Source organism: Flaviaestuariibacter amylovorans (genome assembly GCF_039541815.1).
GTDB lineage: Bacteria > Bacteroidota > Bacteroidia > Chitinophagales > Chitinophagaceae > Flavisolibacter > Flavisolibacter amylovorans.
The window spans coordinates 285842-401184 of sequence record NZ_BAABGY010000001.1; the positions used below are offsets into that span (position 1 = coordinate 285842).

Consider the following 115343-nt stretch of genomic DNA (forward strand, 5'->3'; position numbering starts at 1 on the left):
CTGCCCAGCCGGCAAACCCCATCAAAAGCACGTATACCAATGATAAAGGCCGCTTCACGTTTTCCGGCATCGACACCGGCCGCTACTTTGTAACGCTCACCCACACCGGCTTCGCCGAGCGCCAGGAGCGCCTCGAGGTGACGGCCGCCGGCGCCACCGAGCTGAAGGACCTCCTGCTCGCCCCGGGCGGCAAGGATCTCCAAGGCGTGGTGGTGAGGTCGCGCAAGCCGCTCATCGAGCAAAGCGACGATAAGGTAGCCTATAACGTATCGGCCGACCCCGTGGCCAAGACGGAGACTGCCATCGACATCCTCCGCAAGACGCCCTTCGTGGCCGTGGACGGCGATGGCAATGTGACCGTGAACGGGCAGAGCAACTTCAAGGTGCTGCTCAACGGCCGCGAGACCGCCATGTTTGCGCAGAACGTGAAGGAAGCGCTGAAGGGCTTTCCGGGCGCGCTGATCCAGAAGATCGAGGTCATTACGTCGCCTTCCGCCAAGTACGACGCCGAGGGCGTGGGCGGCATCATCAACATCGTTACACAAAAGAAAGTGGTGGGTTACAATGGCTCGCTCAATACCTGGTACTCCACCAACGGCTGGTGGAACGCCAACGCCAACTTCTCCGCCAAGTACGGCAAGATCGGCTTCACCATGTACTACGGCTCGGGCGGCGGCATCGACGTGCCCTTCCTCAACCGTACAACTACAACTCCCTTCGTTCAGAACCCGGCCTTCACGAAGCGCGAGCTGTATGGCAAGCGCACCATGAACAACTTCTGGAACTTCGGCAACTTCGAGCTGAACTACGAGCTCGACACGCTCAACACGATCTCGGTTTACGGCAATATCTCCGGCGGCAACAACCGTAATATTACGGACCAGACCATCACCACCTCTTATGCTGGCGGTCGTGACTCGGTAAGCCTGTATGACCTTACGAGCCGCAACGAGTATCCCACCAAGAGCGTCGGCGCCGACTATGTGCGCAAGTTCTCTTCGAACAAGGAGCGCGAGTTCAGCCTCCGCAGCAATGCCGAATTCGGCAACAGCAACACCTTTCTGAACTCGGTGCAGGACAACCCCGTGACCGACGATCGCTACGTGATCAACAACAGCGAAGCCGTGAATCGCCAGTACACCGTGCAGGCCGATTACGTGCACCCCATGAAGAACAACCAGAAGCTCGAGGGCGGCATCAAGACGATCCTGCGCCGTGCCTCGTCCGACTTCGAGAGCCTGGACCGCAGCACGCCGGTGGAGGCTTACAAGTTGAACCCGGCCAACACCGACTTCTTCAACTACGACCAGGAAGTGTACAGTGCCTACGCTACGTATTCGTTCAAGGTAAAGAAGACGACCTTCCGCCTCGGCGGCCGCTTCGAGCACACCAATATTGACGGCGACTTCGCCTCCGGCTCCATGCGCGTTACCCAATCGTACAGCAACTGGCTGCCCAACGTGCAGGTGAGCACGAAGGCCGGCGCCACCAACCTCGTGTTCAACTTCTCGCAGCGAATCCAGCGCCCCTTCATCTGGAACCTGAACCCCTTCAAGAACAACAACGACCTGCGCAATATTTCCTATGGTAATCCCAACCTCCAGCCGCAGCTGATCCACAGCCTGTCGGCGCAGGCCCGCCTCTCCAAGGGCGGTACCTTCTTCGGGCTGACGCTGAACGGTACCTACAGCGACAATATGATCGTGCAGTACAGTACGTTCGACGCGGCCTCGGGCATCACTTCTACCACCTCGGGCAACCTCGGCATCGAAACCGGCCTTAACCTGAGCGGCAACATCAACGCCAAGATCAGCGAGAAGTGGAACGTGTCGCTCAACGGCAACGTGCGCTACGCCCAGGTGAAGAACAAGGCCATGAAGGGCCAGCAAAGCTCGGGCTACGGCGGAAATGCCAACCTGAATACGACCTACCAGTTCTCGAAGAAATTCAACGTATCGGGCTACTGGGGCTACTTCCGCCAGCCGGTGACCTTCCAGACACAGTACCCGATGAACCTTTGGTACGGCCTCGGTGTTGGCTACAAGCTGTTCAATGAGAAGATCAACGTCAATCTCGGCTTGGCCTCCTTCCTCGAGAAGCGCCGCGATTGGGTGACGATCACCAAGGACCCGGCCTTCGAAACCCGCTCCGTATCGAACGCACCCTTCCGTGGACTTTCGGTGGCCGTGAGCTGGAACTTCGGCAAGATGACGGAGAACGTGTCGAAGAAGAAAGGCGTCAGCAACGACGACCTCGTGGGCGGATCGGGTGGCGGACGGTAACCGGGAATCGTGACCCGAAGCCTCGGGTCGGCAATCGTGAATGGGTTTCCCTGGAGGTTCGGTGATCCGGCGACCAGGGATGATGAAAAAATAAATATGACCGGGGTGCCTGTACGGGAGCTCCTCTCTATGTGGATGAATTACAGCGACTTCGCTTTTGGCAGGCAGCAGGGCATCCCATTGTCATCCTGAGCTTGTCGAAGGGTGGCCCGCTTTTTTCATCCCATTCTTCAGAACGTGTTTTTAATTGTTAAAAAGCCTTAAGTACGAAGCCCCTCTCCAGGGGCTTCTCCCATTTGGGGAAAGAACAAATGAACATGGAACAAGGAACAGGGAATAAGGAAGTGGGGCAGCGTCGCCAGGGGCTGTTTCCCATTCCTCTGTTTCGTGTTGCCTGTTCTATTGTTCCCTGTTCCTTATTCCTTGTTCCATTGTTTCCCGGCGGTATTCCCGTCTTGGGCAGATGCATATGATGCGTCTCTACGGCTCCTACCGTTCCGGGATCCCATCCGGCACCGTCCCGACAACACTTCCGAACCTTTCTGAACCCTTCTAAACCTCCTGAACCGCCTAAACCTTTCTCTCGCCTTTCGCCTTAACTTCGCGGACATTTTCAACCCGATTCATGGACAATCGCTATAAAGAGTTCCGGCACCTCAACCTGCCGGCCATCGAAAAAGAGGTGTTGGCGCGCTGGGAGGCAGAGCAAGCGTTCCGCAAGAGCGTGGAAGTGCGGCAAGGCGCAAAGCCCTTCGTGTTCTATGAAGGTCCGCCGAGCGCCAACGGCATGCCCGGTATCCACCACGTCATCTCCCGTACCCTCAAGGACCTCGTGTGCCGCTACAAAACGATGCAGGGCTTCCAGGTGCAGCGTAAGGGCGGCTGGGATACGCACGGGCTCCCCGTAGAGCTCGGCGTCGAAAAGGAGCTCGGCATCACCAAAGAGGACATCGGCAAGACGATCTCCGTGGCCGATTACAACCAGAAGTGCCGCGAGGCCGTGCTCCGCTACAAGGACAAGTGGGACGACCTCACCACAAAGATGGGCTACTGGGTTGACCTCGAAAAGCCCTATATCACCTTCACCAACGAGTATATCGAAAGCCTGTGGTGGTGCCTGAAGGAGCTCTATAACAAGGGACTCCTGTATAAAAGCGTGTCCATCCAGCCCTATTCGCCCGGTGCTGGTACGGGCCTTTCGTCGCACGAGCTGAACCAGCCGGGTACCTACCGTAACGTGAAGGACACGTCGGCAACGGTGCTCTTCAAGGCGGCCGAGGACCGCTTCGGTCAGGGTGCCGACTACTACTATATGGCGTGGACGACCACCCCGTGGACGCTTCCCTCGAACCTCGGCCTCACCGTGGGCCCGAACATCGACTATGCGCTGGTAGACACGTTCAACCCCTATACGCACGAGCGCCAGCAAGTGGTGCTGGCCAAGGCGCTGATCCCCAAGTACTTCAAGGCAGAGAACGAGAATGGCGATTTCGAAGCGTTCGCTTCCCTCCCTCCCGGTGAGGGCAAGGGTGGGGTCCCCTGGAAGATCGTTGCGGAGAAGAAAGGCTCGGAGCTTGAAAATGCTACGTACGAGCGCCTGCTGCCCTTTGAAGCCAACTCCCTTGAGGCCGTTCGGGCCATCACGCCCGATGCGCAGCCCTGGCGCGTGCTCCTCGGCGACTTCGTGACCACCGAAGACGGAACCGGCATCGTGCACACCGCCCCGGCCTTCGGCGCCGACGACTATAAAGTGGGCAAGAAATATGGCATCGGCATCCTCACCCTGGTGGACCGCCAGGGTAAGTTTGTGGATGGCGTAGGACCGTACTCCGGCCGCTACATCAAGGATTACAAGAGCGCCACAGACTACGTGGACGTTAACGTCGATATTTCCGTGGACCTCAAAAAGGAGGGCCGCGCCTTCAAGGTGGAGAAATACGAGCACAGCTACCCGCACTGCTGGCGCACCGACAAGCCCGTGGTGTACTACCCGCTCGACGCCTGGTTCATCAAAACGACGGCCCTGCGCGACCGCATGGTGGAGCTGAATAAGACCATTCAGTGGAAGCCCGCCGCTACGGGTACCGGCCGCTTCGGCCAGTGGCTGGAAAACATGGTGGACTGGAACCTCAGCCGCTCGCGCTACTGGGGCACCCCGCTGCCCATCTGGCGCACCGAGGACGGATCCGAGGAAAAGTGCATCGGCTCGATCGAGGAACTCAATACCGAAATCAGGAAGGCATCCGAGGTCCTGGGCGGCGATACCAACAAGAACTATTTACACGACGGTATCCTGGACTTGCATAAGCCCTATGTGGACGATGTAGTCCTGGTTTCGCCCTCCGGCAAGCCGATGCGCCGGGAGCCGGACCTCATCGACGTGTGGTTTGATTCCGGGGCCATGCCGTATGCGCAGGCGCATTTCCCCTTCGAGAACCGGAAATTCTTTGCCGAAAACTACCCGGCCGACTTTATCGCCGAGGGCGTAGACCAGACACGTGGCTGGTTCTATACCCTGCACGCCATCGCCGCCATGCTGAAGGAGTCGGTGCACGAAGTGCTGCGCCAGGAAGGCGTGGAGGGCGATCTGGACGAGAAGTACCCGGGCCTCGCTTATAAAACGGTGGTTTCCAACGGACTCGTGCTCGATAAGAACGGCAACAAAATGAGTAAGCGCCTGGGTAACGTGGTGGATCCATTCGCGACCATCGACCAATACGGCGCCGACGCCACCCGCTGGTACCTCATCACCAACGCATCGCCCTGGGACAACCTTAAGTTCGACATCGCCGGCATCCAGGAGGTGCAGCGCAAGTTCTTCGGTACCTTATATAATACGTACGGCTTCTTCGTGCTCTACGCCAATGTGGACAGCTTTACCTTTAAAGAAGCACCGGTTCCGGTTTCGGAGCGCCCCGAGATCGACCGCTGGATCCTCTCGAGCCTGCAGACGCTGGTGCAGCGGGTAACAGCGGCCTTCGACGACTACGAGCCCACGGTGGCCGGTCGCCTCATCGAGGACTTCGTGGACGAGCAGCTCTCCAATTGGTATGTGCGCCTCTGTCGCCGACGGTTCTGGAAAGGGGAGTACGAGGGCGACAAGATCGCCGCCTACCAGACCCTGTATGAGTGCCTGGAGACGGTCGTCCGCCTCATGGCGCCGATCTCGCCCTTTTTTGCCGACGAGCTCTTCCGTAACCTGAATGCCGTTACCGGTCGCTTCTCCGAGGCCTCCGTACACCACGTGCTTTTCCCGGTTGCGGACGCTTCGCTCATCGATACCCTGCTTGAGGAGCGGATGGCCGCGGCCCAGGACGTATCGTCGCTCATCCTTTCGATCCGTAAGAAGGTGAATATCAAGGTACGACAGCCCCTGCAGCGGGCCCTGATCCCCGTTTTCAACCCCCTGATGCAGCAGCAGCTGCAAAAAGTGGAGGATTTGATAAAGAATGAAGTAAATATTAAGGAAATTGAATACCTTACCGACACGGAAGGGTTTATCAAGAAGAAGATAAAGCCCAACTTCGTGGCTTTGGGCAAGAAGCTCGGCCCGAAGATGAAAGCCGTGTCGACCGCCCTCAGCGGTCTCGACCAGCATGCGATCGGGCTGTTCGAGAAGGAGGGACGCCTTGCCCTCCCCCTGGAGGACGGGGCCGTGGTCGAATTATTGCTGAGCGAGGTAGAGATCACTTCCGAGGACATCCCGGGCTGGTCGGTGGCATCGAAAGGCGCCCTGACGGTCGCCCTCGACGTCAACCTCACGGAAGCACTGGAGCAGGAGGGTATGGCACGTGAATTTGTGAACCGCATCCAGAAGATCCGCAAGGACAGCGGCTTCGAGGTAACCGACCGCATCGAGGTGACGGCCGGCGCCACGGGCAACCTGGCCACCGCCTTAGCGAACTATAATGATTATATTTGCGCCGAAATTCTGGCAGACAAGCTGGAGCTAACTGACAAAATGAACGGTGGCATAGAGATAGAGGTGAATGAGAAGCCTCTCAGCGTCAACGTTTTAAAAAAGGGGTAACTGTATGGCTACAAAGAAAGCAGCAACGAAGAAAGCCGCTGTAAAGTCGGCGAAACCGGCCACCAAGGCCGCGGCAAAAACGGCCGTGAAAGCACCAGTAAAGCCTGCGCCATCAAAAAGTACCAGTAAATCTGCCCCCGCCAAAGCGGCTCCGAAGAAGGCCGCTCCGGTAAAGAAGGCGGCAACCCCCGCCAAGCAAGCCCCTCCTGCCAGGAAAGCGGCTGCCGCCCCTGCCAAGGCCGCTCCCAAAGCTGCCGTAAAGGCGGCGCCGGCCAAAAAAGCGGCGCCTGCCCCGGCCCCGAAGAGCGCGGCACCCGCACCGGCAGCCAAAAAGGCCGCCGCGCCGGTGAAGCCCGTCGCCAAGGCGACCCCGAAGGCAGCGCCCCCCGCTCCGAAGCAGGCCGAGCCTGCCAAGAAGCCCGCGGTAGCGGCGCCCACCAGCAGCGGGGTAAAGCCTGCCATCAAGCCGCTGGCGCCGACGGCCGCCCGCAAGAAGGCCGAGCCCGAGAAACCTTTTGTCATCCCTAAAACATCAACAACCAAATCTGTGAAGTACGATCCCGAGTTTACCAAGTCTGTGCTGGACGACGGCAAGGGCGCAGGTGGCGGCTCCGCCAGCAACGGCACCGGTCCGTCCCAGCGCTACTCCGACGCCGAGCTGCAGGAATTCCGAGAGCTGATCAACCGAAAGCTGGACACGGCCAAGAAAGAGCTCGTGTACCTCCAGGGCCTCATCACCCGCAAGGATGAAGGCGGCGACCTCGACGAGGGCCGCTACATGACCATGGAAGACGGGTCGATGTCGATGGAGCGTGAGCAGCTGAGCCAGATGGCCTCCCGCCAGATCCAGTTCATCGATCACCTCGAAAAGGCGATCATGCGGATCGAGAACAAGACCTACGGCATCTGCCGGGTCACCGGCAAGCTCATCGACAAGGCGCGGCTCCGCGCGGTGCCCCACGCCACGCTGAGCATCGAAGCGAAAATGATGAATAACAAGTAACCTCTTCAAACCCCGGCAAAACGCCGGGGTTTTTTATCTCAGATCTCGGATCGCAGATCGTTGATCTGTTTTGGATGGAACAGTCCTTATCGGTTTCGATGATAACTTGCCAGTAGGATATAATCTATAGTAAAGCAACCCAGATCACAGATCCGAGATCACAGATCCGAGATCTTATCTTTGGCCCGATATGACGCGCGCCCTTTTCCTCTTTCTGTTCCTGATCTTACTGCAGTCCGCATCCGCACAACTTATTGCCGGCCCCATGCTCGGACCGGTGGAGCTGCGCGAGGCAAGGATCTGGCTCGAGGTGGACGCCGGTGCCCGCAACGTGCAGCTGGTGTATTCAAAAGCCGGGGGGCGCAGCGGCCGCACCGAGAATGCGACCACCCGTACGCTCACCTACCGCGGTGAGCTCGGGAAGGAAGGCAACCCGCTCCAGTTCACGCTCTCCGGGCTCGAACCCGCCACCCGCTACAACTACGGCTTCGTGATCGACGGCAAGCCTGTGCCCGGCGGATCCTTCACCACGAAAGAACTCTGGCAGCACCGCAGGCCCGCTCCCGACTTCTCCTTCCTCACCGGCTCCTGCTCCTATGTGAACGAGCCGGTGTACGACCGTCCGGGCAAGCCCTATGGCGGCGACTCCAGCATCTACGGCTCGATGGCAAAGGAAAAAGCCGCCTTCATGCTCTGGCTCGGCGACAACTGGTATTACCGCGAGGTCGACTTCTTCAGCCGCTCCGGCCTCTGGTACCGCGCGCGCCGCGACCGCAGCCAACCCGTGCTGCAACCTTTCCTCAAAGCCATGCCCCACGTGGCCATCTGGGACGACCACGACTACGGTCCCAACGATGCCGACAAGAGCTATATCCTTAAAGACGAAAGCCGCAAGGTGTTCGAATCCTACTGGCCCAACCCCTCTTGCGGGGAGCGCGGCGAAGGCATCTACACGCTTATGAGCTGGGCCGACGTGGACATCTTTATGATGGACGACCGCTGGTTCCGCAGCGCCAACGATATGAGGGCCACCGACAGCGCCGGGGCCCCAAATCCCGCAAAGCGCATGTGGGGGGCACAGCAGATGGAATGGCTGAAGAATGCGCTGCTGGCGAGCAACGCCACCTTCAAGATCATCGCTACCGGCAACCAGACGCTGAATCCGAAGTCGCGCTACGAGTGCCTGCAGAACTATCCCGTAGAATTCCGGGAGCTGATGCAGTTTCTCACCGATGAAAAAGTGCCCGGCGTCCTCTTTCTCACCGGCGACCGCCACCACAGCGAAGTGATCCGCTGGGAGCGTCCCGGCACCTACCCGCTCTACGACATCACCAACTCGCCGCTCACCTCCGGCGTGAGCCGCGTTACCGGCACACCCGAGGCCGACAACCCCGCGCGCGTGCCCGGCACGCTGGTGGAGCTTCCCAACTACACGCGCATCAGCATCAGCGGCGCCCGTGGCGCGCGGCGCCTGCAGGTGCAGTACCTGAGCGGCGCCGGCAATCCCCTGGCAAACTGGAGCGTCGGCGAATCCGAACTAAAACCCACTACATCGCGATGAACATACATTTCTCGTACGACAAGAAGGCCGTTCTGCAGGCCCTGCGTTTTCATTTCCTGAGCCTTCGCGAGATCCGCCTGATGATCATCGTCGTGAACGTGTTCGCGCTGCTCTCGGCCGTGCTGTTCTATATGAAAAAGATCTACCCACTGGCCTTTCTGCTCGGATCCTTTCTCTGGTTCTCGCTCATGATCGTATTCTGGTTCCTGATGCCGGCGCTCGTGTACCGCCGCAACGATACGTTCAAGGATCACTTCGATATGAACTTCAACGACGAAGGCTTCTCGCTCGGCAACGAGCGTGGTACGCGCCGCTACGACTGGACGCGCCTCTCGAAGTTCATGGAGACGCCCGCCTTCTTTTATTTCTACTTCGATCCCCGCACCTTTTTCATCATCCCCAAGAGCGCCTTCACCGGCACCGACGACGTGCATTCGCTCCGCCAGCTTCTGCGGGAGAAAGTAAAAGTTTAATGTGCTAATGAGTTAATGTGCTGATGTGCTAATAGGAAAAGGTTCAGGAGGGTTCAGGGAGGTTCAGGAAGGTTGCGCAAGCGATGGCCTGCTATCGTTCACTACTATGTAATAAACGAGGCGCCGCATAGCGGCGCCTCTCTTTTATTGGTATCGTAGAACAAGTATTACCCCATTACCCCATTACCCCATTAGCACATTCTTAAAGAGCTTTCTCCATCACATAGTGGGGAATGGTGATCTCTTGGAATTCGGTGCCCTGCTTCCGGTAGCCCATCTTCTCGTAGAAGCCGAGGGCGTTCTTGCGGGCGTGCATGGTGATCTTCTTGTAGCCGCGGTCGCGGGCGAGGTTCTCGGCAAAGGTCATCAGGGCCTTGCCGATGCCTTTGCCCTGCAGGTCGTTGAGCACCGCCATCTGACGCAGGCGCACGGTGTCGGGGGCTTCTTCCACGAGCATGCAGCAGCCAAGCATCTGGTCGTCCTCGTAGGCTGCCATCAGGATGTTGTTCTTTTCCTGCTCCAGTTCATCCTGCTCCAGGTGCAGGCCCAGCGGGCGACGCAGGATGTCCTCGCGGAGCTTTACCATCTGGTCGTATTCCGCACTGCCGTGATCGATGATCTTTAATGCCATTACTGCTTCTTATGGGGCCCTCAATATACAATGTTCCCGGTACCCGCGCAAATGCAGTTCACGGCGATGTGTGACCGGCAAAAAAGCGGGGCTGTGACAAGAAAAAGGAAGGGGGTTGATTTATTCGGAAAACTTCTATTTTTGCACCACTATAACCAAACTTTTACAAAATGTCAGACATCGCAGCAAGAGTAAAAAAGATCATCGTTGATAAGTTAGGCGTTGATGAAGCAGAAGTTACCAATGAAGCATCTTTTACCAATGACCTGGGTGCCGATTCCCTGGACACGGTGGAGCTGATCATGGAATTTGAGAAGGAATTCAACATCTCGATCCCCGATGAGCAGGCCGAGACGATCACTACGGTGGGCCAGGCTGTTTCCTACCTGGAAGAGCACGCTAAATAAAAACACCCCGTAACAAGTACGGTTATCTTATCGCCGCCTTCATGCTTAGCAGGGAAGGCGGTTTTTCTTACAAACAACTAATCAGACACAGGCTATTATGAAGGGTTTTAAACGTGTTGTCGTCACAGGCATGGGCGCGCTGACTCCGTTGGGCAATACCGTTACCGAGTACTGGAACAACCTGCGTAACGGTGTATCCGGCTGCGACGCCATCACGCTGTTCGACGCCTCCAAGTTTAAGACCCGCTTTGCCTGTGAGCTGAAAGGATTCGACGCTACGGCCTTCCTCGACAAAAAGGAAGCCCGTAAGCTCGATCGCTTTGCCCAGACGGCCCTCGTGGCCTCCGACCAGGCCGTGCACGACGCCATGATCGAGAAGGAGACCATGAACCCCGACCGCATCGGCGTCGTTTTCGCCTCGGGCATCGGCGGCCTCATCACCTTCCAGGAAGAAGTGATGAACTTCGCCAAGGGCGACGGCACCCCGCGCTTCAACCCCTTCTTCATCCCGAAGATGATCTCCGACATCGCCGCCGGTCATATCTCGATGCGGCACGGCTTCCGCGGTCCCAACTTCTCGGTGACCTCGGCCTGCGCCTCGAGCTCCAACGCGATGATGGAAGCCCTCAACCTGATCCGCCTCGGCAAGTCCGACATCATCATCACCGGTGGTGCCGAGAACGTGATCTCCGAGGCCGGCATCGGCGGCTTCAACGCCATGAAAGCCCTCTCCGAGCGCAACGACGATCCCAAAACAGCCTCCCGCCCCTACGATAAGGACCGCGACGGCTTCGTGATGGGCGAGGGCGCTGGTGTGCTGGTGTTCGAGGAGCTGGAGCATGCCCTCGCGCGCGGTGCCAAGATCTATTGCGAAGTGGCCGGCGCCGGCGCTACCGCCGACGCACACCACCTCACGGCCCCGCACCCCGAAGGCCTCGGCGCCCGCAACGTGATGCTGCAGGCACTCGAAGACGCGGACCTGCAGCCCTCCGACATCGACTACATCAACACCCACGGCACCTCCACGCCGCTCGGCGACGTAGCCGAGGTAAAGGCCATCCAGGCCGTGTTCGGCGAGCATGCCTACAACCTGAACATCTCCTCCACCAAATCGATGACCGGCCACCTCCTCGGCGCCGCCGGCGTCATTGAGGCCATCGCCTGTATCATGGCGGTGCAGAACGACATCGTGCCGCCCACAATCAACCACGTCACCGACGACCCGGAGCTCGACCCGCGCCTCAATTTCACCTTCGGTGAATACCAGAAGCGCGAAGTGCGGGCGGCCCTCAGCAACACCTTCGGTTTCGGCGGCCACAATGCCTGTGTGATCTTTAAGAAATATTCTGCTTAATTTGCTACAGCGAACCCCGCACTAAAACGTAGCGTACCATTTGTGTCTTTCTGGAAATCCTTCTATAAGAAAAAAGACGGCGAACCTTCTTTCAAAAAGCAGCTGAAAGGCCTGCTGGGCTATAGCCCCGGCAACACCGCGCTGTACAAGACCGCCCTGACGCACCGCTCCGTAAAGGAAACCTCCGACGAAAACAACGAGCGGCTCGAGTACCTCGGCGACGCCATCCTGAGCGCGCTCGTAGCCGAGTACCTCTTCAAGCGCTATCCCTACAAGGGCGAAGGCTACCTCACCGAGATGCGCTCCAAGATGGTGAACCGTACCCAGCTCAACGAGATCGCCATCAAGATGGGTATGAAGAAGGTTACCCTGTTCAACAAATCGGACGCCTCGCTCAAGACGAGCCAGATCTTCGGCAACACACTCGAGGCCCTCGTTGGCGCCGTCTACCTCGACCTGGGGTATAAGAAGACGGCCCGCTGGGTACTGCAGCGCATCATCCAACCACATATGTTCATGGAAGACCTCGAGAACCGCGAGATCAACCATAAGAACAAGCTCTACGGCTGGGCCAACAAGAACGGCAAGAGCCTCGAATTTGAAACCATTGGCGAAAAGCTGGAGAACGGCCGCCGCCTCTTTACCGTTGCCGCCGTGCTGGGCGGCAAGATCATTGCCCAGGGGAAGGCCTTTAACAAGAAGGACGCGTCCCAGATTGCCGCCCAGGCCGCCGTCGAAAAACTGGGAATCGAAAACTCCGACTCCATCGGCAACGGCTATTGATCTTACCTAGGCAATTCCCTTACTCCCCTAAGTATTTTCTCAGCACCACGTGCGCAAAGCACCAGGCAATTGACCGGATGCAGCCGGTAATCAAGGCCTTCCTGTGGCCTTCCGAGGCGTAAAAATGCCCTCAATGAAATTTTTTTTAAATTTTTTTTAGCGTTTCTGACGAGGCGATGAGTCGGGCAAAAGATTAATTATCAATTAGTTACCGCGCACTTATGCAGGTTGGGCAACCTGATTCTCAGTGTTTTTACCATGGGTCTAGGTAGAATCACTTGCATTTTTTAAAAGTGGAATATATCTTTGCCTCCGCAGGCGTTCAAAACGTACCCCCAAACCCCTAGAGAACTTTACCGGTTTTGCTCCTGCGCCCTAAACGTTTCCTAAGTCCGTACCCAACCCGCATTATGAAAACAATTTTATTCGCCCTCTTTATCCTTGCTGGTCTTAGCCTGACTGCGCACGCCCGCACCGTGACTGCCGTGAACAGCGGTTCCTGGGAAAGCTCCAGCACCTGGTCGCCCGCTGCTCCGGGTAATGGCGATCTCGTACTTATTCCCCGCGACAAGACCGTAGAGATTACCTCCAACATCCAGCAGAAGTTCTGGCAGATGGACATCCGCGTGGCCGGCACCCTGAATTTCGTAGGCGGCGGCGCCAAGCTGTGGCTCAACGACCAGAGCGTTATCTACGTATACAGCTATGGTAAGATCTATTCAAACCAGAATTCGCAGGTGATCATCCTGGGCAGCACCACGGTCATGAACGGCACCAACAGCGGTGTTACGATCACCGGCCCGTCGGTGGCCACGGCCAACAACAGCAGCGCCTCCTCGCTGACCAGCAGCTCTTCGGCCGCTGGTTTCCAGCCGTATAGCCCCAGCGCCCTTCCGGTTCAGTTTATCGCCTTCACGGCCGTTCGCCGCGCCGGCGACGTGCTGGTTCAGTGGTCTACCGCCCAGGAAGTGGATGCCCTGAGCTTCGAAGTGGAAATGAGCACCGACGGCCGCAGCTGGAACACGCTCAGCACCGTGGCCGCCGCCGGCAACAGCAGCAGCACCCGTGCGTACAGCTTCACCGCCCGCAACCTCCCCGCCGGCACGCTCCAGTTCCGCATCAAGCAGATCGACATCAACGGCAAATACACCTACACTGCCATCCGCACCGTGAAAAGCGGCAGCGATGCCCACATCGGCCTCATGGCTGCTCCCGGTAAGCTGGTCGCCCGCTTCGGACAAGAGGTGAAAGGCGTTACCATCCGGGTAATGAACGCCAACGGCCAGGTGCTCCAGGAGCAGCAGCTCGCATCCGCCTTTGGCCAGGTGCTGCTGCCGACCCAGGCAAAAGGCTACTGCATCGTGGCAATCCTTCACAACAACGAGATCGCGGCTTCCCAGGCGCTGGTCTTCTAAGATATTTCAGTCGGAATCAAAAACGAACGGCCCCGGCACTCCTGCCGGGGCTTCTTGTTTCCTGCCGGCACCGGTTTCGGCGGGCGGGGGCACAGGCACCGCTAGAAGGCTGCCTGAATCATTCAATCACTGTTCATCGGACCGCGCAGGCGCTGGGCGCGGTACTGACGCCTCTGTCACGACAACACGACGGCGCTCCCGAAGCGTCGTGAGGCACGACAAAAGCCGAAAGAGCACATTCATTTTCTCGTCGCGCCGTCGTGCCGTTGCGCCGTCGTGCATCGAGGCCGCTTGCGGCCGACCTTTTCGCCCTTTCCGGATGATCCTTTAACGCAAACAGCCTCTACGCCTTCCGCTCGCCGGCAGCTTTAGCAGACGTTTTAAGTGATCCACTTAGGAATCTTGCTGAAATCAGTAAAGAAATTCGCAACATGCCCAGGAAAAAGCCCGTTGAAAAAGGTCTTTCAAGGCAGGAAATCTTACAGAAAAGAAAGAAATGTCCCAGTGCTTAATAGCTGATTGTCAATCTATTCAACCACTCGTCCGCAGCCGGCTTAGGGTTATTACGTAACCTTATAGTAAAAACACTTGTTTATTACAAAAATTGCTTCTAAGTTTACCCCCTCGATATCGGACATCGGGTAGTAGCAAACCCTTAGACTTTATTACGCGATAACCTATTTTTACGATAAACAAGAATAAGTAGCCGGACGACCATGAACAAGATTTTGCTTACTCTTCTTGCGCTCGTACTTACCGCTTCGGCCAACGGCCGTATCCTGACGGCTATCAACAACGGCACCTGGGGTACCTCCTCAACCTGGAGCCCCGCCGCCGTGCCCAACGACGACGACACGGTGATCATTCCCGCAAACCGGGTCGTAACCATCAGCAGCAACGAGAACCTCAACCACGAGTATTTGCTCCTCCGCGTCATGGGCGGCCTGAACTTCGTCGGCAACGGTTCCAAACTCAAAGTGGGTGATTCCAGCGTCATCTTCGTTTATCCGGAAGGCATCATCAACGCCAGTCACAACTCCCAAAGCATTACGATCGGCAACAGCACGGTAATGACGGGGTCCAACAGCGGCAACTCCGTTACCGGCCCGGTGATGGCCTCCTCCGCTACCGGAGCTTTCCAGCCTTTTTCTTTCAGCACCCTCCCGGTGCAGTTTCTCGCCTTCAGCACCACGCGCCGCGGCGCCGACGTGCTGGTGCAGTGGGCTACTGCCCTCGAGGTGGGCGCCTTTGGCTTTGAAGTGGAATTCTCCCGCGACGGCCGCACCTGGACGACCCTCGGCCTCGTGCGCGCAGCCGGCAACAGCTCCTCCGACCGCCGCTACAGCTACACCGCCCGCAACCTGCCCGCCGGCACCCTGCAGTTCCGGATCCGGCAGATCGACCTGGATGGAACGTTTACCTATACCGCCATCCGCACCGTGCGCGCGGGTGCCGATGCCTCCGGCATAAAGCTCAGTGCGCTCAGCGGCCGCCTGCTGCTCGAATTCGGGGAGGAAGTAAGGGGTGCCACCGTCCGCATCTTCAATATCGGCGGCCAACTGCTCCAGGAACAGCGCCTCGGATCGGCCGTCGGCCAGGTGCTGGTACCGACCTCCGTCAAAGGTCATGTCGTGGTTGCCGTGAGCAACAACAACGAGCTCGCCACTACCCGGCAGCTGGTCCTTTAGAAGTTAGTTCGATTCAACATTGCAGGTTATACGAAAGCCCCGCCATCGGCGGGGCTTTCTACGTCAGGAATACTTGAACATTAGATTACATGAGCAATAGAACATTTGAGGGAAGGAAAGAGCGGCAGAAGAAAGAGCAGCTTAGCTCAACACGTTTCCCCTCCCTCATGTATTCTAATGTTGGCGTACTCTTCTTCAACGAGTGAAGGGCCGAATAAGTAAGAACAGCTTCAGCCTAAGTTCCCCCTTCGGGGGACAGGGGGCCGGGGCCGGGGGCGGGGCTGCAGAGTTCTATCAGAACCCCGTTGGTGCCTTTCGGATGAAGAAAGCACACGAGCTTACCGTCGGCGCCCGGCTTCGGCTCCGGGTTCAGGAGCGTAAAGCCCTCCGCCTGGAGGCGGGCCATCTCGGCACGGATATCGGCCACGTCGAAGGCGATGTGGTGGATCCCCTCGCCCTTTTTCTCGATGAATTTGCGGATGACGCCGTCCTCGGTGGTGGATTCAAGCAGCTCGATCTTGTTGGGCCCGGTCTGAAAAAAGGCGGTGCGCACCCCTTCGGAGGCCACCTCCTCGGTTTTGTAGCAGGCGGTATCAAGTAGTTTTTCGAAGAGGGGAACGGACGTTTCGAGGGATTTTACGGCGATGCCAATGTGCTCAACTTTCTGCATCCGGGGGCTGTTTTACGATTCTGGTAAAATTAGGATTCCGGATAATGATTTTCCTCAGGAGGGGGCTGTTTTTGAAGTAAATTTGCCTTCTGAATCGAACGTAAGTATATGTTGAAACTACCCGTATATCTCGACCATAGTGCTACCACGCCCTGCGATCCGCGGGTAGTGGAGGCCATGATTCCCTATTTCACTGAGTCTTTCGGCAACGCTGCAAGCCGCAACCACCCCTTTGGCTGGCAAGCCGAAGAGGCGGTGGACTATGCCCGCGAGCAGGTGGCGAAGCTCATCGGCGCCGACCCGAAGGAGATCATCTTCACTTCCGGCGCCACCGAGGCCGATAACCTGGCCATCAAGGGTGTTTTTGAGATGTATGCCCAGAAAGGCAACCACATCATCACCTGCAACATCGAGCACAAAGCCGTACTCGACACCTGCAAGCACCTGGAGAAGCTGGGCGCCGAGGTGACTTACCTGCAGGTGAAGCCCGACGGCCTCATCGACCTGCAGGAGCTGGAAGCGGCCATCAAGCCCACCACGATCCTCATCGCCATCATGTACGCGAACAACGAGATCGGCACGGTGATGCCGATGAAGGAGATCGGCGCCATTGCCCGCAAGCACGGCGTACTCACCTTCTCCGACGCCACGCAGGCCGTGGGCAAGATCCCGGTAGACGTGAACGCCGACCAGATCGACCTGCTCGCCATGACCGCGCACAAGCTGTACGGGCCTAAAGGCGTGGGTGCCCTCTATGTGCGCCGCAAGAACCCCCGTGTTAAAGTTACCGCCCAGATGGACGGCGGCGGTCATGAGCGCGGCATGCGCTCCGGTACGCTCAACGTGCCCGGTATCGTAGGGTTCGGCAAGGCCTGTGAGCTGTGCCGCCTTGAGATGGAGCAGGATGCCACCCGCCTCCGCGCGCTCCGCGACAAGCTTGAGACCGCGCTCCTCGGCATCGAGGAAGCTTACCTCAACGGCCACAAAGAGCACCGCCTGCCGCACGTAACGAATATCTCCTTCAAATACGTCGAAGGCGAGGGCCTGCTCATGGGCTTCAACAAGAACATCGCCCTTTCGTCGGGCTCGGCCTGTACGTCGGCTTCGCTGGAGCCTTCCTATGTGTTAAAGGCGCTCGGACTGGGCGATGATCTGGCACATAGTTCGCTGCGTTTCGGGTTGGGCCGCTACACCACCGAGGAGCAGATCGATTACACCATTGAGCAGATCCGCAACACCGTGCTCAAGCTCCGCGAGATGAGCCCCCTGTGGGAGATGTACAAGGATGGCATCGACCTGAACACCATCGAATGGGCGCACCACTAGGAGATCTCAGATCTGTGATGTGATGATCTCAGATCTGGTGCTTTTCGAAGGGTAACAGGCTCTCCTGATGAATTCGTTGGTAGGCCCCTGTTACCAATAAACCAATAGACAAATAGACTAATAAACATTTTATGGCATACTCAGATAAACTACTGGATCACTATAACAACCCCAAGAACGTGGGCACGCTCGACAAAGCCAGCAAGAGCGTAGGCACCGGCCTCGTGGGCGCTCCCGAGTGCGGCGACGTCATGCGCCTGCAGATCGAGGTGGACGATACTACCGGCGTGATCAAGGACGCGAAATTCAAGACCTTCGGCTGTGGCTCCGCCATTGCTTCCTCTTCCCTCGCTACCGAGTGGCTGAAGGGCAAGACGATCGACGAAGCCATGAAGATCGACAACATGGAACTCGTGGAAGAGCTCAACCTCCCTCCCGTGAAGATCCACTGCTCGGTGCTCGCCGAAGACGCCATCAAGGCCGCCATCAACGACTACCGCGTCAAGAATGGCCTCGAGGAGCTGAAGTTCGACGAATCCATTGTTCATTAACCCTTCGACAAGCTCAGGGTGACAAGTGGCCTCATTTGTCAGGCTGAGCTTGCCGAAGCCCAATTACCCCATTCGTAATCCATGACAGCAACAGACAACGCGATCTACGTATCGGATAAGGCCCGCGAGAAAGTGCGGCAGCTGATGCAGGAAGCCGGCGTAGCCGACGATCCGTCGTACTTCGTACGCGTAGGTGTGGTCGGCGGCGGCTGCTCGGGATTGAGCTATAAGCTCGATTTCGACAACGAGCAAAAGCCGATGGACCAGGTGTTCGAGGACAACGGCGTCAAGGTGGTGACCGACCTCAAGAGCTTCCTCTACCTCGTGAACACGATGCTCGACTTCTCCGACGGCCTCAACGGCAAAGGCTTCTTCTTCAACAACCCCAACGCGTCGCGTACTTGCGGCTGCGGAGAGTCCTTCGCGGTATAAGTACGTATCAAGAATTTCGAATCCCGCCTGATGGCGGGATTTTTTTATGCCCGCAAGCGGGCGGGTGCACGCGGCGGCGCAGCGATGGGCGGCGCGGCGATTTAAGAAATTGTTTATCCGAAAAGGCGTTGCTTCACGTTATCTGTACGCTGCGTCGTTGCGCCGCTGCGTCGCCGCGTGAAAGTTGGCTGCTTGCAGCCAACTTTTTCTTTCTTTACTTTACAGCCTATGTGGTCCATTTGTAAGAAGGAGCTCGGGCAGTTCTTCAGCAGCCTCACCGGCATCATTGCCATCGTGGTGTTCCTGCTCGTGAACGGCCTTGTGCTCTTCGTCTTCCGCAACAACATCCTCGACGCCGGCTATGCCTCCCTCGACGCGTTCTTTTCGTTTGCGCCCTGGATCCTGGTATTTCTCTGCCCGGCCATCTCCATGCGCTCCTTTGCCGACGAGTACCGCGGCGGCACCTTCGAGCTCCTGCGCACGCGGCCCCTCCGCCCTGGCCAGATCGTAGGCGGCAAGTTCTGGGGCGCCTTCCTCATCGTGTGCATCGCCCTGCTGCCCACGCTCGTGTACTTCTTCACCGTCAATCACCTCGCATCTGCCAATGGTATCGACGCGGGCGCGGCTGCGGGATCCTACCTCGGCCTCTTTTTCTTGGCGGCGGTGTTTACGGCCGTGTCCGTCTACATCTCCTCGCTTACCGCCAACGCGGTGATCGCGTTCATCGGCGCGCTCGTGGCCTGCGCGGTGCTCTACTACGGCTTTCATGCGCTGAGCCAGCTGCCGCTGGTGGAAGGCGGCGCCGACTACGTCATCGAGCTGCTCGGCATCGACTTTCACTACCAGAGCATCAGCCGCGGCGTGCTCGACACCCGCGACATCGTATATTTTCTCAGCGTAACGTTTTTCTTCCTTTACCTCACCCGTCAAAACCTCTTGCTCCGCGCATGAACCAACGAACCAATAAGCTCGGGTGGGTGCTCGCCCTCGTGGCCCTCGTTGGCGTGAACGTCATCGCGGCATCCTGGCACCAGCGCTTCGACCTCACCGAGGAGCATCGCTACTCGCTCAGCGCGCCCGCGCAGCAACTCCTGCGCGGCCTCGACAGTACCGTCCTGATCGACGTATTCGTAGCCGGCGACGAGCTGCCTTCCTACGTGCGCCAGTTCCGCAACACGCTCGGCGACTTCCTGCAGGAGGCCCGCGAGTTCGGCGGCAAACGGCTGCAGTACCGCTTTGTGAATCCTTTCGAAGGCGACACCGCCACCGTGAACGCGCTGCTCGACTCGCTCCAGTATAATTACGGCCTGCAGCCACTGGCCGTGCAGGCGCCCGGCAAGGTGGGCGACAACCTGGAGGTCACTAATGTGCTTCACGGTGCCGTGGTGCGCTACGGCGACCGCGCAGTCGGTGTGGACCTGCTCAAGGGGCAACGCGGCTTCGGCACGAGTCCGGAGGAACTCGCCGCCCTGTACAACAACGTAGAGGCTTCAGTAGAATACAAGTTCGCGCACGCCATCCAGAAGGTGACGGAGACCGAGAAGCCCATCGTGGCCTACCTGCTCGGCAACGGCGAAGTGTGGGGACCGAATATCAATGACGCCTTCCTCACGCTCCGCAACGAGTACCGTTCCGATACGCTCAACATCCGCGAGGTGCCGTTCATCCCGCCGGTCATCAACGCGCTGGTGGTGCTGAAGCCCACCCAGCCGTTCAGCAACGAAGACAAGATCAAGATCGACCAGTATGTAGCCCACGGCGGCAAGGTGTTCTGGATGCTCGACAACATGTACGCCGAGTTCGACTCGCTCTATAAGTCGCAGGGCTTCATCGCTTTCGACCGCGGCCTCAACCTCGAAGACCTGCTCTTCAACTGGGGCGTGCGCATCAACCAGGACCTGTTGCAGGACATGCAGTGCGACCAGCTGCCGCAGGTGAGCGACGGTACCGGCGCGCAGCGCTTTGTCGACTGGCCGTTCTTCCCGGTGCTGAACGGAACGAATCATCCCATCAGCAAGAACCTCGACGGCATCCGCACCTTCTTTCCGACGGTAATGGATACGGTGCAGGCCGAGGGCATTCGCAAAACGCCGCTGCTGGTGTCGTCGCCCAACGCACGGATCCTCGGAGCCCCGGCCAAGATCGATTTCCAGTTCCTGCAGATCGCGCCCGACGAGAAGCTGTTCAAGCGGAAGAACGTGCCCGTGGCCTACCTCCTCGAGGGCCGCTTCCGCTCGCTGTACGCGGGCCGCATTCCCGGCGCCTTGCGCGATTCGTTCCGCGCGCTCGACTACGACGTGCTGCCCGAAGCGTCTTCGGCGGGCAAGATGATCGTGGTGGCCGACGGCGACGTGGCTACGAACCAGTTCAGCCCGCAGCAGGGGCCCCTGCCGATGGGCACCAACGTGTTTACCCGGTACACCTATGCCAACAAGGACTTCTTCACCAACTGCCTCGAATACCTCGTCAACCCGAGCAATATCCTGCAGACCCGAGGCAAGGAGTACACCCTTCGCCTGCTCGACCCGAAGCGCGTGCGGGCACAGCGGAGCACCTGGCAGCTCGTCAACATCGTGGTGCCCATCGGGCTCGTGCTGCTCTTCGGCGTTGCGTACCAGGCAGCCCGCAAGCGCCGCTATGCCCGCTAGGCAGCAACGCCTGCTGCCGTTTTTGACCTTCGACGGGCGGCAATGATCGGGCAGGTCTGCACGGATTTTGCCGTAGGCGGTTGCGTTGCGTCCTATCTTTACGGCCTTCAATCAAGCTTCTTCCCCGCATGACCACCGATCAGCTCAGTTATTTAGTATTCGGCATCGTTATCGTTCTGGCCCTCGTCTTCGACCTCGGCTTGCTGAGCAAGAAGGAGACCGAGATCAGCATCAAGAAGGCGTTTTACCAGGCGGTGTTCTGGGTAGGGCTCGCCCTTGCCTTCTTCGGGTTCCTGTGGTACGAATACGGGCAGGCGCCCGCGCTCGAGTACCTCTCCGCCTACCTCATGGAGAAGAGCCTGAGCATCGACAACATCTTTGTCTTCATCCTCATCTTCACCTATTTCCGGATCGGCTCTACCCACATCGCGCGGGCCCTGCTCTGGGGCATCCTGATGGCCATCGTGTTCCGGGTCATCTTCATCGCGGTGGGCCTGGTGCTCGTGGAGCGCTTCAACTGGCTGCTGTATGTGTTCGGCGCTTTCCTGCTCTATACCGGCGTCAAGATCTTCTCGGCCAAGGAAGAGGACCAGTTTGACCCGGCGGCGAGCCCGGTATATAAGGTGATCAACCGCGTGTTCCCGATCATCCACGAAGACGTGGGCGGCAAGTTTTCCGTCATCCGCAACGGCAAGCGCTTTTACACCAACCTTTTCGTGGTGGTGGTGATGCTGTCGTTTACCGACATCGTGTTTGCCCTCGATTCGATCCCCGCCGTATTTGCGATCGTGACCGACTCGCCGCAGCGCAACCTGATCATCTATACCTCCAACATCTTCGCGGTGCTCGGACTCCGGTCGCTGTTCTTTGTGCTGAAGGGAGCGGTGAACCGCTTTTCGTACCTGCAGCAGGGCATTGCCATCGTGCTGGTGTTCATCGGCGCCAAGATGCTGATCCCGCTCGTCTACAAGGGCTTCCATATGCCGGTGACGATCTCTTTGTTGGTGATCCTCGTGTGCCTCGGCGGTTCCATCCTCTACTCGATACAGGTGGCGAAGCGCAAGCCCAACGAAAACGACCTCATCTGATCCCATTTGGAAGTTCGTAATAGAGTCCTGCCTGCGGCAGGGCTTTTTTGACTGGTGGCATGCGTCAAAACGGCCGGCGGATTTCCCGCAGAGGCGCAAAGCACGGAAGGAATTTTGTCCTGCCGGCGGCAAGGAGTTCACGCCAAGACGCAAAAGCGCAGGGGATAATGGCTCATGTTGAATGTCACTCAGTTTCCGTCGTGCCGTGGCGTCGCCGGGCAAACATCCTGCCGCAGGGAGGATCGTGGCTTTGCGTGCTCTGCGTCTTAGCGTCTCTGCGGGAAACCCGCGTTCTGCTTTAGGAAATCCAGCCACTTGCGGCGGCCTACCTGAGCAGCCTGAAAACCAACGCCTGCCCTTAATTTCGGGGCACATGTACACGGTTGATTCCATTGCAGCGATCATCGGCGCCGCGTTTCTGCAGGCCGCCGACACTACCCGGACCATTGCCCACCTGCTGCACGACAGCCGGGGCGTAGCGGTAGGAGAGGCCTCGCTCTTCTTTGCGCTCCACAGCCCGCGCAGCGACGGTCACCGTTTCATCGGCGACGCGTACCGCAAGGGCGTACGTGCCTTCGTGGTGGACCGGGACCCGGGCATCGCCGACTTCCAGGAAGCTTCCTTCCTGCAGGTGCCCGACACGCTAGCCGCCCTGCAGGCGCTCGCCGCGCATCACCGCACACAGTTTTCGATCCCGGTCATCGGCATCACGGGCTCTAATGGCAAGACCATCGTCAAGGAGTGGCTGTACCAGCTGCTCGAGCCGGAGCACCGCATCGTACGCAGCCCGCGCTCCTACAATTCGCAGATCGGCGTGGCCCTCTCCGTGTGGCAGATGACTGCAGGACACAGCCTCGCGCTCTTCGAGGCCGGCATCTCGCAGCCCGGTGAGATGGCGCGGCTCGCCGCCATGATCCGGCCCACGATCGGCGTACTCACCAATATCGGCTCCGCCCACGACGAGGGCTTCGTGACGACCGAGGAGAAGCAGCATGAGAAAGGCCGCCTCTTCGAGGGCGCCGACGTCATCATCGGCCCCGAGCCCTGGACCGGCCTCCTGCCCAACCACCTTTCCTGGGGCAGCGGGCGCGACGCTACCCTGCGGGTGGATGCGCTGGAGCAGGACCGCGACACCGAAGCGCAGGTGACCTACCGGGGCGTGCCGCTGCGCTTCCGGATCCCGTTCACCGACGAGGCTTCGGTGGCCAATGCCCTCACCTGCTGCAGCGTGCTGCTACACCTCGGGTACTCGGTAGACACCATCAACAGCCGCCTGGCTACCCTGCATCCCGTAGATATGCGGTTGCAGCTGAAGCGCGGTCTCAACGGCTGCACGCTGATCAACGACTCCTACAGCGCCGACTATACCTCGCTGCAGCTGGCACTGCATTTCATGGAGCAGCAGCGTACCGGGCAGCCCCGTGCGGTGATCCTGTCGGACTTTGCCGAATCGGTACGTGAGCCTGGGCAGTTCTATGGGCAGGTGGCCCAGGTGCTCCGCAGCTCCGGTATCGCCCGCGCGGTGTTGATCGGCCCGGAGATCTCCCGGCACCTGCAGCTCCCCGCCGGCATCGCCGTACAGCGCTATCCGGATACCGAAGCCTTTCTCGGGCAGTATCACCCGGGCCTGTTCCACGAGGAGACGATCCTGGTGAAAGGCGCGCGCCGCTTCCGCTTCGAGCGCATCGTGGCGCAGCTCGAAACGCGGGTGCACCAGACGGTGCTTGCCATCGACCTCAACGCGCTTGCCCACAACCTGCGCCAGTACCGAGCGCTGCTGCGCCCATCAACGAAGGTGATGGCCATGGTGAAGGCTTTCTCCTATGGTTCCGGTTCGGCGGAGGTGGCGTCGATCCTGCAGTTTCATCACGTGGATTATCTCGGTGTAGCCTATGCCGACGAAGGTGTAGAACTACGGAGGGCGGGCATCACGGTGCCCATCATGGTCATGAATGCCGATGTCAGCTCCTTCCCCGCGCTCGTGGAGCACCACCTGCAACCGGTCATCTACTCCTTTGCGCTGCTGCATGCCTTCGAGGCCTTCCTGCGCGGTGAGGGGCTGCAGGGCTGGCCGGTGCACATCGAGCTCGAGACGGGCATGAACCGGCTGGGCTTCGCCACCGTAGAAATACCGTCGCTGGCGCGGCACCTGCAGCAGACGCCGTGGCTGCGCGTGCGCTCCCTCTTCAGCCACCTCGCCGCCTCCGAAGATGCCGCGCAGGATGACTTTACCCGCGAGCAGGCCGACCGTTTCTGGGAGATGCTGCGGCCCATCGAGGCGGCGCTTTCCTACCCGGTGCTAAAGCACATCGCCAACTCCGCCGCCATCATCCGCCACCCGCACCTGCAGCTCGATATGGTGCGCCTCGGCATCGGGCTGTATGGCGTGGAGATCGAGACGAAGCAGCTCGAGCTGCAGCCAGTAGCCACGCTGCGCTCTACGATAGCACAGGTAAAGCACCTCGCCGCCGGCGATACCGTGAGCTATAACCGCCGCGGCGTCATCCGGGAGGAGTCGCTCATCGCCACCGTGCGCATCGGCTATGCCGACGGCTACAGCCGCCGCCTTGGTTACGGTGTGGGCAAGATGTGGGTGAACGGCCACCTGGCGCCGGTGGTGGGCACGGTGTGCATGGACATGACGATGATCGACGTGACCCAGGTGCCCAACGTGAAGGAGGGCGACGAGGTGGTGGTGTTCGGTCCCGGGCTTCCCGTGCAGCAGCTGGCCGATTGGATGGGTACGATCCCCTACGAGGTCATGACGGGCGTATCGCAGCGGGTGAAGCGGGTGTACTTCCAGGAGTAGAGCGCCCGGGCGGGCCGTGCGCCTGAAAAAGGATGGTCACGCACCATTTGAAGGAGACGCCTGCGGGTGCCGGAATCCGGATGTGGAAAGAGAAAGTCCGGCCGGAACCGCAAAAGCTGGTCGCTGGCGTAAATGTTGCTGCAACAGACCTGAACAATGTATCATGGAATGGCAAAAGCAAAAGAGAAAGAACGCGCTGTGCATGCTCCTGTTCCGGCCGGCATCCTGCTGGTGATCGGTGGCGCCGAGAATAAGGGGGAGCGGGAGGCAAGGCGAAAGGAAACGCCTTCGGATTTTCAGCGGCTGGAGATTCTCAAGAAATTCGTCGAGCTCACCGGGAAGGAAAACCCGCAGATCGAAGTGCTGACGACGGCCAGCAGCGAGGGCGACGAGTCGTTCCAGGATTATTGCACCGCCCTGGCGGAACTTAACGTCAGCCATATCGGGCACATCCACCACAACTCCCGCAAGGGGGCCATCAACGATGAGCGGCTCGTGGAGCGGGTACAGAATGCAGATGCCTTTTTCTTTGCCGGCGGCGATCAGCTTAAATATACGTCCATCTACGGCGGCACGAGCTTTCTCGCGGCACTCAAGAAGCGCTATATCTACGATTCCATCGTGGTGGCCGGCACCAGTGCCGGTGCCATGTGCCTGTCAACACCCATGATCTACGCGGGCAACGACGAAGTGCACGAGCTCGGGGGAATGATCAAGGTCACTACTGGCTTCGAGTTCCTCAAGGATGTTTGTATCGATACGCACTTCGTGCACCGCGGGCGCGTGGTGCGGATGGCGCAGGTGATCGTCACCAATCCCAACTGCATCGGCATCGGCATCGAGGAAGATACCGCCATCATCATCCGCAATGGCCTCGAAGGCGACGTCATCGGCACGGGCACCATCATCGTACTCGAAGGCTTCGACATCACGGAGGCCAGCATCGAGGAATTCACCAGCCGGAAGCCGATCACGATCCGCGACCTGAAGATGCATATCCTTTCCTCCGGCGATTGCTACCGGATACCACAGATCAATCCGCCGCACGTATAAATACGGATGCGGGCGGCAGCACGCCGGAAGGCTTTCGACCATCAGGCTGTGCCAGCTCCGTAAAGCGCGAGGCGCCCGGCAGGAGCAGAAGCGCCGCGGCTGCAGCAGCTTTCCCTCGCGCCAGGCGCCTCACGAAACAGAGGCGTCTTCCGGAATCGGAGACGAATTCACCTTTCTTACCAATCAAGATTTGAGCGGCTGGCCCACGGGAACCGCGCAATCGTGCCCGGGCTGGCCGTGTGCCGGGTTGAGCCGTGCGCCTTTGGCCGGCGCCGCCGTAGCGGGCCTGGCCGTCGAAGGCTGGGCCACTACTGTGGGCGTGGCACCTCCGGCCGGCGGCGTGATGGTAACGGGTTGCGGTGCCGCCGCCGCGGGGCTGCTGAGCGGGGCACCCACGGCGATGTCGCAGCGGTGACCGGGCTGGCCGTGCGCGGGGTTCAGCGCGCCCTTGGCGCCCTTGCTGGCTACCGGCACTGCCGACGTTACTGCCGGCGGTGGCGGCGAAGGAAGGGTGGCCCCGGTGACCGTAAGGCTCTTAGAGGTGTCAGCGGCGACAGTAGGCGCTGCAGTCGTGGTGGCGCTGCTGCTGTCGGCAACAGGACCCGCAGGTACATTTACGGAATAAGGATCGTTGGCCCCTGTGCCGGCGGCTTTATCGCTGTCGGAGCTCTGGCAGGAGGCAAGGAGGAGGGCGGCGAGGACGGCGCCGGAAAGCTTTTTCATGGTGGTGCGTTGATGGATGGAAGAATGAATATAGGCCAATGCCGGCAAATGGAGCCCGCGGGGCGCGGGTTTTAACAGCCCGTGGCCTCAGGTAAACAGGAGTTCCGGTGCTTCGTCCGTCACCATCCAGCTTCCTTCCCCGATCTCGGCCTCGAGCTCGCCGGCATCCCAGCCGCAATACCCGATGAACAGCTTCAGGTCGCCGGTGCCGAGCAGGCCCGCGTTGATGCCCGCCACCGCCTGACGGAAGTCGCCCCCTGCATAGATACCCGCTCCGGCCGGCACACCCCCCTCGATGAGGTCCGGGCGCCGGTGCACGAAGAACAGGTGCTCGCGGTCAACAGGCCCGCCGTCGTATAGTGGAAAAGCGCGCCCATGCCTGAACTCGGCGAGCTCATTGAGCCTGCGGCCGAAAGGGCGGTTGATGATATAGCCTACGGCACCGTCGGCGGAAGGGCCGTGCGCCGTAATGAGGATCGTGACGCCAGCGAACAGCGGGTCGCCGGCGAGTGCCGGGGTGCTTTTGATAACGGAGCCTGCGGAAAGGGACATCATGCGTGCTGGAAGTTACTGTGATGTGTGTGACAAAGCGATCAGATGCGCTTCAGGAAATAAAAGTTCATGGGGCCGCGTACGGCGAAGCCAAGCCGCTCGTACAGCGCGATGGCCCGGGCGTTGTCGGCCCGCACATGCAGGAAGGGCGTTTCGCCGGCGGCGCAGATGATCCGGAGCTGTTGTTGCAGAAGCGCAGCGGCATACCCTTTGCCGAGGTGGTCGGGATGCGTGCATACGGCGCTGACCTCGCTGTAGCCGGGCAGGTGCAGGCGCTGGCCGGTCATGGCTACGAGGCGCGCACCGTCGAAGATGCCGTAGTAGTGTCCGAACTCGATGGTGCGCGGGCCGAAGGGACCGGGCTTGGTAAGCGCGGCCAGCGCCATCATCTGCGGCACGTGCTCCGGTAGCAACGGCAGGGGCGCCGCCCCAGGAGGGTCGGAATGGGCAGCGCCCCGGAATACGAACTGCAGGCCCGGTACTTCCACCTGAAGCCGCCAGCCTTCGGGCGTCGCCATCCGGCCGGTGGTGGCATGGAGGATGGCCCGGCCGGGAGGCAGCTCGCGGTGGAGCTGGGCAAAGCCATCGGTGCAGCCCTCGCGGATGCCGATAAAGGGCGATACGGCCTCATCGAAGCGCTTCACCTCGTTGGTTCCGGTGCCGAGCGCGGCATCGCGGGTGGCGAGGGCGGTAAACACCGGGTTGTTGAGCAGGTTATCCACGCCGCAAAGGTATCCCTCTGTGCCCACGCGCGGTTGCCACCCGTCCTTCCGGCACCCGGTTTATACGGTACTTTTAGGGCATGATCCTCCGCCCCGCTACGCCCGCCGATGCCCCGCAGGTGGCCACCTGCCTCCTGCTCGCCATGGAGGAGATCGTGTATTCCTTCATCGGCAGCCGCGACCGGGCGGAGGCGCATCGCTTCCTGGAAGACCTCGTACGGGCGGAAGGGAACCAGTATTCCTACGGTAACTGCCAGGTTGCGGAGCTGGATGGAGTAGTGGTGGCGGCCGTGAACATCTACCCGGGCGCCGACCTGCATGCGCTGCGCGGGCCGGTGCTCGACCTCGTGCGCGTGCGCTTTGGCAGGGAGATCAATCCTGAAGACGAGACCGGTCCCGGGGAGTATTACCTCGACACGCTCGGCGTGCTTCCCGGCCGGCAGGGCAGGGGCATCGGCACACAGCTGCTGCAGTATGCGATCGACGAGTACGTGCACCGCAGGCGCGCCGTGCTGGGCTTATTGGTGGACGACGACAACCCGGAAGCGAAGCGCCTGTACCTCCGGCTTGGCTTCATCACGGCAGGAACGAAAACGCTGATGGGGAAGCAGCTTTGTCATTTGCAGATGGCCGGATAAAAAAATCCCTGCCGCGGGCTTGCGTGCAGGGATCCTGATGCTATCTGAAAAGCTTACTGGTTCTTCTTATCGTCATCCGTCACGGCGTCCTTTACCTTGCTGCCTACTTTTTCGGCGGTGTTGCCTACGGCCTTGCCGACCTTCTTAGCGCCGCGCTTCGTGGCGTCCCAGCCGTTCTCGATGGCGTTGCCGGTTTTGTCCCAGAAGTTGCCGGAGCGGTCGATCGACTCGCCTTCCTGCAGTTCTACCTCGGTGCCGTCGCGGGTGACGCGGCCGCTGCGGTTGACCACGATCCCGTTGTCGAAGCGCACGTCGTTATCGCTGTCTACCCACTGGCCGTTGCGGTACACGGAGACTTTACCGCTGCGGCGCGATACGTCGCCTTCGGCGGGAGCATACGCCCGGTTGCTGCTGGTAGAGGTGGTGGTCGTAGTGCTGGTTGTGGAGGTGTCGCCCATGGGAGCGGTGCCTGCGGTGCCCATGCCGGTAGTGTCGCCGGCCGTAGTGGTGGTCATCGTCGAGGTAGAGTCCGACGTGCTCGTGGTAGAGGTGCTGTTGTCGCTGCACGAGGCCAGCGTGAGGGCGGCGAGCGCCGAAACAAGAATGTGCTTCATAATGCGTTTGATTTTTACGGTTTACACCGGCAATGGCCGGCGTATCGGGATTACCTAAATTTTGTGCCATACCTCTTCAGGCTCTGCCTTGGGGTGATTGCCGTGGCGCGCTAATTTTACGGCAACTCCCCCGCCCGATGCCGTACTACGATCGTCCCATTCACCACAAACGCCTGCTGCTGCGCCTCCTGTCGGTGTTCCTTCCGGCCCTTGTGCCCCTGGCCTTTGAGGCCGGGTACACCGTGGCGGGCTATGTCGGGGTGATCGCTCTTATCGCCGGCGCCTTCGTAAGCGTTACCGGCATCCGCGTAAGTAATGGTGAGCTGCAGATCAGCCGGTACCGGCTTTACGGCTGGCTCCCGGCGCGCTATTTATACCAGCGCGGCAGTACGGCCACCGAGGCCACCCTGCTTTGCTACACCGACCGCCTAGACCAGTTCCACACGGGAGAGCTCTGGGACTTGTTGCTGTACGTGTTGCCGAAAAGCCGTTTTCAGGGCGTGCGCGTGGCGCCTCCCGGTACTGCCAACCCGCGTGGCGCCGTAACGGAAGCACTGAACGACGAGGAGTTTGGGCTGGTGCAGCGATATGTAATGGCCGGTCGGAATGTGTATGACGCACCGCCTCCGGCCGGGCCGCCCGCTTCTTTTTAACCGTTCCGCCTGCCGGCGCCGGCAGCCGTGGGCCGGGCGGCGAAGACCTACTTTAACGGGGCGCGGCACCCCTTTTCCTTATCTTTGGCGCCCGCCCGTGGCGGCTTTAAATCGTTTTCGTGAAACTCCGCACTTCCATTCTGATCATATTGTCCGTGCTCGTGGCCGACCAGGCGCTCAAGATCTGGATAAAGACCCATTACCCATTCGGTGAGTTTGCCAAGATCGGTGGCCTTTCGTGGGCCCGCCTTCACTTTGTAGAGAATGAGGGCATGGCCTGGGGCTGGAAGTTCGGTGGCGAATGGGGCAAGATGATCCTGACGCTCTTCCGCCTGGTGGCGGTCATCTTTGGCACCTGGTATATTGCCCGGATCGTAAAGCAGGGTTATACGCGTGGATTCATCGTCTGCGCTTCGCTCATCTATGCCGGTGCCCTGGGCAACCTCATCGACTCCATGTTTTATGGGGTGATCTTCTCGGCGACTACCGACTACACGGTGGCGCAGGCTTTCCCTCCGGGGGGTGGCTACGCAGGCTTCCTGCATGGCAAGGTGGTGGACATGCTCTACTTCCCCTTTTTTGAACGAGTCCTGATGCCCGGCTGGGTGCCCTTCGTGGGTGGCGAGCGGGTCACGTTCTTCAATGCGATCTTTAACCTCGCGGATGCGGCCATTTCGGTGGGCGTGATCACCTTGCTGATCTTCCAGAAGCGCTTCCTGCACCAGCATTTCGACGGCGGCAACACGGCGGCTGCCGCGGCAACCACCAGCGTTGCTCCGGAAAACGGATCTGCCGACACGACCACCCCGGTGGCGGTGACGCAGCCCGGCTCCGTAGAAGTACGGCCCGAGGAGCCGGCGCCCGGCGTTACGGTGATCCCACCCGCGCCCGAACGGCCGCGCGAGGAATGAGCCTATCGAATAAAGAACACGAAATATCGAATATCGAAATGGGCGGCCGGGAGGTTGCCCTTTTTGTTTACAGGTGGATCCACTCCAGGTATGGTTTTGCTTACAGGTACTGCGGGTGCCGATCGTACCCGATGTCATGAACGTGCCTGCGCTTCCCGTTGCGCTATTCGTTCCAAAGTCATCCGCGTTGATCGTATCGATCTGCATGCTTTCTCTGTTGCGTGCCCATAAAAAAAGAGACGCACATAGTGCGTCTCTACAGGTTCATCATTCAATTTTCCTTGTTCAATATTCGATATTCCCTAGATTTTTCCGACCATGTTCGCGGGGTCTACCCACTGGTCGAATTCCTCGGGCGTGACGTATCCCAGCTTCACGGCCATTTCCTTCAGGGTCGTGCCTTCCTTGTGGGCCTTCTGCGCGATCTCGGCGGCTTTGTAATAGCCGATCTTGGTATTCAGCGAGGTCACCAGCATCAGCGAGTTGTTGACGTGGGCCTTGATGTTGGCCTCGATGGGCTCGATGCCGGCAGCGCACTTATCCGTAAAGCTCACGCAGCCTTCGCCGATGAGGCGGGCGCTGTGAAGGAAGTTGTAGATCATCATCGGCTTGAACACGTTGAGCTCGAAGTGGCCCATGGAGCCGCCGATGTTGATGGCCACGTCGTTGCCCATCACCTGCGCGGCGATCATAGTGAGCGCTTCCACCTGCGTGGGGTTCACCTTGCCGGGCATGATGGAAGAGCCGGGCTCGTTGTCGGGAATGAGGATCTCGCCGATGCCGGAGCGCGGACCCGAGGAAAGCATGCGGATGTCGTTGGCGATTTTCATCAGCGATACGGCGATCGTCTTCAGCGCGCCGTGGCTTTCCACAATGGCATCGTGCGCCGCGAGGGCCTCGAACTTATTTTCCGCCGTTACGAAGGGCAGGCCGGTGAGCTGCGCGATGTGCTTTGCCACATTTTCGGAGTAGCCTTCGGGGGTGTTGATGCCGGTGCCGACGGCGGTACCGCCCAGTGCAAGCTCGGAAAGGTGGGGGAGCGTATTCTTCAGCGCGCGCAGTCCGTGATCGAGCTGCGACACGTAGCCGGAAAACTCCTGGCCCAGCGTAAGCGGTGTGGCGTCCATGAAGTGGGTGCGGCCGATCTTGACCACGTTCATGAAGGCTTTGCTCTTTTCGGCAAGCGTGTTGCGCAGCTTCTCGATGCCCGGGATCGTGGTCTCCACCAGCATCTGGTAGGCGGCAATGTGCATGGCGGTGGGGAACGTGTCGTTCGACGACTGCGACTTGTTGACGTCGTCGTTCGGGTGCAGCACCTTGTCTTTGTCGGTAAGCTGGCCGCCGGAGAGCACGTGCGCGCGGTAGGCCACCACTTCGTTCACGTTCATGTTGCTCTGGGTGCCGGAGCCCGTTTGCCACACCACCAGCGGGAAGGCGTCCTGGAGCTTGCCTTCGAGGATCTCGTCGCATACGCGGCCGATGAGGTCCGCCTTTTCTTTCGGCAGCACGCCGGCCTCGTGGTTGGTGAGGGCCGCGGCTTTCTTAAGGTAGGCAAAGGCCCGGATGATCTCCTTGGGCATGCGGTTGATGTCCTGGGCGATCTTGAAGTTCTCGATGCTGCGCTGCGTTTGCGCCCCATAGATCGCGTCGGCAGGAACCTGCACTTCGCCCATGGTGTCTTTTTCGATGCGGTAGGCCATTATGGTTAATTTTTTCGTGGGCAAAAGTACCGTATTGACACAAAAAAGGCCGCCCGGAGGCAGCCTTTGCGAAAAATATGCGGTACCGGCTTAGAAATGGTAGCCGATCGTGAATGTAACGCCGAAGTTGATCGAGCTCTTGTCGTACGTCGCAAAGCCTTCGGAGCCATTGCCGTTGTTCACGTACTTCGAGCCTTTCACCTTGCGCAGGCCGATGGCCGAGGAAGACTCGATGGTGATCCGGTCGTGCACCCACTGGTTGCCGAAGTGGACCATGAAGTCGGTGATGTTCTCGTACTCGTCGCGGAGGTCGCCGCTGTGCTCGCCGTTCACGTAAGCCGGGATCGAAAAATTGTAGCGGGCGTAGTTATACTGGAGGCCGATATAGTTGCCCTCGGGTGCTTCGTTCTCGAAGTAGATACGCGGCTCCACGCGGTACATATAGCCCATTTTCGGCTTGCGGTACTCGAAGGAGTAGAGCTGCTCGGTCTGGTCCATGTCGAAGTCGTTGGTATTGGACCAGGGATATTCCTTGATGATGGAGCTCGCGTCTTCGTCGCGGGCGCGGATCATGAGGCCACGCATATAGTTGCGGTTGGTGAGGCCGCCGCCTACCTGCACGGTGAGGAAGTCGGTGAGCCTTCTTTCGTACAGAAGGGGAAACTGGCCGGTAATAAAGCCAAGGGGAGCGATTTTGATGATGTTGGCGTCGCCGCTGACTTTTTTCTTTTTACGCGTCGTTTTCTCCTCGCTGAAGATAATGGTGACGGAGCTGTCGCGGGCTTCGCGCTTCGACTGTGCTAATACGGGTTGAGCGATGCACAGAAGCAGCAGTGCAAGCAGGCAGTTGGTTTTCTTTTTAAGCATTTAGCGGATTTGATGCGCAAATGTATTTTATTTGCATACTAAACCAAAATTATTAATATGAGAAACGCTCTGATTGCTGGTGCCTTGCTGGTGGCCGGCTCTGTGAGTGCCCAAAGGGTAAGTGTAAGTTGGGGTGAGGAAAGCAAAACCGAGCTTTCGTACGGCTCCCTGGTCCGTGGCAACGGCACCGATATGGTGAAATTGTGCTTCGAGAACAAGGGTGGCGGCATGTTTTCCAAAAGAACGACGACCCCGATCCTGGCGCGCTACAACAACCGCCTCCGCGAAGAAGGCGTGCGCAGCTACAATGCCAGCGAAGAAGGTGTCAACTTCGATAACCTGCTCAGCGTAGGCGGCAACCTGTTCATGTTCACCAACCGCTACGAGCGCAGCGACAAGACTACGTATTTCTACTCCCAGAAGATCGATCCCAAGACGCTGATGCCCTCGGGTGCACCGGTGAACCTCGGTACCATGGCTGCCCTCGACCGCTCCCGCCAGTCGACCGCCGACTACGAGATCTCCAAGGACTCTTCCAAGATCCTCATGTTCGGTCTCTCGCCCTTTTCCAAGAAGAATAACGAGAAGTACTACATGGCCGTGTACAACAACCAGATGGCCAAGCAGTGGGACAACACCGTAGAATTACCGTATCTCGACAAGTTCATCGTGATCTTCGACTACCTGGTGACCAACAACGGTGACGTAGGTGTGCTGATCAAGCATTACGACAAGGAAGTAAAGAAGGAGAAGATCCGCGAGGACGGCGCCAACGTGCCGGCCTACAAGACCAAGTTCCTGCTCTATGCGAAAGGCGCCGCCAAGCCGAAGGAATTCACCCTCGACCTGAAGGACAAATTCGTACACGACCTGCAGCTTACCTCCGACGACAACAACAACCTGACGCTTTTCGGCCTGTACAAGAACAAGTACGACGGCTATGTGAACGGCTACTTCATCACCACGCTCAACAGCTCGGCCGACAAGGTGGAGACCAACAAGATGGAGGCCTTCCCCGAAACGCTCGTGGACCTCGTGAAGAAGGACAAGCAGGGCAGCAACAAGGAAAAAGACCCGGGTCTGAGCTCTTATTTCACCCTGGCAGACGTGGTGACCCGCGCCGACGGCAGCACCGACTACCTGCTCGAGTACTATAAGAAGGTGATCGTGACCCGCTCCAGCGGTGGCGGTCCCGGTATCTCGATCACCACGAGCTACAGCTACCCCATCTATCACTACGGCGACGTCATCGACATCCACGTCACGAACGGCAAGCCGACGAGCTTCATCCGTCTTCCCAAATACCAGGAAACGGCCAATACGAACATGTTCAGCTCGTTCAAGGCGGCTACCGCCAACAACAAGCTCTTCCTGTTCTATAACGACGACCGCGACAACGTGGAGCGCGACATCGAGAAGCGCCCCGACGACATGATCAAGTTCACCAAGAGCATCCTGGCCCTGGCCACCATCGACCAGCGCGACAACCTGACGCGCAGCATGGTGTACGACCACAAAGAAATGAAGCTCACCACCTGCGTGCGCGTAAGCCAGCGCCTCGGCAACTCGGTGATCGGCCTTTATGCCCAGCGCATGGGCGGCATGTTCTCCTCCGCGAAGGATATGGTCGGCCTCCTCGAGCTGAAGTAATTGCCTCCGGATATTTGTAAAAGCCCCGACGGACCCGTCGGGGCTTTTTCGTGGGGGCCGGTTTTGGTTTTGTTTTTGCACCACATCGGTTATGGGAGCCTTGTGGAAATGGATGGGCGGGATCTTGTTGGCCGGATCGGTATCCGCCTGCAGCCCGGGCGGCGCGGGCAACGGCTCCGTGCGCGACACGCTGCTGGTGAGCGACTCGGCGGCCGCCTTTGCCGACAGCACGCGGCTCGCGCCGATGCACCCTGATACGGCGCGGCCCGACGGCACTGTGCAGCGCGATACGGCCTTTATTGCACCATCCGCAGCCGTGGACACGCGAAACGTCGCTCCCGCCGACCTCGTTGCCTTCTCCCGAACCCTGCTCGGCACGCCCTACGTATACGGCAGCACGAACCCGAAGGTGGGCTTCGACTGCTCCGGCTTCATCACCTATGTATTCAATCATTTCGGCATCTCGGTGCCGCGCTCCTCCATCGACTTTACGCCGGTGGGCCGCGACGTGGACACGGCCGATGCGCGCCCGGGCGACCTGATCCTGTTCACCGGCACCAATCACCTCGAGCGGCACGTGGGGCATATGGGCATCGTGGTGGGCAGGGAGGGCGGTGCGATGCAGTTCATCCACTCCACTTCGGGCAAGGCGATGGGCGTTACCATCACGCCCCTCAACGAGTATTACGTTCGTCGCTTCGTGCGCGTGGCGCGGGTGTTTTGACCTCACCCCCGGCCCCTCCCCGGGAGGGAGGGGTGACTCTGTGTCACTGAACTATATTTTGTAAACCTTTGTTCAGGTTGAACACTCAGCTATCCATTCCTCAAGAGCTGCCGGTCGCCTTTGGGAATGTTTTCCGATAGAGCTTACGCATTAATAGCCTAAAAGCCCCGGCATCGAAGATGCCGGGGCTTTTAGATAATGAATCTTCAGCTTTAGAGATGACAGCTACCATAGTTCGGTCCCACTGAGTCACCCCTCCCCTTCGGGGAGGGGCCGGGGGTGGGGTCACTTGCCGGTGAACTGGGGCTTGCGCTTCTCGAGGAAGGCGGTGGTGCCTTCGCGCATGTCGTCGGTGGCGAAGCAGGCGCCGAAGAGGCCGATCTCTTTTTCAAATCCCTCGCCGGAGGCGCCAAAGACGGCATTAGCCGCCGTGATGCAGTGCGCCACCGCTAAAGGCGCTTTCGTGTTGATGGTTTCGAGCAGCGCGCGGGTCCTGGTCAGCAGTTCTTCCTGCGGCACCACGTGGTTGACGAGGCCCCACTGCAGCGCGGTGGCTGCGTCGATCATGTTGCCGGTGAGCATCAGCTCGAGGGCGCGGCCCTTGCCTACAAGCTGCACGAGGCGCTGGGTGCCCCCGTAGCCGGGAATGAGCCCGAGGTTCACCTCCGGCTGGCCGAACTTTGCATTCTCGGAGGCGAGGCGGAAGTGGCAGCTCATGGCGAGCTCGCAGCCGCCGCCGAGGGCAAAGCCGTTGACCGCGCCTACGATCGGCTTGGCACAGCGCTCGATTCGGTTGAACACCGTTTCCTGGCCCTGGCGTGCGAGCGTTTCTCCCTCTTCTTTGGAGAGTCCCACGAACTCGCTGATGTCGGCCCCGGCCACAAAGCTCTTGGGCCCTGCGCCCGTAATGAGGGCAGAACGTATCTCCGCGTTCGATTCGATCTCCGTGACCACGGCTGCGAGGTCGGCGATCACATCCTTGTTGAGCGCGTTCAGCTTATCGGGCCGGTTGATCGTTACCGTAAGAATACCGTTGTCGAGGGAGGTCAGCAAAGTTTGGTACATGCGGAAAAGGTTTTTAAGGTTTTGAGGGTTCTAGAGGTTTTGCGGTCGTCTTCGGCGGTTATCAGAACTGACCACGCTCGTGGGCACATCGTCAATTTGAAACGACCCTTACCAATAAACTAATAGACCAATAGACTAGAATTCCCGGTGCTCCTTCACCCATTCGGTGATGTAGCCGGCGATGTCGGCAGTGGAAGTTCCGGGTGCAAAGAGCTTGCCTACGCCTTGTTCGTTGAGCTGCTGCATGTCCTCGTCGGGGATGATGCCGCCGCCGGTGAGCAGCACGTCGGTAAGGCCTTTCTCGTTCATGAGCGCTTTCACTTTCGGGAACACGGTCATGTGTGCGCCGGAGAGGATGGAAATGCCAATGGCGTCCACGTCTTCCTGCAGGGCGGCCGCTACCACCATTTCGGGGGTTTGGCGCAGGCCTGTATAGATCACTTCCATGCCGGCGTCTCGCAGCGCCGTGGCGATCACCTTGGCGCCGCGGTCGTGGCCGTCGAGACCCACCTTGGCCACCAGCACGCGTATAGGACGATTAAGTGTTTGCATAACGGGTCAAAAGTAAGGTACTTCAAGGGTTCAGAAAGGTTCAGGGAGGTTCAGAAAGGTTAAGGGGCGTTAGTGAAGCGGGCGCTGCACTATTGAACCCTGGCCCCCAACTTTCCTGAACCTTGCTGAACCCTCCTGAACCTTTCTCTATCTCCTGAACTTCGCCTTCATCTCCCGGATCCCTTCGACCGCAAGGCGGAGCCCGGTGCTGTCGGTCTGCTCGAAGAAGAGGATCGGGCTGCGGTACTGGCGGGAGAGCGCGTTGGTGCAGGAGTCCACCACGTGGATCCGCGCAAAATGCTCCCAAACGACATCGCCCGGCGGCGGCGCCTCTTCGCCTACAAAAAGGATGTGCCGGTAGTGAAAGCGGTCGGGGATCCAGAGGAGGTGGGTGCCGTTGTCGGAGATGATCCTGGAGCGGAAGTAGGGGTCTTTGGCATAATAGGCCATCGCGGAGGCGAAGCCGTAATTGCGGCCGAATACTACGGTGCCCGCCTTCGTGCTGTCGGGCAGCCGTTGAAAGTACCGCTCGGTCTTTTCCGTGAGCTCGCGCCAGCCCTGCATGTCGGCAAAATCCTGCTGCAACGCATGATCCTTCTGGTCTTCCCAGCGCAGGATGCCCATGTCTTTGAGGCCCCAGCGCTCATTCGTGGCCGCCATCGCGGGCGGCGCCTGCAGCGGCAGCAGGAGCGGGATCGCCGGCAGCGCCAGTGCAACGATCACGCCGGCCGCTGTAAGCCGCAGAGCACGCGCCCGGAGCGCACCTTCGAGCCAGCGCCCGCCGGCCGCCAGCAGCACCGGGTAGATGCCCAGCGCATAATAGCCTTTGCCGCTGCCCAGCATGAGCAGCGCCAGTATAAATACGTACAGGAAGCCGAAGACCCGGAACGTGGCGCTGCGGAACAGCCACCAGAGGCCGCCGATGCAAACGAACGATACCGGCAGGAACATGAGCAGCTGCTCTTTCAGAAAGTCGGTCTTGCTGAGGTACTGAAGCTGTGTGTCGCGCAGCTCCTGCATGTGGTGCACGAGCGGCCAGTTGTGGAAATACTGCCAGGCCAGGTTGGGCAGCACGAGCGCGGCGCCGATGGCGGCAGCGATCCAGAGCGGGCGGCGTACGAGCAGCACGCGGTGTTTTGTTGCCAGCAGGGCCAGCAGCAGCGCGAGTACATAGAACAGCACCGAGTACTTGCCCCACCAGCCGAAGGCGAGTGCGCCGGCCAGCCAATAGAGATCGCGGTGCTGCTGGCGTAACAGGTAGCGTTGTAAAAAGAACGATGCGAGCGTCCAGGAAAAGATGTCGAGGAAGTTGGGTTGAAACAGGAAGTGCACGCGGAGGTAGGCGGAGAGGATAAGGCCGAGCCCCGCGATGAGTAGAGCATAGAGCCCGCCGCCGAAGCCTTTCACAAGCCGCAGCGTGAGCCAGAGTGTAGCCGCGCCGAAGAGCGAGGGCCAGAACTTGATCCAGAAGTCACCGCCGCCGAAGAGCGAGGACACCCATCCCAACAGCCCGATCAGCGGCGGGTTCTCGAGGTAGCCGAGCGCGAGGTGGCGCCCCTGGGCATAATACAGGTACTCGTCGCGGTGCAGCTCGAAGGCCGGGTGCGATAAGAGAAAGGGCAGCGCGAACTTCAGGAGCACGAGTCCCCAGGCAAGTCGCTTTTCGTTCGGGTCCATGCAACTAAAGTAGGAAATCGGTGCACGTCGCACACGAGGTTTTTGAACCATGAAGGCACGGAGACACGAAGCATCACGAAGAACTTTTTATAACCTGTAGTACACTTCCACCCTCTGCTGCAATGGTTTTGGTACCGCTGCGTTTGAAATTCTTTTGTTACGCTCACCACTGCAACAAAAAGAGGACGCCATCGGCGTCCTCATTGAGACTCTGTGTTGCTCCCTGTCACCCTGCCTCCGTGGTTCAATTGCCGTGAGCGCAGCGAACCTTACCCGATCGCTGCGAGCGCTTTGCGGATGCGGGCGGCCGTTTCAGCTCCACCCAGCAGGCCTGCGATCGTGAACACCGGCGGACCGAACTTGCCGCCCACCAGCATCACGCGCAGGGGCAGCTGCAGCTCGCCGGGCTTGATGGCGGCTGCTTCGGCCGCGCTTTTGAAGGCGGCTTCGCGATCCGCATCGGCTACGTCCGGCTCCTGCCCGAACGTGTCGGCAAGGCGCTCAAAGAAGGCCGCTTTCTCGGGTGTCCACTTAGCGATGAAGGAAGCCGAATCGTAGCTGGAAGGCTGCTCGAAGAAGAAGCCCGCCTGCGGCACGAAATCGGCAAGCAGGGTGCAGCGCTCCTTCACGAGGCCGATCACCGTTTCGAGGAAGGCGTCGTCCTTCGTATCCCAGCCTTTGCTTTGGAAGAGGGCCTTCACCTCCGGAAGGAGGCGGGCAGGGCTGCTGCGCTTGATCCACTCGTGGTTGAACCACTGCGCCTTTTCGAAGTTGAATTGCGCGCCGCCTTTGTGTACCTTCTGGATCGAGAAGCGCTCCACGAGCTCCTCAAGGGAGAAGAGTTCCTGGTCGGTGCCGTCGTTCCAGCCCAGCAGGGCCAGCAGGTTCACGAAGGCCTCCGGCAGGAAGCCGCGCTCGCGGAAACCTTCGGTGAGCTCGTTCGATTTCGGGTCGGTCCAGTTGGCGGCGAATACCGGGAAGCCGTACCTGGCGCCGTCGCGCTTCGAGAGCTTGCCGCTGGGGCCGAGGATGAGGGGGAGGTGGGCCCACTGCGGCATTGCGTCTTCACCAAACAGGTAGCGCCACAGTAAGATGTGTACCGGCGCGCTCGGCAGCCACTCCTCGCCGCGGAAGGCATGCGTGATCTTCATCAGGTGATCGTCGACCACCACGGCGAGGTGGTAGGTCGGCATGCCGTCGGCTTTGAGCAGCACCTTGTCGTCTACAGTGCTGGTATCGAAAGAAACGTCGCCGCGGATCATATCGGTGAGCGTAACGGTCTCGCCGGGGGGCATCTTGATGCGCACCACGTGCGGGGTGCCGGCGTCGAGGAGGCGCTGCACCTCGTCGGGCGGGAGCGACAGCGAGTTGCGCATGCGTGCGCGCACCTGTCCGTCGTATTGCGGGTTGGGGTTGGCATCGGTGCGCAGCTCGCTGCGCATGGCGTCGAGCTCCTCGGGGGTGTCGAAGGCATAATAGGCCTGGCCGGCTGCAACGAGGCGCTCGGCATATGGGCGGTACATCGGTTTGCGCTCGCTCTGGCGATAGGGGCCATAGGGGCCGCCTTTCAGGGGGCTTTCGTCGGGCACGAGGCCGCACCACTCAAGCGTTTCGTAGATATATTCCTCCGCCCCGGGCACATAGCGGCTCTGGTCGGTATCCTCGATGCGCAACACGAACTCACCGCCGTGATGACGCGCAAACAGATAGTTGTACAAAACGGTGCGCACCCCGCCGAGGTGCAGGCCGCCCGTGGGAGAGGGGGCAAAACGAACGCGTACTTTGCTGGACATAGGCGGCAAAAGTAATGGGATAATGGGGTAATGGGATAATGTGCTGATTGGGTAATGGGGTTGTGGCTTTGCCCGCCGTAGCCTTGGCGACGGCGGGGTAATAAGCGAAGGTTCAGGAGGGTTTAGGAGGGTTGGATAGCGTGGTGAAGGCGTTTGTGCGATGATTCGTTCGACGCATGCACGGGCACCCGGGTGCACACAAAGGAGCAGTATAGCGTGTGCTCATTCCAGGTCGACCTTAATTCTTCCGGTTACAACCCTAACCTTCCTGAACCCTCCTGAACCCCCTAAACCTTCTAAACCTTCTAAACCTATCTTCGTCCCATGCACCGCTACTTCATCAAGATGCCTGTTTTCGTGAAGCGGCTGTTCCCGCGCTACGTGTGGGAGGGGCCTGGCGAGGGCAATGTGGTGTACCTCACCTTCGACGACGGCCCGCACCCCGAGGTGACGCCCTGGGTGCTGGATCAGCTCCGGGTCTTCGATGCGCAAGCGACCTTCTTCTGCATCGGCAATAACGTGGTGCGGCACCCTTCGGTGATGGACCGTATTTCTGCGGAAGGACACGGCATCGGCAATCATACCTACGACCATGTGAACGGGTGGAAGACGGAGCCGGACGCGTACCTCGCCAATGTGCGGAAGGCGGCATCGGTGATCGACTCGGCGCTGTTCCGCCCGCCCTATGGCCGCATCCGGAAGGCGCAGGCCAGGGGCATCGCCGAAGCGATGGGACAACCCGGGGCGAGGATCGTGCTCTGGGATGTGCTCAGCGCCGACTTCGACGCTACCTATTCGCCGCAGCAGTGCGCCGACAACGTGCTGCGCCATACGGTGGCGGGCTCCATCATCGTTTTTCACGACAGCGTCAAGGCCTGGCCCAACCTTTCGGGGGCCCTTCCGCTCGTGCTCCGGGGGCTGCAGGAGCGGGGATTCCGGTTCGGGGCCCTCGCCGGCGTTTAAGGGGCTGTTTAAGTTCATGTACGGGCCGGCTAGGCCGCAAGCGGCCTGTTTCCCGCGGCGACGCAGCGGGTGGCGGCGCAGCGAAGTAGCAACGGGCTGAAAAATTTTCCCGCATTTCATCGTCGCGCCGTCGCGTCGTTGCGCCGTAGCGTGCTAAGGCCGCTTGCGGCCGCCCAATTCAGCATTTCCAGAAAGCACATTAATTCAAACAGCCTCTAAGTGAACCCTTATAACGGGCATGCCTAACGCAGAAGAGCCGCTCCGGCGGCCCTTTCATATACAGATTATTTACGGATTCCCTTGGCGGGAGCGGGTTTCAAAGGAAGGGCCAAGGTTGAAACCCTGGCCCGTTTTTAATCCGTACCCTATGAAAACTGTTTCAAAGGTATATTTTTTTAGATTCAGGGCAAACTAATTTGATAAGTGGAATTATTTACGGTGAAGCTGGCCAGGTTGTCGCATTGGCCCTGCCCGTAATGAAGCAGTCCCACCCAGGGCGAATTGCCCGCCAGGCCGCTCCGGGAGCTCCGTACGGTGCCCGCCGAGAACCAGCGGCAGGTGAAGCGCTTGCGTAGCGGGAGCTCAATCGTCGAGGTCCAGGTGTGGATCAGGCCGCTGTTCCGGGTTTGTCCGGAGGCCGCCCCGGTAACGGTGAACACGTCATCGATCGCGAGGTTCGGGGTGAGCTGGCCCTCTGTCTGGGTGATGACGCGGTTGCCGTTCCAAAGTACATAATCGCCATTGGCGCGCGTAATGCGGGCATCGTGCACCTCCACCGAGAAGCGGCGGCCGGGGCCACCCAGGTTGCGCACGCGCTGTACGCCCTGGATGCGGATCGAGTCGATTCGGTAATTCTCGAAGGTGCTGATGGCCACGGAGCCGGAGTCGAGCAAGCGCCCGGAATAGTCGGTAACGATCCGGCCGGAACGCGTGCGCCCGTCGCGGCCGGTGCAGCCGCTGCCGAAGTCGATGCTGATGCGGACGGGAAAGGGACCCTGCTGGCTGAGGCGGACAACGGTCAGCTGCACGCAGGGCGGGATGCTGTCGACGCCAGGGCCGCTGCCGGGCCGTCCGAATACGCCGGTATTGCCGAAGCCAACCTCCGAGTTCACCCCGAGAATATTATCGAAGATGTCGTCGAAGGTCCCATGCGATTGCGCGTCGCTGCGCGCCGAGGTGAAGGCGATGGTTTGCTCCTCCTGGGGCGACAGCTCGGAGGCGCTCTTTTCCTTTTTACAGGCGGAGAGCAGCAACAGGAGCCCACCTGCCGCCAGGAGCGGGAGCCGGTAGGTGCTGCTATGGAAAGATTTCATGATCACGGTCGTTTGTGCGGGTGTTTTACGAAACAGGCCTGAACCGAAAAAACCTGCGGCCACCGCTCATTCACGATTGCCGCCGTTCGACAAGCTCACGGTGACCACAGCTTTTGTCATCCTGAGCCTGCCGAAGGATAAGAGCCCGCCCCTTCGTCAAGGTTTAAAAGTATCTTAAAATAAATTTCCCCAGCTTTGCCCGCCATGGAACTGATCGACACCCACGCCCACCTGTACCTCCCCGAGTTCCGCGAGCGCTGGCCTGAGCTGCTGGAGCGCGCCACTTCGGCCGGCGTGGGCCGCATCCTGCTGCCGGCCATCGATTCCGAAACGCACGACGCGGTGCTGGAGCTTGCTGCCGCCCATCCGCGCTGCCTGCCCATGATGGGGCTGCACCCCTGCTCGGTGGCGGCGAATTGGGAGGACGAGCTTGCCGTGGTACGGCGTCACCTGGAAGCGCACCGGTTTGTAGCAGTAGGGGAGATCGGCCTCGATTTTTATTGGGACAAGACCTTTACCCACCAGCAATATGCGGCCTTTCACGCCCAGATCGCCCTTGCGCTGGAGCAGGACCTGCCCATTGCGGTGCATTCGCGCAATGCTACTGCCGAGGCGATCGAAGTGGTACGGCAATACCCTGGCCTCCGCGGCGTGTTCCATTGCTTCGGCGGCACCCTGGAGGAGGCGGAGGCCCTCATCGGGATGGGCTTTTACCTCGGCATCGGGGGCGTGCTTACGTTCAAGAACGCCGGCCTCGATAAAGTGGTCTCCGCCATTGGCCTCGGCAACGTCATCCTCGAAACCGATGCGCCCTACCTGGCGCCGGTGCCGTTCCGGGGCAAGCGCAACGAGCCGTCCTATTTGCGCCATGTGGCCGACAAGCTCACCGAGGTCACGGGAAAGCCGCTTTCCGAAGTAGCCGAGGTGACCACGGCGAATGCGGTTCGGCTGTTCCGGCTTGAAGGTAGGGTTTAGGAGTTGGTTTGGAATTTCCTAACCTTCTAAACCTCCTAAACCCCCTAAACCTCCTAAACCTTTTTCCCGGGGAAAAATCCCCGAAAAACGGGGTAAATCCTCATGGCGGCCACCGCTCAAAAATGTACTTTCGCCCCCTAATACCTGATTATGCAATTCACCGCCAAACTCATACAGCTCCTCCCTATTCAGACCGGCAACGGCAAGAACGGGCAGTGGAAAAAGCAGGACATCATCGTAGAAACCGAAGGCACCTATCCCAAAAAGGTCTGCGTCTCCATCTGGGGCGACAAGATCAACGAGTCGGTGCTGCAGCCGGGCCGCAACCTCCAGATCGACTTCGACGTGGAAAGCCGCGAGTTCAACGGCCGCTGGTATACCGACATCAAGGCATGGCGCATCGAGCCGGCCGGTGAGGGCCAGCCCCAGCGCCCTGCCGCCGCCGCCGGTGGCGACGCCCCGGATTTCCCGCCTGGCGATATGGGCGAGGACCTGCCGTTCTAAAGTTCCAAGCCCCGGCAGCAGCGCCGGGGCTTTTTGCTGCTTTTGCCGTCACCAGCCGGTGCCGCCGGTTGGCCGGCAGAAAAGAATGGGCACATCTGTCGGTAATTCACCGGATCGCCCTATATTTGCCGTCCACAAAAGGAGACGTGTCCGAGTGGTTGAAGGAGCACGCCTGGAAAGTGTGTATACTCGAAAGGGTATCGCGAGTTCGAATCTCGCCGTCTCCGCAGAATAAAGCCCCTTGATATACAAGGGGCTTTATCGTGACCCGCAGTTTGTGATCGTTCCGCCTGGATGCGTAAAGCTACCGTGATCTAATAACCATCATTCATTCACCGTGTGCCTGGGACAGCTGGAGTGCCGCGTGAAAGTCATTGCCGCGGAAAGTTTTTTTCGCTAGTGCCAATCTTGTGACCGGGAACTGCCATGCTCATATTGGAGAAGGATTTCGAAAGTGTATTTACTGCAAGATCATTGGTACTTGACTAGGCGAATTGGCGCCAACCAACACCACTGCCGTTTTCTTCAATGTGTCGGTATTGATCACCTTGATTGCCCGCAGATAATAGGTGCCCGGCTCGATGATGTACGCAGAAGCCATCCCCATTGCATTCGAGGTCATGGTGAACAAACTGTTGGTGTAGGAAACGGTATCTCTCTCAAAAAGTAGCTGACTTCGGTATGCATAAACGGTCGCTCCATTGATCAGTGTGCCGTATGTGTCGGTGATCGTGGCTTCGATGCCGTTACGGGCGAGGGGTACGTTGCGTAGTGTGATGGTAGTATCAATTATCCCGTTTGAAGGTACCGAGACGCTGGTTTCGCCGGTAAGGCTTAGCATACCGATCCGGGTTTTTACCCGCAGATAATACATACCAGGTGCCAAGTTCAAACGGTAACCGATTCCATAATTGTTGACCGGTATATCGAATATTTTGCCCGCACTGGTGTCGCTTGCAAAAAGGAACGGGTTGTTGAAAACCCAGGCGGTAACGCCGGGGATGGGTATTTCCTGCTCGTCTTGGACCTTCAGGAGAATACCGTTTTGTGCCGTCTGGGAAGGACTGAGCTTCAGGGAGTCGCCGGTGGCGGCATGATTTGAAGCCGCAAACCTAAGTATGCCGAAATATTTGACTGCTCCTGTGTCGACGCTCGCATAAACTTCGTAGGCTTTCGCGCGATCGATACCACCGAAAACAAACCTGCCCTGTTCATTTGCTGTCGTGGAGTACAGGAACCCTGCGGCATCATCGGCATTGCGCAGGTATATTTTGAGATTCTTTCCAGGAGTGCTGGTGGTTGTACCCGAAAGGTCGTCGTAGATAACGGCCACTCCCTTGATTTCGTCGGCTCCGGCAAGATCGTCGTAGGTTTTGTCGCTGCAACTAAGGCAAAGAAGGGCCGCAACGAGCGGGAGGAAATATTTTTTGAGCATCATTTGAAGAAGAGTTTAACGAATTGAACAAAAAGCACCGGGTTGACCGATACGGCGTAATAGCGGCCGCTTTCGCGGTACCGACGGGACGTTTTCACGATTGCGTTGTTCTGCACCTGGTAGGTAGTTTGAAGACTGATATTGCTGCCCATGGAAACCGCGAGGCCGGGAATGACGTCGTAGGCCCCTCCGAGGTAGAAGTTGTCCAGCGGCTTTAGCAGCTCGGCGCCGGCGAAGAAGCTAAAGCGCCGCAGCGGATAGCGGGGCAGAAGCCCATGGTCGCGGTTATAGTTCTTGAACGGGTAAATTTTGAAGCCGAAGATCGCTCTTGCAGCATTGTCGGAAGAGCTGACGCGGAAGCCGCCGCCAACCGTATCAATGCGGGTGACCGGCACCGGATTTTTCATCACGGCCACGCCCGCCATGAGCTGGAAGAAACGCAACTTGCCCACCTTCACATAAGTCTTGGCGACATCCACGACCGAGTCTTTCGGGTAAATGGCCTTTATGGTGATGCTGTCGCGGAAGGGTGCTTCGAACTCTGTGAGCGGGGCTAGGTGCGTACGGAAAGCGGGGTCAGTGGTGCCCAGCTTTTTGAAAAGATTAGGGTCAACCGGAAAGGTTACCTGCATTTCCTTCCAATGAGATAAGAGATTTTTAGCCGAAACTTTTAGAATGTCTACGCACTCGTTGGACTCAACGAATCCGCTTTTTGTCCCGAGATCTTCGACCTCCACGTTACCGAATGATCTGAAGAAATCCTCCATGTTCCGGACGAGGGGGACACCAAGTCCGCTAAAATCGATCTTGGCAAGCTGCTCGCTTAAGAGCGCCGTAAACTCCTCCTGGTCAGTGAAGGGTTGTCGCTTTTCATCGGCCTTGATCGTAACGGATAGTGGCACGTTGTGAACGGCAATGTGCATTCGCTCATTTTCAGGAATTTCAGAGATCTTCCTGCGTTGAAAATAGTTGAGGGAGATCGGACGAAAGCCTTTTAACGCATCGTATTGTTTGTGCGGGTTTAATCGCCGGTTTATTATGCTCTTTGATAGTTCCATGCGACCTTGATACACCAGCGCGTTATAGTTTAACCTGAGTAAGAGTGGGTCTTTTCTAAGAGAGTTTACAAGGACGGTTTTTTTGGAAGATTCCGTGGCGATCTCATCCATTAAAGACTTTTGTTGTGCTTGGATCGTCTCCAACTCGGTCATCGACGCGCGGGTTTTCGTAAGCGCTCTTTTTGCACTGTCAAGAAACACTAGCTTTTCGTGCAAGAAAGCCAGTCTGGTGTCGATTTCCGAAATCATATTAGGGACCGTATTGGCCGTCGTCTCAGGCAAAACGTTGAATGGGTCCAACTGCAGGGCGCCTCCATTAAACCAAAACCAATTGATGAACCACCGTTGAAGCGGTACAAGTTGCGAAATGGCGTCTTTGACGTCTAGCGGGTTAGAAGTATCGCTCAGCGTCGTAAGCCCGGCTTCGATGTCAGCAAACTTGTTATCTTCTTTGAACGCCGCGGCTTTCTCCCGGTACCAGTCGCGGATTGTTTGGTCCCAAGGATTTATGCGAATCAGCTCGAAACGAAACTGATCGCTTTCCGTACCGACGCAATTGGTACAGTTGACTTTCTTAACCTTCTTCGATTTGCTGCTGAATTCAACGCATTGCCCTTCGCAGTTTTCATTGAAGGTCAAAGTGATGGTTTCGGTACAAATCTCGTTCCGATAGATTTTTACTTGATATTGCCGCTCGACGTTTTCGATGAGTTGCTTGATCGGTATGAGTTTGTTTTTTATGGCGAGCTTTCTTATTTGCTCTTGCAGGTTTTTACGATCACAGGGTGTCGTCAGTGATATTATACTATTAGCACTTAAATTAAAATCTGCGTAGGCCGAATCCGTTAACAGGCACCTGTGGACCTTTTTTACCTCTTCACGCTCGAAGTATTTTTTCGTTTTCTTGAGGTTTTCCTGCAGCATGCTGATCCAAGGCTGGTATGCATTGGCCGGGACTACCACTTTGAACTTGAAACTGGTGTTGGAGGTAATAAATGTTTTCGGATAGGATATGATTCTTCCGCTTGTGTCGAACACGATCTCCTGCACGTCTTTAAAAACTTCTTGAACGGGGCTCAATTGGGCATTTGCTAGGCTGCTTGCCAGTAAGATGACCATGAGGGAACATGAATTTCGTAGCATAGAAAATTTTTATATGGAATAAGTGCGGTCGAGATATAGCCCCTGACAGATGATTTCGAGTTGTTCGTAAGATAACGGTGGTGTAGTCGGCGCCCTCTTCATGTCTTGACTGACCCACCTGGCTTGGGAAAGCACCATATAAGTTTCGTCATTAAAAGCCTCATAAAACCTTGCGTCCATCTCAATTACCTTTCCGAAGGAAATTACTTTGAATCTATCTCTCGCATAGCCGATCGCGCATACAGCATGGCCTGACAGCAATTGCTGACTTAGCGAGTCGTCGTAAATCCATTTGTCAGAAGTTTTCATCGATTCCGGCAATTGCAAGCCCACGATACATCCGCCAAACCAATAAATCGCGTGTCTCAATAGTTCTGCGTCTTTCTTTTTCAAGGACCGGAAGCTGTCGATTCTTTCGCCATTCATGCCGGTTTTCTTCCAGTAAATCAGGAAATCCACTACCCTGCAACCTTTGCGAATGTCATTGCCCGGGGCAACTGCCTTCAGGGCGCTCTTCACTATTTGCCGATGAAGGATTTGCGCAGGGGGGTTGGCGTTGGATGTCCAGCTTGCAAGCAGGTATGCCGCAGATGCCGGTACACAAGTCTTTAATTTATAGTTGTCGTAATCGTCCCATATTTCATTTGCCATAGACCAATCCCTAGCGGATTCGATTAAAGGCAAAGACGCGGTGATCTTTTCGACGCTGGGTTCGCTAGATATGATCTTATTTTCGTGTATGTTTTCCAAATTTTCCTCGGGAAGAGGCGGCAGTTTGCCAAGTTGCGGGATTGGTTGTTGCCGGTATGCGTCCGAAAACACCTTAGGTTGCTGAGCTAAACTTGTCTTCAAGCTTTCTATTTCCTCCCGAATCCGTTCCCGTTCTTTTTCCGGCTGTTTCGCAGCCGCTTCCTCCCGGGCCCTGGCTAGTTCCAGGCGCACGTTTTCATATTCTGTTTCCTGCTGCACCCGGGTAATCCGAAACTGCAGCAACTGCGCGGGTATGGAAATGATCGCCTTCAGGATATTGATCGGGATTGAGATCATTCCTTCAAATTCGCTTGGCTTGGTGATGACGTTGTCGACAAGCAGGCCGGTGGTGAAGCGGGGCGCATGCTGGCGCTTTACAAAACTGGAGCGCCGCACCGGGATTTTGATCAACGAACCCGTATCCGGCACCAGAAAGGTCAAAGATGTGTCTTCAAGACCTTCTTTTTTCAAGGTAACGGTATGTTCGATCAGGGGGCGCGTCAGTAATCCATCGTAACGGGTGCCGTCGTTAGAACGGTGCCTGATTGGACTCGGGTTCTCCAAGGTGAAAGAGGCATCGACAACCGGGTCGCCGCCTTCATGGAGGCCCGCCAATGGGATGCGCCATTTCCTGTCGATCGATGTAGCCCTCAAGTCACTCGAACTAACAGTGAACGAACGTGTTTCCTGAATGATTTCGATGACGGTCGGCTCTGACAGTACCCTTTCAAAGGGCACTGACGCGTTCTTCATGTTTTCCTGCAACTCTGTGGCTGCTGTGGTCGCCTGCGCAATGATATGGGGCAACCGGTCTTCGGAAACCGCCTTTGCATTCTCCAGCAGGCCCGTTCCCGAGGTGGCCACTTGGATTTCATCGCTTGTAAACCAATTGCCATGGTATGTTATTAAAACCCGGCAATCCGGATCGGGGGTAATTTCGACAGATGGCTCAATACGGATCTCCGCCAGCCTATGGTTCACGATCATCCTGCTATCGGCGGATTTTTCCAGGACAATCGTAGCTGTGGCTTTGAGGGAAATCCGGGCATGTGGTAGGTAGTAATATTGGTCCGCCTCACCGACCGCGGTAGTGATCGTGCTTTGAATGATCTTTTCTTTGAAGCCACACAGGTAAAGCACGACCGCCAAAAGGCTGATTCCTCCCAGGATGTAACACACCGTCAGTAGCAGGTCCATTGGAGCAGGTTAGTTGGTTGGTAGATACTGTTCTCAGGTGCCGATGAAATTCCTGTGAACTTGGCACAAGATAAATGTTCCGGCGATATCGGAATAGGGTGAAAACACGGTATTTCAATGCGTGATGGCCGATGGCTAAATCCGACACCTGTGTTGATGGTGTCTCCCGGAAGCGGGCCCGCGGCGTGGCATTCCTCTCTATCTTCATACAGCCAAACTGACACCCCATGATAAAGCATCTCCTCCTCCTTTGCATCCTCTTCGCTACGGTCGCCAACGCCCAGGTCACCAACCTGCAGCGCGCCTGGAGCACCTGGATCGGCGCGCCCTGGGCCGTCACCTTGCGCAACGGATACCCGCAGGATGTCTACACCCTCGACCCCTACAGCGGCCTCGGGCTGCCGTGGTTCAACTCGTATCAATACAGCGGCGGTCAGAGCGCTGCCTATTCCGATTCCATCACGGGCGCCATCAAGTTCATCGCCGGCTTCCGCTCCGTGTACAACCGCAACTTCGACACCGTTACCAACGGCTGGGGCCTCCTTGCCTGCGGCTCCGTGACGCCGATGATCATTCCCGACCCGGGCGGACAGAACAAATACTATATCCTGCACGAGGTCGAATACCAGCCGTCGTCGGGGGGGCTCCAGACCAACTGCTCCGTGTACGGCGGGATTACCGGCGCCGGCGCCGGCCTGCGCTACTCGGTGCTCGACGGCGACTTCAACAACGGGCTCGGCCGCCTCACCCTCAAGAATGAGCCGCTGCCGCTGGGCGGCGGCGGACAGTTTGCGCAGATCCGGCACGCCAATGGCCGCGACCTGTGGGTGGTCGGGCATGTGGGCAGCAGTACCTGGTTCGGAAAGACCCTCGTACATCCCGGCGGGCTCACCGGGGTCAACACCGGCCACGTTCCGTTCCCAACCGAGCCGGCCAATGCACCCTTCACCACTTGGGGTGGTATCGACGCATCGCCCGACGGCAGCCGCATTGCCACCGTTGCCAACGATAGCAGGCTCGTGAACCTGTATGCCTTCAACAACAGTACAGCCGAAATGGCCCTGCAGCGATCGCTCCGCCTGCCCGACTTCGGCGCGCAGGTGTGCTTCTCGCCCGACGGCAGCAAGCTCTATGTGTCTACGTATAACTACGGAGGCATCTGTGCCAATACCGAGTACCGGCTCTACCAGTTCGACCTCGCCGCCGCCGATCCACAGGCCACCCTGTACGAGATCGCGCGCGAGGGGTCGGCGGGCTACAACTTCCGGATGCGCCGCGTACCCGGCAACCGCATCCTGGTGCAGGCCAAGGTGCTGTACAGCACCGTCGGTAACAACCGTATGCAGTACGGGATGCTGGCCTGGCCCAACCAGCCGGGAGCTGCCTCGTCGTACCGCCCCGATGCCTTTGTGTCCGACGCCGGCGGCATCATGCTGCCCGTAGTGCCCAACGACGTTGTACGGCAATCCCCGGAAGCGCCGGCAACGCGCTTCAATATGCCGGCAGATACTGCGGTATGTTTTGGCTCCTTTACGCTGACCGCCCCGGCCGGGCATGCCGAGTATCGCTGGAGCAACGGCGCTTCGGGGCAAAGCATCACCGTTACGGAGCCGGGCCTTTATTCAGTGCGGGCCGGCCCGGCCCTCTTCGACAAGCCCGCCGCCTATGGCTATACGAACGTGCGCGCGAAAGCGCTCCCGATGAACCTCGGCGCCGACACGCTGCTGTGCCCGAAATCGACCTACACCCTCACGCTGCCCGCGGGCTTCACGGATATCCTCTGGCAGGACGGCGACACGTCGCGCCAGCACGTGGTGACGCAATACGGAGGGCTGCAGGTGGTGACCGCCACCGACGCCAACGGCTGCCGCACGCGCGACACGGTATGCGTGCGGATGAAGTACCAGCCACGCGCCGAGTTCGGACCCGACACAACATTGTGCGGCGTACCGCGCTACCTCCTGCGCATGGAGCCGATGCAGTTCTTTACCTACGGCGGCAACTACCTCTGGAGTACCGGCGCCACCACCGACTCGCTGCGCATCACGGAGCCCGGTACCTATTGGGGCCGCGTTACCTACGACGGATGTACGGTGTCGGATACCGTCACCGTCAACTTTACCGACCGCATCACGCTCAGTAGCCGCGACACCGCCCTTTGCAGCAACGACTCACTGCGCCTTGAGGCACTGCCCGCGGGCCGGCGCTATCGCTGGAGCACGGGCGACACCACGCAATTCATCATCGTGCGCGGACCGGGTTTCTACGGGGTGGAAACGCTCGACGGTCCCTGTCGCGCCACGGCGGGCATCACTGTTACCGCGAAGCCCTCACCGCAGTTCTCGCTGGGTCCCGACCAGGCGATCTGCCCCGGCACGACGGCCTATATCTATGCCGCGCATGTATCCAGCAGCCTGGTCTGGAATACGGGAAGCACTGCTCCGATACTTCAACCTTCCGTTCCGGGCATCTATTGGGTGGAAGCGACGGCTGCCAACGGCTGCAAGGCCCGCGACACGATCGTGGTGACGCACAAGCCGGAGCCACTGGTGCATCTCGGCGCCGATACGCTGCTGTGCTCCGGCGGCCCGCTGCTGCTTGATGTTACCAACCCCGGCGCTACCTACCAGTGGTCGACGGGCAACAGCACGCCTGCCTACCTGGTGATTGCTCCCGACACCTATTGGGTACGGGTATCGCTCAACGGCTGCGACAAGCGCGACACGATCGTGGTACGCACCGGGGCGGCGCCGGTGCCCTTCACGCTTGGCGCCGACACGGTGCTCTGCCCGGGCACATCGCTGCTGCTGGCGCCGCCGCAGCAAGACGGGCAGTACCGCTGGCAGGACGGATCGGCGGGCCGTAGTTATACGGTGACGGCGCCCGGTCGCTACGCGCTTGAGGTGCGGAATGCCTGCGGCGCCGCTTCCGACGACGTGCTGATCAGTCCCGGGCTTTGCGAGCTCCTGATGCCCACGGCCTTTACCCCCGACGGCGATGGCGTCAACGACGTCTTCCGCATCCGCTACCCGCAGTTTCTCCGCAGCTTCCGGCTCACCGTGTTTGACCGCTTCGGCAGTAAGGTTTACGAAACGGCCACGCCCGGTACCGGCTGGGACGGCACCTTCCAGGGCCGGCCGCTGCGCCCGGAAACCTATATCTGGAGGATCGACTACGTTGATAAATGGGGTATTGCCGGCAGCAGATCGGGGCAGGTGCTGCTGGTGCGTTAGGATTTCAGCCGTTGTCAAAGAACAAGGACAGCAAACACGATGTGTTGCTGCCCTTGTTCTTTGTTCACATTCGCTTGGTGTAAACACATCTTGATCGGGTTGTGTCTTTACGGATGATTGTACTGGAAACAAACGATGCCCGTTCGCTTACCCGGTAATCGGATATATGCGCACAGGCTTATGTGTCCCGGCTCTTGCTTCAGCGTCTTTATAAGCGGTAATCATGAGTCGCTTATTCCCATTAGCACATTCTCTCATTAGCACATTAACCTGCTCCCAGCCAGATGCCCACGCCAAACACGACTCCGCCACCCACGATCACCTGCCCCACGGTCTGCACGAGCGGCGTTTCCATGTACTTGTAGCGGATCCAGGCAATGGCGAGCAGCTCGAGCACCACCACCAGGTAGGCGAGGTGCAGGGCCGCCTGCAGGTCGGAGAGGAGGAAGGGCAGGGTGTGGAGCATGCCCCCCAAAAGCGTGGCGCCGCCGGTGATGATCCCCCGCATGAGCCCTGAGCCGCGCCCGGTGACCTTGCCGTCGTCGGAGAGGGCCTCGGCAAGCCCCATTGAGATGCCTGCCCCCAGCGAGGCCGCGAGGCCTACATAAAAGGCGCTCATGGGGTTATGCGTGATCCCGGCTGTGGCAAACAGGGGCGCCAGGGTCGACACCGAGCCGTCCATTAGGCCAAGCAAGGCGGGCTGCACTTTCTGGATCACGAAGGTGTGGCGGGCGGAGCGTTCCTCGGTATTGATGAGCGGGTCGGTAGGGTTGTAGGCTTCCATCGGTTGGGGTGCTTTGGGGTAGGGGAGAAAATATTGGGCCAGTCGCTTTAGAACAGGACAAGGCATATTGCTGCGGCAGGACGTTGCTGCCCTTAGCTTATAGGATAACGGGATGCGATCCGGACGCAGCACGCGGATTCCATCACCATCTGAACAGTAAAAAGTCGAGGGCGCTGCGCGGGTCGCCTCCTCAGCCGGGGATAGCTTCCGGAAGTCTGATGCCATTGCTCTCTGGTGTTTTCACGCACGCCGCATACCTCGCCCCGCACGCTTCCACCTTCTGCGCAATGGTTCTTCTCAATGCCTCCGGCGCCAGCACCTCCATCCCCGGCCCGAAGCCCAGGATCTCGCGCTCCAGCTCGTAGTTCAGCTGTACCTGTAACACTACAATGATGCTGCCGTCTTCGTTCCTTGATTCCACCTGCTGCGAGCCGTGGATCGGCTTTGTTTCCACGTAGGGGGCATTGCCCGCGTCCACCCAAAGGCGCACGGGCACCGGCCGCTTGCCCTCGTGCACCGTCACGCCCACCACATGCTGGTAATAGGTGGCCGCGTCGTAGCGCACTGACGGCACATACATTTCGGTGTCGAGAAGCGCAAGGGCCTCAATGCGGTCGAGGGCGAGCGTGGTCACGGCGCCCTTCCCGTTGCGAAGGCCTACGGCAAACCAGCGGTTCTTGAACTCTTTCAGCCACCAAGCATGAAACGAAAAGGTGCTCGGCGCCTTCGCGGTGAAAGACCGGTAGGTAAGCTGCAGCACCTGCCGTTGCGTAATGGCGCGGTAAAGAGCGTCGAGGTGGCCCAGGCCGCGCAGCCCCTCGTTCTTCTCGAAGTCGATCACCGAAGGGGTTCGGTGTGCCGCGGTATACACATGGTCCTCCAGCTTCTGCAGCACCTCGCCCAGCTCGCTGAAGTGCGAAAAGCCCCTGAACTGCTTCAGTACTTCTACGGCTTCGTTCATCCGGGCGAGGTCCTGCTCGCTCAGCGGGATCTGCGTGATGCTGTAATCGGGATCGGCGTAGCTGTAGTATTTCTTCTCCGTGACCACGATGGGCGCATGGTAGCCCAGCTGCGCGCTGCGCATCACCTGCAGGTCGGCCTGGATGGAGCGGCGGCTGATGCCCTTGTCGATGCCCCCGTGCTGGAACAGCGCGTCCGACACGGCCTCGATGAGGTCCTCGAGGGTCCAGCGGCGGCGGCGGTTGCGGAGGCACTGGTCGATGCTCCGGTAGCGGAGCAGGGCATTGCGGGTAACGGGCATCGGGAAGAAATTTTCATAAACATAAAAAATATTTTCTACTGCGCAGAAAGACTGCGCAGGTTCCCCTTCCCTTTGTGTTACCGCAGGCGGTCAAGCAGTGGGGTTACTTCAAAACCTCCAAATGTTACACCTCCGCCATTACCGCCCGCGGCTTTTGAAGCAGTAGCTCAGTGGTAGAGCAATAGTCATCTTTTGAATTACCGCGCGGTCCGTTCAGACCTACTTCTATTGGCGGAATGCCCCACAAGGGCTGCCTGGTTCGAGTCCAGGACGTTTGAAGATTATCGCGCGGTCAACCAGGGATTACTTCATTGGAACTGTCGGTCGCCGGTTCGAATCCGGCCTGCTTCACTCCGCCCGGTCAAGGTCTGCTTACTTCCCCCACTTTATGGTAAGCAGCAGGCCCATTACCGGGTTCATTTTAAAACCAACGCTCATGTACACGCTCATCCCGATCGCCCTCCGCCAGCAGGCCCTCTTCGTGCCTGCCTCCGCCCTCCAGGGCCCGGAGCCGGCCCAGCCCGCCGCCGCAGCCGCCTTTGTAGCCGACCTGGCCAACGCCGGCTTCGTTCCCTCCACCGCGCTTCTGAAGGCCCTTCAGTCGTGCAGCGCCTCCTGGCGCGCGAGCCTGCGCCAGGTGCTGCAGGAAGTAACTGGGCAGCAAAAGAACTGGACGCCCCTCGTCAGGGGATGGGACGTGCCCACCGGCGAATCCTTCCTCGACCACGTCACGACCTTCTTCGCCAACCTGTTTCCGGGCGCGGGCTCCGGCGTGCGGCTCTCCTGCGGTCACCGGATCCCGCCCAGGACCTTTCCGCTCGAGCGCTACAACGGTTGCCCTTTCTGCGGCACGCCCTTCGCCGTGGGCACTATCGAGTACAGCAACCAGGGCGGCACGCTGAAGGTGCTCGACCTCTGGGTGGAGGCCGATGCGGAGGCGCACCTCCGCGCCCTGCTGGCTTCGGCTACCGCACTCGACGCCACGCAGGCCGACAGCCTGAAGAAGCTGCTCGCGCACTTCCCGCTTCCTGCCGGCCTGTCGATAAAGATGAAGGAGACCGTGATGCTCGTGATCGATGCGTTGGTAGACGAAGGCCGTGCCGCCGAGGCCCAGTCCTTCTTCACCTCGCCCAACGACATCCTCCGCTACCTGTGGTACCGCCACACGGGCTTCCTGCAGGTGCTGCGCCCGGGTACGATCATCAAGCGGTCGCGCAACAACAGCCGCCATCTCGTTGCGCCCTTCGACCGTAGTGCTACGGCCAAGGCAGTGACGAAGGCGTCGCTCAAGCTGCACTACAGCCGCCGCCAGGGACGTACCGTGGCCGCGTGGCTTAATGCGCTGCCCCTGTCTGCCGAGAAGATCTGCGAGGAGATGCACCCGAAGCGTGCGCTGTGGGTGCGCTTCATCCGCGCCCTGCGCCTCGCCGAGCATAGCAAGAAGGAAGTCTTCGCGCCCCTGCGCACCGTGCTCGACCGGTTTTACCGCGGCGACTACCCCGTATGGCAAGGCCAGGTAGACCGTGCCCGCAGCGTGCGTGATACGGAGACGACACTCTCCCTGTTGCAGCAGCGTCCCGGTGCCTTTGCCCGGTCGCTCTTCGCCAACATGCTGTGGCTCGGCCCGCAGCGGGTGACCGCCGCTTTCGCCGGGGTGCAGGCGGCCGTGCCCCCGCGCCTCCTGCTGACGCTCGCGATGTATGCCGACCTGTATTTCGAGCGGGGTGGCAGCCGCGTGGTGAAGCCGCTGGGAGGTGTTGCCAAGAAGATCCCGGTGCACGGCCTGCTGAAGGCCTACACCAACGCCGAGCTCGAGGCGATGCGGGCCGCGGTGCGCACCCTGGGCCTCCGCGCGGTAGGGGATCGCTTTGCCCGGCAGGCGGCGAAGGGCCACACCATCTATATCGACCCCGCGCTGTACCGTATCCCGCTTGCCATCGGCGATCGCTCCGAAACGCTGCAGGATCTGCCCTCGGCCTTAATGGGGACGCGCTTTGCCGTGGACGGCAGCACGCTCCGCCTTTTCATGCAGTGGGGCCAGGGCCTGCCGGCGCAGCACCTGGATATGGACCTGAGCTGCCAGGTGGCCTACGAGGGCCGGAGCGCCTATTGCTCGTTCGCAAACCTCGTGACCACCGGTTGCCGGCATAGCGGCGACATCCGCTCCATCCCCGCACAGGTGGGTACGGCCGAATACATCGACCTTGACCTCGACGTGCTGTCGGCCGCGGGTGCGCGCTACGTGACCTTCACCTGTAATGCCTACAGCAACGGCAGCATCACGCCCAACCTCGTGGTGGGCTGGATGAACAGCCGCAACCCGATGCGGGTGTCGGAGCGAACGGGCGTGGCCTACGATCCGTCCTGCGTGCAGCATATGGCCCGGATCGGGCAGAGCCTGGCGAAGGGCCTCGTGTTCGGTGTACTCGACGTGGCGGCGCGCGAGGTGATCTGGCTGGAGCTGCCATTTGGCGGACAGCTCGTGCAGGGTATGGACGCGACCGCCGTGCGCAGCTACCTGCAAAAGCTCGGAAGTAAGCTGACGGTGGGCGAGCTCCTGGCGGTGAAGGCCGAAGCCCAGGGCCTGGTGCCTGCCACCGCGCAGGAGGCCGACGAGGTCTACACCGCCGGGTGGGCGCGTGATACGGCGGCCGTTACGGCGCTGATCGCGGGTTGATGACGCCATGCTGACAATAGAAGAAGCCACCAGAGGGTGGCTTCTTTGTATTTCTACGGGTGCAGCGTGCCTGTTGCCTATTGCAGGTGCGTGGACAGGCCTATTTATTCATTTTTATTTTATAAATAACGCCGTGTTAATGTCAAAAAAGTGAAAAATAATGCGGTTTAACTTCGATTTAAACGTTGGCGCACATGCGCATTTTAAACCTGAAACCTGATACCATGATCTTGAAACGTAATTTGGACTTGTTCAATGCTTCCCGCGCCACCCTCCTCCTCGCGCCGGTTACCGATTCCGACTTGGTAACGCATGGGCCGGAACTGTTCGCGGAAACGAGGGAAGCTGCGCTCGCTTACCTTCTGGACCGTAGGGGGCAGCTCCCATCCACTCCCTTTACTGAGTTCCACCCGTACAAAGAAAGCTACCCGCTGCGGTCCGAGTTTTCCGTTTACCTGATGGGCACGTTCCCGCCGATCAGCTACCTCCTCGACCTGTTACCGTTGGCGAAGCTCCCGCAACTTGTCAAGCCTGGAGGCGGCAGCATCAAAAAGCCCAAAGTGTCTTTCTACCACGGACAGCGTTGCGCGCAATGGAAACTCTTCGACCCACAGCTTATTCCGAAAACGATTACTCCAGCCAACAGGGCAGCCGTGCGCGCCGCCCTGATAGCTTTTTTACAGGACGCGGGGGTGAATTACGTGGATGTTATTGATGGCTGCCAGCGGCTTGACTACGATGCCAAAGACAGCCACCTGTTCAATATCTTGCCCAACCTCGCCGCTTTCGAAGCGTTGCTGGCTTGCCCGCACGAAAACCCCTTGCTTATTTTCAATACATCGTCGGCCTTTGGAACAGGGGGGTTAAACTTCATGGCTGACGGCTCTTTCCAACCGCAGGCCAAGTCGTTCGATATCTTTCTAGCGGTAGTGCTGGAGATGCAATGTCCCGTTGCCTTTTCGGTCGACGGCGCAGCATGGCTCGCGGTGACGCCGCGAAACGCTGCTGCGATCAAAAGGCAGATGAGCAGCAAACTCGTGTTCTATATGATGCTTGACAAAAAGGTTTTCAACGTCGTTGCGGGCGTGTCTCCCTCGGGTGCCACACTCAACCTCGGGGCCAATCCCTGTTTCCAGCAATATTGCCACTCCGCCGGCACTACCGACCAGCAATCATTCAAGCGCTTTGTTTACCGGAATGCGATTCAGAAGAACTTGGGCCCGCTTTGGAACTTGAACGTCTAAGCTTCCGGTTCAGACACCCGGAAGACGTCCAACGACATCATTCTTCATGTGAATAGAAAAGCGCAACGGAAGAAAATCGCGGCCCTTCGCAGCCAAGCTGGCTGGCATTTGAACTTTGTTCGATGTCTTTGGGCACTATTGCTCGCAGCCTTGCTTGCGCAACAAGCCGTCTTTTCCTTTGCTTTCTTAGCGATCACTCCACCGCAATCATCACCGCAAACCAGGCGGCCGGAAGGTGCCCGGGCTTGTAGTACTCCGATACGTTGCCGTCCAGGTACAGCGCGCTGGTGCAGCCTTGCTTCACGAACCAGTCAGCGAACTCCCAGAACGTGACGCCTTCTTCCGAGATGGCGAGCAGCACCTGCCCGTCGGGGAGGAGGCCTACCCCGTTGCGGATGAGGGAGAGGCCCCGCGGCAGCGCCGGGTTGCGCTTCCCGTTCAGCACCAGCATCGGTGCCGACTGCGTGGCGAAGGTGACGCCCCGGGCGGTATAACTACGGGCCGGCTCCACGAAGGCCTTGCCGCCGCGGATGCCGAATACGCCCTGTGGCTGCAGGCCGAAGTTGACCTTCGGGTTGCTGTAATGCTTCAGCGGGCGGAGCACCCGCCCGCTTTCCACGTACAAGCCCACCGGTGCGAGCGCGGCCGAAAACATGCCTCCGTTCATCGCGAAGCGGATCCGGGGCCGCTGTGCCAGCAACCGCTCGAAAGTGGCGTAGGGCTTGCCGTCGGGCGCCTTCCAGTACATCCGGACGGCCGCCGGGGCACCGCGTTGCGCCACCACCCGCTGGGCAGGAACGCGAAAGGGGAGCAGCAGCAGGAGCGGGAGCAGGAGTCGGGTCATGGGATGCTTTTTTGCGGAAAATGATGCGGTGCAGCAGGGGCGCCGTACCTGAAAACGCGTGCAAGATCCTTTTCTTGCCTTCGGCCCTCAAGAACTTACATCGGTACCGCAGCACTCCGGCGAGGCAGGTGTGCGCATTAAAAGTAAATTAGAAGTTTAGCCGGAAACCGGCCCTCCTGACCGTATAATTACTTACCGGCAGTAAAAAATCCGACATCACATGATAGGGGTATTGCTGAGTTGGACAGGGTTGCTTTTATTTGCCACCTCCAATCTTCTGCAAAGCCGCACCCCTTGCGCTGCCTCGTCTATTTTCGAACAGCCCCGGAGGATACTACCCTATCTACGCACCAAACTAACGCTTAATACCGTCACATGCACACACCCTCTCGGGGCGCTGCCGCTTTACGCAAAGCGGTTACCGCCATCTCCATGCTCCTGCTGTCCGGCAACGTGCTGGCACAATGCTTCTCCACGAACCCCACGTACACGCCTACGGCCAATGCCGACGCGGTGAGTACCGGACAGAACACGGCGCTTACGCTCACGCCGGCACAGCTCATCGCAAACGATGTGGCCGCCACCGGCAGCAGCGGCGCGCTGGTGATCAACAGCTTTACGCAGCCCAGCTCGGGAACGCTGACGCAGGACGCGAGCGGTAACCTCGTATTCACCCCCGCGGCGGGCTTCTCCGGCACGGTGACCTTCTCCTACACCATCAAGCACAACGACGGCCGCATCGCCTTCACCGGCAACGGCCACTACTACGAATACATTCCCGGCTCCATCACCTGGACCGACGCCAGGAATGCCGCGGCTGCCCGCACCTACTTCGGTATGCGCGGCTACCTCACCACGGTGACCTCGCAGGCCGAGAATGATTTCATCCGCGAGAAGCTCCGGAGCAACTCCTGGCTCGGAGCCTCCGACCTCGCCTACGAAGGCCAGTGGCGCTGGGTCACGGGCCCCGAAGGGCTGGAGGACGGCGGCCAGGGCCGCCTGTTCTCGCAACAGCAGAAATACGACTGGTGCTCTGCCGGCACCGGTTACTCCGTTAACGGCAACTACCACGCATGGGCCGGCGCAGAGCCCAACGATTGCGGCTCCTACAACTGGGGCGGCGAAACAGACCCCTACCGTGCCGGCGAACACGTGGCGCACTTTTACAGCGACGGCAGCTGGAACGACTTTCCCGATAACGCCGGCGTAGACGGCTATGTGGTCGAGTACGGTGGCCTCGAGTCCTGTTCCCCGCAGCTGACGTCCACCGCCACGGTCACCATCCGCGTGCTGCCTGCGGCAGGCGCCCTGCATTTCGACGGCACCAACGATGCCGTCAGCTTCAGCACCGCCGCCAGCAACGCAACCAACTTCACGACCTCTTCCAGCTTCACGATGGAAGCCTGGGTGAACCTGGCCTCTACGGGCGGATACCAACCGATCTTCACCAACCGCGGCTCCGGCTCTACACAGCCCGGTTTCGCGTTCTTCATTTATGAGGGCAAGCCTTACCTCGAAAGCAACGGCGTCGGCCTTATGTCGTCGACCGTACTTTCGGCCGGCACCTGGACCCACGTGGCCTTTACTTATAGCAACGGCACCGGTACCTTCTATGTGAATGGCGCCGCCGCCGGCAGCCGCACGGGGCTGACCCTGCAGGCACACGCAGCTCCCGCCCTCCGCCTGGGGGCCATGCCCGATGGCTGGGCCTACTTCCGTGGTAGCCTCGACGAGGCCCGGATCTGGAACCGCGCCCTTTGCGCCGGCGAGCTCAATCACTACCGCAACGCCGAAGTTCCCGGTACTGCCCTGAGCGGCCTGCTGGCCTACTATAAGTTCAACCACGGCTACGTGGGTGAGAACAACAGCGCATTCACCGTTCTCAAGGACGCATCCGCCAATGGCTACGACGGCACCCTCAACAACTTTGCCCTCAGCGGCAGCGTCTCGAACTGGGTTGCCGGAAACATAACCACCACGGCATCTGCCTATCCGACCCTTACTGCTTCGATCGCAGCTACCCGCCCGGCCGCCTTCTGCCAGAACGGTACCCTGGTACTCACCGCCACACCTTCGTCGGGCGTCACGTACCAGTGGTATAAGAACGGAAGCCTCATCGCAACCGCTACTGCTTCGAGCTACACCGCTTCGGAAGCCGGTGCCTACTATGTAGTGGTGTCGAACGGCTGCACGGCCACGTCCAATACCATCACCGTTACGAACTTCAGCCCCCTGCAGCTGACGGCTACCGGCAACGCCACTTCGGCCCCTGGCCAGTGCAATGGCTCGGTAACGCTGACGCCCTCCGGCGGCACGGCACCGTATTCATTCAATGAGTATGGCAACGACTTTTCGAACACAAGCTTGAGCGGCTTTACCACAAACCTCGGCAGCTTCACTATCAGCGGAGGCATGCTCAACGGGGGCGCTCTTGCCAGCACCGGCTGGCACAACACCATCCGTACCAACCAGACCTTCGCCCGCACTGCCGGCAAGGCATTTGAAGGAACCTTCAGGCTCGGGGCTTCCGGTGCTACCTTCATGATCGGCTGGACCACCACCGGCACGTTCAACAACTGGCCGAACATGGTGCATGGCCTGTATGTGTATACGGGCAGTAACCTGACCGTATACGAGAACGGAGGGAGCCGCGGCTCACTCAGCAGCAGCAGCATCATCCAGGTCAATACGTCGTACGACTTCCGGATCGAACTGACCACCACCGGAGCCATCTACCGCGTGCGCCAGACAGGGTCGCCAACGTGGACATGGTCGCTGACCACCAGCGTCACCAACACAAGCCCGGTAAGCCTGGGCGTGACGCACCACTCCGGTACCTTCACTACCGACAACTGGAGCGTAGGCGGCTCTGCAGCTACCAGCAACCTGTGCGCCGGTACCTACGCCTACACGGTTACCGACGCCAACGGCTGTATCGCCACGGCTTCCGCTACGGTTGCGGCTGGCCAGCCCCTCAGCGCCACTGCCACCGGCACCAACGCTACCTGCTTCGGTACTTCCACCGGCAGCATCACGGTAGCTGCCTCGGGCGGCACTGCACCTTATACTTATAGCATCAACAACGGCACTACCTATGGCGCATCGAACAGCTTCGCCAACCTCGCCGCCGGTACTTATACGGTACGCGTGAAAGACAACGCCGGTGTGATCACCAGCGCGCAGACCGTTACGATCGGTCAGCCCGCCGCGGTAACCACCACGATCGCCGCATCGGGTGCCACCACCTTCTGCGCAGGCGAAAGCGTGACCCTCACCGCCTCCGGCGCCGACACCTATACCTGGAGCAACGGCGCCACCGGCAGCAGCATCACGGTTGCCGACGGCCGCACCTACACCGTTACCGGCTCGGTCAACGGCTGTACTTCAGCGCCCGCTTCCGTGACCACCACCGTTAAAGCGGTTCCCACGGTTACCGTAGGCTCTGCCAGCTTCTGCGCCGGCAACAGCGCCACCCTCACCGCTACCGGTGCCGACAGCTACAGCTGGAGCACCGGCACCACCGGCAACACCATCAGCGTGAACGCCGCCGGCAGCTACAGCGTTACCGGCAGCACCGATGGCTGCGCCTCCGCACCGGCTACCGCTACGGTAACGGTCAATGCCCTGCCCACGGTCACTATATCTTCCAACAGCCCCGTTAATGCGGGCAGCACCCTGACCCTGACGGCCTCGGGTGCCGATACCTATGTGTGGAGCGGTCCCAACGGCTTCTCCTCCACCAACCCCGGCGTATCGGTTGCCGGCGCCACCATTGCCAATGCCGGTGCCTACTCCGTGACGGGTACCGATGCCAACGGCTGCTCCGCTACCGCCAGCAGCAACGCCCTCGTGCGTGCCGCCGCCAAGGCCCTGCACTTCGACGGTCAGAACGACTGGGTTTCTACGAACATGCCTGCCATCAACGCCATCCCGGTAACGCTGGAGGCGCTGATCAAGCCGGAACTCCGCCCCGAAGGCAACGTATTCTACCCCAACAACGTACTCAGCTCCGACATTCCCGGCCGCCACGGCCTCGGCTTCGGCGCCAACGTATATAATGGTGGCTCGCGCATTGTGATCGAATACAAGAACGGCTTCCGTGAGATCATGAACCCCGCCGGCCTCGTGGCTGGCCAGTGGATCCACATCGCCGTCGTATACAACAACGGCAACGTCAAGACCTATGTGAACGGCAGCCAGGTCGACAACTTCGACTATACCCAGGCTGCGCTCAACGGCAACACCGATATGCGTATCGGCAAGCACAACGACGACGGTGGCTACGGCACCCGCCGCTTCTTCCGCGGCGCCATCGACGAGGTGCGTGTCTGGAACCGCGCGCTCTGCGCCGACGAGATCAATGCCCAGTTCCACTGCCAGCTGGCTGGCTCCGGCAACGGACTCGTCGCCAACTACTCGTTCGACAATGGCTTCGATATGGCGGACAACAGCGCCTACGCTACCCTCCCGAACGCAGTTTCGGGTGTGGAAGCCGGTGTGCTCCGCGACTTCGCCCTCAACGGCGCTACCTCCAACTGGATCGCCGACGGCGGTACCAACGCCACCTGCACGCCTTATGTGATCGGCGACATCAACGTGACCGGCAACGGCGCCACGATCTACTCGGGCACTACGGCCACCGGAATCGCCAACAACACCAACATGGGCAGCACGCCCCCGGCAGCGACCCTGTCGCGCGACTTCGTGCTGCAGAACACGGGCACCGGTGCCCTGTCGGTTAGCGCCATCAGCCTTACCGGCACGGATGCAACCCGCTTCAGCATCGACCGCAGCAACGTACCGGCATCCATCCCCGCCGGCGGCTCGGCCACCTTCACGGTGCGCTTCAGCTCCACGGCCCTGGGTACCTATACGGCTACCGTCAACATCGCGAGCAACGACTGCGATGAGGCTAACTACACCTATAATGTATCGGCTACCGCGGTATGCCCTGCCATCACGGCCACCGTTGCTGCCTCCGGGTCTGCCACGATCTGCCAGAACGCTGCCGGCAATGCCGCAGTAACCCTGGGCGCATCGGCAACGCCTGCTGATACCTATACCTACCAGTGGTTCCTGGGCGGCAGCCCGATCGGCTCTGCCACGGGTGCTGCCTACAACGCCACGCAATCGGGTAGCTACTCGGTGAAGATGACCGACCCCAACGGCTGCTCCGCTACATCCGCTGCAGTTACGGTAACCATCCATGCACTGCCCGTAGTATCGGCCTCGGCCACGCTTACGAGCATCTGCCCGGGCACGCCCACCACGATCACGGCCACCGGCGCTGATACCTATACCTGGAGCAACGGTGCCACCGGCGCTTCCATTACGGTGAGCACACCGGGCAGCTACACCGCTACCGGCACCCGTAACGGCTGCACCACAACGGCGGCTCCCGTCGTCATTGCCCAGAATGCAGCACCTTCCTTCAGCGACGTCGTTGCCCAGGTAACGGCTACTACAGGCGCCAACGGCTGTACGTCCGTGGTTACCTACCCGGTATCGGCCACCGGCACGCCGGCTCCTGCCGTCACCTATGTGTTCACCGGCGCCACCACCGGCTCCGGCAACGGCACGGGCTCCGGCGCTACCTTCAACAAGGGCACGACGCGGGTGACCGTGAAGGCCACCAACGGCTGTGGCGCTCCCACCGTGCAGTTCGACGTGATCGTGCGCGACAACGCCAAGCCGGTTCCTTCCCAGCCCTCACTGTCCGTCGTCACGGCCGAATGCTCCGTGAGCGTTACCGCCCCGACGGCAACGGACAACTGCGACGGCACCGTGACCGCGTTCACCAACGACGCTACTTCCTTTACAACGCAAGGCACCTATACCATCAACTGGATCTATAAGGATGCCGCGGGCAACAGCGAAACGCAATCCCAGCAGGTGATCGTGAAAGACGTGACGGCTCCTGTATTCAGCGCCGGCAGCTCCGTAGGCAACGTGCCGGCCCATATCCGCGGCAACGTGCCGGAGGCGAGCCAGTACAACACCGTCTACCAGCTCGAGATTCCGGTGAACGGTGCCTGGAACGGTACCGCCAGCGTGCCCTACGCGGTGAACAATGCCGCCGCACTCGCCGGCGTGCCTTTCACCCGTGTGGCCTACTACATGGAACTCAACGACAAGTGGGTATGGGTGTCGATGGACAAGTTCACGAGCGACGTGACGAAGACCGGCATCCCCAACACCAACGCGGCATTCTTCCAGCAGCGTGTCAGCAACATGAACGTGGTGGCCAGCGCCAACGCCGGCGTCACCCCGGGCACCGGTATTACTACGGGTAATATCGAGTTCTGGAACAACTGCTACGGTGGCGCCAACGGTCTCGGACTGCCCAGCGCCAACAGCAGCCGCTACGACTACGACGACGCGCCGAACAGCGACCGCAGCTGCTATGGCTCCTTCCAGGTGCATAACTACGGCGCCGGCCAGACCCTCTTCGCTTATAACAGCTGGGCCAACAATACCAATGACGACCTCGGCATCGGTAACAACCCGAACGGCGCCGCCAGCGGGCAGCACCCGGACTGGACCTTCGCCCATAATGCCGGCAACTACAACACCCGCCGCATCTATGTATTCATCAACACCGGTGGCACTTCCGACGATGTGACCACGCAAACCGACGCAGGCCGCTGCGCGGCAACCGTGGCCATCAGCGCCCCCGCCGCTACCGATAATTGCAGCTCCGCCTCGGTGACCGGCGCACGCAGCGACAACCAGCCGCTCAATGCCGCCTATCCCAAAGGTGCCACTACCATCACCTGGACCGCTACGGACGCCGTGGGCAACCGCACGACCCGCACCCAGACCGTGAACGTGGAAGACCGTACCGCGCCTGTTCCGACCGTGGCCACCCTGCCCGTCCTCAACGGCGAGTGCAGTGTGACCGCAGTAGCCCCGACCGCTACCGACAATTGCGCCGGTACCGTGACCGCCACTACGACCAACCCGCTGACCTATACGCAGCAGGGTACCTATACCATCACCTGGACCTACGCGGATACCGACGGCAACAGCAGCACGCAAACGCAGCAGGTTGTAGTGAAGGACATCAGCAAGCCCGTACCCGTTGTGGCCAGCCTGCCCACCATCAGCGCCGAGTGCGCCACGGTGCTCACCGCGCCGAAGGCCAACGACAACTGCGCCGGCCTGCTTTCCGCTACTACCACCGACGCCACGACCTATACGGCCCAGGGCACCTACACGGTAAACTGGACGTACAACGACGGCAACGGCAACATCTTCACCCAGCAGCAAACGGTTGTGATCAAGGACGAAACCGCCCCGGTGATCGCCAACTGCCCCGCCAACATCGTGAAGAACGTGGATCCGGGCAAGTGCGGCGCCAACGTGGACTTCAGCGTGGGCGACCTGCCTCCGCAGGTAGACCAGCAGCGCACCGATATCTTCATCGGTACCTGGGGCGACGACCAGTGGCAGGCCTTCACGGCCGGACAGACGGGCAAGCTCACGCAGCTCGACCTGTTCCACAACGGCTGCCAGACAACTGCCTTCACCCTGACGATCTACTCGGGCGTAGGCACCGGCGGCACGGTACTGTATTCCGGTGCGCATAACCCGGGTACGTTCTGCGGCAACTGGTTCGCAACACAGATCCCCGCGGCCGCTCAGCCCCAGCTGATCGCCGGACAGACCTATACCTTCCGCCTCCAGGGCACGGGCCTCGGCCTCGTGGCCGGTGGCACCAGCACCCCAGTACCGTATTACTCCAGCGTGTACGGTATGAACCCGACCTGGCAGGGTACGTTCTGGAGCCTCTGCTTCAAGACCTATGTATCCGCCGGCTCTCCCTCGGCCTCCGCTTCCGACAACTGCGGCGTGGCCTCCTTCGGCTCCAGCCACCAGTCGGGCGACGAATTCCCGGTGGGCGTGACCACGGTGACCTACACCGCAGTAGACATCGCCGGCAACCGCACCACCTGCTCGTTCACGGTAACCGTGAAGGACAATGAGAAGCCGACCATCACTGCGCCTGCCGCTGTATGGGTAGCTACCGACGCCGGAGTGTGCAGCGCTGGCAATGTGGCCCTCGGTACGCCTGCAACCGCCGACAACTGCGAAGTGGCCGGCATCAGCAATAACGCTCCTGCCACCTTCCCGGTAGGCACCACCAACGTAACCTGGACGGTGACCGATATCCACGGCAACAGCCAGACGGCCGTTCAGTCTGTAACGGTAAGCGACCGCGAGCGGCCGGTAGTGCGCACCAACAGCTTCACGATCAGCCTCGACGCCTCCGGCGCCGCGGCGATCACTCCTGAGGCCGTAGACAACGGTTCGACCGACAACTGCGGCATCGACTGGATCTCGATCGACAAGACCACCTTCGACTGCAGCAATGTGGGTGCCAACACGGTGACCCTGACGGTGACCGACATCCATGGCAACCGCCAGACCGGTACCGCCGTGATCACGGTGGAAGACAAGGTGGCACCGGTGATCACGTGCCCGGCCGATGTGACGCTCAACTGCCAGAACCCGAGTGCACCCGCTGCTACCGGTACGGCTACCGCCACCGACGCCTGCGGCATCGCCTCCATCACCCACAGTGATGTGAGCACCCGCGTGGCTGACGTGAACAACGCAGCACACTACAACTACACCATTACCCGCACCTGGACGGCCACCGACAACAACGGCAACCGCAGCCAGTGTGTGCAGACCATCACCGTTAAGGACGTGACGGCCCCTGTGCCGCAGGTGATGAACCTCCCGACCGTAACGGCCGAATGCGCCGCTGCCGTGACGGCTCCCAAGGCTACCGACAACTGCGCCGGTACCGTGACCGCCACAACGGTTGATCCGCTTACCTACTCCGCACAAGGCACCTACACCATTCGCTGGGTGTATACCGATCCCGCTGGCAACACGAGCACCCAGAACCAAACGGTGATCGTGAAGGACGTGACCCCGCCGGTGATCTCCTGTGCGTTCAACATCACGGTAAACACAGCTCCCAACAGCTGCGGCGCCGTGGTGACCTACAACGCGCCGTCGGCCTCCGACAACTGCGGCAACGGCACCCTGCCCACGTCGCTGCCCGGCTACACCTATAAAGGCACCTACGGCGGACACACGTACTTCATCTCGAATACCGCCACTACGCCCGAAGACGCACACGCCAAGGCCGTCGCGCTCGGTGGTCACCTGGTGACCATCAGCGACGCCCAGGAGAACGCGTTCGTATCGGCCATGAGCCCCAACTACATCTGGATCGGCTTTACCGACCGCGCTGTGGAAGGCACCTACAAGTGGATCACGAGCGAGCCCGTCTCCTACACCCGGTGGAACGGCGGCGAGCCCAACAACGCAGGCGGCGGCCAGGGTGAAGATTGGGCCGTGATCAACTGGGGACCCAACGGTACCTGGAACGACTGGTATTACACCGCTTCCGCCCTGTACGTAGTGGAGTTCGAAGGCGGCAGCATCCCGACCCGCCTCGTGTCCGGCCTCGGCAGCGGCGCTACCTTCCCGATCGGTACCACTACCGAAACCTGGGAAGCCGTGGACGCCGGTGGCAACCGCGCTACCTGCTCCTTCACGGTGACCGTGGTGGACAACCAGAACCCGACCATCGTGGGCATGCCCGCAAATATCTCCGTGAGCAATGATGCCGGCGTGTGCGGTGCGGTCGTGAACTGGACGGCCCCGACCTCGGCCGACAATTGCACCGGCCACTCCATCGCCCGCATCGCAGGCCCGGCTTCCGGCTCGGTGTTCCCGATCGGTACTACTACGGTTACCTACCGTGCCACGGATGCTTCCGGCCGCACGGCCACGGCAAGCTTCACGGTAACCGTTTCGGATACCGAAGCCCCCGCCATCACCGGCCTGCCGGCTGACATCAGCGTCCTCACCGACGCCGGTGTTTGCGGCGCCCGCGTCACCTGGACCGCACCCCGCTCCACCGACAATTGCACCGGCCATTCCATCAGCCAGGTGGCTGGACCTGCCAGCGGTTCCGTCTTCCCGGTCGGTACCACTACGATCAGCTACCGCGCCGTGGATGCGAAGGGCAACAACGTGACCCGCTCCTTTACGGTGACCGTCGCCGACAAGGAAGCCCCCGTGCTCGTTGGTGTTCCTGCTGACGTGACCGTAGAATGCGATGCTGTTCCCGCGGCCGCAGTAGTAACGGCAACCGACAACTGCGCTGCCGGCGCTGTTCAGTTCGCTGAAACGCGCACCGACGGCAACTGTGGATTCAATTACACCCTCACCCGCGTATGGACCGTGACCGATATTCATGGCAACGTGACCTCGGCCACGCAGGTGATCACCGTACAGGATACGAAAGCGCCTTCACTGAGCGTGACCAACATCTCGGTGTCCAACGACGCCGGCCAGTGCGGTGCCCAGGTTTCCTTCGCAGCCATCTCTTCTGATAACTGCGGTACGCCTGCCATCACCTACAGCCACCAGCCGGGCGCTTACTTCCCGGTAGGCACCACAACGGTAACGGCAACGGCGACCGACGCTTGCGGAAACGCTACGGAGAAGACCTTCACCGTAACCGTTACCGACAGCGAGCTGCCCGCCGCCCGCACCCAGGACCTCACCATCCAGCTCGACGCGACCGGTAATGCCGCCATCACGCCCGAGCAGGTGAACAACGGCTCTTCCGACAACTGCGCCATCGAAAGCCTTGCCCTCAGCAAGACCGCCTTCGACTGCAGCAACGTAGGCGCCAACACCGTGACGCTGACCGTCACCGATATCCACGGCAATGTGCACAGCGCTACCGCCGTAGTAACGGTAGAAGACCGCGTAGCTCCGGTGATCAGCTGCCCTGCTTCCGTGACGCTGAACTGCCAGGACGATAACAGCACTGCTGCTACCGGAACGGCTACGGCCACCGATGCCTGCGGTATCGCGAACATCAGCCACAGCGACGTCAGCACGCAGAGCGCTGATGTGAACAATGCGGCTCACTACAATTACACGATCTCCCGCACCTGGACGGCCACCGACAACAACGGCAACCGCACCCAGTGCGTCCAGACCATCACCGTACAGGACGTGACCGCCCCGGTGATCACCTGCCCTGCATCGGTGACGCTGAGCTGCGAGGCAGACAACAGCACGGCTGCCAATGGCGTGGCTACGGCTACGGACAACTGCGCCCCTGTTGCGATCGCGCACAGCGATGTGAGCACGCAGGTGGCTGATGTGAACAATGCGGCTCACTACAACTACGTGATCACCCGCACCTGGAAGGCAACAGATATATCCGGCAACGCCACGACCTGCATCCAGACCCTCACGGTACAGGACGTGACCGCTCCTGTAATCACGACGGCTGCCGGTTCGCTGGACCGCACCGAGGAGTGCTCCGACAACAAGGCCATTGCCGATGCCCTGGCCCTTGTGCCGGCAGCCTCCGACAACTGCGCCCCGGTAACGCTGCACCTCGTAAGCGACGTGAAGACAGCCGCCTGCGGCGCGACCTACACCCGCGTGCGGACCTGGAACTTCACCGACGTATCGGGTAACACGAGCGCCGTCTTCACCCAGACCCTGACGGTAGTAGACCGCACGGCTCCTGTGGTGACCTACAACGTGAACGCGGTAGAGCATTGCTACGACACGACGTCCACGCACTATACGGTTGCCGCTATCGCGGCCACCGATAACTGCACGGCCGTGACCTACAGCTACGCAGTGAGCGGACCGGGCGGCTTTACCCGCACCGGCACCGGCCCCGACGCCTCCGGCACCTTTGCTGTTGGCATGAACACGATCAGCTGGACGATGAAGGACGCCTGCGGCAACACCACCACTGCGGTGACCACCGTGCGCCTGAATGCCCCGATCACCGGTACGTTCAACTCCTTCACGGTGCTGCAGCAAGGCGCCCTCGCCAATACCATTTACCTGGGCTATACACCTGCCTCTTCCGCTACCATCAAGGTGACGGCCGGCGGCGGTACCCCGGGCTACACCTACCAGTGGCGCCAGGAAGGCAACGCAGCCACCTTCACGGTGAACGCCGATCCCTCCTCCATCACGGTGAATGCCAACGGTGCCGGCTCGGTGACCTTCGTAGTGACCGTTACCGACAGCAAAGGCTGCAAGGCCGTCTTCACGAAGACGATTCAGGTCATCGACGTCCGCTGCGGCAACAAGGGCGACAAGGTGCTGGTGTGCCACGCTACCGGCTCCAAGTCGAACCCCTGGGTACAGATCTGCGTAGCGCCGAGCGCCGTGCCCGCACAGCTTGGCAACGGATCCTACCTCGGCACCTGCACCGGGTCGCCCGCTACCACCCGTAGCGAGCCGAAGGCCGCAGTGGAAGCCAAAGTAGAAGCTACTGTACTGGCCTTCCCCAACCCGAGCCGCGGCCTGGTGAACCTCCGCCTGGAGCACTTCACGGCCGGCAAGGTCTCCATCCAGGTGATCGACGGTAACGGTAAGGAAGTACTCCGCCGCGAGGCCACGGTATCCTTTGTCCGCGAAGATGTATCCATCGACCTGCAGGCTGCGGCGGCAGGACTCTACTCGGTGCGCATCTCCAATGGCAAGCAGGTACTCACGACCCGCGTCGCCATTGCACGTTAATCAGTTTCGTTTTTAGGTAAGAAGGCCCCTCGCGAGAGGGGCTTTCTGTTTTGGGGTACCGGCGGCTTACAAGCTTGCAGGAAAGCGCGGAAGGGCGATGGCGGGGCCACCTTCGTTTTCATAAAAGCAATCGTTATGAAACAAAAGACCCACTACCACCTCATCCTCGACCGCAGCGGCTCCATGCAGGACTGCCGCAGCAGCACCATCAGCGGCTTCAACGAGCAGCTGCAGACGATCCGCTCGCTGCAGGCACGCTTTCCCGAGCAGGCCATTACCGTAGGCCTCACGGTCTTCAACGAAAGCGTGCAGCACCAGCACTTCGGCAAGGACCCCCACTCGATGGCGGCACTGACCTCCGAGGGCTACCAGCCCGGCGGCTCCACTGCTCTTTACGATGCCATCGGGTCGTCCATAGCCCTGATCAACCGCCAGCTCGAGGCCGATCTGATCAACGGCGCAGCTACGGTGGTCGTGGTGGTCATGACCGACGGCTATGAGAATGCTTCGCGGCGCTACACCGCCGAAGGCATCCGCAGCAGCATCCGCGAGCTCGAAGGCACCGGCAAATGGACCTTTTCCTACCTCGGCGCCACCGAAGACGCCGTGGAAGTGGCCACGGACCTCAACTTCCGCCGCAGCAACAGCATGGCCTTTGTGAAGAGCGAAATGCGCGATACATTTAACGAACTGGGCCGCTCTATGGACCGCTACCTGTTGCGCAAGCGCCGCGGCGAAAGCCTGGGCAACTTCCTGGAGCCCGATGGCAAATAACCTTTCAACCACACTACATGCAGATCCACCTGGTTCGCGATGCCGACTATCCCGAGGAAGAACACTACGAGGTGCTGGATTTTCTTACCGCCTTCGATGGCCCCGTGTGGTTTACGGGCAATGCCTCGCCGCGCCCGCTCGATGAGGACGCGGTGCACGAGGAGGAGTTCGAGGAGCGGGAGTTCTTTTCGATGGTAAATTTCTCCCGGAAGCTCTCGGAGCACTGCCTGGAAGCGCCGTCGTTCCCGGTGCAGCGGCGGGTCAGTACCTGGAAGGAGCTGTTCCGGAGTGCCGCTGCGTACCGCAGGAAACAGCGGGTGCCGCCCACGGACCTCGTGCTGCTGCTGACGCCCGTGGCCAACGAGCTCAACTGGTTCTGCGCGCTCGACCCGGCGAACCCGAACAACGGGTTTATCCATACCGACGAGTGGGAGCACTACGTGCATTGTTCCGGCACCTTCCCGGTGGTGTATCATGTGGTGGCCCTCGCGCTGCAGCGGGCGCTGTTCGGCAGCATCGAGGCCCTGCAGGATGGATTGCACCGCGTGCCGCTTGGTTGCGTGAACGACTTCTGCCGCCATAAGCCCGAGGTGATCCTGAAGCTGCGCACCGCCGACGTTTGTCTCGATTGTATGGACGATCTGCGCGGCCGGCTCGATGCGCCGGTGCTCGAGCAGCTGCTCAACATCCTGGAGGGGGTGCGCACGCGCATGCTCTTCAACCAGAACTTCCGGCAGGGGCGCAAGCCGAGCGCGCTGCGCATAACGGCCGCCGGGCGCATCTTCCTGCCCGATTACGGGAATATCGAAATACGCCTGACGCCGCTCGAGAAAACGCTGTACCTGTTCTTCCTGCAGCACCCCGAAGGCCTCCATCTGCACGACCTCGTAGACCACCGCGCCGAGTTGCTGGCCCTCTACGGCCGCTTCGCCACCAGCGGCATGCTCGCCGAGATCCACAACCGCGTGGAAAGCCTCGTGAACGTGCGCAGCAATTCGGCCAGCGAAAAGATCGCCCGCATCAAGGCTGCCTTCGTCAAGGCCGTTGGGCGCGACCTGGCCGCCTGGTACTTTATTCGCGGCGAAGTAAGCGACGTCAAGAAGATCCACCTCGAACCGGCGCTGCGGACCATCGATGGGGGATCTCAGATGTAGGATCTCAGATGTAGGATCTCGGATGTAGGATCTCGGATGTAGGATCTCAGATCTCGGATGTAGGATTTCTGATTTTTGATTTCAGATTTGGGTTGATTCCATTTAGAACATTTCTTTCGCAAGGCTGATAAACAAAAGGCCCGAAAATAAAAGAGCCCCGACGTACACCGTCGGGGCTCTTGGTTATGGGATGCGATCCGGTTAGAGACGCACCGCGCGCAATACGCTGGTCTTGCCTTTGTCCGTAGTGCCATACAGCAGGTAGGTGCCGCCGGCCAGGTGGCCAAGCTGCAAGCGAAGCTGGTTGTCCCCGGCGGTTACCGTTTGCGTAAAGGTCATCACCACGGCGCCGCGGGCATCCACGAGCTGCCACTGGATGCGGGCAGCGCGGGTAGCCTTCACGCGGAGTACCGTAGTGTTACGGACGGCGTTGGGGGTCAGAACCGCGCTGCTGATGCTGGCGTCGAGGCTCGGTACCGAGGTACAGTTGTTCACCACGAGGGTGACGGCGTTGGAGGTCACCGGTCCGCAGCCGCCTGTCACCACCACATCGTAGGAGCCGGCGTCGGTGGCAGTGAGGTTGCTGAGGTTCAGCGTTGCTGAAGTGGCGCCGCTGATGTTGGTGCCGCCCTTGCGCCACTGGTAGCTGAGCGTTCCAGCACCGGAGGCAACCACCGTGAAGGAGGTTGCGCCCTGCTCGCAGGCGGTAGCGCCTACGGGCTGAGTCGTGATGGAAGTAGCGGCGGTGAGCGACAGGGCTACCGCGTTGGAGGTCACGGAGCCGCAGGTGCCGGTGATCACCACATCGTAGTTGGCGGCGTCGCCGGCCGTTACGCTGGGGATCGTGTAGGTGGCGGAAGTAGCACCGGTGATGTTGCTGCCGCCTTTGCGCCACTGGTAGCTGAGGCCCGTGCCCGATGCAGCAACCGTGAAGGTAGCGGCGCTGCCGGCGCAGGCGGCCTGTGCCGTGGGCTGCGTCGTGATGGCCGTGGCCGCATTTACCGTCAGTACGGCGTTGGCGGAGGTAACCGTGCCGCAGGAGCCGGTCACGTCAACCGTGTAGGTAGCCGCGTCGGCCGCAGTGGCGTTGTTGATCGTAAGCGTAGCGCCATTGGCGCCGGTGATGTTGCCCCCGTTCTTCTTCCACTGGTAGGTAAGCGTTCCGGTTCCGGTAGCGGCCACCGTGAGCGATACGTTACCACCTGCGCATACCGTCGGAGCAGCCGTCGGCTGTGTCGTGATCGCGGTTGCCGCATTCACGTTGAGTACTGCATTGGCGGAAGTGACGTTGCCGCAGGTACCCGTTACCACCACTGTGTACGTGGCGGCGTCGGCTGCGGTAGCGGCATTGATCGTATAGGTTGCTGAGGTGGCACCGGTAATGTCGGCGCCGCCCTTCTTCCACTGGTAGGTGAGGGCGCTGCCCGTAGCTGCTACCGTAAAGGTCGCTGCACTGCCCGCGCATACCGACTGTGTGGCTGCCGGCTGCGTGCTGATGGCGGTTGCCGGGGAGACCGTGAGCGCCAGCGTGGTGCTGCTGGTGCAGCCCGCCCCGCTCGTGGAAGTAGCCGTATAGTTATACATGCCTGCTGCGGCGGGCTTCGCGTACACCGTAGTGGCGGCGCCACCCGTATAAGGCGTCGTAGCGGCGGCATCGGTGAAGAGGCCGGCCTGCGGCGACCAGGTGATCGCTGCCGGCTGGGTGCCGGTCACGGTCACGTTATCGATCGCCCAGTTGTACGCCCAGTCGGCGGCGTAGCGGAAGCGGATATACAGCGTGGGCTGGTTCACATAGGCATCGAGGTTCACAGTGGCCTGCGCGAAGTTGTTGAAGGCGCCGGTGTTGGCGGTCTTGAACGAGCGAACGGCCGTCCAGGCAGTACCGTTGGTCGACACTTCCACGGTTGCGGAGTCGAAGAGCGCCAGCGTATACACGCGGTGGTAGTGGTAGAAGTTGAGTGTGAGCGCTGAGTAGCCGGTAGTGTTGATCACCGGGGCGTTGAGGATCGTGCGCGTGGTGGCGCCGAGGCCCTGGGCATCGCTGCTGGTGAGCGCGAACTGGGAATTGTCGTTGCTGACGAATACTTCCGAGCTGACGCTGGTGCCGCTTGCCACGAGGCGCCAGGCCGCGTTGGCAGGGGTGCCGCCGGTAGAAGTGTTCTCGGTGGTCCAGCCGGGTGCCGTGCCGTTGAAATTCTCGTTGATCAGCGTGCCCGATACCTGTCCGCCCGAAGCCGTGAGGGTGGCCGTAGCACCCGTGCAGAGCGTGGAGGTGCTCGGGGTGATGGTGACGGCGGCCGGCAGCACGTTCACCTGCACGGTAATAGAGTCGAGGGCGGCGCAGCCATTGCTGGGGCCACCGCTGTTGTCGCTGGCATTCACATAATACTTGGTCGTGGCGGTGGGGCTTACCGACACCGAGGCGCCGCTGAGGTTGCCCGGGGTCCAGGTATAGGTGTAGCCGGCGTTGGTGCTTTGTACGGTCAGCGTGGTCGATCCGCCCACGCAGATGGCCGCCGGGGTTGCCGACACGCTGAGGGTGGGCGCGCTGTTTACGGTAGCGATCACTGCCGTGCGCGCGCTGTTGCACACCTGCGTCACGTTCCAGTTCCAGAAGTAGTTCCGGGTACCGTTGGTGATGTTGTTGCCGTCGACCGTGTTACCCGTGATGGAGAAGCCGTTGCTGCTGTAGGGATACGTATACGTGCCGATGCCGCGGTTGATGCCGATGTCGTAGGCAAGCTGCCAGCCTGTAGAGCCCGCGGGCACGTTGAAGCCGAGCGCGAGGGTCTTCTTGACGGTATTGCTGATGTCGGCTGCTGTGATCGTAAAGTTGCGGAAGTCCACCACCACGCCGGAGGCGTTGACCAGCGAAATGCGCAGGGTGCCGGCCGTGGAGGGATACACTTCCACCGAGTTGATGATCACGGCATCGGCCGTGCGGAAGTACTGCCCGAAGCCCGCGCTCGAGGCGAGGTTGGCAGTGGTTTCCGATACCGGGCCAACGTTGAAGGCAGTTCCCTGCGTGGAAGCCTGTACGTAGAACGTGGTAGTGGTCGTGAGCGAAGGCGTCGTGAACGAGGTGCCGGTGCCCAGTGCCGAGCCGCCGGTGGCGGCTGCATACCAGGAAAGGGTGGCGCCCGCGGCAGTGGCTGCCTGAAGGGTCACCGTGCCCACGCCGCAGCGCGTGGCCGGGGTGGTGCCGGTGATGGCAGGTCCCTGGCAAAGCGTGCTGGTGCTGGCAACCGCGGTATTGGCGGAAGCGCAAACCCCGTTGCTGGCGCGCAGGCGGTAGAAATACTGGGAGTTGGCGTTAAGGCCCGTAACCGTAGCCGTGGTGGTGCTGACGGTTTGCGTGCTTACGATGTTGGTGAAGGCATTGTCCGTAGCTACCTCGAGGGTATAGCTCAGCACGCCGGCAGCGCCGCCGGTCGGTGCCGTCCAGGAGAGGGCGAACTCCGTAGCACCGCTGTTGGTCACGGTCACTGCGGTGGGCAGGCCGGCGCAGGTGGTAGCGTCTCCGGCCAGGGGCGCCGTTGTGTTATATACAGGACCGCCGTTGCAGGCGCCGCTGTTGTACGTAAAGATGGTATACGTATAGGCGGTGTTGGCGGTGAGTCCGCTGGCGGCAAAGGAAGGCGTGGCGGAAGTGCCCACCACGACGCCGTTGCCCAGGCTGTTGCCGGCGCTGTAGGCCGTGCCGTTCACCGGGGTGCCGGTGAGGGCGCCCGTGCTACGCACGATCAGGTAGCCCGTAACGGAGCCGCCGGCAGCGGTGAAGCTGGCTTCCTGCGCCGTGCTGCTGGCCGTACCAAAGACCAGTGCCGTGCCCTGGGTGGTCGGAGCCACGCAGGACGGGCTCACCGAAACACCGGCGAACTCGTCGGCGCCGATGTCCGGGGCCACGCCGGTGCCGGCGTACCCTGCATTGCCGGCGCGTGTGTTGCCGTCGAAATCGGTCGTAATGCCGCTGATGTTGACACCGCCGCTCTCCAGCCCGGTGGTGATGCCGGCGGTGAGGTGCAGGAAGTTGTTCGACGTACCGGTGGTAGAGATGAAGTAGGGGACGACGTTCTCCGAGATGGAGGCCGCATCGCGCGGGGCTACGCGGGCCTTGAAGGCGGCCAGGGTTTGGTCGCTGTTGGTACCGTCGTGGAAAATGAGGTTCGTGGCCGAGGGTGTGCCTGCCCAGAACAGGTTATTGTTCGACGCGCCTGCGTACGTGGCCAGGTCGGTGCCGCTCCGGCGATAGGCTACGGTAAGGCCGGTGCCGGCAGCCGTAGACGTATTCGCCAGGATGTTGTTGCGCACGTCCACCGTAGGTCCCGTATTCGCCGAGAGCGCGCTCGATCCGAAATTGGTGCCGGTGCTCGTCGCGTTCAGGTACACCGTATTGAAGTAGACATTGACGAAAGAAGTGGCCGCTGTGTTGGTGATGTTGATCCCGTTGAGCGCATTGGCCGCGGAAACGGCCGGTGTGCGCAGGTCGCCGATCAGGTTGTTGTGCAGCGTCACGTTGATGCCTCCCGTTACCAGGATGCCGTTGACGGCGCCGCCGGCATTGTTGTTCTGCAGGTTGTAGATCTTGTTGGCATACACATTCTGCGTATTGCCGCTCGCGATGATCATACCGCTCACGGCGCCGGTGCCGGTACCCGAAAGACCGCTGATCGTATTGTTGAACAGGTTTTGCGTGCCGCTGGAGAGGTTGATGCCGGTGATGGCGCCGCCCCCGGTCACGTTCGAGACCACGTTGCCCGACATGTTGCTGTTGCCGGTGGCGCTGCTGAATCCGAGCGAGAGGATGATTGCCGAGCCCGAGCCGCAGGTGATGTTGGAGAACGTGTTGTTGGTGATCGTCTTCACCGATCCAAAGGGCGCTGTGCCGGAGCCGCTTTGCGCCACCCACCCGAAGATGGACGACGTGCCGGCCAGCGTGATGTTCGAGAAGTTATTGCCCGAATGCACCTCGGTAACCGTGGTGGGAGAGGAGCTGTTCGAGTTGAGGAAGGTCACCTGGCCACTCGCGCCCGTGCGGTTGAAGGCCGTTACGATGCTGTTGTTGCTGATGGTGACGGTTCCGTTGGCGGCCGTGCTGATGTTGTTGCTCAGGAACGTCACGGCCCCGGTGGAGTTGATGGTGAGGTTCGTGAACGTGTTGCCGGAGATGTTCTGCGACAGCGTGGAGCCGGCGTTCTGGATATAGTTCTGCGCGGCGCTTGCGGCCACGTTGTAGGTGATGCCGCGGATGTCGTTGTTCTGGATCGAAACGGCGGCGGTGGCGGCACCGCCCGTGTTGGCTATGCCGAACAGGGAACCCGAGGTGGCTACGGTGCTGGTGAAGAAGCCGCCGACCGCGTCGCCCAGCTTGTTGTTGTTGAGATTGGCCGCGGTCACAACGGCGCCCGACTGGATCACGCCCTGGATCTGACCGCTGGTCGCTGTAGAGGAGAGTCCGCGAAGGGTGTTGTTGTTCATGTTCACCGTGCCGGCGGCGCCGGAGCTCGACACACCCGCTAGCAGGGCCGAAGTGGCCGTGGTAGCCGTGATGGCGCAGTTGAGCACGGTATTGTTGTTCATGTTTACCGTGCCCGCTGCCGACAGGTTGACGATGGCCGTCATGCCGCTTGAGGTGGCGGTGCTGCCGCTGAGCGTGAGTCCCTGTACGGTGTTGTTGTTCATATTGATGGTGGCATCAGGCCGCAGCGTATTGATGCCTTGCACGTTGAGTCCGATCACCGTGCCGCCGGTCGTGGTACTGGCGTTATTGGTTACCGTCACCGTGTTGTTGGTGACGTTCGTGACGGTGGTCACGCCCAGTGCGGGAGCCGCAACCGAGTAGTTCTGGAGAAAGCCGCCCGTGGTGGGGCTCTGGTTGAGCGACGCGCTCACGATCGTGTTCCAGGACATGTTGTTGTTGATCTGGTGGTTCAGGAACACGCAGTAGTTGTTGCCCGTAAGGCTATTGAAGCCGGAGGTGCCGCCGCCGCCCCAGTTGGTGATGTTGTTGCCGGTGGCTGCCGACGTGCCGCCGATGTCGTTCCCGTCATCCATCGCCAGGCTGGAGCCCAGCATCACGATGCCGAAGTTGACGTTGGAGATATTGTTCGCATACACCTGGTTGTTGGAGTTGGAGCCCGAGGCGGCCGTGGCTTCGGCGGCGGTACCCGGTGTGGTGGCGCTGTGGCGCGCGCTCGTATAGATGCCGAACGTATTGAGGTAGGTCCGGTTGAGCGAGATGCTGTTGTTCTGGATCCGGTTGTTCTGTGCGCCGTCGGTAACCGAGGCCATGAGCAGCGCAACGCCCCACTCGGTCATGGTGTTGGAGGCGGCTGTCGCAACGGTGTTGCCCGCGTTTTCCTGGATCACGAATCCGGAAAGCGCTACATGGTCGGCGCCGATCAACTTGAACACTGCGTCGGTCAGCGAGCCGGCTGTATGCCCGGCCGATGCCGTTACCGTGTTGCCGTTGCCTCGGATCTGCACCGTGTTGGCGGCAGAGGCCGTTGTGAGGAGGGCGGAGCCGGTCCCGCCGATCACGAAGCCCCCTGCGGGCGCGGTCTGTGCGTTGCCTGCGGTCAGGTTGATAATGACGCCGCCGGCGCCAACGCCCTGGGTGTTCAGGTCGGTGAGGGCCGCGGCCAGGGTGGCATAGTCGCCCGGGATGTTCTTGGTGCCGGTAAGTTGTGCGTCGGCCGATGTAGCGCCGAGCACCGCGGCAAGCAGTGCGTAAATTTTTCTCATAAACTAGGTTTGGTGTAGCAGGTAATTCCTGTGAAAACGTTAGAAAGGTACGTTTTTTACTGCAGATTTTCCCGTACGCGGCGCCCGCCCACAGGGGTGCGTACGGGATCTGTTTTCCTGGCCGCTGCGCGGGTATTTGGCGTACCTTGGCGCAGCCATTTGATTGTCTATGCCTGATCGCCGTTCTGCTGCCCAGCCGCCCGTACCTGCCGCCCATCCCGCCGATCCCCTGTTGCTGGCGCTCGCCGAGCAGCGCTTCCCGGGTGGGGTGGCGGTGCCGCGGGCCGATGATCCTGCGGCGGCAGTTGCCGAAACAAAGCGCCTGCTCCGCGAGGAGGCGCCCATCATCTACGGCGCTGCCTTCCTCCACGACGGCTTCCTGGCCACCATCGACATCCTGCTGCAGCAGCGCGGCCGCTGGTTCGCTTACCTGCTGCGCCCGAGCACCCGCATCAAGGAGCACCAGCTGGTGGACGCAGCCCTGCACGACGCCGTGCTCCGTGGCGCCGGCCTTGCCGTGGACGAATGGTGCCTGCTCCTGCTCAACCCGCAGTATGTGCGGCAGGGACATTTGTCGCCGGAGGAGCTTTTTTCCGAAACGCGCGTGGCGAAGCGGCTGAAGCCTATGGCCGGCCAGGTGCGTCCGCGGATGCAGATGCTCAAGCGCATGGCCGCGCGCGACCGCGCGCGCTCTGCCGCCGGTGAGGCGCCCTACCAGCGCCCGTCGGGAGGCCGCGGCAGCGAAGTGCCCCTGCCCTCCGGGCCCCTCGAGCTCATTGTCGACAAGCCCGCATTACGCGCCTTCCTGGAAGGCCTGCAGTACCCGCTGTATTTTATGGACTTCGAGTCGTACCAGGAGGCGATCCCCGAGTGGGATGGACACTGGCCGTTCCGGCAGCTGCCGTTCGGCTATTCGGTGCACCGGATCGAAGCGCCCGGCGCGGAGCCGCAGCACGAGGCCTTTGTGGCGCCCACCAACCGGGAGCCGACCGCTTCCTTCGGGGAGGCGCTGCTCCGCGCCACCGGCAACAGCGGCACCGTGCTCGTCTACAACCGCGATTCGGAGCAGCTCACCCTGGAGCAGCTGAAGTCGGATCACCCGCGATGGCAGGAAGCGATCACGGCCCTCACCGCGCGCCTTGTGGACCTGATGCTGCCCTTCAGCCAGAAGCTCGTAGAAATACCGGGCATCGGGAATAAGCTTTCACTCAAATACGTGCTGCCGGCCCTTGTGCCCGATATGAGCTACGCGCTGCTCGCCATCGGCTCGGGCGATCATGCCAACCAGGCCTACAACGCCCTCCGCGCCTCCTCCGACCCGGAATTCATCGATGCTACGCGCAAGGACCTCCTGGAATATTGCGAGCTCGACACGCTGGCGATGGTGCGCATCCTGGAGAGGTTGTACGAGCTGGCCAAGGAAGGCTAGGAATTCAAAAGCCAAAAATCAAAAGTCAAAAGCGTGTTGGCGCGTTGCTGCTTTATGGAGCAGCTTGCGGCCACTGTTCTGCGCAGATCATTCATCGATGAACAACCGGTACACGTCGCTCTTGTTGCGTTCGATGTTGGCGATGTGAAAGCCGCCGGGCTCGGGGATCTCCTCCAGCAGGTCGAACAGGAGGCAGTGCTTGTCGAGGCCTTCGAATACGAGCGTAAAGGTTTCGCCGGGAAGCAGCCACTTCCAGTTCGGGTAGGCCGTGATGCCATAAGCCTGCAGCAATCCCTTGCGTACCCCGTCTTCCTGAATCAGGAAGGTGCTGGGCCAGATGCGCGCGGCCGTGAACTCCGTCATCGTGCAGTGCACAATGGTAGCACGCTCCTCCACCGCTTCCACGGCAAAGGAGATCTCGGGCTTGAATACAGGTTGGGCGATTGTGCGCATGCGGCGAAGGTAATGGGGTAATGGGGTAATGGGGTGATGGGGTAATAAGGTTCAGAGAGGTTCAGGAGGGTTCAGAAAGGTTTGGGAGACCGACGCTTCGCTCCGAAGCTGCGGAGGGGACACAGTTGTAAAAGGGATTTATTTGCCGGACGCACCTCGGGAAGGATGGCGATTTCGAATAAACGGGGAAAGGCATCCTGCCGAATGCCTTTCCCTTATTGGATTCCGAGAGGAATTTGCTCACCTGCTCATTCGTTCACCCGCTCACCATGCACGGAAGCTCACGCGCAATGCAGTCCCCTGCTAACACGTGAGTGCCCAATCTACTTGGGTGCCATTCACGATTCCCGATTCCCGATCCCGTCTTCACTTCCCGAACAGCCCGCCCAGCTTGCCGCCGAGGCCACCGAGGTTGCCGAGCATGCCGCCGAGCCCGTCGGGGGTGATGCTCGGGTCGTTGGGGTCATTGGCTTTGGTGGCCAGCTTTTGCAGGAGGCCGGGAAGGGCGCCCGCGATGGCGCCGGTGGCCGCAGGCGGTAGGCCCAGCTTGGAGCCCAGCGCGCTTACGAGTCCGCCCGAGATGGCGCCGGTGATGGGCGAGCCCGAAGCCACGCCACCCTGGAGCTGGTTGAGCAGTCCGCCGATCCCACCCTGCTGCGGGGCCTCCTTGGCAAGCCCATGCGTGATCTGCGTGGCCACCTCCTGGTGCACCGCGTCTTCCTGTCCTGCCGGGATGGCGTTGGCCACGTGCGGATCGTTGCCCAGTTGTTGTTTCACCATGTTAACTACCTGATCGAACATAAAATTGTCTTTTAGTGCCTTTGGATGCTGCACGAAACGTACCAAACACCGGTAGGGCAGCGCTTACCCGCCGGCCCCGAAGCGGGTAAAGCCGGTCAGCGCCACCAGCGCCCGTATTTCTGCGGCCGTCTTTTCTTTCCTGCGCCCTGCCGGCAGCAGCCTGTGCCGCACCAGCGCCACCTGCAGGCGGTAGAACCGCGCAAAGAGCGGGCTCAGTCCTTCGAACGGGGCACTGCCGGAGCTCCACTCCAGGAATCCGGCGGGAGCGGCCCTATGCCGCGCCAGCTGCCAGTTGATCTGGAGCGCTTCGGGGTAGCCGGGCTCGATGCTGAAGCGGCGGCGCGTGCTCATTACGGGGCGTAACAGCGCGTGGCTCTCCTCGTAGTACCCGGCGAGGTTGAGGTAGTCGGCAAGCACAAACGGGAAATACGGGAACTGCCACACGCCGCCCGGCTCCCGGCGCAGGAAGTGCTGCTGCCAGCGCTGCGCCTCCGCCAGTAAGCGATCGATACCGCGGCCATGCTCCAGCTCATACAGCAGCTGGCTGCCGATGCTGCGCCCGATGATGAAGGGATGCAACGATTCGTCCAGAGGCAGCCGACGGATGCGGTTGATGAAGAGCTGCTGCTCCTTAAGGTCGCCGCACAGCCAGGCCGAAAGAAACAGCAGGTTGTTGCCATAGAGCTGCGCCTCCCGGCCCTTCTTCTGGAGGTAGAGCGGGAGAAAGCGCCGGTAGGGGCCGCAGAGCCCATCGATAAAGGGAAAGCGCTCGAAGAAGTAGACCTGCGCCACGGGATGGCGGGCCAGTGCGGGCGCCAGGGCAGCCAGCAGGCCCGGGTTGAACAGGATCCGCAGGGCCATGTTCCGCGCGGCGTTGTGGTAGTTCATGTCGGCCTCTGTGCGCAGGTCCACCTTGTAGAAATCCAGGTACAGCCCCGCCTCCTCTGCCAGCGTCAGCGGGCGATAGGTGTCTTCCTGGCGGGCCTGCTTGCCCAGGAAGCCGTGCCAGCCCGTGAACCCGGTGTACAGGGCGAGGGTGTTGAGCGTGCGCACGGCGGGGGAGAAGTCGCTCCGTAGAAACCCGAAGAGGCGGCGGAGCGTCTGCGGGCTGATGGCCTGCCCGGTGACCTTCCGGATATCGGTGCTCAGGAGTTCGCATTCGAACGAGTGGGTGAGGGGCTTGCCGAAGGCCTGGCACGAAAGGCTCTTGAGTTGCCGCAAGGCGTCTGGGTCGATATGATGCTGCGGCCGGGCCATGCGCAAAGGTGCGGGAATGCCATTAATGGAAGAAAATGGAAGAGGCGGCCGTCGCGGCTTGTTCTACCATTGCGGTCGGAAGTCAACCCGCATCGTCTTAGTCAGGCTGCCTACAGGGCGCGCTCCGTAGATGTACGGCTCCTTCCGCCGCAGGAGCGCCGGTGCCGGTAAGTTTTCTTTAGGTTCCGTATCCAAAACTAACTGTCGGTCTGTTTCAGCAACCGGCCTACCGTATTTCTTCTGTCGGACATCAAAAAGCCGGCTCCCCCGGGGAGTCGGCTTTTTCGTGCAGGAGCGCCGCCGGGATCACCGGAACGGGTCGCTCCATTTCGGATCGGTGTAGACGTTGGTGCCCGACAGCGTGCGGAGGAAGGCCACCACGGCGGTCACCTCGGCGGCCGTAAGGTTGAGGCGCTGCGGGTTGCCGCCGGGGCGCAGGCGCGGGTCGAGGTTGTTGTTGCCGGCTACCGCCGGGATATTGCCGTAGTGGTTCAGCACCTGCTGCAGGCTGGTGAACGCGCCGGTGTGCATCAGGGGGCCGTTGAGCGTGCCGTCGGGGCGCAGGAGGTCGCGCAGCGACGGGGCGCGGGTGCTGTTCAGGTCGGTGCCGGTATTGCCGATGGTGCCGGTGATGCCATTGTTGCGCGAGTTCGGGTCGATGTCGAATTCAGGGGCGTTGTGGCAGCCGTTGCAGCCAAGGCCACCGCCGGTACGCTGTCCGCCGGCGCCGAATACGGGCGCTGCGGTAAAGAGGTTCTTGCCTTGGTTCTCCTGTGCGGTGAAATTGGGGAAGGGGGCGTTGTTGTTGGCAACCTGTGCGCGGCCCGCATCATACTTCGAGTCGAACGACTGGATGCTCCGCACGAACTGGGCGAGGCATTCCTGCATGCGCGCTTCGGTTACCGTGGCATCGCCGTAGGCAAAGCGGAACAGCTCCTGGTAGTAGTCGACGCCCGAGAGGCGCGTCAGCAGCGTGCCGATGCCGGGCCTTCCGTTGAGTCCGCTGAAGCCCATCTCCGCATGATCCTGTATCGGCTTGGTCACCTGCTGCTCGAGGGTAGCGGCGCGCTCGTCCCAGAAGAACCTGACCTCGTTACCGAAGCGCGCGTTCACGAGGCGCATCGAATGACGGCCGGTGCTGCCGCCTTCCACGCCGGCGCTGGCGACTGCCGTATCGCCGAAGGCAAAAGCCTGGCGGTGGCAGGAGCCACACGATACGCTGTTGGAGATGCTGAGGCGGGTGTCGTAGAACAGGACGCGTCCGAGGGTGGCCTTCGCATTGGAGATGGCGTTGCCGGCCGTATTGTCCTTTACGATATAGGCGGGACGGCCCTGACCGGCGTAGTCGGAGAGGTTGGCAAGGTCGATACGGTTGCCGAAGGTGGCGGCCACCGCCGGGTAGGAAGGCGTCGTATCGGCCGCGGCGTCTTTGCGGGTGCAGTGAAAGCCGGTGGCGGTAGCAGCGGTGAGGGCGATCAGGAGGAGCACTTTTCTCATAGTAGGAGCGTTAGGTGGTCAGTAAGCGGGCACGGAGGGTTAGACGCCGCTGCCGGCACATTCCTGCGGGGATCGAATAAAAAAGTCTGCTGATGCTTGCAGGGGCAGGATCGCTGCACCGGTAACATGTTGCACCCTCGTTCATCCGGACCGGCCTAACGGGCATGCGGAGCCACCTTGCCAAGCAACATATACCAATTAATGGGTATTTGTATTGCAATGAATTAGGTGTTATTTTGTTGATTATTCAGCGCCCGCAGGCGCCCGCACACATCCATCCAATTTCCTGTCGGGACCACCAAATCCGAACTTCTAAAACTGCTTATATGCACTCTCCGGACGCCTGTCCGTATTTATCCTGTCCGGGTGCCCGGACGCTGCCGCTGCAGCCGGCCTCCCGGCCGTTGGCGTGATGGCGCTCCACCGCGTTTCTTCCCTGATACACATATACCCTCAATTTTCAACCAAACAGACTTATGCGAATTCTTCTTCTTGCCCTCGGCCTCTGCCTTTGCGGCGCGCTGCAGGCCCAGGATTTCTACGGTGGAAAGTACCGCCGGAAGGGCTACACCCACTACGGCAACACCTACACCCTGTACGATTTTTCCCGCGAGGGCACGAACATGAAGGCGAAGTACTTCGCCCAGAACGCCTACAGCCAGTTCAATGCCTGGAAGAGCGGAAAGCAGATCCTCCTCATTACCGCGGGCGCCTTCTCCGACAAGTGGACGTCGGACGCCGTGCCGGTGGGCCTCTGCGTCGACAACGGCTCCATCGTGAACCGCAGCCCCCACTCCGATATGGACGGCATGGTGATCGTGTACAACGGCGGCTCCCAACAGGGCGGCGTGGCCGTGGTCGACATGGACTACAAGAACGTGACGGTGCAGGACCCGGTAGGGTCGAGCAACTCGGTGTCGTATGCGCCGCGCTCTTCGGCGAGCGACCGCGTCAACTTCCTCAACTGGGGGGAGAAGAACGGCGTGACGCTGTTCCAGACGCAGCTCGTGTACTCCTCCGACCGCAGCAGCAACTTTGGCAATCCCACCTTTGGCGCCAAGCGTGAGCGCCGCTTCCTGTCGATCTGCCGCAAGGGCGGGGTGGTGCACCACGTGGTGGTGGACGCGCCCGACGCGCTCGAGCTGAACCTCGCGGCCAGCCGAACGAAGGAAGTGCTCGAGCACGACGGCTTCTCGGTGCTGTACATCCTCAACCTGGATACCGGCTGCAAGAACCTGCTCTTTGCCCACAACGGCTCCTCGCTCGAGGACGTCAGCCCGAAGACGTCCTGCACGCCGGCCCCTTCGCTCGAGAACGCCACGAACCTGATCGTATACTACGTCGACTAAAGCGTCCGGCCCGGGTGCCACGCGCTTCCGGGCCAGGGCGTTCTGTACCACCACCAATCAACCCACAGGTATGATGCATCAATGCACGATTTCCCGTTTTGCCCTGCGGCTGTTCGGATTGCCGCTCCTGGCCCTGCTGGCGCTCGGCTCCAGCTGTAGCGCGCAGGGGAAGCCGGAGAAGAAGAAGGAGCGGAGACATGTCATTGCTCAAAAAGGCGAGTCTCTTAAAGACATCAGCGAGATTGAAGAGATTGAATTAGGCCTCTTGCGACAATACAACCCAGCTCTGAAGGGCGCGCTCCATGCCAATGATACGGTATTCCTGGAGCCTCCTTTGGAAGGCACGCATGCCGAGCAGCCGAAGACGGACCAATCTGAAACGCCATTGAAGGAGCCGGTTGGTACCAATAAGCTGTTCAGCCGTGTCACTTTTTATGGAAAGCGATATTTCCATTGTGAGATCGACCCGGATAAATACCGGATCGAGTCGTTCAACAAAAGGGACAGCGACCAGAATCCGCACACGTTCGCTTCACTGCGCCAGGTGCGGCAGAAGGATCTCCTGTTTGCAGTGAACGGCGGCATGTTCGAACCGGACCTTAGCCCTGTGGGCCTATTTGTCTCCAACGGGCAGACGTCCAAGCAGGTGAACAACCGAAAAGAAGGAACCGGCAACTATTACGAGATACAGCCCAACGGCATCTTCCTGATCGACACCAAGGATAAGGCCCAGGTCATCACAGGCGACAGCTATCAGGAGGGCCGCAAACTAAAAGTAGCGACTCAATCGGGACCCATGCTGGTGGTCAACGGCAAGATCAACGACAATTTCCGTAAAGGGTCGCCTAACTTGAAAATCCGTAATGGAGTAGGTGTAAATAAAGAAGGAAATGTCATCTTCCTTGTCTCGGAAGCACCTGTAAACTTCTACGAGTTAGCAGAATTATTTCAAAAACTCGAGTGTAATAATGCGCTTTATCTCGATGGCGTAGTGAGCCAATACTATGCTCCCGAAATCCGCCCTGAACCACTGCAGTCACAGCAACTGGGTGTCTTCATCACGGTAAGCCGTAAAGAGTCTCAGAAAGAAACGCGCGAGTACATCCAGCCCGCTAACGACGAAGCGAAGCCGGAGGCGCCGAAGAAAGCTACTACCGAGCCCGCAAAGCCGGCTACAGAGCAGCCGAAGGGCGGGCAGCCGAAGACATCGCCTGCACAGCCGGGCGCCACGAACCCTCCCGCAGACACGAAGGCCGTACCGGCAAAAGCGGGTGCAAACGTGCCTGCCGGAAAGACCGATCCGAAAGTACCGGCTGCCAAAACGACCCCGAAAGGCAATCCTGCTAAGGCCGATCTGAAAGCCGCGCCCGCCAAGGGAGCGACACCGCAGAAGCCCGCGGCCGTTATGCCTAAAAAGGATACCGCCAAGCGCTCCGTAAAGCTCTGACCAAACGGCACCGAACTTCGGGTGCCGGCCTAATCCCATCGATATGTACCGTCCCTTACTACTGCTGCTCCTTCTTTGTACCGCCTGCGCCCGCAAAGGGCCCGTGCCATCGGCCGGCGACCCCGTAAAGCACCTCGAGGCGCTTTCGATCGACGCCATCGACACTATGCACTTTGCGCCCGCACCTGCGGCCGACTACGTGCGCATGACCGATTACGCGCTCCGCCTCAAGGCGGATACGGCCCGCAACGAGCAGTCGGTAAAAGGAGAGGTGCTGCTCACGGCACTGGCGGCGCACCTCCGCTCCGAGCTCGACAGCGGCCGCCTCGACCCGGTAGACGCGCAGGTGACGGCCCTCATCGGCACCTATCATCAGAACCAGTTCTTCATCTACCAGCCGCGCCCGTCCGACTTCATCAAGCTGGCCCACTACGCCTGCAATGGCGACTATGCGTATATCCACAGCCGCATGGTGCACCGCTGGTATTTCTGGCCACTCGTAGCCGGCGCCGCGGCCCTGCTGGCCTTCTATGCCGCCACCTTCTACCCCTTCTCCGGTTGGCGCAAGCGGAAGCGCACACGGCTCCTGCTCTCCTATGTGCTGGTGATGACCGTACTCCTGGCCATTCTCTTTAAATCCACCTGTCATAAGTATGTTACGCAGCACACTTTTTACGGTATTCGCCTGTAGCGTGCTGTGGGCCAACGGGCAGGACAAGACCTACCGCGTGCCCTTCTACGAGAACAGGGCTAACGTACTGGAGATCGACATCCGGATCAACGGTACGGAGGCGCGCTTCATCTTCGACCCGGGCGCCACGATGCTCTCCTTCGGACAGCGTTTCTACAACGAGCTGGTCAACGGCATGCAGCTCAGCGACGCCGACATCAAGTACCGCACCAAGACGAAGCTGGCCGACGGATCGCTCGCCGACGTGGCGGTGGTACGTATTAAAAGCTTCCGGATCGGCGATTACGAGCTGCGCGACGCGGAGGCGATGGTGCTGAGCAACCAGCAGGCGCCGCTGCTTCTCGGCCAGAGCATCATACGGCGCTTCTCCGAGGTTACGATCGACCGCAACCGGCGGCAGATCGTGCTGAAGGAAACGGCAAACACCCTCCTGCCCATCCCGAAGCTCCGCCTCATTCCCTGCTCCGCCGATGCCGCCGCCGAGACGGCCCGCCTCCTGAAGTCGGTCAGCGGCTCGATCGTAGAAATACAGGACATCAGCCAGGAGCCGAAGGTGCCGCCGGCCAACGCGCTGAAGCGGATCTACAATAAAATCACCGTCCGCTATTTTGACGGTTCCGACGCCGCGGCTGCCAAGGCCCTCGGCGAGCGCTTCGCGGAGCTGGGTTACAAGCCGGGCCAGATCACGCTCGAAGACATGACCCCGTACTTCAACAGTGCCCTCCCCGGCTATTTTGAAATCTGGATAAACAACTGATATGAACGCTAGAAACTCCTTTTTGCTGGTCGTACTCTGCTCGCTGCTTACGCTGACGACGCGCGCCCAGGACCCGCACCCGATCAGCGGCATCAACATGCTCAAGGATTCGCGCTGGCCGAGCCGCCCCGACGGGCGCACCGTGATCGAGGTGAGCTGGGAGAATCCCACCTCCTCCGACGCGCAGCAGCGTGCGTGGGTACGCGACGCCATTACGAACAGCTGGGGTAAAGTGGCCAACATCAACTTCACCGGCTGGGGTGCGGCCACTGCCTCCTCGGAAGGCATCCGCATCCGGATCGACCCCACGGGCCACCCGCATACGAAGGGCCTCGGCACCATGCTCGACGGGAAGCCGGACGGCATGGTACTCAACTTCGATTTCCTCGGCGATTTCAAATGCCGGATCTCCAAAGAGGATTGCATCAAATTCATCGCGGTGCACGAGTTCGGCCATGCCCTCGGCCTCGCCCACGAGCATAACCGCGCCGACTGCCTCTGCAACGAAGACCCGCAGGGCTCCGACGGTGACTTTTACGTAACGCCCTGCGACCTCGCTTCGGTGATGAACTATTGCAACCCCAAGTGGTCGAACCACGGACGCCTCAGCCCCAACGACGTAGTGGGGATCCAGGTGATCTACGGAAAGCCGGGTGGCAGCGCCCCCGCCGTGACCGAGCTCAAGGAGATCCGCTTCATCCCCTGCACGATGGACGTGACCGACAAGGCCAATACGCTCAGGCAGCTCATGAGCAAATCCTCCGCCATCCGCGCCGCCTCCTTCACAATGGAAACGAAGCCGGTGCCCACGAAGGTGGCCGACAAGTTTTCGGTGCCGGTGACGATCCGCTACTTCGCCGACAACGACGAGGCAAAGGCCAACGGGCTGAAGAAGCTGCTGGTGGCCGAGGGCTACGACGACGACGCGATCAACGTGGAGAACATGGTGGCCGTGATGGGCAGCACCATCCCCGACTACATCGAGGTGTGGACCAAGACCGACCCCGTGCCCACGCGTACGAAGTTCGATGAGATCCGCCTCATCCCCTGTACCGCAGCCGACCGCGAGATCGTGCGCCTCGTGCGCAAGGTGATCGACGCTACGCCCGAATACGAAGTCAAGGCTTTTTCCGAGGAGAAGAATGCCGTGCCCCAGCGCGCTGCCGACCGCCTGCCGGCGCCCCTGACCATCCGCTTCTTCCATCCCGACGACGAAGGCAAGGCTTATGGCATGAAGAAGCTGCTTGCCCTTTACGGCTATCCCATCGACGACATCGCCGTGGAGAACATGGTGCCGCGCATGAGCAAGGTATACCCGAGCTATCTCGAAATCTGGCACAAATAAAGTCCCACGCATGAAACTACTGATCGCCGGACTGGCGCTGCTGGCCGCGGGTCCCTTCCGTTGCACGCAGAAGGAAGCCCTCCGTTCCATCGATAAGGTGAGCCTCTCGCTGCACCAGTATCCCACGCGCGACGTGCTTCGGTACGAGGTCGACAGCAGCGGCATCGCCGTGCATCTCGCCAACAGCGGTACGGGCTTCGACAGCGTGCTCTACACGAAGGCGGCCAGCGCGGCCCTCGGGCAGAGCCGTCAGGGCATGTTCCGCTTCAGGGAGGTACGCTATGCCAACAAGTGCCTGGAAGACGGGCAGGTGATGACGCTTGCCTATCATGCCGGGGATTCGACCGTGCGGCGCGTGCGCTTCCAGAACTATTACCACGACGACCTGCAACAACTCGTTCAATTCATCAACACCCAGGTCGATTCCACCTACCGGATCGGCTATAACAAAGACGCGCTGCTCCGCGGGATGGAAGCCTGCGATAAGTAGCGCCGCAAGCAGCAATACAATACCGATATGCGTTTCCTACTGACCCTGCTTCTTTCGTTTGGTTTTGTTGCCGGCCTGTCGGCACAGGAGCTTTATTTCGACGGCCACTTCCGGAAGAAGAGCTACATGAACAACAACCACCGCTACGTGCTGTTCGATTTCAAGATCGGCGACGGCCGGGTGAAGACGAAGTTCTTCGCGCAGAACGCTTATGCCCGCTACCAGGAATGGAAAAAGAACAGGGAGGTGCTGCTGGTGACCGTCGGGGCCTTCTCCGATTCCTGGGAGATGGACGCCCGCCCCGTAGGCATGTGCATTGATGAGGGTACCGTCGTCAGCCGTGTCGCCGACCCGCGGATGGACGGCATTGTGCTGATGTACCCGACCGGTGAGACCACCATCGCCGACCTCGGTGCCCGCAGCGTCTATATCCGTACCGACGCCGGGAAAGAGGTATTGTCGCCACGCGAATCTTCCGTCGACCGCGTGCGCCTCCTCGACTGGGCCGAGAAGAACAGGGTGACGCTGTTCCAGACGCAGCTGCTCTTCTCCTCGTTCCGCCCGGCCGCGAAACCCGACCTGAACTACGGCGAGAAGCGCGAGCGGCGCTTCCTGGCCCTGTGTACGAAGGGGGGATCCGAGCACCAGGTGGTGGTGGACGCGCCTTCCGACCTGACGCTCAACCTCTCCGCCGCCTATGCCAAAGAGATCCTCGAGCACGACGGGTTCAGGGTGAGCTTCCTGCTCAATATGGAAACGGGTGGCCGCAACATCCTGCATGCCTATAATGGCGCCTACCTGCAGGACCTGCAGCCCAACGCGAGCAATGCAGAGGCCCGCATCGAGCGAAGCACCAACCTGCTCGTATTTTATATCGATTGATCGTTGAGGAATTCCCGGACGCGATCCCGTATATCTACGAGCGTAGCGCCTCCTGCGCGGATCTCGCGCACCGAAGTGGCGCCGGCCGATTTCGACAGCTTGCTGCCATCTTCACCGGGCACCAGCCCGTGATGTACGAACGTGCAATCTGAAAATGCATCCAGGCCCAGCACCCGCGACAGGTACAATTGTGCCAGGGTCGAATCCCAGAGGTCGGCGCCGCGCACCACGAGGTCTACCCCATAGTACACATCATCAACCAGCGAGCTTAGCTGGTAGGCGGGCAGCCCGTCCTTTTTCCGTACCATGAAATGCCGTACCGATGGAGGGAGCCCGGGCACTTCCCGGACACCGGTGAGCGACTGCACCCGCAGTGGCGCCGCTGTGGACGTATCGAGCCGCCAGGCTGCGCCGGGTGTATCGAGCGGGAGATTTTTATGCAGGCAGGTGCCAGGATAGGTGCCGTCGGCGCTGGACTTCAGGATGTCGGCCCGCGAGCAGGTACAGGCAAACACCACGCCCTGTTCCCGCAGCTGCTGCAGCGCGGCAAGATATTGCGGCAGCCGGTGCCGCTGCGACCAGGCCTGCTCGAAATCCAAGGCATCGCGCGGCCCTTCCTGCCAGTCTATTTCCAGGAAGCGCAGGGTATCGAAGACATCCTGCAGGTAGGCGGGACGCACCCGCTCGCGGTCCATATCGTCGATCCGGAGCAGGAGGCGCGCACCGGTGCGGCGCGCGAGGGCCGCCGTGAGGAGGAAGGAAGCCGCATTGCCCAGGTGCAGAAAGCCGCTGGGTGTTGGTGCGATGCGGGTGCGGGTAAAGGACGATGGAGCGGCCAAGGAAGCTTGTTTAGGGATGCAAAATAGCGCGGAGCGTTCAGCTCAGGAGCCCTGCGCCGCGATCCACTCGTACAGGCGCCAGGCGTCGTCCTTTTTGAACAGCTGGCTGCCCGGGTTCATGGTGGCGGCAGTGCCGCAGGCCACGCCGAAGCGCACGGCCGTCAGCAGGGGCTCGCCGCGCTGCAGCATATACGTAATGCCGGCGATCATGCTGTCGCCTGCTCCTACGGTACTTTGCTTGCGCACCACGGGCGCCGGAACCCGGTAGGTCGCTTCTTTGCTGATGGCGAGGGCGCCGGCCGGGCCCATCGACACGATCAGTACCGGGCAGCGACCGCTGCCGATCACCTCGCGCGCGGCCGCCTCCACGTCTTGTAGTTCTACGTATTCGCGGCCGGCCAGCGCGCTCAGCTCAGAGAGGTTGGGCTTCAGCAGGAAGACGCCTTCCTCCAGCGCGCGTTGCAGCGGCGCGCCTGATGTGTCGACGATAAAGCGGGCCCCGAGGCGGCGGCAGTGTGCCGACAGGCGGCCGAAGAGGTCCTCGGGTGCGCCGGGGGGCAGCGATCCGGAGGCGATCACCCAGGTGGGTTGCGGGGCGAGCGCTGCCAGCGCGGCAAACAGGGCTTCGATCTCGGCCTCCGAAAGTGCGCCACCCGGCAGGATAAAACGGTACTGCCCGTTAGTGGCCGCCTCGTTCACGGTGAAGCTCTCCCGGGTATCACCGGAGACCGGCACCGCCACGTGGCGGATGCCGCGGTCGCGGAGCAGCCGTTCCAGCACCTGCCCGTTAGGGCCCCCGGCCGGGAACAGCGCCGTGCTTTCCGCCCCGAGCTCGTGCAACGCCTTGCTGATGTTGATGCCGCCGCCGCCTGCTTCCAGGGTGGGGGGCGAGCAGCGCAGCTTTTTCTCGGGGATGAGCCGGTCTGCGGTGGTGGTCTTGTCGACGGCCGGGTTAAAGGTGAGGGTGACGATCATACAACGTGTTTGGCCCAAGTTAAGGGCAAAGCATTTAGGCGGCAGCTGGGGGCTTGCCCGCGCCGGCCGAAAAGCGTTGTTAATCTTTTCTACCGGTTTAACAAGCTCTTGCCGCGGAAAAGGAGGTGCTGCCACCGTGGGGTCGTGCTATACCGCTTTGGGAGCGGGTTCCGGCTACCTGCCGTTCCGGCGTATTAACATTTCCTTAGCCGTCAGGCAGGCAGCATTCCTGCCGTTCCGGGTAAGCTTTCCGAATAGCATATTGTTTGCTATTAAAGGAGCATGAAAACGAACAAGATCCTGATCATTTCCAACAACGACGCGGTAGCGCTCAGTGCCTGGGCGGTTGCCGACGCCTGGGAAGCCGTGTTTGCGGGCAGCGATGAGCAGGCCCTCGAACTGGCTCAGCAGCAGCCTTTCGGGGCCATCGTGGTAGACGGCACCGACGGCAGCCTGAACCCGCTGAAGCTGCGTGCCCTCCTGCCGATTCTCCAGCCCGACGTGGCGGTGTTCCATTATGCCGGGGAAGGCACCGATACGCTGCGCACCCGCGTGAAGGACCACTTCGTGCGCCTGCGCTACGAGCGCATCCGCCGCTTTCTCGTCCTCGACGACAGCCGCGGCGCGAGCTGGTCGCAACTGCCGCAGTTCTCTGCCAATTAAGGGCAGCTGCCCACTCATTACGATTAAAACAACAGAAGGAGCCGTTTATGAAGCAAAAAGAAGTAGCACCGGTGATCCCTACCAGCGAACTGTTCCTGGGCGCGGAGAAAGCCCCGGTGCGCCTCATACTGTTTGGGGATTATGAAAGCGCCGCAAGCGGGGCGGCCCATGACGTCGTTCGGGCGCTCGTGGAGCAGCAGCCTGCGGAGCTGCGCTACCAGTACCGCCATTTCCCGCTCACGCGCCTGCACCAGAAAGCGCACAAGGCCGCAGAGGCTGCCATCGGCGCTGCGCAGGAAGGCAAGTTCTGGGAGATGCACGAGCTGCTCTTCCAGCACCGCCTCACGCTGGGCACCATCAGCCTGAAGTCCTATGCCCGCGAGGTGGGCGTCAAGGACAAGCACTACCTCGACCGGCTGCTCAACAGCGACTGGGGCTGGTATGTGCAGGACGACCTGCGCGAGGGGCTCTCGATGGGCGTATCCGACATCCCGGCCCTGTTCATCAACGGCGTCCGGTTCACCAAAGAGATCACTGCACGCAACCTGAAAGCGGCCGTGGAAGAAGCACGCGCAGCAAGCAGCACGAAGCCACAGAAAAGCAGCAAGCGGGCCTGAGTGCCGCTGTGTTCATACCGATGCCGGACCGTAGAAATGCGGTCCGGCATTTTTTATTGCCTGCGGAGGAGCTCCCGGAGCGCTTCGAGCTCGGCATCCCGGCCGGCGCGCAGGTCGGCAATACGCAGCGGCACGGGCACGTCGGGTTGCACGCCCACGTCGGCGCCGTTGCCGCAGGCCGTGCGGTACATCGCCGCCGGGATCACGATCTTCAGCTTCGTAGCGGGCAGCGTGTATTCGAGAATCTCTCCGGTCAGGTCGAGCCGCTCGCCGGTAGGCTGCCCGATGATAGTGCCGAGCCCGCCGCATTTTACGGCCAGGGCCGTCATGTGCGCGGAGGAGTAGGTGACCGTGCTCGTGAGCAGGTAGAAGCGTGAGGGTACAAAGAGCGTTGTATCCGGTAGCGGCGCCGGCGCCTCCGACGCAAAAGCGGGCGAGTGCAGGTATTGCCCGGACCGGTTGTAGGTCTGCTCATTGTTGCGGATGGAGGCGCGCATCCAGTGCTGCTCGGGAAGCGCGGTTACGAGGGGTCCGAGGCGCCAGCTCTTGCTCCGCACCACGCTGTAGGGCGTGCGGGAGAGGTGGGCGATGAAGTAGGCGCCGATGGCCGAATTGCCGCCGCCGTTCCGGCGCAGGTCAAGGGCTACGTGCCGGATACCTTCGGTGCGGATGACGCGGAAGCAGGAGTCGATAAAGGCCTTTGTTTTCTGTACCTCCTTGTACGCGTTGATGGTCACTACGGCAAGACTCAGGTCGGGTTGGAGCTGCATCGAGCAGTTGACGCCCTTGTGAAACAGTCCGGCCAGCATCGCCTCGCGCGACACCCCGGGCACAACCACCGTGTTCTTTTTTGATCCCTGCTGCACGAGGAGGCGCGTGTCGTTGCCCCAGCCATACATGAGCCACAGCACATAGCCGAAGAGGCGTTCTACGGATACGCGCGCATACTCGGGTCCATCGGCCGGCCAGCCGTCGATGAGCTCTTTGGCGATGCTGCCGGCGGGGCGCCCGTTGATGTGCAGCAGCTCGTCGCCGGGATAAAGGGTGCGGGTACCGGCAAGCGTATCGCGGCTGTAGACACGTCCGTTGATGATGCGGACACGCAGCGGGAAGTAACGTCCGCCCGACGCCTCGTAGCGCGCAAGCTCCGGACTGTCGAAGTCGACATCCAGGAAGGTATGGCCGTCGCGGAAACGCGCGATGAAGGGCATGATGAGGCGATACAGGCTGGTCCGGCGCTGCGGCGTGGTGACCCCGGCGCGGAGTGCCGCGAAGGCGGCGTCGGCATCCGGTTTCGGCCAGTGGGCGTAGAGGTCGGGATGATTCTCCCGCAGGGCGCTGTAGAGGGAATCGAGGTCGCTCCGGACCTCCTCGGCGGTGAACAGGGGAGCAGCGGTGCTGTCGGTCTGGGCGAGGGCGGCCGTGCCGGTAAGCAAGGCGAGCAGCAGGAGCCAGGGCTTCATGTGATCGTGGGTTTGCTGCAAGGTAGCGGGCCCGGGAGCGAAGCGGCAGGGCAGGTTGTATGGATTGCCGGTGCCGTTGTCTGAGTCGTGTGGCTCAGTCGTCGTTGCTGCGGGCAACGAAATCCTGCAGTGTCTCCTCGTTCCGCTCGATGGCATCGTGAAAGGCTGCTTCCGACTTGCTTACATGGGCCGGCAACTGCATCGGCAGGATCTTCCATTCCCCGCTGCCGTTGCGGCGCATCCGGAATACCGTGGGCTGAAAGCCCGCGTCGAAATGCACATGATACGTGAGCGCAAGCTCCGGGTGGTAGATCCTTTTGAACTGGTAGCGGACGAAGTCGACGACCAGGGTGAACTCTTCTTTCATGCAGCAGGGGTTGGTGCCACAAAGGTAAACCAGGCGCCCGGCCTCCCCTATAGTGGAACTACCAGGGGTTTATACGAAGGTGTGCTCATAAGTTGTTTCAGGAAGTTGGGCCGTTGTTGAAGTAAAGTTCCACATCGCCACCCACGGGGTGGCCGGTGCAGGTCAGGGTGAGGCCTTCGGCCAGGTCGGCTGGCGTCAGCACTTCGTTGTGGGCCAGCCACACGGTGCCTTTCGTGCAGCGGGCGGCGCAGGCGCCGCAGCGGCCAGTGGCGCAACTATACGGAAGGACGATGCCCTGGCGGAGCGCCGCGTTCAGGATGGTGTCGGGATAGCGCACCGTGACTTCGTGCCGGGTACCGTATAAATACAAGCGTGCCGTATATGTACCGGTGTCGGGTGGAACAGCGCGGGCGGGGAGCGTACGGTCGGCGATGAAATCCTCGCGGCGGATATGCGCCGGTGGCACGCCGCGCTCGCGGAGCAGGAAGCTGCAGAAGCGCAGGTACGACTCCGGACCGCAGGTATAGAAAAGGGTCCGCGCAAGGTCGCCGCCATCGGCGCGGAGCAGCCCGAGCAAGCGGTCGCGGGTGAGGCGCGCGCGGCTCAGGTCGGGGTCGGTGCTGAACAGCTCGTGGAGCACGAAGCGTTGCGGGAAGGCTGCCTGCAGGGCCTTTAGCCCTTCACGAAAGACCGACACGGAAGGGTCGTGCGTGCTGTAGACCAGCACCGCCGCCGCGGGAGTACCGTAGAGCACCGTGCGGAGCAGCGACCAGACGGGCGTGATGCCGCTGCCCGCGGCCAGGAAAAAGAAGCGGGGTACGGCGGACGGGTCTTCGGGTAGGCAGAAGAGCCCCGAAGCGCCGGTACATGGCAACACGTCGCCGACCCGCAGCTCGTCGTGCAGGTACCGCGAGAAGGTGCCGTTGGCGATCCGCTGCACGCCGATGGAGAGGGCATCGCCGAGCAGCGGCGACGAGGTGATGGAGTAGGAGCGGCGCAGGTCGGCACTGCCGAAGCGCCGCACGAGCGTCAGGAACTGTCCGGCCTTGTAGGCGATGCCGTGGCCGGGGGCGAAGCGGATGCTGCGGAATCCCGGTACTTCGTCCACGATGCTGTCGACGCGGAGCGGTATGAGCGGTGCTTCGGCCATGCGGCTAAAGATAGGGCAGGGGCGCCGCCGTTATCTTTGCCGCTTTCTGCTTATGATCTCCTACAACCCCAAGGACTGGATCCGCTTCATATTCGACCTGCACCGCTCCGACACGCTCGTGCGCCTGCTGCCGCTCCTGACCGGCACGGGCCTTTATGCCGCCGGCATCGTCTGGTGCCTGCAGCACTGGGTGGCCGATCCCGCCAACAGCCCCCTGCGCCAGCTCTCCGTGCTGCACGGTCTCCTAGGCTTCGCCATCTCGATCCTCGTGGTATTCCGTACCAATACGGCCTACGACCGCTGGTGGGAGGGCCGCCGGCAGTGGGGCGCCCTCGTCAACAACAGCCGCAACTTCGCCATCAAGCTCAACGCGATGCTGCCGGGCGACGACGACCGCAACCGCACCTTCTTCAAGCAGCTGCTGCCGCGCTTCGCCCATGAGCTCATGATCCACCTGCAGTCGGAGGAAACGCGCTACAGCCTCGACGAGCAGCCGCACCCCGAGATCCCCGACTTCGACCGGCGCAAGCACGTGCCCAACCAGGTAGCTTCGTTGCTGGCCTCGCGCCTTGCCGCCCTGCACCGCCAAGGCACGCTTTCCGACACGCAGCTGCTGCTGCTCAACGGCGAGCTGTCGTCGCTCCTCGACATCTGTGGCGCCTGCGAGCGGATCAAGAACACGCCGATCCCGTATTCCTACAGTGCCTTCATCAAGAAGTTCATCTTCTTCTATGTGCTGAGCCTGCCCGTGGGCTATGGCCTCGGCCTGCAGTACTGGATCGTGCCGGTGACGCTCTTCGTGCTCTACGTGCTGGCGTCGCTGGAGCTTATTGCCGAAGAGATCGAAGACCCGTTCGGCAAGGATACCAATGACCTGCCGATGGGCCGGCTGGTGGATACGATCCGCAGGAATGTACAGGAGACACTGGCGTAGGATCCCAGATTTTTGATCTCAGATGTGTGATCTGGGATCTGTGATCTGTGATCTGGGATTTCAGATTTTGGATTTCAGATTTATTGCTGACGCACGACGGGAGATTTCAGATCTCAGATTTTGGATTTCAGATCTCGGGTGTCGGAGGAACAGGACCGGGTCAGGAGGAAAAGACCGCACAGGAACGACCCCTTACCAATAAACCGATAGACAAATAAACCAATAAACCGGAGCGCAGCGACCCTACCCGTTCCGGCGGAGCAGCAGCACCATTCCCAGGGTGAAGCCCAAGATGGCCGCCAGGGTGAGGGCCAGGTATAAGATGCGCAGGCGGCGTTGCTTGCGGGACGGCATAGTCGGTTGGTAAGTGATGAAGATACGCATTCCGCCCGTTTGCTGCCCGATCGCCGTATCTTCGGGACACCAAAACAAGCGCTCATGAACTTCCTCGGCAACCTGGTCTGGCTCGTCTTCGGCGGCCTCCTCTGCGCCCTCGGCTACGTGCTCGGCGGACTGGTGCTCTGCCTCACCATCATCGGGATCCCCTTCGGCCTGCAATGCTTCAAGGTTGCCGGCATCGTGCTGATGCCCTTCGGGCAGCGCGTAGTGCCGGCGCCCGGCGGCGACGGGCCGCTGCACCTGCTGGGCAACATCTTGTGGATGCTGTGCGGCGGCATCTGGACCGCCCTCAGCCACATCCTGTTCGGGGTGCTGTTGTGCCTCACCATCATCGGGATTCCCTTCGGGCGCCAGCACTTCAAGCTGGTGGCGCTTTCGCTGATGCCCTTTGGCCGCACCGTGGTGCCGGCCTGATTCCTCCACCTGTCAAACACCTCCCCCCTGATGAGAGCCTTCTGCCTGTGCGTACTGCTGCTGTGTGTATACGGCGCTGTGGCCCAGCCGGTGCGTACCGGCCCGGCTCCCGGCTGGATCACGACCAGACCCCTCAACCTGTCCGACCGCACCCTCGACGACGATGCCGAAGACGGCTACGTGGACCTCTGCTTCGAGCGGCAGGTGCACCTCGGCGAGGGCAGTACCTTCATCCGCACGGCAAGGCGCGTACTTACCGATGCCGGCGTGCAGAACGCCGCCGAGGTCTCGGTCGACTACGATCCGCTCTATGAGCAGCTCCGGTTCCACAGCGTGCGCATCCTCCGCGGCAGCACCGTGCTCGACCGCCTCGACGCGCGCCGCTTCCGGATCATCCAGCAGGAGAAGGAGCGGAGCATGCACCTGTACAACGGCGAGCTCACGGCATTGCTTGCCCTCGACGATGTGCGCCAGGGGGACGTGATCGAGTACAGCTACACCCTCACCGGCCGCAACCCCGTGTTCGGCGGACGCTATGCCGGCAACTTCGACACCCGCTTCACCGTGCCGGTATACGCGCTCTGTTACAAGCTGGTGGTGCCGGCGGGCCGTAGTATTACGGTACGCAACTGGAAGACCGACCTGCAGCCCCTGGTGCGTGATGCCGGTGGCGCCCGCACCTACGAGTGGCGCCAGGAGCGCGTGCCCCTGCTGGAGGTACCGGCGCAGCTGCCCACCTGGTACGACCCCTACCCGATGATCATGGTGAGCGAGTGGCGCAGCTGGAAGGAAGTCAACGACTGGGCACTCGGCCTCTTTCCGCAGCAGGGTCCGCTTCCGGCATCGCTCGCCGCGCTCGCAGGCGGGTGGCGCCGGAAATACCCGACCACGGAAGCGCAGGTAGCGGCCGCCCTTCGCTTCGTGCAGGACGAGGTGCGCTACCTCGGCATCGAGATGGGCGTCAACTCGCACAAGCCCAACGACCCCGAGCGCATCCTGCGCCAGCGCTTCGGCGACTGCAAAGACAAATCCTACCTGTTCTGCACCCTGATGCGCGCCCTCGGCGTGCCCGCGAGCCCCGTGCTGCTGCATACCGACTACAAGAAGGGCGTACGCAACTGGCTCCCCACGCCCACCGGCTTCGATCACTGCACCGTGCAGGTACGCCTCAACGGCCGCAGCTACTACTTCGACCCCACCAGCACCTACCAGCGCGGCTCCCTCGACGACATCTCCTTCCCCGACTACCAGTGCGGCCTCGTGGTGGCGCCAGGCAACGGGGAGCTGACCGACATCCCGCTGCAGGACAAGGCCCGCATCGATGTGCACGAGCGCTTCGTGTTCCCCGACATGAGCGGAACAGGACGGCTCGAAGTCACCACCACCTACCGGGGCAGCGCGGCCGACGCGCTCCGCGCCGACTTCGGGAACACCCGCCGTGCCGACAAGCAGAAGCAATACCAGGAATACTACGCAGCTTACTTCGACAAGGTGCGCTCTGACAGCATCAAGTACACCGACCACGAGTCGGGCAACCGCTTCGTGGTGCAGGAGTATTACACGCTCCGTGGCGCCTGGACCGGGAAGGAGGGCCGCAAAAAGCTGGAGCTGAGCGCCTTCGTGATCGGGGGCATGTTCAAGAAGCCGGCTGACGACGACCGCAGCGCACCGCTGTCGCTCGTGTTCCCGGCGCATTACCGCGAGGAGATCGAGCTGGAGCTGCCCGAGGATTGGGGCGACTATCATGCCGACGACGACTTCTCCGGCCCGGGATACCGCTACACGTTCAAAGCAAGGGGCAAGGGACAGCACGTAGTGCTCACCTACGACTTCCGGTCCGAGCGCGATCATGTGCTGTCCGGTGAGCTCGATGCGTTCCGCACGGCCTACGCGGCCATGAGCGAGCGCGCCGGGTACTCGCTCACTTATGGCTATGGCGGCGATGCCGCGGAGCGCAGCGCCGATGCTGCACGGAAGGTGTATCGGCCCATTACGCGGCAGGAGCTCCTGAACTCGGCCTACGTGCTGCTCGGGGTCGCTGTGCTGATCACCTACCTGGTGCGCCGGAACCGCCGCCGGCGGTAGCAGATGGTGCCGGTTTACCAAATTATTCACACCGGCACGGTGTATTTTCGGGGTGCCGGTACGTTAATACAGGAACCGTCATGAAAAACCCGTTATTGCTCCTCCTCGTTCTATCCGCGCCCGCCTTTGTGCAGGCGCAGGCACCCGCTTCGGGTTCCCGCATCACGCCGCCGGAAGCGGTGGCAGCGCTTCATTTTCATAATAAGATCCGCGCCGAAGTGGGCGCCCCGGGGCTGCAGTGGTCCGCCGATTTGTCGGGTTACGCCCAGAAGTGGGCCGATCACCTGGCGGCGGAAGGCTGCGCGTTGAAGCACCGCCCGATGAGTGGCGAGTGGGCGCAGCAACACGGCGAGAACATCTTCTGGGGCAGCGGCCGCTACTTCGACGCCACCGAGGCATCGCAAAGTTGGTACAGCGAAAAGAAGGACTTCCGCTACGGGCCCATCACCGAAAGCAACTATTCGCGTGTGGGGCATTACACCCAGATGGTCTGGAAGGCCAGTACCCACCTCGGCATGGGCGCTGCGCAATGCCGGAACGGCTCCTGGATCATCGTGGCCAACTACAGCCCGCGCGGCAACTACATCGGCGTCAAGCCGTATTGAATATCGAATAATGGATGTTGAATAATGAATGTTGAACCGGATCGTTCGGAACAAGGAATACTGAAAGTCCCGCAGCCGCGGACTTTCTTTTCCGGCGCTGACCCCAACCCTCAAAACCTCCAACCCCCCCAAAACCTTTCTCTCATTACCCCATTACCCCATTATCCCATTATCCCATTACCCCATCAGCACATTACCCCATTCGCGCTTATCTTCCCGGTCAAATCTGCGTTTATGGGAAAGGGTCGGCTTGAGGCCTTCAGCGACGGTGTACTGGCCATCATCATCACCATCATGGTGCTCGAGCTCAAGGTGCCGCATGGAAGCGAGCTGTCGGACCTCCGGCCGCTGCTCCCCGTGTTCGCAGGTTACCTGTTAAGCTTTGTCTACATCGGCATCTACTGGAACAATCACCATCACCTCCTGCAGGCCGCCCACCACATCAGCGGGCGCGTGCTCTGGGCCAATATGCACCTGCTGTTCTGGCTGTCGCTGGTGCCTTTTGTAACGGCGTGGATGGGCGAGCACCCCGGGAGCCAGGCGCCGGTGATCGTATATGGCGTCGTGCTCCTCGGGGCGGGCCTGGCCTACCACTGGCTGACGACGGCCCTCATCGGGGTGCACGAGAAGGGTTCCACGCTGGAGCAGGCCATCGGCCGCGACGGCAAGGGCTGGCTTTCGCTGCTGCTGTACGTAGCGGGCATCGGTGCGTCCTTCCTGAACGTGTGGTTGAGTGTGCTGCTGTATACGGCGGTGGCGGTCCTGTGGTTCGTGCCGGATACCCGGATTGAGGGCCGGCTGGGGAAGGGAGGATGAGGCAGTGTCCGGTGCGTTTGATGATACTTGTTGTTCAAACTCGTTCTATGCGTATTGTGTGCTTGTTTTTGCTGCTCGCTTCCGTGTCTGTTGCCGGCGCACAGGGCACCGGGTCAGCCATCAGCTTCCCGGAAGCGCAGGCTGCCCTGTTGATGCACAACGCTGCCCGGCAGGAGGTGGGCGTACCTCCGTTGCACTGGTCGGACAAGCTGGCGGCAGTAGCACAGTCGTGGGCGGTGCACCTTGCCTGCAATGGATGCCGGATGCGGCACCGGCCCGACACCGGTGCCCAGGCCGTTCCCTACGGCGAGAACCTGTTCTGGGGGCCGGGCGCGCAATTCGACGCCGCCTCTGCATCGCGGGCCTGGTATGGCGAGATCAACAAGTTCACCTACGGTGTGCTCACGGCTGCCAACTGGTACGGGGCCGGTCATTATACACAGATGATCTGGAGGCACACAACACAGGTGGGCATGGGTGCCGCACGCTGTCCCGACGGCTCCTGGATCATCGTGGCCAACTACGACCCCGCAGGCAATTACCTCGGGCAGGCGCCGTATTGATCGCGATCCGGATACGGACAGAATAGCCCAATCCAACACACACATACACCAATTCACTAATGTTTTCTTGCTGTCCCGACCGGTTTTTCGTTTCTTTGGACCCGGCGGAATCGTGCCCGGAAAGTCCCTCCAAGCGGCTCTTTTACCGCGTCCAACCAATGCTTATGAGACCTCGCGCAGCCCTCTGAAAGGGGCCTGTAGCGGGGTTCTTGCATATACCCGCTGCAGGGTATTGGGCGCTTTACTGGAAACGGCTAGTATTGGCGATTTTCCCGGCACCGCCAGTGCCACTTCCCAGAATCAAGATTCTTTTTTGAAAGATGCCCACAACCAACTGCATTATGAGACAGGCCCTCCAGGTGACCGTATTGTTACTGCTCTCCCTATCTTCCTTCGGCCAGCAAAAGAATGCTGCCAAGCGGAAAGCATCCGCTATCAGTAGTACACAGCGCACAACGGATCCAGGGTATACGATCACGCCTCAGAACACGTCGCTCTGCCAGGGTGGAATCGTGACCCTGACACCCTCCGCCCCCGGTGTACCCAACCCGGTTTACCAGTGGACAAAGGATAATGCAAACATCGCAACAGGCACGAGTGCTACCTACGTAGCGAACGAGACCGGCCAGTACAGCCTTATCGTGACCAGTGGAACAACGACCATTCATTATGATACGGTGTCGGTAACGGTAAACCCGAACCCGACCGTAAGCTTCACGTTCACGAATGACAACACCTGTGCCGGCACCAACGTGGTGTTCACCGCAACGGCAGCAGCCGGCACGGCGCCCTTTACCTATACTTGGGATTTCGGCAATGGCGCAACGGCAAGCGGCGCGACTGTTACCAAAACATTCAACCCTCCCTTCGGCTGCAGCTTCGTTGATTCGACGGTTTCGGTTAAAGTAACCGATGCCAAGGGCTGTATCGTAACGGCGACGCGTACGGTGCGCATCAAGCAGAAGCCCGATGTGCAGGTGAAGGATATACAAAACCTGTTCAATCAGTTCAACAACTGCAACAACTCACCCTCCACGGTGAATCCGAATTTTACGGTCAGGATCGACAACATTTCCCCCAGCGCTTCCTGTATCACTTCTTATAACGTTGACTGGGGTGATGGCAATACGCAAACAGGCCTTACCGCGGCCAGCTTCCCGATCCCACATACGTACACCAGCCTGGGACAGTTTCCGCTCGTCATCACGGCTATCGGTACAAACTGCAACAACTCGAGAACCTACAACGTCGTAAACCAGTCTAACCCGGCCGTGGGAATCTCGGCTCCCGGAAATACTACCGGGTGTGCGCCGACCGGTTTCCCGTTCACGCTGAGCAACTATAATCTCAACTCACCGGGCACCACGTATACCTGGAGCTTCGGCGATGGCTCTGATGATACCGTTTGGACCACGCCGGTGACCAATGCGGTGATCAACCACATCTTCGACACTACCTCATGCAATTCGCCCGGTCAGCAGTTCATCGTGAAAGTGACGGCAACGAACGGCTGCCGTTCGACGAATGCAACGGTGGACAACATTACCATCTACAAAAAGCCAAAGGCGAGATTCAACAGCCCATTGAGCGCCTGCGTCAACAGCTCGGTTTCGTTCACCAACACATCTGTTCCAAGCTATAACCAGGGGAGCTGTAACCGCGAAACGCTCTATGACTGGAACTTTGGAGACGGCGGCACGTCCACTCAAACCTCTCCCAGCCATGCGTACACTGTGCCCGGCACCTATACGATCCGGCTGATCGCTACCGGCTCCTGCGGAAATGATACCACCACCCGTCAGATCTGCATTGTCGGAACACCTTCTTCTACCTTTACAGCCGATAATCTTTCAGGTTGCGCTCCGCTCACGGCGAATTTCACCAACACGTCCACCTCGCTCACAGCCTGCACACCCGCTGGCTACAGCTGGTCGACCTCTTACTCAGCCACCAACTGCGGTACCGGTTCCAGCGCAACGTTCACCAACGGGACCTCCCCATCGTCCACCAACGCTACGTTGCAGTTCACCAATCCCGGTACCTATACCGTACGGCTGTCGGTTACCAACGCCTGCGCCACGGTCAACGACACAAAAACAGTCGTTGTCAAATCAAAGCCTTCGATCAGCTTCCCCAGCCTCTCCAACGGCTGCGCCCCCTTTACGCAAGCTCCCTCCGCTACGGTGACCAACTGCGGCAGCAGTCCGCTTACGTACGCCTGGACGTTCACCGGCGGCACACCGGCCAGCTCCACGGACCTGAACCCCGGTAGCGTGCTCTATAACAGTTCCGGTAATTATACGGTAGACCTGGCCGCCACCAACGAGTGCGGTACAACCACTGCCGCCCGCAATTTCGCCGTGAGCCTGCCGCCCGATCTCAACGTGCCGGCGCCGGTGAGCGCCTGTCCCGGCGCTTCTGTTTCCGGCCTGACGTCCAGCAGCGCTACGGGAGGCGTCACCTACGCGTGGACAAACTCGCACACGTCCATCGGGCTTTCCGGCAGCGGTGCCGGAGCCACCCTCCCCACGTTTACAGCGACCAACACGACGGCCAGCCCGATCGTGGCTACCATCACGATGAAGGCCACTTCGGTGACCTGTGTAACCACCAAGACCTTCACCATCACCGTAAACCCGAAGCCGGCAAAGCCCGCCGCCACCACTACGGTGACGCTTTGCCAGGGCGCCACGGCGAACCCCCTCTCCGCTACCGCAAGCGCCGGCCACAGCCTCGTGTGGTACACTGTTGCCAGCGGCGGCACCGGAAGCGCCACGGCACCTACGCCGGCCACCACGGCTACCGGCACCACCGCTTATTACGTTAGCCAGAAAGACGATGCCACCGGCTGCGAAAGCGACCGCACGAAGATCGACGTGACGGTAAACCTAACACCGGGTATCACGACCTCCAGCGCCGTAAGCCCAAGCTCCTGCGGCGGTAACAACGGCACCATTACCCTCAATGGACTCATCGCTGGTCAATCGTATACAGTTACATATACCAAAAACTCGGGAACTCCTATAGCCGCAACAATGACGGCCGTCAGTGGTGGCGTTATCACGATCACCAGCCTCGGTGCGGGCACCTACAGTAATATCACGGTGACGCGCAACAACTGTACCTCTGCTTCCGTAGGCCCGCACACCCTCTCTGACCCCAACCCGCCGGCGACGCCGGTGCCCACGGTAGCGTCCAGCCCCATCTGCAGCGGCGCCACCCTGCAGCTGAGCGTGCCTTCGGCCGGCGCCGGCGCCACTTATAGCTGGACCGGCCCCAACGGCTTTTCGAGCAGCCTCCGCGAGCCCTCGGTGACGAATGCCAGCACCGCGGCCACCGGCACCTACAGCCTCAGCATCACCGTGGCCGGTTGTACTTCGGGCACCGGTACCGTCAACGCCACGGTGAACCAGACCCCGGCAACGCCTACCGTATCGGCCCCCGACGTCTGCAGCGGCAACACCCTCAGCATTTCTGCAAGCAGCAGCACGGCCGGCGTTACCTACAGCTGGACCGGTCCCAACAGCTTCATCGCCAACACGGCCGATATCTCCATTCCGAATGCAAGCACCACCGACGGTGGCGCCTACAAGGTGACGGTGACGCTGGGCGCCTGTACTTCTACGGCCACGGTGACGCCCACCGTCAATCCGACGCCTTCGATCACGGCCGCGGCAAACAACCCGACCTCCTGCGGCGGCGCCAACGGCTCCATCGTCATCAGCGGGCTGAGCACCGGCACCTATACCATCACATACAAAAAGAACGGCAGCGGCCAGAGCCTGCCCAACCAGTCGGTCACCGGCTCCACCTTCACCATTCCGAACCTCAACGCCGCCACCTACAGCGAGATACAGGTGACGCGCACCGGCTGTCCCTCTAACCAGGTAGGTCCGTTCACTCTTTCCGACCCGAGCGCGCCCGCCGCACCAACGGCCGGCGCCAACGGCCCCCTTTGCTCCGGCCGCGACCTCGAGCTCACCGCCAGCCTGGTGGGGAATGCGACGTATTCGTGGAGCGGACCCAACGGCTTCAGCAGCGCCATCCGAAACCCGGTCATTACCACGGCCAGCACGGCTGCTACCGGCACTTATTCGGTAACGGTGACCGTAGCCGGTTGCTCCTCACCGGCGGGCACGGTGGATGTGACGGTGAACCCCACACCCGCTACGCCAACGGTATCCGCGCCGGCAGTATGCAGCGGCAATACCCTGCTGCTCAGCGCCAGCAGCAGCACCGCGGGCGTCAGCTGGAGCTGGACCGGCCCCAACAGCTTTACATCCGCCGTCGCGGCTCCGTCGATCAGCAACGCCGCCACCACCGCTTCCGGTAGTTATACGGTACGGGCCACGCTCGGCAGCTGCTTTTCGGAGGCCGGCGTAACGGCTACCGTGAAACCGACACCCGTCATCAGCGCCACCGCCGCCAACCCCAGCAGCTGCGCCTCTACTACCGGCTCCATCACGATCAGCGGGCTCACGGCCGGTACCTATAATGTGTTCTACGAGAAGAACGGCGCCCCGGTATCCTTACCCGGCCAGACGGTCACGGGTTCCACCTTCGTCATCACGGGCCTTCCGGCCGCTACCTACGACCGCGTCCGCGTGTCGCTCGACGGCTGCCCCTCGAACGAGGCCGGTCCGTTCACGCTGTCGGACCCCAACCCGCCTGCTGCGCCTACGGCAGGCGCCAACGGCCCGATCTGCGCCGGCAACGACCTCCTCCTGACCGCAAGCAACGTAACCAACGCCACCTATACCTGGAGCGGCCCGAACGGCTTCAGCAATAATTCACAAAACCCAACGATCGCGGGGGCTACTACCGCGGCCAGCGGCACCTACTCGGTAACGGTGACGGTGGCCGGGTGCTCCTCGCCCGCCGGCACGGTGACCGTGACCGTGAGCCCGACGCCCGCGCAACCCACCATCACGAGCAACGCACCGGTGTGTAGCGGCAGCACGCTAACGCTTAACGCCGGCAGCAGCACCCCGGGTGTGCTCACCTATGCCTGGGAAGGGCCAGGCGGATTCACAAGCACCCTGCAGGACCTGTCGTTCCCCAACGCCAGTGCCGCCAACGGAGGTATATATACGGTGACCGTTACCCTCGGTACCTGCCCGTCGGCGCCACGCAGCTTTACGGCAACGGTGAAGCCGACGCCGGCGATCACGGGAACCGCCACTTCCAACCCGACCACCTGCAACACCGCTACCGGCTCCATCACGCTGCAGGGCCTTACGACACCGGGTACCTATACGGTGAGCTATACGGCCAACGGGAGCCCCCGGGTGCTTACGGGTCAAACTCCTTTGGCCGGGGGTACCCTCGTGCTCCCGAACCTGGCAGCAGGCGTCTATGACGCCATCACCGTTACCCTTGATGGTTGTCCGTCCAATCTAGTTGGTCCCTTCACGCTCTCCGACCCCAACCCGCCTGCGACGCCGGTGGTCAGCAACAGCGGGCCGCTGTGCTCGGGCACGAACCTGTCGCTGACGGCTACTTCCGATGCCGGTGTGACCTATAGCTGGTCGGGGCCCAACGGCTTTATCTCCAACCTGCAGAACCCCGTGCTCACCGGCGTGCCCATGGCCGGTGCCGGCACCTACTCTGTAACGGCGACCCTGAACGGCTGTACCTCCGCCGCCGGCAGCACCACGGTGCTGGTGAACCTCACCCCCGAAGTGCCCGTGGCGTCGAGCCCGGCGGTCTGCAGCGGCAATACCCTTTCGTTGACGGCATCTTCCGCAACGCCCGGCGTCAGCTACTCCTGGACCGGGCCTGCCGTATTCGTTAGTGCGCAGCAAAACCCGACGGTGCCGGGCGCCACGGCGGCCAACGCCGGTATTTATACGGTAACGGCAACGCTGGGCTCCTGCTCGTCGCAGGGTACTACGCAGGCCGTGGTGAAGCCGACCCCCGTGATCGCCGGCTCGTTCACGAACCCCACTGCCTGTAATACGCCCACCGGGACGCTCTCGGTGAGTGGATTGGATGCCGGTGTATATAACGTGAGCTACTTGTATAACGGCACGCCGGTGACCGTCACCAACGTGTCGCCCAACGGTTCCGGCACGATCACGATCACGACGCTCAATGCGGGTCTGTACGAAGCGGTGCGCGTATCGCTCGATGGCTGTCCTTCCAACGAGGTAGGTCCCTTCACGCTCACGGATCCGAACCCGCCCGCGGCGCCTGCGGTGAGCAGCAACAGTCCCATCTGCTTCGGCAGCACGCTTACCTTAAGCGCCAACGGCGTTGCCGGCGGCACCTATGCCTGGAGCGGTCCCAACAGTTTTGCCAGCACCCTGCAGAACCCCTCCATCGCCAATGCGACGACGGCTGCGACCGGCACCTATACCGTGACGGTGACGCTCAACAACTGCACTTCGCAGCCCGCTACGCTGAGTGCCATCGTGCACCCACTGCCCGCTGCGCCGGCGGTAACGACGCCCGTGGTGTATTGTAAGGACGCGACGCCCCAGGCCCTGACGGCTACGCCGGATGCGGGTGCAACGCTCAACTGGTATACCGCTGCAACCGGGGGCACGGCGTCCGCAACGGCGCCGGTGCCCTCAACGGCCACGGCGGGCAGCACCACTTATTTCGTAAGCCAGACGAGTGCCGCACAATGCGAAGGCCCGCGTACGGCGATCGAAGTGGTGATCAACCCCGACGCCGATGCGCGGTTCACGTTCGCGCGCGACACGGCCTGCTGGCCCTTCGTGCTCGACATCCAGAACACGTCGACCGGCTCGAGCAACGGCTCCTACAACTGGTATGTCGACAACGTGCTGATCGGTACTTCTACGGGAGCCTTCCCGGGTTATACGATCGCCACGCCGGCTACGGCGGTGACCCTGAAGATGGTTTCGGTAAGCGCCTTCGGCTGCAAGCCCGACAGCACCGAGCATACGTTCCGCACCCTGCCTAAGGCAGTCGCCGGGTTCACGGCCTCCCGGACGAGCGGCTGCGGTCCCTTGAGCGTAACCTTTACGAACACGACGGCGCTGATCGATACGTTCCGCTACCAGTGGAACTTCGGTAACGGGCAATTCGTCAATACAGCACAACCCGGCACCATCGTGTTCCCATCGGCGCCGACCGCCAACGATACGGTGTATACGGTGGTGCTGAAAGCCTTCAACGAGTGCGACACGAGTGTGTTCCAGATGAACATCACGGTGTCGTCGAAACCGCGCGCGCTTTTCACGCCTGATCGTACCACCGGCTGCTCGCCGATGCGCGTCCGGTTTGCAAACACCTCGCTTGGCCATGGCAACAACTACACCTGGGATTTCGGCGACGGCACCCTCGTGAACAGCGCCACCCGCGATGCGGTGGAGCATGTGTTCCATACGGCGGTGGTCGATACCTTTTACGTGAAGCTGATCGCGCGCAACCAGTGCGGTACCGACACGGCCACGTACTCCATCATCGTGTCGCCCAACCCGATCCAGTTGTTCATGGCGGTGAACGGCACGGAGGCCAACGGCTGCGCCCCGCATACCGTCAACTTCATCAACAATACGGTGGGCGCCACGGGCTTCCAGTGGGACTTCGGCGACGGCAACACGCTGAGCACCACCCAGGGCATCGACACGGTAACGCATCAGTACCTCAACGCCGGCACGTATACGGTGCAACTGAAGGCCTTCAATGGCTGTACCGATACGACGATGCTGCTCACGATCAACGTGTTCGCAAAGCCGGCAGCGGCCTTCACCGCCAGCCAGAACATCGTGTGCATCGGCGACTCCATCCACTTCACCAACAACACTGCCGGCGCCACTTCCTACCTGTGGAAGTTTGGCGACGGCGACGTGTCTACGCTGACCAATCCCACGCATGCCTACAGCACGCCGGGGGTATACGAGGTGGTGCTCGTGGCCTTCCGCATCAACGGGCCGGGCAACGTGTGCACCGACTCGGTGCGGGTGCCCATACAGGTTCGGGCCTCTATGCCTGGCGGCATCACGGTCAGCGATTCGCTTACGAATTGCGTACCCTTTACCGTCTCCTTCAGCAACCCGAATGGGCCCGCCGCGGTGGTGACCTGGGACTTCGGCGACGGCAACAGCAGCACCGGCAACAACGTAACGCATACTTATACCCGCACGGGTGCCTTCCTGGCCCGGCTCACAAGCATCGCACCGGGTGGCTGTACCTACGAGGCGCAGCGCCTTATCCGCGTCAATGCGCCGGGCGGACAGCTGCAGTATGCCGGTGGCTTCGTGTGCGGCCCGCGCACCGTGCGCTTCGATGCCGCTAACCTGGTCAACACGGATACGCTGATCTGGAACTTCGGCAACGGCGTAACCCAGACCACGCTCGCGGCACAGCCCTTCATCTTCTACACCTACCCCGCGCCCGGCACCTTTGTGCCCTCGGTGACGCTTGCCTCTACGGCGGGTTGCCGCGTGCCGCTCGCGGGTCTTGATACCATCAAGGTGGACCGGCTCATCAGCGGGTTTACCGCCACGCAGGACCGCGTATGCGGCAGCACCACGGTGACCTTCCGCGATACGTCCAACGTGTTCTTCGGGGTGCGTGAGGTGAAGTGGAACTTCGGCGACAATACCACCGGAACCGGTGGAAATGTGCTTCATACGTATACCACCAGCGGGCAGTACAACATCCAGCAGATCGTGATCTCCAACAGCGGTTGCTCCGATACGGTTTACAAGGTAGTGGATGTGGTGGTGCACGGTATTCCGCAGGCCGGCATCGCCGCCGACGCCCTCGGCTGCGCCCGTATCAATACGACCTTCACCGCCAACGTGCAGTCGGTGGATGCCATTGCACTGTATGAGTGGACGGTCAACGGCACCATCGTGTCGAACAGCAACCCCTTCGTCACCAACTTCACGGCTGCGGGTACGTACAACATCCGCCTCATCGTACGCACGGTGAACGGTTGCGCCGATACGGCCCTCCATGCCATCACCGTGCGGCCTTCGCCGGTGGTGACCGCTACGCCGCCCGATGCGGTGCTGTGCCGCGGCAACTCGGTTCAGCTTAGTGCCTTCGGCGCCGGCGTGACGCGCTATGAGTGGGACCCGCCGCAGGGCCTCAGCTGCTTCACCTGTCCCAACCCGGTGGCATCGCCCACCACCACCACCCGCTACATGGTGGCAGGCTACAATGCTTCGGGCTGCCCGGGCTATGATACCGTGCTGGTCACGGTGATGCAGCCCTTCGCGATGACGGTATCGGCCAACGACAGCATCTGTATCGGCGACACGAGCCGACTCCTGGCGAGCGGCGCCACGCGCTACGAATGGTCGCCGAACATCAGCCTCAGCGCTACCAACATCGCCAACCCGCTTGCCTGGCCGGCCAATACGGTGACCTACCGCGTGGTGGGCT

At 60.7% G+C, this 115343-nt stretch carries 78 protein-coding genes and 1 tRNA gene (2 of these 79 running past the window's edge); 50 read left to right on the forward strand and 29 right to left on the reverse strand.

Translation table 11 applies throughout. The features are described 5' to 3' along the window. The 5 genes from ABD937_RS01265 to ABD937_RS01285 form a co-directional block, all read left to right on the forward strand. Positions 1 to 2282, forward strand: partial view of a TonB-dependent receptor domain-containing protein gene (locus tag ABD937_RS01265; protein WP_345252771.1) — the 3' portion only. The gene continues 163 nt to the left of window position 1, outside the view; 2282 of the gene's 2445 nt are visible here — the last part of the coding sequence; the start codon falls outside the window, past its left edge; the stop codon is at positions 2280 to 2282. A 625-nt stretch (positions 2283 to 2907) separates the two neighbouring features. Next, positions 2908 to 6312 carry an isoleucine--tRNA ligase gene (gene ileS, locus ABD937_RS01270; RefSeq protein WP_345252772.1) on the forward strand — a complete coding sequence of 1135 codons (3405 nt, stop codon included), beginning with the start codon at positions 2908 to 2910 and terminating at the stop codon, positions 6310 to 6312. Positions 6313 to 6316: 4 nt separating this feature from the next. After that, the gene (locus tag ABD937_RS01275; protein WP_345252773.1) at positions 6317 to 7315 is read left to right on the forward strand and encodes a TraR/DksA family transcriptional regulator; all 999 of its coding nucleotides are present in this window, start codon (positions 6317 to 6319) and stop codon (positions 7313 to 7315) included. Between the two features lie 190 nt (positions 7316 to 7505). After that, the gene (locus ABD937_RS01280; RefSeq protein ID WP_345252774.1) at positions 7506 to 8876 is read left to right on the forward strand and encodes an alkaline phosphatase D family protein; all 1371 of its coding nucleotides are present in this window, start codon (positions 7506 to 7508) and stop codon (positions 8874 to 8876) included. Continuing rightward, positions 8873 to 9349 (forward strand): YcxB family protein, encoded by a 477-nt coding sequence (locus ABD937_RS01285; protein WP_345252775.1) that lies wholly within the window; start codon positions 8873 to 8875, stop codon positions 9347 to 9349. The genes ABD937_RS01280 and ABD937_RS01285 overlap by 4 nt, the downstream gene beginning before the upstream one ends. Positions 9350 to 9551: 202 nt before the next feature. Here the strand turns inward: ABD937_RS01285 and ABD937_RS01290 are convergent, their stop codons facing one another. Next, the gene (locus tag ABD937_RS01290; RefSeq protein WP_345252776.1) at positions 9552 to 9980 is read right to left on the reverse strand and encodes a GNAT family N-acetyltransferase; all 429 of its coding nucleotides are present in this window, start codon (positions 9978 to 9980) and stop codon (positions 9552 to 9554) included. Between the two features lie 170 nt (positions 9981 to 10150). Here ABD937_RS01290 and ABD937_RS01295 point away from each other — a divergent pair, with 170 nt between their 5' ends. The 5 genes from ABD937_RS01295 (at position 10151) to ABD937_RS01315 (ending at position 15627) form a co-directional block, all read left to right on the forward strand. Next, on the forward strand, positions 10151 to 10387 hold the full coding sequence (locus tag ABD937_RS01295) for an acyl carrier protein (protein WP_072835589.1): 237 nt from the start codon (positions 10151 to 10153) through the stop codon (positions 10385 to 10387). 97 nt (positions 10388 to 10484) lie between these two features. After that, positions 10485 to 11741, forward strand: coding sequence for a beta-ketoacyl-ACP synthase II (fabF, locus tag ABD937_RS01300; RefSeq protein WP_345252777.1), 1257 nt, complete (start codon positions 10485 to 10487; stop codon positions 11739 to 11741). Between the two features lie 42 nt (positions 11742 to 11783). Then, complete coding sequence (gene rnc, locus ABD937_RS01305; protein ID WP_345252778.1) at positions 11784 to 12524, forward strand: ribonuclease III; 741 nt, start codon at positions 11784 to 11786, stop codon at positions 12522 to 12524. Between the two features lie 410 nt (positions 12525 to 12934). After that, a complete protein-coding gene (locus tag ABD937_RS01310) occupies positions 12935 to 13939 on the forward strand; it encodes a hypothetical protein (RefSeq protein ID WP_345252779.1) in 1005 nt (334 codons plus the stop codon). A 716-nt stretch (positions 13940 to 14655) separates the two neighbouring features. Then, positions 14656 to 15627 carry a hypothetical protein gene (locus ABD937_RS01315; protein ID WP_345252780.1) on the forward strand — a complete coding sequence of 324 codons (972 nt, stop codon included), beginning with the start codon at positions 14656 to 14658 and terminating at the stop codon, positions 15625 to 15627. Positions 15628 to 15862: 235 nt separating this feature from the next. On the opposite strand, the gene mce is transcribed toward ABD937_RS01315, so the two are convergent. Then, the gene (mce, locus tag ABD937_RS01320) at positions 15863 to 16297 is read right to left on the reverse strand and encodes a methylmalonyl-CoA epimerase (protein ID WP_345252781.1); all 435 of its coding nucleotides are present in this window, start codon (positions 16295 to 16297) and stop codon (positions 15863 to 15865) included. A 108-nt stretch (positions 16298 to 16405) separates the two neighbouring features. Between mce and ABD937_RS01325 the strand changes: the two genes are divergently transcribed. The 8 genes from ABD937_RS01325 to ABD937_RS01360 all read left to right on the forward strand — a co-directional run bounded on the left by ABD937_RS01325 (position 16406) and on the right by ABD937_RS01360 (position 26204). Next, a complete protein-coding gene (locus tag ABD937_RS01325; protein WP_425475025.1) occupies positions 16406 to 17623 on the forward strand; it encodes an IscS subfamily cysteine desulfurase in 1218 nt (405 codons plus the stop codon). Positions 17624 to 17754: 131 nt separating this feature from the next. Then, a complete protein-coding gene (gene iscU, locus ABD937_RS01330; RefSeq protein ID WP_345252782.1) occupies positions 17755 to 18174 on the forward strand; it encodes a Fe-S cluster assembly scaffold IscU in 420 nt (139 codons plus the stop codon). An 81-nt stretch (positions 18175 to 18255) separates the two neighbouring features. After that, the gene (locus ABD937_RS01335) at positions 18256 to 18606 is read left to right on the forward strand and encodes a HesB/IscA family protein (protein WP_345252784.1); all 351 of its coding nucleotides are present in this window, start codon (positions 18256 to 18258) and stop codon (positions 18604 to 18606) included. 228 nt (positions 18607 to 18834) lie between these two features. Next, a complete protein-coding gene (locus ABD937_RS01340) occupies positions 18835 to 19557 on the forward strand; it encodes an ABC transporter permease subunit (RefSeq protein WP_345252785.1) in 723 nt (240 codons plus the stop codon). Further along, a complete protein-coding gene (gene gldG / locus ABD937_RS01345; protein ID WP_345252786.1) occupies positions 19554 to 21254 on the forward strand; it encodes a gliding motility-associated ABC transporter substrate-binding protein GldG in 1701 nt (566 codons plus the stop codon). The genes ABD937_RS01340 and gldG overlap by 4 nt, the downstream gene beginning before the upstream one ends. Before the next feature lie 128 nt (positions 21255 to 21382). Further along, positions 21383 to 22342, forward strand: a complete 960-nt coding sequence (locus ABD937_RS01350) for a TerC/Alx family metal homeostasis membrane protein (RefSeq protein WP_345252787.1) — start codon at positions 21383 to 21385, stop codon at positions 22340 to 22342. 373 nt (positions 22343 to 22715) lie between these two features. Beyond that, positions 22716 to 25151, forward strand: coding sequence for a bifunctional UDP-N-acetylmuramoyl-tripeptide:D-alanyl-D-alanine ligase/alanine racemase (locus ABD937_RS01355; protein WP_345252789.1), 2436 nt, complete (start codon positions 22716 to 22718; stop codon positions 25149 to 25151). Between the two features lie 168 nt (positions 25152 to 25319). Continuing rightward, positions 25320 to 26204 (forward strand): cyanophycinase, encoded by an 885-nt coding sequence (locus ABD937_RS01360; protein WP_345252791.1) that lies wholly within the window; start codon positions 25320 to 25322, stop codon positions 26202 to 26204. A 183-nt stretch (positions 26205 to 26387) separates the two neighbouring features. On the opposite strand, the gene ABD937_RS01365 is transcribed toward ABD937_RS01360, so the two are convergent. The 3 genes from ABD937_RS01365 to ABD937_RS01375 all read right to left on the reverse strand — a co-directional run bounded on the left by ABD937_RS01365 (position 26388) and on the right by ABD937_RS01375 (position 28201). Next, positions 26388 to 26927, reverse strand: coding sequence for a hypothetical protein (locus tag ABD937_RS01365; RefSeq protein ID WP_345252793.1), 540 nt, complete (start codon positions 26925 to 26927; stop codon positions 26388 to 26390). 87 nt (positions 26928 to 27014) lie between these two features. Continuing rightward, positions 27015 to 27482: a YqgE/AlgH family protein gene (locus tag ABD937_RS01370; RefSeq protein WP_345252795.1), complete on the reverse strand. Its 468-nt coding sequence runs from the start codon at positions 27480 to 27482 to the stop codon at positions 27015 to 27017. Between the two features lie 38 nt (positions 27483 to 27520). Beyond that, the gene (locus ABD937_RS01375; RefSeq protein ID WP_345252797.1) at positions 27521 to 28201 is read right to left on the reverse strand and encodes a GNAT family N-acetyltransferase; all 681 of its coding nucleotides are present in this window, start codon (positions 28199 to 28201) and stop codon (positions 27521 to 27523) included. An 80-nt stretch (positions 28202 to 28281) separates the two neighbouring features. On the opposite strand from ABD937_RS01375, the gene ABD937_RS01380 reads away from it, so the two are divergent. Next, a complete protein-coding gene (locus ABD937_RS01380; protein WP_345252799.1) occupies positions 28282 to 28839 on the forward strand; it encodes a GNAT family N-acetyltransferase in 558 nt (185 codons plus the stop codon). A 53-nt stretch (positions 28840 to 28892) separates the two neighbouring features. Here the strand turns inward: ABD937_RS01380 and ABD937_RS01385 are convergent, their stop codons facing one another. Further along, positions 28893 to 29453 (reverse strand): DUF6799 domain-containing protein, encoded by a 561-nt coding sequence (locus tag ABD937_RS01385; protein ID WP_345252801.1) that lies wholly within the window; start codon positions 29451 to 29453, stop codon positions 28893 to 28895. A 137-nt stretch (positions 29454 to 29590) separates the two neighbouring features. On the opposite strand from ABD937_RS01385, the gene ABD937_RS01390 reads away from it, so the two are divergent. After that, positions 29591 to 30106 (forward strand): hypothetical protein, encoded by a 516-nt coding sequence (locus ABD937_RS01390; protein WP_345252803.1) that lies wholly within the window; start codon positions 29591 to 29593, stop codon positions 30104 to 30106. A gap of 119 nt (positions 30107 to 30225) precedes the next feature. Continuing rightward, the gene (locus tag ABD937_RS01395) at positions 30226 to 31017 is read left to right on the forward strand and encodes a lipoprotein signal peptidase (RefSeq protein ID WP_345252805.1); all 792 of its coding nucleotides are present in this window, start codon (positions 30226 to 30228) and stop codon (positions 31015 to 31017) included. 302 nt (positions 31018 to 31319) lie between these two features. On the opposite strand, the gene fumC is transcribed toward ABD937_RS01395, so the two are convergent. Together fumC and ABD937_RS01405 are read right to left on the reverse strand one after the other, a co-directional pair. After that, a complete protein-coding gene (fumC, locus tag ABD937_RS01400; RefSeq protein ID WP_345252807.1) occupies positions 31320 to 32717 on the reverse strand; it encodes a class II fumarate hydratase in 1398 nt (465 codons plus the stop codon). 90 nt (positions 32718 to 32807) lie between these two features. Next, positions 32808 to 33584: a hypothetical protein gene (locus ABD937_RS01405; protein ID WP_345252808.1), complete on the reverse strand. Its 777-nt coding sequence runs from the start codon at positions 33582 to 33584 to the stop codon at positions 32808 to 32810. A 57-nt stretch (positions 33585 to 33641) separates the two neighbouring features. Here ABD937_RS01405 and ABD937_RS01410 point away from each other — a divergent pair, with 57 nt between their 5' ends. Next, entirely contained in the window at positions 33642 to 35234 is a 1593-nt protein-coding gene (locus ABD937_RS01410; protein WP_345252809.1) for a hypothetical protein, read from the forward strand. Between the two features lie 91 nt (positions 35235 to 35325). Further along, positions 35326 to 35958: a C40 family peptidase gene (locus tag ABD937_RS01415; RefSeq protein ID WP_345252810.1), complete on the forward strand. Its 633-nt coding sequence runs from the start codon at positions 35326 to 35328 to the stop codon at positions 35956 to 35958. Positions 35959 to 36243: 285 nt separating this feature from the next. Here ABD937_RS01415 and ABD937_RS01420 read toward each other — a convergent pair whose 3' ends face one another. The 4 genes from ABD937_RS01420 to gltX form a co-directional block, all read right to left on the reverse strand. Continuing rightward, complete coding sequence (locus ABD937_RS01420) at positions 36244 to 37023, reverse strand: enoyl-CoA hydratase/isomerase family protein (RefSeq protein WP_345252811.1); 780 nt, start codon at positions 37021 to 37023, stop codon at positions 36244 to 36246. 135 nt (positions 37024 to 37158) lie between these two features. Further along, a complete protein-coding gene (locus ABD937_RS01425) occupies positions 37159 to 37575 on the reverse strand; it encodes a cobalamin B12-binding domain-containing protein (RefSeq protein ID WP_345252812.1) in 417 nt (138 codons plus the stop codon). A 147-nt stretch (positions 37576 to 37722) separates the two neighbouring features. Then, a complete protein-coding gene (locus tag ABD937_RS01430) occupies positions 37723 to 39252 on the reverse strand; it encodes an ArnT family glycosyltransferase (RefSeq protein WP_345252813.1) in 1530 nt (509 codons plus the stop codon). 269 nt (positions 39253 to 39521) lie between these two features. Beyond that, the gene (gene gltX / locus ABD937_RS01435; protein WP_345252814.1) at positions 39522 to 41045 is read right to left on the reverse strand and encodes a glutamate--tRNA ligase; all 1524 of its coding nucleotides are present in this window, start codon (positions 41043 to 41045) and stop codon (positions 39522 to 39524) included. Positions 41046 to 41369: 324 nt separating this feature from the next. Here gltX and ABD937_RS01440 point away from each other — a divergent pair, with 324 nt between their 5' ends. Beyond that, positions 41370 to 42008 carry a polysaccharide deacetylase family protein gene (locus ABD937_RS01440; RefSeq protein ID WP_345252816.1) on the forward strand — a complete coding sequence of 213 codons (639 nt, stop codon included), beginning with the start codon at positions 41370 to 41372 and terminating at the stop codon, positions 42006 to 42008. Between the two features lie 401 nt (positions 42009 to 42409). Here ABD937_RS01440 and ABD937_RS01445 read toward each other — a convergent pair whose 3' ends face one another. Further along, complete coding sequence (locus ABD937_RS01445; RefSeq protein ID WP_345252817.1) at positions 42410 to 43321, reverse strand: hypothetical protein; 912 nt, start codon at positions 43319 to 43321, stop codon at positions 42410 to 42412. A gap of 204 nt (positions 43322 to 43525) precedes the next feature. On the opposite strand from ABD937_RS01445, the gene ABD937_RS01450 reads away from it, so the two are divergent. The 3 genes from ABD937_RS01450 (at position 43526) to ABD937_RS01460 (ending at position 45027) form a co-directional block, all read left to right on the forward strand. After that, a complete protein-coding gene (locus ABD937_RS01450) occupies positions 43526 to 44296 on the forward strand; it encodes a TatD family hydrolase (protein ID WP_345252818.1) in 771 nt (256 codons plus the stop codon). A gap of 150 nt (positions 44297 to 44446) precedes the next feature. Beyond that, complete coding sequence (locus tag ABD937_RS01455) at positions 44447 to 44800, forward strand: DUF3127 domain-containing protein (RefSeq protein WP_345252819.1); 354 nt, start codon at positions 44447 to 44449, stop codon at positions 44798 to 44800. Positions 44801 to 44940: 140 nt separating this feature from the next. Next, a tRNA-Ser gene (locus ABD937_RS01460) sits at positions 44941 to 45027 on the forward strand. A 233-nt stretch (positions 45028 to 45260) separates the two neighbouring features. Here the strand turns inward: ABD937_RS01460 and ABD937_RS01465 are convergent. From ABD937_RS01465 to ABD937_RS01475, 3 genes are read right to left on the reverse strand one after another with little or no spacing between them, the layout of a single operon-like run. Further along, complete coding sequence (locus tag ABD937_RS01465) at positions 45261 to 46238, reverse strand: hypothetical protein (RefSeq protein WP_345252820.1); 978 nt, start codon at positions 46236 to 46238, stop codon at positions 45261 to 45263. After that, a complete protein-coding gene (locus ABD937_RS01470; protein WP_345252821.1) occupies positions 46235 to 48412 on the reverse strand; it encodes a hypothetical protein in 2178 nt (725 codons plus the stop codon). The genes ABD937_RS01465 and ABD937_RS01470 overlap by 4 nt, the downstream gene beginning before the upstream one ends. Before the next feature lie 33 nt (positions 48413 to 48445). After that, positions 48446 to 50383: a hypothetical protein gene (locus ABD937_RS01475; RefSeq protein ID WP_345252823.1), complete on the reverse strand. Its 1938-nt coding sequence runs from the start codon at positions 50381 to 50383 to the stop codon at positions 48446 to 48448. Positions 50384 to 50610: 227 nt separating this feature from the next. Between ABD937_RS01475 and ABD937_RS01480 the strand changes: the two genes are divergently transcribed. Next, complete coding sequence (locus ABD937_RS01480) at positions 50611 to 53616, forward strand: T9SS type B sorting domain-containing protein (protein ID WP_345252825.1); 3006 nt, start codon at positions 50611 to 50613, stop codon at positions 53614 to 53616. A gap of 265 nt (positions 53617 to 53881) precedes the next feature. Here ABD937_RS01480 and ABD937_RS01485 read toward each other — a convergent pair whose 3' ends face one another. Then, positions 53882 to 54400: a VIT1/CCC1 transporter family protein gene (locus tag ABD937_RS01485; RefSeq protein WP_345252827.1), complete on the reverse strand. Its 519-nt coding sequence runs from the start codon at positions 54398 to 54400 to the stop codon at positions 53882 to 53884. A gap of 190 nt (positions 54401 to 54590) precedes the next feature. Next, positions 54591 to 55661 (reverse strand): helix-turn-helix transcriptional regulator, encoded by a 1071-nt coding sequence (locus ABD937_RS01490; RefSeq protein ID WP_345252829.1) that lies wholly within the window; start codon positions 55659 to 55661, stop codon positions 54591 to 54593. A gap of 436 nt (positions 55662 to 56097) precedes the next feature. Between ABD937_RS01490 and ABD937_RS01495 the strand changes: the two genes are divergently transcribed. Together ABD937_RS01495 and ABD937_RS01500 are read left to right on the forward strand one after the other, a co-directional pair. Continuing rightward, positions 56098 to 58338, forward strand: a complete 2241-nt coding sequence (locus ABD937_RS01495) for a TerD family protein (protein WP_345252830.1) — start codon at positions 56098 to 56100, stop codon at positions 58336 to 58338. A gap of 194 nt (positions 58339 to 58532) precedes the next feature. Next, positions 58533 to 59582 carry a hypothetical protein gene (locus ABD937_RS01500; RefSeq protein WP_345252831.1) on the forward strand — a complete coding sequence of 350 codons (1050 nt, stop codon included), beginning with the start codon at positions 58533 to 58535 and terminating at the stop codon, positions 59580 to 59582. Positions 59583 to 59775: 193 nt separating this feature from the next. On the opposite strand, the gene ABD937_RS01505 is transcribed toward ABD937_RS01500, so the two are convergent. Beyond that, complete coding sequence (locus ABD937_RS01505) at positions 59776 to 60426, reverse strand: phosphodiester glycosidase family protein (RefSeq protein ID WP_345252833.1); 651 nt, start codon at positions 60424 to 60426, stop codon at positions 59776 to 59778. A 375-nt stretch (positions 60427 to 60801) separates the two neighbouring features. Between ABD937_RS01505 and ABD937_RS01510 the strand changes: the two genes are divergently transcribed. The 3 genes from ABD937_RS01510 (at position 60802) to ABD937_RS01520 (ending at position 74945) form a co-directional block, all read left to right on the forward strand. Next, positions 60802 to 73017 (forward strand): HYR domain-containing protein, encoded by a 12216-nt coding sequence (locus ABD937_RS01510; RefSeq protein ID WP_345252835.1) that lies wholly within the window; start codon positions 60802 to 60804, stop codon positions 73015 to 73017. 135 nt (positions 73018 to 73152) lie between these two features. Next, positions 73153 to 73791: a VWA domain-containing protein gene (locus ABD937_RS01515; RefSeq protein ID WP_345252836.1), complete on the forward strand. Its 639-nt coding sequence runs from the start codon at positions 73153 to 73155 to the stop codon at positions 73789 to 73791. 17 nt (positions 73792 to 73808) lie between these two features. Further along, a complete protein-coding gene (locus tag ABD937_RS01520; protein WP_345252837.1) occupies positions 73809 to 74945 on the forward strand; it encodes a hypothetical protein in 1137 nt (378 codons plus the stop codon). A gap of 201 nt (positions 74946 to 75146) precedes the next feature. Here ABD937_RS01520 and ABD937_RS01525 read toward each other — a convergent pair whose 3' ends face one another. Further along, complete coding sequence (locus tag ABD937_RS01525; protein WP_345252838.1) at positions 75147 to 81689, reverse strand: immunoglobulin domain-containing protein; 6543 nt, start codon at positions 81687 to 81689, stop codon at positions 75147 to 75149. A 169-nt stretch (positions 81690 to 81858) separates the two neighbouring features. Between ABD937_RS01525 and ABD937_RS01530 the strand changes: the two genes are divergently transcribed. Continuing rightward, entirely contained in the window at positions 81859 to 83118 is a 1260-nt protein-coding gene (locus ABD937_RS01530) for a DUF2779 domain-containing protein (protein ID WP_345252839.1), read from the forward strand. An 87-nt stretch (positions 83119 to 83205) separates the two neighbouring features. Here the strand turns inward: ABD937_RS01530 and ABD937_RS01535 are convergent, their stop codons facing one another. The 4 genes from ABD937_RS01535 to ABD937_RS01550 all read right to left on the reverse strand — a co-directional run bounded on the left by ABD937_RS01535 (position 83206) and on the right by ABD937_RS01550 (position 87126). Further along, on the reverse strand, positions 83206 to 83571 hold the full coding sequence (locus tag ABD937_RS01535) for a hypothetical protein (RefSeq protein WP_345252840.1): 366 nt from the start codon (positions 83569 to 83571) through the stop codon (positions 83206 to 83208). Between the two features lie 366 nt (positions 83572 to 83937). Beyond that, complete coding sequence (locus tag ABD937_RS01540; RefSeq protein WP_345252841.1) at positions 83938 to 84372, reverse strand: hypothetical protein; 435 nt, start codon at positions 84370 to 84372, stop codon at positions 83938 to 83940. A 63-nt stretch (positions 84373 to 84435) separates the two neighbouring features. After that, positions 84436 to 85629, reverse strand: coding sequence for a hypothetical protein (locus ABD937_RS01545; RefSeq protein WP_345252843.1), 1194 nt, complete (start codon positions 85627 to 85629; stop codon positions 84436 to 84438). Between the two features lie 306 nt (positions 85630 to 85935). After that, positions 85936 to 87126: a cytochrome-c peroxidase gene (locus ABD937_RS01550; protein ID WP_345252845.1), complete on the reverse strand. Its 1191-nt coding sequence runs from the start codon at positions 87124 to 87126 to the stop codon at positions 85936 to 85938. Between the two features lie 476 nt (positions 87127 to 87602). On the opposite strand from ABD937_RS01550, the gene ABD937_RS01555 reads away from it, so the two are divergent. The 7 genes from ABD937_RS01555 (at position 87603) to ABD937_RS01585 (ending at position 94087) form a co-directional block, all read left to right on the forward strand. Beyond that, positions 87603 to 88475, forward strand: a complete 873-nt coding sequence (locus tag ABD937_RS01555; RefSeq protein WP_345252846.1) for a hypothetical protein — start codon at positions 87603 to 87605, stop codon at positions 88473 to 88475. 70 nt (positions 88476 to 88545) lie between these two features. Then, complete coding sequence (locus ABD937_RS01560) at positions 88546 to 89922, forward strand: phosphodiester glycosidase family protein (protein ID WP_345252847.1); 1377 nt, start codon at positions 88546 to 88548, stop codon at positions 89920 to 89922. Positions 89923 to 89965: 43 nt separating this feature from the next. Continuing rightward, entirely contained in the window at positions 89966 to 90613 is a 648-nt protein-coding gene (locus ABD937_RS01565) for a hypothetical protein (RefSeq protein ID WP_345252848.1), read from the forward strand. After that, positions 90576 to 91370, forward strand: coding sequence for a retropepsin-like aspartic protease family protein (locus tag ABD937_RS01570; RefSeq protein ID WP_345252849.1), 795 nt, complete (start codon positions 90576 to 90578; stop codon positions 91368 to 91370). The genes ABD937_RS01565 and ABD937_RS01570 overlap by 38 nt, the downstream gene beginning before the upstream one ends. A gap of 1 nt (position 91371) precedes the next feature. Next, on the forward strand, positions 91372 to 92715 hold the full coding sequence (locus ABD937_RS01575; protein WP_345252850.1) for a zinc metalloprotease: 1344 nt from the start codon (positions 91372 to 91374) through the stop codon (positions 92713 to 92715). Positions 92716 to 92725: 10 nt separating this feature from the next. Continuing rightward, positions 92726 to 93205, forward strand: a complete 480-nt coding sequence (locus tag ABD937_RS01580) for a hypothetical protein (protein ID WP_345252851.1) — start codon at positions 92726 to 92728, stop codon at positions 93203 to 93205. Positions 93206 to 93232: 27 nt separating this feature from the next. Beyond that, positions 93233 to 94087, forward strand: a complete 855-nt coding sequence (locus ABD937_RS01585; protein WP_345252852.1) for a hypothetical protein — start codon at positions 93233 to 93235, stop codon at positions 94085 to 94087. On the opposite strand, the gene ABD937_RS01590 is transcribed toward ABD937_RS01585, so the two are convergent. Then, positions 94075 to 94926: a glutamate--tRNA ligase family protein gene (locus ABD937_RS01590; RefSeq protein WP_345252854.1), complete on the reverse strand. Its 852-nt coding sequence runs from the start codon at positions 94924 to 94926 to the stop codon at positions 94075 to 94077. The two genes, ABD937_RS01585 and ABD937_RS01590, sit on opposite strands and share 13 nt — an antisense overlap. 42 nt (positions 94927 to 94968) lie before the next feature. Next, on the reverse strand, positions 94969 to 95901 hold the full coding sequence (locus ABD937_RS01595; RefSeq protein WP_345252856.1) for a 1-phosphofructokinase family hexose kinase: 933 nt from the start codon (positions 95899 to 95901) through the stop codon (positions 94969 to 94971). Positions 95902 to 96183: 282 nt separating this feature from the next. Between ABD937_RS01595 and ABD937_RS01600 the strand changes: the two genes are divergently transcribed. Beyond that, positions 96184 to 96564, forward strand: a complete 381-nt coding sequence (locus ABD937_RS01600) for a response regulator (protein ID WP_345252858.1) — start codon at positions 96184 to 96186, stop codon at positions 96562 to 96564. Between the two features lie 47 nt (positions 96565 to 96611). Beyond that, entirely contained in the window at positions 96612 to 97181 is a 570-nt protein-coding gene (locus ABD937_RS01605; RefSeq protein ID WP_345252860.1) for a DsbA family protein, read from the forward strand. A gap of 53 nt (positions 97182 to 97234) precedes the next feature. On the opposite strand, the gene ABD937_RS01610 is transcribed toward ABD937_RS01605, so the two are convergent. From ABD937_RS01610 to ABD937_RS01620, 3 genes are all read right to left on the reverse strand, one after another. Continuing rightward, a complete protein-coding gene (locus ABD937_RS01610) occupies positions 97235 to 98644 on the reverse strand; it encodes a S41 family peptidase (RefSeq protein ID WP_345252861.1) in 1410 nt (469 codons plus the stop codon). Positions 98645 to 98738: 94 nt separating this feature from the next. Beyond that, positions 98739 to 99011 carry a hypothetical protein gene (locus ABD937_RS01615; RefSeq protein ID WP_345252862.1) on the reverse strand — a complete coding sequence of 91 codons (273 nt, stop codon included), beginning with the start codon at positions 99009 to 99011 and terminating at the stop codon, positions 98739 to 98741. A gap of 97 nt (positions 99012 to 99108) precedes the next feature. After that, positions 99109 to 100161 carry a 2Fe-2S iron-sulfur cluster-binding protein gene (locus tag ABD937_RS01620; protein WP_345252864.1) on the reverse strand — a complete coding sequence of 351 codons (1053 nt, stop codon included), beginning with the start codon at positions 100159 to 100161 and terminating at the stop codon, positions 99109 to 99111. Positions 100162 to 100213: 52 nt separating this feature from the next. On the opposite strand from ABD937_RS01620, the gene ABD937_RS01625 reads away from it, so the two are divergent. From ABD937_RS01625 to ABD937_RS01655, 7 genes are all read left to right on the forward strand, one after another. Next, positions 100214 to 101095 (forward strand): bestrophin family protein, encoded by an 882-nt coding sequence (locus ABD937_RS01625; protein WP_345252866.1) that lies wholly within the window; start codon positions 100214 to 100216, stop codon positions 101093 to 101095. 438 nt (positions 101096 to 101533) lie between these two features. Beyond that, on the forward strand, positions 101534 to 101908 hold the full coding sequence (locus ABD937_RS01630; RefSeq protein WP_345252867.1) for a YccF domain-containing protein: 375 nt from the start codon (positions 101534 to 101536) through the stop codon (positions 101906 to 101908). A 30-nt stretch (positions 101909 to 101938) separates the two neighbouring features. Continuing rightward, positions 101939 to 103993: a DUF3857 domain-containing transglutaminase family protein gene (locus ABD937_RS01635; RefSeq protein WP_345252868.1), complete on the forward strand. Its 2055-nt coding sequence runs from the start codon at positions 101939 to 101941 to the stop codon at positions 103991 to 103993. Positions 103994 to 104073: 80 nt separating this feature from the next. Further along, on the forward strand, positions 104074 to 104598 hold the full coding sequence (locus ABD937_RS01640) for a CAP family protein (protein ID WP_345252869.1): 525 nt from the start codon (positions 104074 to 104076) through the stop codon (positions 104596 to 104598). Between the two features lie 234 nt (positions 104599 to 104832). Continuing rightward, positions 104833 to 105414 carry a TMEM175 family protein gene (locus tag ABD937_RS01645; RefSeq protein WP_345252871.1) on the forward strand — a complete coding sequence of 194 codons (582 nt, stop codon included), beginning with the start codon at positions 104833 to 104835 and terminating at the stop codon, positions 105412 to 105414. A 47-nt stretch (positions 105415 to 105461) separates the two neighbouring features. Next, entirely contained in the window at positions 105462 to 105977 is a 516-nt protein-coding gene (locus tag ABD937_RS01650; RefSeq protein WP_345252873.1) for a CAP domain-containing protein, read from the forward strand. Between the two features lie 341 nt (positions 105978 to 106318). Then, positions 106319 to 115343: the 5' portion of a PKD domain-containing protein gene (locus ABD937_RS01655; RefSeq protein WP_345252875.1), read on the forward strand. The gene runs 593 nt beyond the window's last position; 9025 of the gene's 9618 nt are visible here — the first part of the coding sequence; the start codon lies at positions 106319 to 106321; the stop codon falls past the right edge of the window.

Bases quoted from the DNA above. Each gene is read 5' to 3' on its own strand.
- ABD937_RS01470 (WP_345252821.1), bottom strand. From the start codon at position 48,412: ATGGTCATCTTACTGGCAAGCAGCCTAGCAAATGCCCAATTGAGCCCC.
- iscU (WP_345252782.1), top strand. From the start codon at position 17,755: ATGGCATACTCAGATAAACTACTGGATCACTATAACAACCCCAAGAAC.
- ABD937_RS01510 (WP_345252835.1), top strand. From the start codon at position 60,802: ATGCACACACCCTCTCGGGGCGCTGCCGCTTTACGCAAAGCGGTTACC.
- ABD937_RS01605 (WP_345252860.1), top strand. From the start codon at position 96,612: ATGAAGCAAAAAGAAGTAGCACCGGTGATCCCTACCAGCGAACTGTTC.
- ABD937_RS01565 (WP_345252848.1), top strand. From the start codon at position 89,966: ATGTACCGTCCCTTACTACTGCTGCTCCTTCTTTGTACCGCCTGCGCC.
- ABD937_RS01425 (WP_345252812.1), bottom strand. From the start codon at position 37,575: ATGCAAACACTTAATCGTCCTATACGCGTGCTGGTGGCCAAGGTGGGT.
- ABD937_RS01325 (WP_425475025.1), top strand. From the start codon at position 16,406: ATGTTGAAACTACCCGTATATCTCGACCATAGTGCTACCACGCCCTGC.
- ABD937_RS01515 (WP_345252836.1), top strand. From the start codon at position 73,153: ATGAAACAAAAGACCCACTACCACCTCATCCTCGACCGCAGCGGCTCC.
- ABD937_RS01600 (WP_345252858.1), top strand. From the start codon at position 96,184: ATGAAAACGAACAAGATCCTGATCATTTCCAACAACGACGCGGTAGCG.
- ABD937_RS01440 (WP_345252816.1), top strand. From the start codon at position 41,370: ATGCACCGCTACTTCATCAAGATGCCTGTTTTCGTGAAGCGGCTGTTC.
- ABD937_RS01560 (WP_345252847.1), top strand. From the start codon at position 88,546: ATGATGCATCAATGCACGATTTCCCGTTTTGCCCTGCGGCTGTTCGGA.
- ABD937_RS01610 (WP_345252861.1), bottom strand. From the start codon at position 98,644: ATGAAGCCCTGGCTCCTGCTGCTCGCCTTGCTTACCGGCACGGCCGCC.
- ABD937_RS01640 (WP_345252869.1), top strand. From the start codon at position 104,074: ATGAAAAACCCGTTATTGCTCCTCCTCGTTCTATCCGCGCCCGCCTTT.
- ABD937_RS01335 (WP_345252784.1), top strand. From the start codon at position 18,256: ATGACAGCAACAGACAACGCGATCTACGTATCGGATAAGGCCCGCGAG.
- ABD937_RS01290 (WP_345252776.1), bottom strand. From the start codon at position 9,980: ATGGCATTAAAGATCATCGATCACGGCAGTGCGGAATACGACCAGATG.
- ABD937_RS01585 (WP_345252852.1), top strand. From the start codon at position 93,233: ATGCGTTTCCTACTGACCCTGCTTCTTTCGTTTGGTTTTGTTGCCGGC.
- ABD937_RS01350 (WP_345252787.1), top strand. From the start codon at position 21,383: ATGACCACCGATCAGCTCAGTTATTTAGTATTCGGCATCGTTATCGTT.
- ABD937_RS01430 (WP_345252813.1), bottom strand. From the start codon at position 39,252: ATGGACCCGAACGAAAAGCGACTTGCCTGGGGACTCGTGCTCCTGAAG.
- ABD937_RS01385 (WP_345252801.1), bottom strand. From the start codon at position 29,453: ATGAAGCACATTCTTGTTTCGGCGCTCGCCGCCCTCACGCTGGCCTCG.
- ABD937_RS01415 (WP_345252810.1), top strand. From the start codon at position 35,326: ATGGGAGCCTTGTGGAAATGGATGGGCGGGATCTTGTTGGCCGGATCG.
- ABD937_RS01540 (WP_345252841.1), bottom strand. From the start codon at position 84,372: ATGTTCGATCAGGTAGTTAACATGGTGAAACAACAACTGGGCAACGAT.
- ABD937_RS01620 (WP_345252864.1), bottom strand. From the start codon at position 100,161: ATGGCCGAAGCACCGCTCATACCGCTCCGCGTCGACAGCATCGTGGAC.
- ABD937_RS01360 (WP_345252791.1), top strand. From the start codon at position 25,320: ATGGCAAAAGCAAAAGAGAAAGAACGCGCTGTGCATGCTCCTGTTCCG.
- ABD937_RS01535 (WP_345252840.1), bottom strand. From the start codon at position 83,571: ATGCGCACAATCGCCCAACCTGTATTCAAGCCCGAGATCTCCTTTGCC.
- ABD937_RS01380 (WP_345252799.1), top strand. From the start codon at position 28,282: ATGATCCTCCGCCCCGCTACGCCCGCCGATGCCCCGCAGGTGGCCACC.
- mce (WP_345252781.1), bottom strand. From the start codon at position 16,297: ATGCAGAAAGTTGAGCACATTGGCATCGCCGTAAAATCCCTCGAAACG.
- ABD937_RS01570 (WP_345252849.1), top strand. From the start codon at position 90,576: ATGTTACGCAGCACACTTTTTACGGTATTCGCCTGTAGCGTGCTGTGG.
- ABD937_RS01455 (WP_345252819.1), top strand. From the start codon at position 44,447: ATGCAATTCACCGCCAAACTCATACAGCTCCTCCCTATTCAGACCGGC.
- ABD937_RS01580 (WP_345252851.1), top strand. From the start codon at position 92,726: ATGAAACTACTGATCGCCGGACTGGCGCTGCTGGCCGCGGGTCCCTTC.
- ABD937_RS01280 (WP_345252774.1), top strand. From the start codon at position 7,506: ATGACGCGCGCCCTTTTCCTCTTTCTGTTCCTGATCTTACTGCAGTCC.
- ABD937_RS01480 (WP_345252825.1), top strand. From the start codon at position 50,611: ATGATAAAGCATCTCCTCCTCCTTTGCATCCTCTTCGCTACGGTCGCC.
- ABD937_RS01495 (WP_345252830.1), top strand. From the start codon at position 56,098: ATGTACACGCTCATCCCGATCGCCCTCCGCCAGCAGGCCCTCTTCGTG.
- ABD937_RS01275 (WP_345252773.1), top strand. From the start codon at position 6,317: ATGGCTACAAAGAAAGCAGCAACGAAGAAAGCCGCTGTAAAGTCGGCG.
- gldG (WP_345252786.1), top strand. From the start codon at position 19,554: ATGAACCAACGAACCAATAAGCTCGGGTGGGTGCTCGCCCTCGTGGCC.
- ABD937_RS01530 (WP_345252839.1), top strand. From the start codon at position 81,859: ATGCCTGATCGCCGTTCTGCTGCCCAGCCGCCCGTACCTGCCGCCCAT.
- ABD937_RS01410 (WP_345252809.1), top strand. From the start codon at position 33,642: ATGAGAAACGCTCTGATTGCTGGTGCCTTGCTGGTGGCCGGCTCTGTG.
- fabF (WP_345252777.1), top strand. From the start codon at position 10,485: ATGAAGGGTTTTAAACGTGTTGTCGTCACAGGCATGGGCGCGCTGACT.
- ABD937_RS01630 (WP_345252867.1), top strand. From the start codon at position 101,534: ATGAACTTCCTCGGCAACCTGGTCTGGCTCGTCTTCGGCGGCCTCCTC.
- ABD937_RS01525 (WP_345252838.1), bottom strand. From the start codon at position 81,689: ATGAGAAAAATTTACGCACTGCTTGCCGCGGTGCTCGGCGCTACATCG.
- ABD937_RS01520 (WP_345252837.1), top strand. From the start codon at position 73,809: ATGCAGATCCACCTGGTTCGCGATGCCGACTATCCCGAGGAAGAACAC.
- ABD937_RS01485 (WP_345252827.1), bottom strand. From the start codon at position 54,400: ATGGAAGCCTACAACCCTACCGACCCGCTCATCAATACCGAGGAACGC.
- ABD937_RS01315 (WP_345252780.1), top strand. From the start codon at position 14,656: ATGAACAAGATTTTGCTTACTCTTCTTGCGCTCGTACTTACCGCTTCG.
- ABD937_RS01295 (WP_072835589.1), top strand. From the start codon at position 10,151: ATGTCAGACATCGCAGCAAGAGTAAAAAAGATCATCGTTGATAAGTTA.
- ABD937_RS01555 (WP_345252846.1), top strand. From the start codon at position 87,603: ATGCGAATTCTTCTTCTTGCCCTCGGCCTCTGCCTTTGCGGCGCGCTG.
- ABD937_RS01465 (WP_345252820.1), bottom strand. From the start codon at position 46,238: ATGATGCTCAAAAAATATTTCCTCCCGCTCGTTGCGGCCCTTCTTTGC.
- ABD937_RS01405 (WP_345252808.1), bottom strand. From the start codon at position 33,584: ATGCTTAAAAAGAAAACCAACTGCCTGCTTGCACTGCTGCTTCTGTGC.
- ABD937_RS01420 (WP_345252811.1), bottom strand. From the start codon at position 37,023: ATGTACCAAACTTTGCTGACCTCCCTCGACAACGGTATTCTTACGGTA.
- ABD937_RS01615 (WP_345252862.1), bottom strand. From the start codon at position 99,011: ATGAAAGAAGAGTTCACCCTGGTCGTCGACTTCGTCCGCTACCAGTTC.
- ABD937_RS01445 (WP_345252817.1), bottom strand. From the start codon at position 43,321: ATGAAATCTTTCCATAGCAGCACCTACCGGCTCCCGCTCCTGGCGGCA.
- ABD937_RS01645 (WP_345252871.1), top strand. From the start codon at position 104,833: ATGGGAAAGGGTCGGCTTGAGGCCTTCAGCGACGGTGTACTGGCCATC.
- ABD937_RS01490 (WP_345252829.1), bottom strand. From the start codon at position 55,661: ATGCCCGTTACCCGCAATGCCCTGCTCCGCTACCGGAGCATCGACCAG.
- ABD937_RS01545 (WP_345252843.1), bottom strand. From the start codon at position 85,629: ATGGCCCGGCCGCAGCATCATATCGACCCAGACGCCTTGCGGCAACTC.
- ABD937_RS01310 (WP_345252779.1), top strand. From the start codon at position 12,935: ATGAAAACAATTTTATTCGCCCTCTTTATCCTTGCTGGTCTTAGCCTG.
- ABD937_RS01355 (WP_345252789.1), top strand. From the start codon at position 22,716: ATGTACACGGTTGATTCCATTGCAGCGATCATCGGCGCCGCGTTTCTG.
- ABD937_RS01285 (WP_345252775.1), top strand. From the start codon at position 8,873: ATGAACATACATTTCTCGTACGACAAGAAGGCCGTTCTGCAGGCCCTG.
- ABD937_RS01650 (WP_345252873.1), top strand. From the start codon at position 105,462: ATGCGTATTGTGTGCTTGTTTTTGCTGCTCGCTTCCGTGTCTGTTGCC.
- ABD937_RS01365 (WP_345252793.1), bottom strand. From the start codon at position 26,927: ATGAAAAAGCTTTCCGGCGCCGTCCTCGCCGCCCTCCTCCTTGCCTCC.
- ABD937_RS01340 (WP_345252785.1), top strand. From the start codon at position 18,835: ATGTGGTCCATTTGTAAGAAGGAGCTCGGGCAGTTCTTCAGCAGCCTC.
- ABD937_RS01575 (WP_345252850.1), top strand. From the start codon at position 91,372: ATGAACGCTAGAAACTCCTTTTTGCTGGTCGTACTCTGCTCGCTGCTT.
- ABD937_RS01505 (WP_345252833.1), bottom strand. From the start codon at position 60,426: ATGACCCGACTCCTGCTCCCGCTCCTGCTGCTGCTCCCCTTTCGCGTT.
- ABD937_RS01595 (WP_345252856.1), bottom strand. From the start codon at position 95,901: ATGATCGTCACCCTCACCTTTAACCCGGCCGTCGACAAGACCACCACC.
- ABD937_RS01635 (WP_345252868.1), top strand. From the start codon at position 101,939: ATGAGAGCCTTCTGCCTGTGCGTACTGCTGCTGTGTGTATACGGCGCT.
- ABD937_RS01390 (WP_345252803.1), top strand. From the start codon at position 29,591: ATGCCGTACTACGATCGTCCCATTCACCACAAACGCCTGCTGCTGCGC.
- ABD937_RS01625 (WP_345252866.1), top strand. From the start codon at position 100,214: ATGATCTCCTACAACCCCAAGGACTGGATCCGCTTCATATTCGACCTG.
- ABD937_RS01450 (WP_345252818.1), top strand. From the start codon at position 43,526: ATGGAACTGATCGACACCCACGCCCACCTGTACCTCCCCGAGTTCCGC.
- ileS (WP_345252772.1), top strand. From the start codon at position 2,908: ATGGACAATCGCTATAAAGAGTTCCGGCACCTCAACCTGCCGGCCATC.
- ABD937_RS01550 (WP_345252845.1), bottom strand. From the start codon at position 87,126: ATGAGAAAAGTGCTCCTCCTGATCGCCCTCACCGCTGCTACCGCCACC.
- ABD937_RS01370 (WP_345252795.1), bottom strand. From the start codon at position 27,482: ATGATGTCCCTTTCCGCAGGCTCCGTTATCAAAAGCACCCCGGCACTC.
- fumC (WP_345252807.1), bottom strand. From the start codon at position 32,717: ATGGCCTACCGCATCGAAAAAGACACCATGGGCGAAGTGCAGGTTCCT.
- ABD937_RS01475 (WP_345252823.1), bottom strand. From the start codon at position 50,383: ATGGACCTGCTACTGACGGTGTGTTACATCCTGGGAGGAATCAGCCTT.
- gltX (WP_345252814.1), bottom strand. From the start codon at position 41,045: ATGTCCAGCAAAGTACGCGTTCGTTTTGCCCCCTCTCCCACGGGCGGC.
- ABD937_RS01500 (WP_345252831.1), top strand. From the start codon at position 58,533: ATGCGCATTTTAAACCTGAAACCTGATACCATGATCTTGAAACGTAAT.